The organism is Vibrio sp. R78045, from assembly GCF_042466085.1.
GTDB lineage: Bacteria > Pseudomonadota > Gammaproteobacteria > Enterobacterales > Vibrionaceae > Vibrio > Vibrio cyclitrophicus.
The window spans coordinates 1,384,116-1,499,458 of the sequence record NZ_JAXHBS010000018.1 but is presented as its reverse complement, the minus strand read 5'-3'; the positions used below and the strand labels follow the sequence as shown (position 1 = coordinate 1,499,458).

The window sequence follows — 115,343 nt, the reverse complement described above, 5'->3', positions numbered from 1 at the left end:
GCTTTGTTACCCGAATTGAAGGTAGTTATTACGCCGTTGTCGGCTTACCTTTATTTGAAACGGACCAGCTACTGCAAGAATTCTTATAATTACTAATCTGAGGTGCACCATGAGTGCTGAATTGTTGCTGAACGTGACCCCGAGTGAAACTCGTGTGGCCATGATTGAAGGGGGGGCTCTTCAAGAGATCCATGTCGAACGAGATGCTCGACGCGGTATCGTAGGAAATATCTATAAAGGACGTGTAAGCCGTGTACTTCCGGGAATGCAGGCGGCTTTTGTGGATATAGGCCTTGAAAAAGCAGCTTTTTTGCACGCCTCTGATATTGTTCCACACACTGAATGTGTTGCTGAAAACGAAAAGAAGCAATTTCAGGTTCGTGATATTTCAGAGCTTGTCCGTCAAGGACAAGACATTGTGGTTCAAGTCGTCAAAGATCCTCTTGGTACCAAAGGTGCCCGCTTAACCACTGATATTACTTTGCCATCTCGCTATCTGGTCTTTATGCCTGGTGCAAGTCATGTTGGCGTATCTCAGCGAATTGAAAGTGAGTCTGAACGTAATCGTCTTAAAAAAGTCGTGTCTCGTTACTGTGACGAACATGGTGGCTTTATCATCCGTACCGCAGCAGAAGGTGCAGATTCGAATGAGTTGGCTCAAGATGCGGCATTCTTAAAGCGACTATGGCTAAAAGTATTAGAGCGTCGTGGTAAGCACAAAGCTCGTACACGCTTGTACGGTGAGCTGTGCCTAAGCCAACGTATTTTGCGTGACTTCGTTGGTACTGAGTTGAGTAAGATTCAGGTCGATTCTCGTCTAGAGTATGAAAATCTTAAAGAGTTTACTTCTGAGTACGTGCCAGAGCTGACTGACAAGCTTGAGCTGTATGAAGGCGATAAGCCTATCTTTGATATGTACGATACCGAAAACGAAATTCAACGTTCATTGGATCGTAAAGTCGAATTAAAATCTGGTGGATATCTGATTATCGACCAAACGGAAGCGATGACCACTGTCGACATTAACACTGGCGCATTTGTTGGTCGTCGTAATCTAGAAGAAACCATTTTCAATACCAACGTAGAGGCGACTCAAGCGATAGCTCGACAACTGCGTCTGCGTAACTTAGGTGGCATCATCATTATCGACTTTATTGATATGTTGTCTGAGGAACATCGTAAGCGAGTACTAACTTCATTAGAAGCTGCGCTAGACAAAGATCGCGTGAAAACCAATATTAATGGCTTCACACAGCTTGGTTTGGTGGAGATGACTCGTAAACGTACTCGTGAAAGTATTGAGCATATTCTGTGTTCAAGCTGCCCCGCTTGTGAAGGCCGCGGCAGCGTGAAAACAGTCGAAACGGTTTGTTATGAAATACTTCGAGAGATCACGCGCGTGAATCGTGCCTACGACGCCGATAAGTTCGTTGTCTATGCCGCAGCCGCAGTCGCTGAGGCGTTAGAGGGCGATGAATCTCATGCGCTTGCTGAGCTTGAAGTCTTTATTGGTAAACAAGTCAAAATCCAGGCTGAGCCTCTGTACATACAAGAGCAGTTTGATGTTGTTATGATGTAATGGATATTTTGTGAGCTCAAGCGCTACTCTGATTCTTCGTGCATGTTTATGGTTAGTGGTTACTCTCTTAGTAACGCTAGCCATTGCCGTGACTACACTTCGTGTAGCCTTACCTAATTTAAACAAATATCAATCTGAAATTGAGGTTTGGGTAAATCAACATTCCGGTTTTGAATTCTCCATTCAAGATGTGGGCGGTTTTTGGCGCAACACTCACCCTTCTATAGCTTTACAAGGTGTTAAAGCCAGCCTTCCTAATGCAGAAGATGTCACTTTCTCTGTTGAGCGTGTTGAAGTTGAGTTTGACTTGATTCAATCGTTCGTTCAGATGCGTCCGGTTGTGGCCGATCTGGTCATGAACCAAATGTATCTTGATATCCGATCTATTGATCTGTTTGCTGGTCAAAACGGCCAACAGAAACCGAAAAAGTCGAATTCTTCAAAGCGGGTTATACAGGAACTGGATAATCTACTCCTGAAAACTTTAGTGGATGTGACGGCTAAAGACTCAACCCTTTTATACCGTGCAATCTCTGATGAAGAACGTCAACTCGACATAGAAACTTTAAAATGGCAAAACTCAGGTAAACACCACCTTGCAGAAGGTGTGGTGAGTATTAAAGATGCCAACTTAAACTCCCTGTCAGTGAGTGCTAACTTTGTTGATGGTGGCTCGCTGACCGATATGTCGGGTGAGTTCTATGTGAGCGCGGATAGCATCTCGATAAAACCTTGGTTAACGCGTTACATGCAGGCAGAGTCCGGTGTGGAAACGGGTACGGTGAGCCTTAATAGTTGGTTAACTCTGAAAAACAGTAAGCCAGTGAGCGCTTACGTTGAGGTATTACCTTCTGAACTGACTTGGAATGAAGACGGGCGCCACGATTTGATGATTGAATCTGGCGTGTTTAAACTTTCTCCGTTGGAAAATGGCTGGCAAGTGAATGGTCACTCACTTAACTTAAGAACCGATGACACGCCTTGGCCAGAACTCGATGTTGCATTCAAATGGAACAAAGGTCCGTGGCAACTCAACGTTTCTGAGTTGGATATTGCCACCATTACTCCGCTAATTAAGTTGTTGCCTGATTCCGAGCAATCCACTCAAATGATTAATTCGTTGGCTCCAGGCGGTTTGGTTTCTGATATTCGCGTCTCCATGGATTCAGGCATCGAAAGCTTGCGTTATTCTGCAAGTTTTTCTGATATGGCTATCGAGCAATGGGAGTTAGTTCCAGGCTTTAGCCAAGTGTCAGGCAGTGTTTTTGGTTCAGCATCTGAAGCGAAAGCCAGCTTGCATGTTATTGATGATGTGTTTCCTTATGGTGATGTTTTCCAAGCCCCTCTAAATATCAAACAAGGTCAGGTTGACATTGTTTGGCAGCAGGATGAAAACGGCTGGAAGCTTTGGTCGGATAAAATCACGGCAGCAACGCCAGATTTACAAGTTCTCGGCGCATTTCGTTTAGATTTTCCAAATGACGCAAGCCCTTATCTTTCTTTTTATGGTGAAGCGGACGCTTACAATGTTGGTGAAACCTGGCGTTATTTACCGACATTGGCACTTGGCCAAGATTTAACTGATTACCTTTCCACGGCGATTCAAGCCGGTAAAGCCGACACCGTTAAATTACTTTGGCATGGTGAATTAGCTCAATATCCGTATACCAATCATGATGGTATTTTCCAAGTTTGGGTTGGGTTAGAAAACGCGAAATTTAGTTTTGATACCGGCTGGCCTTTGATTACCGATCTTCAGCTTGATCTGTTATTTGAAAATGATGCGATGCACTTGGATTCTCGCTCAGCTCAATTAATGGATGTCACTGCAGATCGTATTACGGGGCGTATTCCTTATTTAGGTCAAGGCGGCCATATTGAAATTGAAGCGAAAGCAACCGCGTCTGGCAATGCGGTACGTGATTACATGACAGCTTCTCCACTCGTCGATTCAGTCGGGGCTGCCTTAACGGCGCTTCAAGTGAGTGGCGATGTGTCATCCGAGTTTCAGCTTAATATTCCGTTTGATTCTGAAAAGGAAGCAAGAGCGTGGGGCTATGCTGATCTCAATGGTAACCATGTCGAGATTGAAGCTCCGCCGATGGTACTTGAAAACACCACTGGACGTATTGAGTTTGATAATGATGTAGTGACGGCGAGTGGCCTTGCTGCAGATTTACTTAAACAGGGTATCTCTCTTGATTTCAAAGGCTTGAATGATGGCCCGGGCTACGCGGTTGATATCGATGTTCTAGGCGATTGGGATGTTAAACCTCTAGAGCCTTACATTGGTGAACAGTGGCTAAGCCGTTTGTCTGGCCATGCTCAGTGGCAAAGCCAAATTGATATTCAGCTTAACGATATCGGTTTTAGTTACCAATTGGATTTGCAGTCAGATCTTAAGTATTTGGCCAGTGATTATCCATATCCATTGGCGAAAAAGTCATTAGAAAGTGGCTCTGCAAGGTTACAAGCCTCGGGCAACCAAGAAGCGATTACTGCACGTTTACAGCTCCCTAGTACCAAATATCAAGCTGAAATTGATATCACAGGTGATGTTCCTCAGTTAACGGCGACCAATTTAGTGCTTGGTCGAGGAGGTTACAAAATTAGCCCTGTCGTTGGCCATCATGCATTAATTCGTACTGATAAGTTCAATGCTGATGATTGGTTATCGGTCGTGATGGAGCCTGTGAAGCCTTCAAACGCCGTGCTCAGTCAAATGAATACTCCAACAATTCCTGCGCCAAGCCGTGTTACGTTCGAGAGTAAGGAGCTAATTTTAGGTGGCATTCCTTGGAATGATGTCGACTTTAGTGCTCGTAAAAACAAACAAGCATGGCAAATGGAAGTCTCTAGCCAAGAGATCGAAGGAGATATTAATTATCTGCCTCCTTACGATTTAACGGTTTCATTAGATCGTTTACATTTGTTTGTTCCAGAGTGGAGCGATCAGAAAAACCAAGAGCAACTGCTACAACGTAAAGCGCAAGAAGCACCGTTGATCTCTGATTTGGATCGAGAGATCCACGATGCGATGCCGAACCTGAAGTTAACTTTGAACGACTTTTGGCTACAAGGTTACAAGGTTGGCAAGGTTGATGTTGAAGTGGCTAGGAACGAAGATCGGATAGAGTGGAATAAGATCCAGGTTCGAAGTGGTGGCAATAAAGCCGATATCAGCGGTTGGTGGGAACTGAATGGTGACAAGAGTCATTCATCGTTGGCTGTTGATGTAGAAGGTGAAAACAACAGTGAATTGATGGAACGATTCGGTATTACTTCAGGAATTCAAAAAGCACCATTCGCGTTGGAAGGTCAACTAAATTGGGATGGTTCGCCTTGGGGGATTAAAATGGATACCCTTGATGGCAACGTTAAAACCAAGTTTGGTAAAGGTATTATCTCGGATGTGAGCGGTGCGGCTCGTTTACTTGGCCTGTTTAGCCTAGATTCGATCATCCGCAAGATGCAGCTCGATTTCTCAGACGTGTTTGATAAAGGCATGGCGTTCAACAGCATCACAGGAACGGGTAAGATTCAAAATGGTATCTTTCTGACTAATGACTTAAACATGGATGCCGTTGCTGGTGAGATGAAGATCAAAGGTATCGCTAATCTTAATACCCGACAGGTGGATGCGGAAGTTAATTTTACCCCAGATATTACCTCTGGCATTCCTGTATTAACGGCCTTTGCGGTAACCCCTCAAACGGCGCTGTACGTATTAGCGGTGACTACGGTTATTTCTCCAGTTGTTGAAGTTTTTACCCAAGTTAATTATTCGGTAAAAGGACCATTGGATTCACCAACGGTGAGTGAGCTTTCTCGTAGCTCTGGTGAGTTTCAGTTACCCGAAAAGCTTAGGAAATTAGCTCAATAGTCGTGAATGCTTGAATAGCTCATACTCGAACAGGTCAATAGACAAATGAGCTAATACTTGAGTTGGTCAATACACTTGCTGATTAACATACGATAAACGCTGTTTTCTGAATCATAATGAATGGAGGAACTATACACATGGATTGTGTTGGGTTGATTCAAATGACATCAGGTCCTAGTCCTGAGTTAAACTTTGATTATCTTGTTCAAGAAGTAGAAAAGTGCAAAGCACTAGGGGCTAAGTGGGTAGTTTGCCCTGAAAATGCATTAGTTTTTGGCAGTAAAGCCGACTATCACCAGTATGCAGAGCCCTTAAATGATGGCCCGTTGCAGAAGAAAGTGTCTGAATTAGCTTCGTTTCATCAAATCTGGATTATTGTCGGTAGCATGCCGATAAGCACGATTGAAGGCGTGACTACAACAACATTGGTGATTGACGACTTTGGCTGCTTAGTTGCACATTACGATAAGTTACATATGTTTGATGTTGACGTGGCCGATGCGCACAAATGCTATCGAGAGTCCGATATTTTCACTCCGGGTGATCGCGTTGTGACGACGGAAACGCCTTTTGGTCGCTTAGGTTTGAGTATTTGTTATGATGTGCGCTTTCCGCACTTGTATTCAGAGCTACGCAAGCAAGGTGCGCAGATCATTATCGTACCGGCGGCGTTTACAGCAGTGACTGGTCAAGCGCATTGGGAAGCCTTATTAAGGTGTCGTGCGATCGAAACACAATCTTGGATTGTCGCGGTAGGACAAGGAGGTAAGCATCCTTGTCAAAGAGAAACATGGGGACACTCAATGGTGGTTGATCCATGGGGACGAGTGGTCGCACAATTAGACCAAGAGCCTAAAAGTATGGTGGTCGAAATAGACATATCCAGTTGTGAGTCAATTAGGCAAAATATGCCGATAACGCAACATTCTCGATTCACCAATCAATTTTAATTACAAATAAGAGCCATTTATGAGCATTAATCAAATTGAAGAAGCGCTACTGAACCCGACAGGGCTTACGGAGCAAAATATCGCAGATACATTGGCGAGCATTGCTACCCGCCAAATTGATTATGCTGATATCTATTTTCAGTCAAGCTGGCATGAATCCTTGGTGCTAGAAGACAGCATCATTAAAGACGGTTCTTTCAATATTGACTGCGGTGTTGGTGTGCGAGCGGTATCGGGAGAAAAAACCGGTTTTGCTTACTCTGATCAAATCCAACTAGACGGTCTTAAGCAGAGTGCGATTGCTGCGCGTGGTATCGCTAAGCAAGGTCAAAACGGCAAGGTACAGGCCTTCAAACGCAATTCTAACCAAGCTTATTACGATGCTGTTAACCCACTCGCTAGCTGGGAAAAACAACAAAAAACAGAATTACTCAAAGCGCTTGATGCTTATATTCGAACTAAAGAACCGATGGTTACTGAGGTTTCGGTGAGTTTAAGCGGTGTGCATGAGCAGATGCTGGTTGCTGCAACTGACGGCACTTATGCTGGTGATATTCGCCCGCTGGTTCGTTTGTCTATTAGTGTACTGGCACAAAAAGGCGATCGTCGTGAGCGCGGTAGTGCTGGCGGTGGTGGTCGTTTTGGTTATGACTTCTTCCTAAGTGATGCTAATGGCTCTCAGGTTGCTTATCAATTTGCAGATGAAGCGATTCGCCAAGCTTTAGTTAACCTCGAAGCGGTTGCGGCACCTGCAGGTGCGATGCCTGTAGTATTAGGTTCTGGCTGGCCAGGCGTTTTACTGCATGAAGCGGTAGGCCACGGTTTAGAAGGCGACTTCAACCGTAAAGAGTCGTCAGTATTTTCTGGTAAAGTTGGCGAACAAGTTACATCAAGCCTATGTACGATCGTTGATGATGGTACATTGACTGACCTGCGCGGTTCATTGAACGTTGATGATGAAGGCGTTAATGGTCAGTACAACACGCTGATCGAAAATGGCATCCTAAAAGGTTACATGCAAGATAAGCTTAATGCTCGTTTAATGGATGTAGCACCTACGGGTAACGGTCGTCGTGAGTCTTACGCACATCTTCCGATGCCGCGTATGACAAACACTTACATGCTGCCGGGTGAGCACACACCGGAAGAGATCATTGCTACTGTTGAGAAAGGCATCTACGCGCCGAACTTCGGCGGTGGTCAGGTAGATATTACTTCTGGCAAGTTCGTGTTCTCAGCTTCTGAAGCGTACATGATTGAAAACGGCAAAATTACTCACCCAGTGAAAGGTGCAACGCTGATCGGTTCTGGTATTGAAGCGATGCAGCAAGTGTCTATGGTGGGTAACGACCTTAGCCTAGACCGTGGTGTGGGTGTGTGTGGTAAAGCAGGCCAAAGTGTCCCTGTTGGTGTTGGTCAACCAACATTGAAGCTAGACTCGCTAACGGTGGGTGGTACTGAGTAATTCAGAAGAATCTCTGCCAACTTACTTCAAAAGATTAAATTGAAAAGCGCCTCCAATGTGAGGCGCTTTTTGTTTTTAGATTACGGATTCAGTGTGAGTGTATCGAGTTGCTACATGTTCTCTTCGGCAAACTCTGCCAGTCGGCTACGTACCACGCCATTGAGGTGGATATTGGCACTGCCTTCGAAGTTTTTAAAACGCTCAACCATGTAGGTTAAACCTGAAGTCACAGGGGTTAAGTAGGAAGAATCTATTTGGGCTAGGTTTCCTGAACAGACAATCTTGGTGCCTTCACCACAGCGGGTGATGATGGTTTTGATTTGTGAAGCGGTTAGGTTTTGGCACTCGTCGAGAAGAACGAACGCATTTTGGATCGAGCGGCCACGCATAAAGTTGATCGATTTGAATTGGATATTGGCTTTATCACAGATGTATTTCATTGAGCCTTCTGTGCAATGATCATTTTTGTGTAGCGCCTCTAAGGTATCCGTTACTGCTGCTAACCATGGCAACATCTTTTCTTCCTCGGTTCCGGGAAGAAAGCCAATCGACTCGCCAATATCGGGCGTGTTTCGAGTTACGATGATCTTATCGAAATGTTTACGCTCAATGGTTTGCTCTAGCGCTGCAGCCATAGCTAACAGTGTCTTACCACTCCCTGCAGCCCCCGTTAGGATCACAAGGTCAATATCGGGATCGAGTAGGGCGTCGATCGCCATACCTTGATAGATGTTCTTAGGTGTAATATCCCATGCTCTTCGGTTCATCAACCGTTCACGACTAAGATCTCTCAGAGTGATGGTTTCGGTTTCAATCTCTTCGACCCGAGCGGCAAAGTCACTCTCCTCGTCAATCACATATTGGTTGAGAAAGGTTGGCTCGAAAGGTGCTCTTGCTAGAGTGTGTAACGTCTTTCCCCCTAGAGCCTTACTCTCGACATTATCAATGCCATCCCAAAATGCCCCTTCGAGTTGCTGAAAGCCTTTAGTCAGGTATTGGATATCATCGATCAATTGGTCTGTTTGATAATCTTCAACGAAGCGAACACCTGCGCCTTTGGCTCGCAAGCGCATGTTGATGTCTTTGGTGATGAGAACCACTTCACGTGGCGCGCGTTTGTTTTGAAGGTAGAGGACGGCGTTGAGGATTCGATTATCGCCTGCCTTATCATCAGCGAAGGCCTTAATGCTTTCTTGAAGTTCGTAGTCTGCGAGTATGGAAATACTGCCGGATGCGTTTATTTCTTTAGAGAAAGGAATGCCTTCCGAGATTTGATCGGGTGTGGCTTCCCTGAATAAATCTTCGAGCGTGCGAATCGCAATTCTCGCATCTCGAGCAACGTCTCTTTTACTGTCTTTGATTCTGTCGAGTTCTTCTAGCACGGTCATCGGGATAACGACATCGTGCTCTTGGAAAGAAAATATAGCGAAGGGTTCGTGAAGTAGGATATTGGTGTCTAAAACAAATAGCTTCCGGTTGGTCTCGCCCATAGCATCTCCTTGCCGTCGTACGGCTTGCTTTGCATTCATTGAACGTAGATAAAGCTCATATAAAGATTAGTAGCTCATTCTGGTGATAGTCAACTACTTACCTAAACTTCATCTAGAGGAATATCGACATATCGTTGTGAGTGAATATGGCGTGTTCATTTAAGAGCAGCAATCTGCTACCTATAGATTAACCATGATTTTTTGACAGTTTGATTGCATTGGCGAAAACAGAAAAAAAGTGTGAAATCATCGCCTTTAGGCGTGACCTAAATCACAGCATCGAGTAATATTAGCGACCTTTTTCTGCACCATTTTCTTGAGATATTTATTATCGAGAGCGCACTTAAAAAGTGGCTGCAAACTAGGCATTTTTGGCTATATTTTTAATGCAGGAGCGATAACGCTCTTGTTTAAATTGCAGTTCAAATGACCAAATTCCAACTATAAGATTGAGGTAGTCGATTCATGACATTTGCTTTGGGGCAACGCTGGATAAGCGATACGGAGAGCGATTTAGGTTTAGGTACCGTTGTAGCAATGGATGCTCGTACAGTGACACTAATGTTTGCAGCGTCAGAAGAAAACCGTGTCTATGCACGTACTGATGCTCCCGTAACCCGAGTAACGTTTAATGTAGGCGATGTCATTGAATGCCAAGAAGGTTGGTCTTTATCTGTCGAAGAAATTATCGAAGATAAAGGGCTGCTGACGTATTTAGGTACGCGTGAAGATACTCAAGAAACAGAGGTGACTCTGCGTGAAATCTTCTTAAGCAATCAAATCCGCTTTAATAAGCCGCAAGACAAACTGTATGCGGGCCAAATCGACCGTATGGATAACTTTGTGTTGCGTTACCGCGCGCTAAGCAATCAATATCAACAACACAAGAGCCCAATGCGTGGCTTGTGTGGTATGCGAGCAGGCTTAATTCCTCATCAGCTGTATATTGCTCATGAGGTGGGTCGTCGTCACGCTCCACGTGTTTTGCTGGCCGATGAAGTGGGTCTAGGTAAAACCATCGAAGCGGGCATGATCATCCACCAACAAGTTTTGTCTGGCCGTGCTGAACGTATTCTTATTGTGGTACCTGAAACTCTGCAACACCAATGGTTAGTAGAGATGATGCGCCGTTTCAATCTGCACTTCTCTATCTTTGACGAAGAGCGTTGTATTGAAGCCTTTGCAGAATCAGATAACCCATTCGATACACAACAATATGTTCTGTGTTCTTTGGATTTCCTACGTAAGAGCCGCAAGCGCTACGAACAAGCACTTGAGGGTGAGTGGGATCTGTTGGTTGTCGATGAAGCGCACCACCTTGAGTGGAGCCAAGACAAACCAAGTCGCGAATACCAAGTGGTTGAAGGTTTGGCTGAAAATACCTCTGGCGTACTGCTACTGACAGCAACGCCTGAGCAGCTTGGTCGTGAGAGCCACTTTGCACGTCTGCGTCTTCTGGATCCTGATCGCTTCTACGATTACGAAGCATTCGTTGAAGAAGAAGACCAATACGCACCGGTTGCTGATGCAGTTACTGCACTGTTCTCTGGCGTGAAGCTTGAAAACAGCGCGAAGAACCAGATTACTGAACTGCTTTCTGAGCAAGATGTTGAGCCTTTGTTCCGCATCATTGAAGGTGATAGCAGCGAAGAAGAGCAAGCGTTAGCTCGTCAAGAATTGATTGATAACCTTATGGATCGCCATGGTACAGGTCGTGTTCTATTCAGAAACACACGTGCTGCAATCAAAGGTTTCCCTAAGCGTAATGTAAACTTACTGCCGATGGAAATTCCAACGCAGTACACAACTTCGATGCGCGTATCTGGCATGATCGGCGGCAAGATGGCTCCTGAAGCTCGTGCGATGAAGATGCTGTATCCAGAAGAGATCTTCCAAGAGTTTGAAGGTGAAGACTCAAGCTGGTGGCAGTTCGATTCACGCGTTAACTGGTTGATTGAAAAGATCCAAGACAAGCGCAGCGAAAAGATCCTAGTAATCGCTTCGCGTGCGAGTACGGCTCTTCAATTAGAGCAAGCACTGCGTGAACGTGAAGGCGTGCGTGCAACCGTATTCCACGAAGGCATGTCGATTCTAGAGCGAGATAAAGCGGCGGCTTACTTTGCTCAAGAAGAGGGCGGTGCTCAGGTGCTTATCTGTAGTGAAATCGGGTCTGAAGGTCGCAACTTCCAGTTCGCTAACCAACTTGTGATGTTTGATCTACCGTTCAACCCAGACTTGCTTGAGCAACGTATTGGTCGTTTGGACCGTATCGGTCAGCTTCGAGATATCGACATTCATGTTCCTTACCTAAAAGGTACATCACAAGCGATTCTAGCGCGTTGGTTCGATGAAGGTTTGAATGCGTTTGCAGAGACTTGCCCAACCGGTCGCACGGTTTACGACAAGTACTCAGATGTTCTTATCGAGATGCTAGCTTCTGGTAACACAGAGCAATTGGATGAAGTGATTGAAGAGTCAGCGAAGCTAAACCAAAGCCTGAAATCAGATTTAGAAAAGGGTCGAGATCGCCTACTAGAGATGCATTCAAATGGTGGCGATAAAGCTCATGAGATTGCAGAAAAGATCGCGTCTACTGATGGCGACACTAACCTAGTTTCTTTTGCTCTGAGCCTGTTTGACACCATTGGCCTGAACCAAGATGACAAGGGTGAAAATGCGCTAGTTGTAACGCCGTCTGAGCACATGATGGTGCCAAGCTATCCAGGTTTACCTTATGAAGGGGCAACGATTACGTTTGATCGTGATACTGCGCTGTCTCGTGAAGACATGAACTTCATTAGCTGGGAACACCCAATGATTCAGGGCGGTATTGATCTGCTACTGAGTGAAGGTGTCGGTGCATCAGCGGTATCGCTACTGAAAAACAAAGCGCTGCCAGTGGGTACTATCTTGCTCGAGTTGGTTTACCTTGTGGATGCGCAAGCGCCAAAGCGCAGCGGTATCAGCCAGTTCTTACCTAAGACGCCAATTCGTTTGATGATGGATGGCCGTGGTAACGATTTATCTGCTCAGGTTGAGTTCGACAGCTTTAACCGTCAACTAAGCCCTGTAAACCGTCACTTAGCGAGCAAGCTAGTGAACTCGGTACAAGGTGAGATTCACAAGCTAATTGAAGCGGGTGAGACGCACGTACTTCCTAAAGTGGAAGAAGTGCGTGAACAGGCTCAACGAGATATGCAGACTAACCTGAACGGTGAATTAGAGCGTCTACAAGCGCTTAAAGCCGTGAACCCTAATATTCGTGATGAAGAGCTAGAGGTTATCGAAGCTCAAATCAATGAACTGACAGGTTACATCAGCAAAGCTCAGGTTCAATTAGATTCACTACGTTTGATAGTGGTTTCTCACAACTAGTTTTGAATTAGTAAATGCTTTAACAAAAGAAGGCCTTCATGATGAAGGCCTTCTTTTTATCTAGCGTTTGAAAGGTGTTTTGATTGTTGAAAGGTGCAATGGTAAAGGAATTACATTAACCATTTCCACCAAACAAATACGGCTAGGAAACCAAATAGGTAAATAAGACCTGCGACAGACAACCATTTTAGCTTAGTGCCAATCGCGAGCGCTTTTGGAAGCTTTGTTTTACTGACTAAGATGAAGTTAAGCAATGCGAAGAATGGCGTAGTTGCAAAAGCAAGTACCATCGCGAAATCAAGCATAGGCATTAAAGCAGCACTGAAGAACATCACGATGGAGAGTGCTGCGAGAGAGACGATGACGATCCAACCCTGTAGCATTTTTGGGCTGCTTTCTTTTTTAAGCAATAGACGTTGTGATTCAGCAAGCACGCGTGAATAACCATCGATAACGGTAATGGTGCTGCCAAAGATACAGAAGAATGCGATCAGAGCGATTAATGGACGAGACCATTCACCAATCGTCGAAGCGTAGATACCCACCAATTGATGAGTGAAGCCAACACCAGAGCGAGACAGTTCAACACCTGAACCGTGAAGGACTAGCGCACCTAAAGCAACGAATACTAAAGCAAGCAGTGCTGTACCAATGTAGCCGACATTGAAATCGAACAGGGCTGATTGAGCGGTCACTTCTTGTTTCTCTTTTTGGCTTTTTAGCCACATAGAAGTGATGCTTGAGATCTCGATAGGAGCTGGCATCCAACCCATGGTTACCACGATAAAGCCGATAGCAGCCAATGACCAAGGCGACGGTGGAACAAAAGCCGCATCAGGTTCAACGGGAGAGCCAATCGCAATGGCGACTGCCGCTAAGGTTGTGATGGTCAGTATCGCCATGATCGATTTAGATAGCGTGTCGAGAGCGCGATAATGGCCGGCGAATAGAATGATTAAGCATGTCGCTAAAACGATCATGCACAATGTGCTGGTGGCCAAATCAAAAGGAACAAAGTAGCTAAGTAAGCTTGCACTGAATAACAGTAAGGCTGCGGTATTCACAACGGCTGAAATAGCACTCAAAATAGAAAAGATCACAAGGTAAGGGCGACCTAAGTTAGAGTAACCTTCCACCAAGCTTTGACCCGTTCCCAATGTATATTGGATGCCGGCTTTAAAGAACGGGTACTTAAATAGGTTCACGAGGATAATAAGAGCGGCAAGTTGCCAGCCATATATCGCACCAGCTTTAGTGGATGCAACTAAATGTGAACCTCCCACAGCAGCTGCTGCCATCATAATACCTGGGCCAAGAGACCGAATTAACGTTGATAGGGGAGCAGAGGTTTGTGCTTTTGTTGTTGTAGTTTTAACCGTACTTTCCATCATTTTTCCTTTGATGCTGACTTCTTATTTTCCGTTCCCCTATCAATACCATGTTTTGTAAGGTCGTCAACTTTTATGTACAAAAAAGACTTAAATTGTATTTTTTAATAAACAACTTGACCATAAGTTATTATTTAACAGTAACTAGAGGCTAGAATGGCGTTAGAACATTACGCACCACCGCGTGACCCCTGGATTGATATTGTTTATCAAGATGACGATATTCTTGTGGTAAATAAACCTGCTGGCTTACTTTCAGTTCCTGGGAGGTTACCAGAGCATTACGACAGTATGTGGAGTCGCCTAGTCGTGGATTTTTCAGATATTCAGGTGGTGCATCGCTTGGATATGTCGACATCGGGCTTGATGCTGCTCGCTAAACACAAACAAGCTGAGCGTCATTTGAAGAAGCAGTTTCAATATCGACTGACACACAAACTCTATTACGCGCGAGTATGGGGCCGATTGGAAAAAGCAGAAGGTTTGATTGATCTGCCACTCATTTGTGATTGGCCAAATCGACCGAGACAAAAAGTGTGCTTCGAGGATGGAAAACCCTCTCAGACTCGTTATATCGTCGAACAACAAGAGCCTCAAACCACACTGTTGAAGTTACTTCCTATTACGGGTCGTTCCCATCAGTTACGCGTGCACTGCATGGCGCTAGGGAATCCAATTGTAGGCGACGAGTTTTACGCAACGTCAGATGCGTTTAATTATAGCGATAGGTTAGCTTTGCACGCTTGTGAATTGAGTTTTTATCATCCGAGCACCAATCAATTATTCAAAGCCTTTGTCCCTTGTGACTTTTATCCTCAAGCACGAGCGCAAATTGAACAGCACTTTGAAATTGCGCCAGAGCTTCCAGACTACAGTAAGCTAAAAGCTTAGAATGACTCAATTGACATAAACTCAAGGACGTACAATGCCGAAGTTGAAAGTGGTCTTTCTCGACAGAGCCACCATCCCATCTCAAATCCATTTAAAACCGCTCAGCTTTGAACATGAGTGGTTGGAGTATGATTTTACAGCTCCCGATCTAGTTGCAGAGCGAGTCCTGGACGCGGACGTGATTATCACCAATAAGGTTGTGCTCAACGCAGACAATTTATCTCAAGCACAACAACTTAAGTTAATAGCGGTTTCTGCGACGGGTGTGAATAACGTTGATGTTGATTACTGCAATGAGAAAAACATAGCAGTGGCTAATATCCAAGGTTATGCGACTCAATCGGTGCCCGAACATGTAATCGCGATGCTATTTGCGTTAAAGCGTAATCTCGTTGGTTACCATCAAGATATTGAAGCTGGTGAGTGGCAAAAGGATAAACAGTTCTGTTTCTTTACCCATCCGATTCAAGATATCGCAGGCAGTAAATTGGGCTTAATGGGCAGTGGGAGCTTAGGACAAGCAACTGCCGCACTGGCTAAAGCGATTGGAATGAAAGTGATCTTCGCAGAACGTAAAGGGGCTGATTCTTGTCGAGAAGGGTATCTGCCTTTCGATGCTGTCTTACAGCAAGCCGATGCGATCAGCTTACATTGTCCGTTAACCGAAGCAACTCGCAATTTGATTTCAGAGCCAGAGCTAGCAATGATGAAACCAAGTGCGGTATTAATTAATGCGGGGCGTGGAGGGCTTGTCGATGAACAAGCTTTGGTTGAGGCTTTGGTCAATCATCAGATTGCAGGTGCGGGTATGGATGTGTTTACACAAGAGCCTGCGGACAAGTCGAATCCACTATTGGCTAACAGTCACTTATCCAATTTACTATTAACGCCTCACGTGGCATGGGGCAGTGACAGCTCAATTCAAAAACTGTCGGATATCTTAATGGATAACATCGAGGCATTTGTTGAGGGTAAGCCACAGAACTTAGTGAGTGAGTTCATTCATGATATGAGTGTCTTCATGGACGCTAATTAAGCGTTGCAGAAACAAAAAGGTTGGCTTTTAGGCCAACCTTTTTAGGTGTTTATCTTAACGTTTATCGAACGGGTTAGCCTTGAGGCTTAACTACTAACACATTGATTGGTGAGTTCTGTACGACTTTACTCGCGACTGAACCCAGTACAACTTTGTCGATTTTTGAACGCTTGTGGCTAGGCATGACGATAAGGTCGGCACCAAGTTTTTCAGCGTAATCTAGGATCGTTGTGTAGGTTTTGCCTTCGGCAACATGAACCTTATACACCACTTCATCATCGATGTGCTTATCGGCAAACTCTTTCAGCTGATTTTTAACATCGAGCTTCATTTGGTTCGCCGCATCTTTTGGGAAGTAAGACGCAACCATCGACATGTGAATGCCAGGTAGTACGTTCAGAATATGGATCTCAGCATTGCTGTGTTTTGCGTGCCATACCGCTAGCTCGACAGCTTTGTCTGAAAAGCCTTTGTCGTTAAGATCTACGGGAACAAGGATCTGTCTATACATGTATTCGTCTCTTTTTGAGCAGCGCTAAGTAAACACCAAACGCTGTAATTATCTTTTCCATGTAGTAAAAAAGCCAAATAGAGTAGAGCGCTACTTGGCTCTATCCATTACGCGCTAATCTCATCCTTACGAGCACGCCTTCTTTGGTTCATTGCTAAACCAATCAAAATCAGTAGGGCAGGCAAGAACACCCACTCTTTCATTGGTCGATCTGCATCTTGGATAACGGATTTAATTTCCCAATCAAAGTCAATACCAGCGGCTTCTGCAGGGCTACCGAACTCAACCATATCAACAATCATTTTGTCGTCAGCTTGTGTCAGCATTAAGCCCATTGAAGCAATACGGTCTTCACTTGTTGTTGCAGAATCTTCAAACGGAAGGCGAACTGTCTTCTCAGAATAGTTACCTTCTAAGTTTTCACCACCTACTCTCAATTCAAGTGATTGTCCCACAGATAGATTCTCTGTGATTTGAGCGATCTCAACTCCTGGTGAAAGAACTTTCTCTGGATAGATCATGTCCCACCAGAAACCAGGGCGGAAGAAAGAGAAGGTTAGAATCAACAGCAGTAATGTTTCCCACCACTTGTTCTTAGTAAACCACCATCCTTGTGTTGCTGCTGCAAAGATAAGTACTGCAGTAACAGAGGAGAAGATAGTCAGCGCTAAGTGCCACCAAGAATCAATCCCCATTAACAGTAGTTGGGTGTTGAAAATAAACATGAATGGCAATATCGCGGTCCGGATATCGTAGGTAAAACCTTGAATACCAGTGCGAATTGGGTCTGATTTCGCAATCGCGGCGGCAGCAAAGGCTGCCAAACCTACTGGAGGTGTATCATCCGCAAGAATACCGAAGTAGAACACAAACAAGTGAACCGCAATCAATGGAATGATTAGGCCGTGTGCTGCGCCCAGGGTAACAATGACCGGAGCCATCAAGGTTGAAACAACAATGTAGTTCGCTGTGGTTGGTAAGCCCATACCTAAGATTAAGCTGATTACCGCGGTAAACAACAGCATAAGAATGATGCTACCGCCTGAGATAAATTCAACGAAATCGGTCATAACAAGGCCGATACCGGTCAGAGTTACTACACCTACAACGGTACCAGCAGCCGCTGTCGCTACGCCGATACCGATCATGTTACGTGCGCCTGAAACCAAGCTCTCTGCGAGGTCAACGAAGCCCGCTTTGGTTTGTTCTGCAAGATCGTTCGATTTGTTCATCAGAGTCATCAAAGGACGTTGAGTGATCAAAATGAAGATCATGAAAACTGTTGCCCAAAATGCAGATAGACCCGGAGAGAAGCGCTCAACGGTTAGACACCATACTAGTACGACAATCGGTAGTAAGAAGTGAAGACCTGATTTAATCGTTGGGCCTGGGTCTGGAACCTCAGTAAGCTCAGCATCGATTTCCATGCCGCCTTCAGCGGCGTACTTTGCTGATACGCGAACGAGGGCAACATAAGCGATCAATAGCGCTACTGTTACGATTGGTGTTGCAGCATCGCCAAAGACATCTTTTGTCCAACCTACACCGTAATAAACCGCAGCGCTAATCACACATAGCCCAAGAATGGTACCCGTGAAGGAAAGTAGGCTTTGTACAAGTGTCGGTGTGTGACGGCGAGGTAAGCCAGTCATGCCCGCTTTACATGCTTCTAAGTGAACGATGTAAATCAGAGCGATGTAAGAGATTAGAGCGGGCAATAGTGCTGCTTTGATTACTTCTACGTAAGAAATACCCACATACTCAACCATCAAGAAGGCTGCTGCACCCATGATAGGTGGTGTTAATTGACCATTCGTTGAAGCCGCGACTTCTACCGCACCTGCTTTAGTACCTGGGAAACCGACACGCTTCATTAGCGGGATAGTAAAGGTACCTGTGGTTACCACGTTGGCGATAGATGAGCCTGAAACCAGGCCGGATAGGCCAGAAGCGACAACGGCTGCTTTCGCTGGGCCGCCTTTCATGTGGCCAAGTAAGGAAAACGCGACTTTGATAAAGTAAGCGCCGGCGCCTGCTCGTTCTAGCATTGCACCAAACAGTACAAACAAGAATACAAATGATGTTGATACGCCAAGTGCAACACCGAATACACCTTCAGTTGTTAGCCACAGGTGCGACATTGCCTTGTTTAGGCTCGCACCTTTGTGGGCAATAACGTCTGGCATGTGAGGGCCGCCAAAGGTGTAAAGTAGGAATACTGCTGCCACAACCATAAGAGGTGGACCTAAAGCGCGTCGTGTTGCTTCAAGCAGTAGAATCATTCCGAAAACGGCCGCAACAATATCAAATGTTGTTGGTGCGCCCGAACGTTCAGCGAGTTCAGTGTAGAAAATATAGATATAAGAAGCTGAAAAGCTACCAACAAGCGCTAATATCCAGTCGACAGCAGGGATGCGATCCCGAGGCGAATTTTTCATGGCTGGATAAGCGGTAAAGGCTAGGAAAATAGCAAATGTAAGGTGAATTGCTCGAGCTTCAGTATCGTTTAAAATTGCGAAGTTAAAAATGAACGGCAGCGGAGATGCATACCAAAGTTGGAACAGTGACCAACATAGAGGCACAAACCATAAAATACGGCCTTGGATACCGTGAGGGCTACGCGCACCAGTATCTGATTGTGCCACCATTTCTTGCACATCTGGAGACGGTGTTGTTGTCTGCGTCATGTACTTTATCCTTATTATTGATGGTCTGCCTTTCTTACGAACAACGAGACATTATTTATCCCTTATCTAGTGTAGTGAACTGACAGGTAAATGCGTTTTTGTTCGTCTTTGTCTTAGGCTTGATACGAAGGTAAGTTCTCCAAATTGGAGAAACTTAAAGGTTTGCTCTTTTCACTTGGGTTATTTTTATAAACGTGAAAAGCCAATAAGGAGGGCATGCCTCCTTATTGGTAGAGTAAGCTTAAAGTAGAGTTACTTTAGAAGACCTACTTCTTTGTAGTATTTTACTGCGCCAGGGTGAAGTGGGATAGAGATACCCGCTTTAACCATGTCTTCTTTCTTCAAGTTAGCAAATGCTGGGTGCAGGCGTTTGAATGTAGCGAAGTTTTCAAATACTGCCTTAGCAACGTTGTATGCAACTTCTTCAGAAACGTCTGAAGTCGTTACCATTGTTGCAGCAACACCAAAGCTGTTTACGTCAGCGTCTGTACCACGGTACATGCCAGCAGGAACTGTGCTGTAAGCGTAGTATGGGTTTTCAGCTACGATCTTGTCGATCTGTGGACCTGTTGCTGAAACCAGTTTTGCATCACAAGACGTTGTTGCTTCTTTGATTGATCCGTTCGGGTGACCAACCATGTAGATGAATGCATCAATCTTGTTATCACAAAGTGCTTGTGAGCGCTCAGAACCTTTTAGTTCAGAAGCAAGCTTGAAGCTGTCGTTAGTCCAACCCATAGCGTCCATTACAACACCCATGGTTGCACGATCACCAGAGCCTGGATTCCCAATGTTTACACGCTTGCCAGCAAGGTCAGCAACATTGTTGATACCAGCATCGGTGCGAGCGATGATGTTGAACGGTTCTGTATGTAGAGAGAACATAGCGCGAAGTTTCTTGTATTCGCCCTGATCTTTGAACTTACTTGTACCGTTGTAGCCGTGGTATTGCCAGTCCGATTGAACAACACCGAAATCAAGTTCACCAGCACGGATGGTGTTAACGTTGTAGATTGAACCACCAGTAGACTCTACAGAACAACGGATGTTGTGGTCTTTGCGGCCCTTGTTCACTAGCTTACAAATTGCACCGCCAGTTGGGTAGTAAACACCTGTAACTGAACCAGTACCTATTGTGATGAACTCTTGAGCGTTAACTGCGCCAGCGCCCATTACAGCAGCTGCAATAGCACCAACTTTAATCAGTTTGGTAAATGCCATGAATTTCCCTTCCTTTATTCATTATTAACCCTGAAACAAGTGTAGTTGTTTCTGGAGTTTCCTATTTGGAAACGGCACCTTTTTCAATCCATGTGATGAAAAAGTGTCTGAATAATATCAAAAATTGGCAGAAAATTACTCGAATGTTAAAAGATATAGCTAATAAATCTAACAAATGAGGCTTAGATATCGTGTTTAATTTGCTACTGATTTTTTTAAAATCAATGGTTTAGTGTAGATAACAGGGGGAGGGGGGATATATTCTAGGATGTGATTTGGATCACGAAGTAAATAGATATTCATGATCCATTAGTACGGTTGATAGTTATGAAACCGGGAACAATTAGCCAGCGTATTCAAACAGTTCGCATACTGAATCGAACAATTGCTTAGTGGTGACCGTCAAGGTTGGGGTGATGAAGATTGTATCATCGCCTGCGACTACACCCAGTATGCCTTCTGACTTACCTAATGAGTCTAATAAACGAGCGATAAGTTGTGCAGCACCAGGGCCTGTGTGTATCACAACTAATGCATTGTTGTGGTCAATATCTAGTACTAACTCTCTTAAAGAGCTAGAAACTGTCGGAACACCAAGTTCAGCTGGAAGGCAGTAAACCATCTCCATTTTTGCATTGCGAGTTCGAACAGCACCAAACTTGGTTAACATACGCGAAACTTTGGATTGGTTGATGCTTTCAAAACCTTCGTGTTTGAGGGCGTCAACAATTTCACCTTGCGAACCAAAACGTTCTTCTTTTAATAGAGCTTTAAAAGCGCGAACTAAGTTGTCTTGTTTTTCTGTATTGCGCATATGTCATTCTTATTCATTAACAAAGATATTTGCATATTCTCGCATACATATTCAATTTTAGCCAAAGTATCCCAGTAATTTGTTAGTCATATCACTGTAAATTTTTAATAGAATAATGTGTTATTTGCGACGAGTTATTTTGTTATTTCAGTCGATTATCGCCATAATGCGAACTCGCTGTGTAGCACGGTTTTATTGACTTGCGCGAAGTCGCAAAGCTGGCGTTAATTGATTGTAATCACTTTGTGATTAATATAGTTTTTTAACGATAATTTAGCTTTTTAGCCTTAATCTAGCTCAAGAACTACCCTACAAAGAATTTATAAGAGAAAGCTCTCAAGGAGAATAACAATGAAAGTAGCTGTTATTGGTGCCGCTGGTGGCATCGGTCAAGCCCTAGCCCTATTACTTAAGAACCGTCTACCTGCTGGTTCAGATCTTGCACTTTACGACATTGCACCGGTAACACCGGGTGTAGCTGCCGATCTTAGCCATATCCCAACCCCTGTTTCGATCAAAGGTTATGCGGGCGAAGATCCAACACCAGCACTAGAAGGTGCGGATGTTGTACTTATTTCTGCGGGCGTAGCTCGTAAGCCTGGTATGGATCGTGCGGATCTTTTCAATGTTAATGCTGGCATTGTTAAGTCTCTAGCTGAGAAAATTGCAGTTACTTGTCCTACAGCTTGTGTTGGTATCATTACTAACCCAGTAAACACAACAGTGCCAATCGCTGCTGAAGTACTTAAGAAAGCGGGCGTTTACGACAAGCGTCGTTTATTCGGTATTACGACTCTTGATGTGATTCGTTCTGAAACGTTCGTTGCTGAGCTTAAAGATAAAGATCCAGGCGATGTTCGTGTTCCTGTTATCGGCGGTCACTCAGGTGTTACGATCCTTCCTCTTCTTTCTCAAGTTGAAGGCGTAGAGTTCACTGATGAAGAGATCGCAGCGCTAACGACTCGTATCCAAAACGCAGGTACTGAAGTTGTTGAAGCTAAAGCGGGTGGCGGTAGTGCTACTCTATCTATGGGTCAAGCGGCTTGTCGCTTCGGTCTTGCTCTAGTGAAAGCGCTTCAAGGCGAAGAGAACGTGATTGAGTGTGCATACGTTGAAGGCGAAGGCGAGCACGCACCATTCTTCGCACAACCAGTTAAACTTGGCAAAGAGGGCGCAGAAGCGATCCTTAGCTACGGTGAGTTGAGCGACTTCGAACGCAACGCACTAGACAGCATGCTAGAAACGTTAAATGGCGATATTGAGATTGGTGTTGAATTCGCTAAATAAGTGATAGATAACTAAACTCTGCTAAAAAGACAGTTAACGAAAGCCGATCCTTGTGATCGGCTTTTTTGATCCTTTAGCTCAAGCGATTCGTAACGGTCTCTATAGCTAAGTTAGAGGAAAAGTTATGTCTAGTGTTCAAAAAGGAATGAATGTCGAATATTTAGGGCGTTTGGGGAAAATATTGGTTATTGATGAACAAGAACAATTTGCCCTAGTGGAGACTTACAGCGGACAATTCCAGTACGCAGTGCCAATGGCTGAGCTTGAAGAAATTGAAACTGAGCAGCCGTTATCTCTAAAGTCGAGCAGATATTGATTGGCTTTAACTCGCACAAGACGTTAAAACCAAAAAAGAGCCCTGAGGCTCTTTTGTCTATTTATAGCGTGTCGTTATTCTACTGCTAATGACGTCGGAATCACTTACTACGTTTAACAGCAAGATGTGCGAGCGTAATTAATGCTTGCTTATATTCTGAGTCAGGAAGCACAGCAAGCTCAGTTATGGCTTTATCTGCTTCTTCATAAGCTTTATTTGTAGTGTACTCCAAAGAACCTGTTTCTTTCATAACAGCCATAATATCGTCAAGACGTTCCATGCCATTGGCTTTTTCAATAGCCTCACGAATCATACTTGCTTGTTCTGGAGAGCCATTATGCATTGCGTAAAGTAGAGGCAGTGTTGGTTTGCCTTCGGCAAGATCGTCACCAACGTTCTTACCCATCTCTTTACCATCAGCTGTGTAATCCATCACATCATCAATCAGTTGGAATGCGGTACCTAGATATTTACCGTAGTTCTGCATTGCTGTTTCGATTTCAGGTGACGACTCTGTGAGAATTGCGCCGATTTGTGTTGCAGCTTCAAACAGGCGAGCTGTCTTAGAGTAGATGACTTGCATGTAGCTTTCTTCTGTGGTGTCGGGGTTGTTACAGTTCATCAATTGTTGAACTTCACCCTCGGCAATCACGTTTACCGCTTCACTCATTAGCTCGAGGATCTTTAAAGATCCTAGCGTTGTCATCATCTGGAATGAGCGAGTGTAAATAAAATCTCCAACTAAAACGCTAGCGGCATTACCGAAAGCAGCATTGGCTGTCGCTTTACCACGTCGCATGTCCGATTCGTCGACGACATCATCATGAAGCAAAGTTGCTGTGTGAATAAATTCAATAAAGGCCGCAGAGGTGATATGAGCTTCACCTTGATAACCAAGAGCACGAGCAGATAAAAGAGCAAGCAAAGGACGTAGGCGTTTGCCACCGCCGCTAACGATATAAAAACCAAGCTGGTTGATTAAACTTACGTCAGAATTAAGTTGGGCTTGAATTGTTTCATTCACTTTTGCCATATCATTGGCAGTAAGCGTTTGGATAGCTTTAAAATCCATTGTTCATCCGGCTGAAGTTAGACCCTGTAAGGCTTATACGTTGTATTTAATTGTTGAATAATACACTAAAAAACGTTGATTAATACATCACTTAAGGGCATCATTGCCGCACTTTTCTTTGGCGAACATGTTTTCGCCAATATTTTAAAAATATGGCTTGTCATAGCGCCATGATTCCCGTAGAATCTGCGCCCTATTGATTAGTTTAGCGCACACCCGAGTTGTACAATTAACAACCATAGGCTGTGCGGAAAAAGCGGAGTAAAATATGTACGCTGTTTTCCAATCTGGTGGCAAACAACACCGAGTAAGCGAAGGTCAAACACTTCGTTTAGAGAAATTAGACGTTGAAACTGGTGCAACTGTTGAATTTGATAAAGTTCTTCTTGTTGCTAACGGCGAAGAAATCGCTGTTGGTGCACCTCTTGTAGAAGGTGGTAAGGTTACTGCGGAAGTAGTACAACACGGTCGTGGCGATAAAGTAAAAATCGTTAAGTTCCGTCGTCGTAAGCACTCTCGCAAGCAAGCTGGTCACCGTCAGTGGTTCACAGAAGTGAAAATCACTGGCATTAACGCTTAAGTATTAGGAGAGTTTAACAATGGCACATAAAAAAGCTGGCGGTTCTACTAATAACGGCCGCGATTCAGAAAGCAAACGTCTTGGTGTTAAGCGTTTTGGTGGTGAATCTGTTCTTGCAGGTAACATCATCGTTCGTCAACGTGGTACTAAATTCCACGCTGGCACAAACGTTGGCATCGGTAAAGACCATACTCTTTTCGCTCTTACTGAAGGTAAAGTGAAATTTGCAGTAAAAGGTCCTAAAAACCGCAAGTTTGTAAGCATCGAAGCTGAGTAATTTAATCTTTAACTAGATTATTTATACTAGCTTTCAAGCTGAATTCAAAAGCCCTGCCGATTCGGCAGGGTTTTTTATTTATAGCGAGAATAAAAAAGTAGACGCTCTGGCTTGGGTTTTGAGAAGCTGTATGGCTTTTTGATAAACAGTTCGGTTTTTAAAAAGCAGCTTGGTTTTTAAAACACGTAAAGCAAAGAACCTCTCCTTATTTGTTCCTTGATTGCAGATCGATCTAGATCTTAGGTGATCGATCTAAACTCGGATCTGCTAGAATTTATATCACTCCTTGATGAGTGGTAACGCAACGTAAGTGCGGAGTTAAAAAATGAAATTCGTTGATGAAGCATCAGTAAAAATAGAAGCCGGTGATGGCGGTAATGGTACAGTCAGCTTTTGGCGCGAAAAATTCGTTGCTAAAGGTGGTCCTGATGGCGGTGATGGTGGTGACGGCGGTGATGTTTACATTCAAGCTGATGAAAACTTAAATACACTGATCGATTATCGTTTCCAACGTTTTTACAGCGCTGAACGTGGCGAGAATGGCCGCGGTGGCAACTGTACTGGTAAACGTGGTAAAGATATTACACTGAAAGTACCTGTAGGTACTCGTGCTGTTGACATTCACACTAATGAAATCGTTGCTGAAGTTGCTGAACACGGCAAGAAAGTAATGGTTGGTAAAGGTGGTTGGCATGGTCTTGGTAACACGCGCTTTAAGTCGTCTGTTAACCGTGCTCCTCGTCAAAAGACAATGGGTACTAAAGGCGAAGTTCGAGAACTACGCTTAGAGCTTCTTCTATTGGCTGATGTTGGTATGCTTGGCTTACCAAATGCAGGTAAATCTACCTTTATTCGCTCAGTATCTGCTGCGAAACCAAAAGTGGCTGATTACCCATTTACTACGTTGATCCCAAGTTTGGGTGTGGTGAGTGTCGTTCCTGAGAAGAGTTTCGTTGTTGCCGACATTCCTGGTCTAATCGAAGGCGCAGCTGATGGCGCAGGCCTTGGTATTCGCTTCTTGAAACACCTTGAGCGTTGTCGTGTTCTTCTGCATATGATCGATATTCTGCCGATTGACGGCTCTGATCCTATTCAGAATGCATTGACGATCATTGATGAGCTTGAGCAATACAGTGAAAAAGTTGCACAGAAACCACGTTGGTTAGTGTTTAACAAAGTTGACTTAATGCCTGAAGAAGAAGCTGACGAAAAAATTCAAGAAATCGTTGAAGCTTTAGGTTGGGAAGGCGAGTACTTCAAGATTTCTGCAGTGAACAAAATCGGCACTAAAGATCTTTGCTTTAAACTGGGTGAGTTCATGGAGAACCTACCTCGTGAAGTTGAAGCAATTGAAGAAGAAGAAAAAGTTAACTTTATGTGGGATGACTACCATAAAGATGCAATGAGCGGTAAGAACGTCGTAACTGAAGATGACGACGACTGGGATGATTGGGATGACGAAGAAGATGACGGTCATGTTATCTACGTTCGTGACTAATCCTCGCTGTTTCTTATGCTCACTTTAGTCGCTTTTTCTAAGATACGCTGATAGTTTTATTAAACCGCAATGAAAATTGCGGTTTTTTTGTATCTAAATCATGACGTCTCGCTATTTTTTATGCAAAATTTATCTTTAGATAATTAACGCCTATGGGAAGGAAATCATGGCATCGAAGCAAAGAGCGATCTCAAGACTCGTCGCTCAATCAGGACAAATGTTACTAGCACATGGTGCAGAGAGCACATTAGTCGGCGATATTATGCGCCGTATCGGTATCGCTTGTGGGGTGAATGAGGTTGAAGTTGCACTGTCAGCCAATGCGTTGGTCGTGACAACAGTAATGGATGACCATTGTATAACGACAACTAGAAGCTGTGCTGATCGTGGCATTAATATGCAGGTGATAACAGAGATTCAACGTGTTTGTATCATGATGGAGAAAGGGATTCTTGATTATGATTTAGCTTACAAGAAGATCCAAGGGATCAGCCCTGAACGTTATAACCGTTGGCTAGTTGTAGTGATGATTGGATTATCATGTGCTTCTTTTAGCCATCTTGCTGGCGGCGATTGGCACGTGTTTATCATGACCTTTATTGCATCCGCTTGCGGCATGATCGTAAGACAAGAGATTGGTCACCGTCACTTTAACCCACTACTAAATTTTGCCATTACGGCATTCGTTACTACGACCATCTCTGCTCAGGCGGTGCTCTACAATATTGGTGGTCAACCCACCATCGTGATGGCTTCGTCAGTATTGATGCTAGTGCCCGGTTTTCCCTTGATTAACTCTGTTGCGGATATGCTTAAAGGCCACATCAATATGGGGTTGGCTCGTTTTACCATGGCCAGTCTATTAACCCTAGCGACAAGCTTAGGTATTGTTGCAGCGATGAGCCTTTCAGACGTGTGGGGGTGGGCAAGCTAATGACTATCTTTGAATTATTGGTAGGCCTTCTGAACGATATGTTTTTTGCGGCGATACCTGCCGTCGGCTTTGCATTGGTCTTTAACGTACCACAACGTGCGTTGATCTACTGTGCTCTCGGAGGGTCTATTGGCCACGGTAGCCGTTATTTAATGATGCATTTCGGCATACCTATTGAGTGGGCGACGTTCTTCGCGGCTACATTGGTAGGGATGATTGGAGTCCATTGGTCACATAAGCTCTTGGCACACCCTAAAGTGTTTACCGTCGCAGCACTGATTCCCATGGTACCTGGTGTGTTTGCCTTTAAGGCGATGATTGCCATGGTTGAAATTAACCGGGCAGGATACAACCCGGAGTTATTGGCCTTGTTGATGGAGAACTTTTTGAAATCGATGTTTATTATCGCAGGGCTTGCGGTTGGCTTAGCGGTGCCCGGCCTGTTATTCTACCGCCGTAGACCTATCGTCTAGCTTCAATTTCACTCTCAAGTAAGGACAGGACCTTCGATTTATGATCATCAGTATGATAGCGGCAATGGCAGACAATCGTGTAATCGGTAAAGATAATCAGATGCCCTGGCATTTGCCTGCGGACTTTGCATGGTTTAAGCGCTCAACCATGGGTAAACCTGTCGTGATGGGACGTAAGACCTATGACTCTATTGGACGTCCTCTACCTGGTCGATTGAATGTCGTAATCAGCCGCGATGAAAACTTAGAGATTGAAGGTGTGACGACAGTTACTTCGATTGAACAAGCATTAGAACTGCTAAATGATGCTGATGAAGTGATGATTATTGGTGGCGGTTCAATTTATGAGAGTTGCTTACCTAAAGCTGACAAACTGTACCTGACTTACATCGATTTCGTTGTTAATGGAGATACTCAGTTCCCTGAGTGGGGAGAGGGTTGGAAGCAAGTTTTTAGTGAGACTTATCAATCGGATGAGAAGAATAAGCACAACATGGAGTTTGTTATTCTCGAACGTTAGATTGAGGTTTAATTCGTAATATCTTGATGCATGCTTGCGCTATTTAGCTATATCGCAAGCATGATTTTTTCGTGTTTTTATAGTGCTTCTTGAGTAAAAAACTGTCTGTCTTCCCAGCGCAGTGCCGTCAATTGTCCTCCCCAAACACACCCTGTGTCTAAACCTATCACATCTTTCCCTGAGTAGCCTTCTAATGCAGCCCAGTGTCCAAATAAAACCGTCTTATCCAGTTCTATACGTTGTGTAAGGTCAAACCAAGGTACCAAAGGCTCAACGGTAATTTCGTTTGGTGGAAGTTTACAGGCCATATCAAGTCGACCATCAGTAAAGCAAAATCGCATTCTAGTCAGACTGTTGATCGCATAGCGATAGCGCTCAATGCCTTCTAAATCTTGATGCCATAAATCAGGCGTATTGCTGTACATATTCTCGATAAGCCATTGCCATTGTTCTGATTTTAATAAGTCAGCTATTTCTCGGCTTTCGATACGTGCTCGTTCTAGATCCCATTGCGGTGAGATACCTGCATGAGACATTACGAACTCTGAATGTTCCTGAATTAAAGGTTGTTGCCTTAGCCACTCAAGTAACGTCTCCCTATCTTCTGCATCAAGGATAGTTTGAGTTTTATCTTTTGGCTTAGCCGAAAATAGCCCTAAGGAAACCGCAAGTAGATGCAAGTCATGATTGCCTAATACAACCTTAGCTGCGTCACCAAGGTTGCGAATAAAGCGTAGTGTCTCCAATGATTTAGGACCTCGAGCGACTAAATCACCAGCGACCCATAAAGTATCTTTGTGTTTATCAAAACTGATAGTTTCAAGCAGCAACTGAAGTTCGTCGAAGCACCCTTGAATGTCTCCGACAATGTAATTCGACAAAATAATTTCCTGTAAGTAGTAGAGGTGTGTACTAATTAAGAATGTTAGGGATGGCGAGCCTGAACGGGTCGACTTCAGTTATGAAATCGATGCCTTTGTGATCAGTCATAACATAATGACCTTGCATAACACCCACAGGAGTTTCGATGACGGTACCACTGGTGTAAGTATATTCATCGTTGGCTTCAATCACAGGTTGTTGCCCAACCACACCATCACCTTCAATAGTGAGTTGTTTACCGTTGGAGTCAGTAATTAGCCAGCGACGTGACATAAGTTGTACCGTTGTTTTACTGAGGTTTTTGATGGTAATGATGTAAGCGAAGACGTAGCGGTTCTTCGTAGGTTCAGATTGTTCCTCTATGTATTTAGAGTGAACCTGACATTTGATACAAGGCGTAGATATATCCATATTCGCACCTTTTGTTGTTGGTATGCTAAGGGCAAAAGACCCTATAAAAGTTTTACATAAAAAACAGGCCCCTCACCGTAGTGTAGGAGCCTTTTGACTTATTTTTCAGTGTTGTGACTGTCATGCAACCAGTTCGCCATATCGACAAACTGTTCGAGCGTCAGGTTTTCAGGGCGCATGCCAGGGTTTACCCCTAACTCTTCAAGCACCTCTTTACTGATTAAGCTTTTGTAGCAGTTACGTACTGTCTTGCGACGTTGGTTAAAACCTTCGCGACATACGCGGTCCAACCATTTAAGATCTTTTGCCGGATAAGGCAGCACTTCATATGGCTGAAGGCGTACGACAGCAGAATCTACTTTTGGTGGCGGAACGAATGCTGTTGGTGGTACTTCTAGCACTGGTGTCACTTTACAGTAGTATTGAGCCATGACTGTTAGACGACCATAAGCTTTAGTGCCAGGGCCTGCTGCTAGGCGGTTCACCACTTCTTTTTGAAGCATAAAGTGCATGTCTTGCACATCTTTATGGAACTCAAAAAGATGGAACATCAATGGTGTAGAGATGTTGTATGGCAAGTTACCGAAGATACGTAGCTTGTTGTTTGGCTTAACAAGTTGTTCGAAATCGAACTTCATTGCATCACCTTCATAGATCGTTAACTTCTCAGCAAGATCAGGGTGATTACGCAGACGTTCAGCAAGATCTCTATCCAGTTCAATTACTGTGAATTTATCGACAAGTTTGCCAACAGGCTCTGTAATAGCACCAAGACCAGGGCCAATTTCTACCAAGTTTTGGCCTGGTAGTGGGTTAATACTCGATACGATGCCATCTATAATGTATGGATCGTTAAGGAAGTTTTGACCAAAACGTTTACGCGCTTTGTGCCCTAAGTGGACATCATTTCTCATTGCTTTTTCTCTACTAATTCAATGGCGTGCGTGAGCGCTGTTCTAAAGCTCCCTGTATCGGCTTGGCCTTTCCCTGCCAAGTCTAAGGCGGTACCGTGATCGACTGATGTACGAATAAACGGTAAGCCTAGTGTGATGTTCACTGAGCGACCAAACCCTTTGTATTTCAATACAGGGAGTACTTGGTCGTGATACATACCTAAAACAGCATCTGCATCTTGCAAATATTTTTCATTAAAGATGGTATCTGCTGGCAATGGGCCAACTAAATTGATGCCATCTTTCTGGCGAATTTTTTCTAGCGTAGGGGTGATGGTTTCTATTTCTTCACGGCCTAAACAACCATCTTCACCTGCATGTGGGTTTAAGCCACACACGTAGATAGTTGGTTTCTCTATTGCAAACTTTTCGACCAAATCTTTATTCAGAATCGCAATAATTTGCTCTAATCTGTCTTCGGTCACAGCTTGAGATACATAAGCTAGTGGGATGTGCGTTGTGACTAATGCAACACGCAGCCCTTCAGTTGCCAACATCATCACCACGAGTGGTGTATTGGACTTCTCTGCAAAGAACTCGGTATGACCGCTAAAAGCAACGCCAGCTCGGTTAATTACACCCTTGTGAACAGGGCCGGTGACAATAGCATCAAATTCGTCATTCATACAGCCAATTGCGGCGGTTTCTAAAGTATTTAATACGTAATGACCGTTAGCTTCGTTGAGTTGGCCTGCGATGGCGCTTTCAGCTAATGGAACGTGTTTCACTACTAAAGTACCAGAGCGTTGGGGTTGCTTAGGCGCCATTGGGTCGTAATCCAACAGCTCAACTTCAATCCCTAACATTTCCGCTCGCTGCGCGAGTAAATTTTTATCGGCACACACCACGAGTTGATGAGGCCAACTTTCTTGAGACAAAGCCAGAGTTAAATCTGGACCTATCCCTGCGGGTTCACCTGCGGTAATGACAAGGCGTTTAGTTGTCATTTTGGTCGTCCTCAACCATTTCAACAAAGGCACTTGCTCTTACTTCTTGTAGCCAAGCGCCAGCTTCTTCATTGAACTTGCGGTTAAATAGTATTTGGTAAGCTTTGTTCTTCAAAGCAGAATCCGTACGATCAACTTCTCTGCGGTCTAATACTTCAACAATGTGCCAACCGTGAACCGTTTTAAATGGTGCGCTGATTTTCCCTTCAGGAAGAGTTTCTACTTGGTGTTTGAACTCTGGAACATATAAATCAGGCGTTTGATAACCTAGTTCGCCATCTTGAACTGCAGAACCTGGGTCTTGGCTGTACTGCTGAGCAAGCTCTCCAAAGGTCGCTTCACCAGCGTTCACGCGACGAGTGATTTCTTCAAGTTGTTCTTTGGCACCGTCATCACTCAGGATTACGGTAGGTTTAATCAGGATATGACGTGCATTAACTTCGGTAACAGCAACGGTTTCTAAGCCTTTTACGTCTTCAATTTTTAAAATATGGAAGCCAACACCGCTGCGGAAAGGACCGATAATGCTGCCTTTGTTTTGCATTTTGATTTGGTCTGCAAAAATGGTTGGCATCTCTTCTTTTCGCATCCAACCCCAATCACCACCTTGTAGTGCTTTCGGGCCTTTAGAGTAAGTATAAGCCATGGTGCTGAAGTCTTTACCTGAGTTTAGCTCTTCAACTAAATCGTTAGCTTGAGCTTCTAGCTCTTCCTTTGTTTGGTCATCGTTAAAGCGAAGTTGAATGTGTCCAATTTTGTATTGAACGGTCGCGTTAGTTTCTTGCGCTAAGATGTCTGCTAGGTTATCGACTTCAGCTGGAAGAATGTTGATGCGGCGACGAACTAAGGCGTTACGAGCTTCACTGGCTGCAATTTCTTTTCTTACTTGCTCACGGAATGCATTGTAGCTAAGGCCCTCTTCTGCAACCGATGCGGTAAGTTGCTCTACCGTTTGATTGTTGTCTTTCGCGATACCTTCAATTGCCTGGTCAAGTCGAGCGTCATCGATACGAACGCCAATACGTTCCGCTTCTTGAGTTTGAATCGTATCAATGATTAATTTTTCTAGAACTTGTTCATTCAACACGTCTTGTGATGGTAATGTTTGACCGCTTTTCTTCGCGTTTGCACGTAACGTCTTCATTGAAGCGTCGATATCGCTTTGTAAAATTACGCCTTCGTTAACGATCACTTTTACGCTATCGAGTTCAACTGGCGCAGCATAGCTTACAGATAAAGTACAAGCCGATGCGATAGCGATTAATGTGCGTTTCCACAATGTCATGTGTAGTCCTTTAAATTTACTGATGTTTTATCAATAAAGAGAATTAATTATTTAAGAAGAATGGGCGACCGTAACTTAGAGAGTTGTCTGAACTACTATCCCCAACTGCGCCTGAATCAGAGCCTAGATTAGTACCAAAGCCAACAATACCGAAATTCACACCAAAGTTATTTTCATATTCAGGTGTAGTATTTGGATCACTAATATTATTTGTCAACTGGTTGCTATACGTAAATCCGATATACCAACAATCCGATTTATAGTTCAAGCGAGCCAACCACTCTAGATTCTCTTGTGTCGTTAAATCATAGAAGTATTGAGCACTGGCATTCCACTTCCGCGAAATTTGATAAGCACCAAGCAAACCGGCTTGAGAGATACCATCACGAGTTATTGACCCAACATCGATACTTTCGCCTACATTATCCTCAATATATTCTTCCGTAACATAGCGATAGTTGGTTTGTATATAACCACCAGCAAAGCGGTATTCAAGTGTACTGTTGGCAAGTTGCATTGAAGCTGAGTCAATGTCGTATTGCACGCCACCATGGTAGAACAGATAATCATCGTAGTTGAAGTCCATTTCAATAGCCCAAGATGAATAATTGGTTTTTTCGCCCGAGTCTTCGCTGCTGCTCAGAGCTTGCTTTGTGTCTTTGTCGAAATAAAAAATTTGACCAAAAGAGATATTAAGACGTTCTTTATATTCGTCATCAAAGAATCGAGATGACGCGCCATAACTTATCTGGTTTGCCGCTGCAATACGATCTACACCACTGTATTTACGGCTTCTGAATAGGCCGTAGTAATCGGTCTGTAGTAGCGTTGTATCGTAAAGGCCAATATCGCTTTGATCTTGTTCGGGAACATACAGGTACTGTACTTGTGGCTCGAGTGTTTGAGTGTAGTTGTTGACTATCTTGGTATCTCTTTCTAGAACGATACCAGCGTGACTTCTAAACTCAGGAATCACTCGACTTACCGATTCCTCTAGGCCTTCGTAATCGGAACCAGAACCAGTGTCAACACCATCAAGATCCTGTTGATAATAAGTACCAAGTAATCGAGCTTCTGTTGTCCACGTACCCCAGGTGTTGCCGACAGGAATCGTAATACCAGGTTCAACGTGGACACGAGTTGCGGATGGCTTGCCCGAGGCGTCTGTATCGAATAATGAAACATGACTGATTAAATCGAAGTCTAGGTAATCCATCACCTCAGGAGCATAATAGTTATACTCAAGTTGTGGCATTAAGCGATAAGGCAAGTTATTACTTGTTGTGAGGACTTGGAAGTCTCGGACCAATACTGATGCATCCCAGTTTTGAGAACGGTAAGTTGCTTGCCCTTCTTGAAGTAATTGTCCATCTTCACGACTACCGATTCCTGAACTCATATCCGTAAAATAATCAATATCACTGACTTTAGAGTAATCGACTTCGAACAACCAAGATTGCTGAAATATTCCTGAATGTTCTAGTTGGAAACCCCAACGATCGCCTTTGTCTGTGTACTTTTGATCGTCTGGTAAATATTCAGACTCGAGGCTGCCTGAACCGAAGTCACTCAAGTATCTGAATTTACTGTTAAGTTGAGTGCCACGCTCTTGCATATACTTGAAGGTGGTTTCCAAGTCGTAGTCTGGAGCTAAGTTCCAATAAACAGGAATCTCCGCTTCAAAACCATCGCTAGAACCGTATGACACGGTTGGATACAAGAAACCGGTTTTACGTGTATCACCGACTGGTACGGTTAAATACGGTAAGTAAAAAACAGGGACACTTTGGATCTCAAAGCGTGGATTATAAAAAGTAGCTTGTTCTTCGTTCTGGTCGACGCTGATACTTGATGCTCTTAGGCGCCAGGCGTTGTCGCCAATAGGGCAAGAGGTAATGGAACCGTCTTCGATTTCATAAACTGCTTTGCCCGTCTTAGATACGTAGACTGCATTACCGCGCCCTGGCTCGCAAAGAAATTCGTAATCGGTATTTTCTAGCGTCATTTCATCTGTAGTCAGATTATTCGTTGCTCTGTCTGACACTGACTTGATTTGACCATCACTAAAGTTTACGTTGCCTTCAGCTACAACGATGTTTTCTTGTTGGTGTAGAGTTACATTGTCAGCAAGAATGGTTTTATTTCCTTGCGTAACTCTTACATCTCCTGAATATATTGCTTTGTCACCATTGATAGCTTCTAAGCGATCTGACTCAACATGAGCGGGTAGCTGTGTCTCGTTTTCTGCAGCGGGCTCGATCAAGCATTGATCTATAGAGGGCATTTCCTGCACACTACTATCGGTAATTGTTTCAGCTTGAGTTGTCGACACGTATAACGCTGTCGTTATCGACGCGGCTAACAAGGTGCGGGAAAAACATTGCATGAAGTTGAACTATCCTGTGTCACTAGATGAAGGGTTGATCTAGTATCAATCCAATTAATAAACCATTTTCCTTATGATAAAGGAAATATTAGCATTCAGCATCATCAGACAGCATTACTCAGACAAAATTCATAGATAGAGAACACATAATGCAAATATTTGGCAAAATTTTGGGCGCTTTTTTTGGCTTTCTATTTGGAGGGCCGCTTGGTTTAGTTTTTGGCCTATTTTTAGGGCACCAATTCGATAAAGCTCGCCGATTGAACCAATCTGGTTTCAATAGTTCTGGTTTTGGTCGAGGTCCAAGCCAAGCAGAAAGACAGAACGAGTTTTTTAAATCCGCCTTTGCGGTTATGGGGCACGTTGCTAAAGCGAAAGGGCAGGTAACGCCGGAAGAGATTCAACTCGCTTCTACCATGATGGAACGCATGAACCTGCATGGCGAACAGCGCAAAGCGGCGCAAGATGCATTCCGAGATGGAAAAGAGAGCGACTTCCCTCTGAGCGACGTACTTGAGCGTGTAAAAATCTCATCGGGTGGTCGTTTTGATCTTTTGCAGTTCTTTTTAGAGCTACAAGTCTCTGCTGCGTTTGCTGATGGAAGCTTGCACCCGAGTGAGCGTCAGGTTCTGCATAAGATAGCTCAAGGCCTAGGGTTTTCGGCAGAGCAACTAGAGCGCCGCTTGCAGATGCAGGAAGCAGCGTTCCGTTTCCAACAGCAAGGTGGAAGCTTTGGGGGGAATCAAGGCCATGGGCAATCATCAGGTTGGCAACAGGCTTCGCAACAGAACCAGCTTGGCGATGCATATAAGGTTCTTGGTGTGAGTGAAAGTGCTGATGGTAAAGAGGTGAAGAAAGCCTACCGTAAATTGATGAATGAGCATCACCCAGATAAACTGATGGCGAAGGGCTTACCGCCTGAGATGATGAATGTTGCGAAAGAAAAATCGCAAGAAATTCAAAATGCTTATGACCTGATAAAGAAGGTCAAAGGTTTTAAGTAATCGAACACCAAACCGAGTAATAACAAAGTTACTCGGTTTTTTATTAAAGGGAATTATATGACGTTAACGTATCAGAATGTTCTAGAGTTTTGGTTCGATGAATTGACGCCTAAAGATTGGTTTACTGGCGGCGCCGAGATTGACGCTTTGATAGCGTCTCGTTTTTCTGAACTGCACAAAGCCGCCATTCAAGGTGAGTTATTTGAATGGCGTCAGACAGCAGAGGGTCGCTTGGCTGAGATTATCGTGCTTGACCAGTTTTCTCGGAATCTTGGTAGAAATAGTCCAGATGCGTTTACTGCAGATCCTATGGCGTTGGTTCTAGCTCAAGAAGCGGTAGCGGGTGGCTTTGATCACCAACTCAATCAACAACAGAAAAGCTTCCTCTACATGCCTTATATGCACAGCGAATCTTTGCTGATGCATGAACAAGCGGTGCTGCTTTTTTCCCAGACAGGGCTAGAGAATAACCTTGATTTTGAGTTTAAGCACAAGGTGATCATTGAGCGTTTTGGTCGTTACCCCCACCGCAATGAAGTACTAGGTCGAACTTCGACTCCTGAGGAAGTTGAGTTCTTACAGCAACCAGACTCAAACTTTTAATTGTGGATATACGGTCAAAGAATTGATAAGAGGCTAGTGGTTAATAAAACCTCTAGCCTCTTTTTTTGTTTAGCTTTAGTGATTAACTCTCGCGTTAGAACTAGTTTGCTTGGTTAAGTGACCAATCATAGTCATAACTTATTTTCCCCGTGTACGTTACCGGCTTTGTTCTGTATTTATCTAAGTGTTTAATCAGTTGTTGTTGGTTGCCAAAATCAACAGCAAACCATTCGTAAATCGATGACAATTGAAGCTGGTTGTTGTTAACCAATACACCCTTATCACTATTGATATACTCAGCTGCAGCGAGTTCTAGCAACATTTCTGTATTATCAGAAGTAAATGCTTGAGATTGTAGATTAGGACAACCTAGACTTGCACAGTTCACCGCGTAATGAGTGCGAGGGTCTTGCCAAATCGGTCTTAAAATTCGATGTTCGATATCATTGAGTGTCAGTGTCTTTCCATTAACTGCAACTACATCATCTCCCCAAGGTCCAAAACTGAATAGTCCGCCGAGCTTAGTGATAGATTTAATTGGGTATGCATTAAGAATCAAATCAACAGTCACTGCATTGTATAGGTTAACCCAATAGGCATACTGTTCAGCTTTTGGATAGTCGAGAGGGTCAATCTGTTCAAGTCGGCTTATGTACTGCTTCAGTTTGGTTTTGTCTGAAGAACTCACCGTTTGATATCTAACTAAGGCGTGTTGACCTTGTTTTACTAAATAGTTATCGAGGAATTGTTGCCAATCTTGATGAGAAACTTGCTCAGAGTTGGCTTCATTACTTTGATTCCAGTAAGGCCAAAGTTCGGACTTAGGCGCAGACCACGCGAAGGTTGAGAAAAGTAGGCTGATAATAACAAGTAGTTGTTTCATGGCATTCTCCTGATGACTGACTACTAAGACCTTGTGGCTTACTATTTTCTTTCATAGCTCTTCAGTTTAACCACAGAGTTGAGTTAAATGAATAAGTTGAATCGAATAAAAAAGGTTGGCACTGGGCCAACCTTTAGGTGTTATTGAAAACGCTTACTCTATTTCTAGACTGTGCTATTTCATGGTTCTTTATTTCAGGAAGCTAGGAATCTTTGCTTCAAATTCTGAGATTTTATCGGCGTGCTGAAGTGTAAGGCCTATGTTGTCTAAACCATTCAGTAAGCAGTGACGACGGAACTCATCAATTTCAAACGAGTATTCTTTACCATTAGCACTGACTTTCATCGCTTCTAAATCAACAGTGATTTCAGCGCCTTCATTCGCTTCTACGAATTGGAATAGCTCATCTACCTCTTGCTCAGTCAATCGAACTGGCACCATTTGGTTGTTGATCGAGTTACCATAGAAGATGTCTGCGAAGCTTGGCGCGATCATCACTTGAATACCATAATCAGCAAGCGCCCAAGGTGCATGTTCACGAGATGAACCACAACCGAAGTTTTCACGAGCTAGGAGAATTGAAGCACCTTTGTAGCGAGGAGCGTTCATTACAAACTCTGGGTTTGGTTGTTGGCCTGCATCATCTAGGAAGCGCCAATCGTGGAATAAGTGCTTACCAAAACCGATGCGGTTTACTTTCTGTAGAAACTGCTTTGGAATGATCGCATCCGTATCGATGTTGGCCGTATCTAGAGGAACGACTAATCCGGTGTGTTGTTGAAAACCTGACATGTTAAATCCTCTAATTAAAGTTCACGAATATCGACAAAGTGACCAGCGATTGCTGCTGCGGCTGCCATTGCTGGGCTAACTAGGTGCGTACGACCATCACGGCCTTGGCGACCTTCAAAGTTACGGTTTGATGTAGAAGCACAGCGTTCTTGTGGACCAAGGCGGTCGTTGTTCATTGCAAGACACATAGAACAACCTGGCAAGCGCCATTCGAAGCCGGCTTCTTTAAAGATTACATCTAAACCTTCAGCTTCTGCTTGTGCTTTAACTTGCTCTGAGCCCGGAACGATCAATGCTTGAACATGTTTCGCTACTTGGCGGCCTTTCGCTACCGCTGCTGCTGCGCGCATATCTTCGATACGAGAGTTAGTACAAGAACCCACGAAGACCTTATCGACGTTGTATTCAGATAGAGATTTACCTGCTTCTAGCCCCATGTAAGCCAACGCTTTTTCAGCCGATGCTTTTTCAACAGGATCTGCGAAGCTTTCTGGTGCTGGGATTGGTGTGTCTACTGAAATAACCTGACCTGGGTTAGTACCCCAAGTGACTTGTGGTTTGATTTCAGCTGCTTCTAGCGTGACAACTGCATCGAATTCTGCGTCAGCATCGGTTTTCAATGTGTTCCAGTATTCGATTGCCGCTTCTAAGTCTTCGCCCTCTGGAGAGAACTTACGACCTTTTATGTACTCGTATGTGGTTGCATCTGGAGCGATTAGACCCGCTTTCGCGCCTAGCTCGATTGCCATGTTACATACTGTCATACGACCTTCCATTGTAAGGTCTGTAATTGCCTCACCACAGAATTCAACTACATAGCCTGTTCCGCCTGCAGCTGTTGTCTTGCCGATGATCGCGAGCACGATATCTTTGGCTGTAATACCTTCTGCGACTTTGCCTTTTACTTCGATCTTCATGGTTTTAGCGCGCGCTTGTTTTAGCGTTTGAGTCGCTAGAACATGCTCTACTTCTGAAGTACCGATACCGAATGCTAATGAACCAAATGCACCGTGTGTCGCCGTGTGTGAGTCACCACATACGATGGTCATACCCGGCAGAGTAATACCTAGCTCAGGCCCCATTACGTGCACAATACCTTGGTATTTGTGGTTTAGGTCGTAAAGCGTGACACCAAACTCTTCACAGTTCTTCGATAGCGTTTCCATTTGGATACGAGCCATCTCACCAGAAGCGTTGATGTCTTTGGTTTGTGTCGATACGTTGTGATCCATGGTCGCGAAGGTTTTGCCTACTTGGCGAACTTTACGACCTTTTTCACGCAGGCCATCAAAGGCTTGTGGCGACGTTACTTCGTGGACTAAGTGGCGATCGATATAAAGAATTGGCGTTTCGCCCTTCGCTGCAACTGCAACGTGAGCGTCATAAACTTTTTCGTATAAGGTTTTTGCTTGCTGGTTTGTCGACATAGCTTTTCTTCCTTGGGAGTATCAGTCCCAGTGTTTGTTTCGAGCCAAGTCATGCGGTTTAAGCAGACTTGGCTTGATATTATTCTTATGTACTTGCTTCTAATCTAAGCATCTCGCTTATGAAGCTAAGATGTACTCAGCGATCTTGTCACCCATTTCTGAGGTAGTCAGTGCTTGGTTCTTACCTGCAAGGTCTGCCGTTAGCTCGCCTGCAGAAAGTGCTTTCGATACCGCCGCTTCGATGTCTTGTGCTGCTGCTTCTTCGCCTAGGCTGTAACGAAGCATTAGTGCTGCAGAAAGAATTTGCGCGACTGGGTTTGCAATGTTCTTACCTGCGATATCTGGTGCGCTGCCACCTGCTGGTTCATATAGGCCGAAGTTGCTTTCGTTTAAGCTTGCAGAAGGAAGCATACCCATCGAACCCGTGATCATTGCACACTCATCAGAGATGATGTCACCAAAGATGTTTGAACATAGCATTACGTCAAACTGAGATGGATCTTTGATTAGCTGCATGGTCGCGTTGTCGATGTACATATGGTTTAGCGTGACATCTGGGTAATCTTTTGCGATCTCTTCAACCACTTCACGCCATAAGATAGAGCTCTGCAGAACGTTCGCTTTGTCGATTGAGTAAACATTTTTGTTACGTAGACGTGCAGATTCAAACGCAATCTTTGCAATACGTTCGATTTCGTAACGGTGGTAAACCTCTGTATCAAAAGCTTTCTCAGTTGCGCCTTCGCCTTCACGACCTTTAGGTTGGCCGAAGTAGATACCGCCGGTTAGTTCACGAACAACAACGATGTCGAAACCATTACCTGAAATGTCAGCGCGTAAAGGAGAGAAAGACTCTAAACCCTTGTGGATTTGCGCAGGACGTAGGTTACAGAACAGTTGGAAGTGCTTACGTAGAGGAAGTAGGGCACCACGCTCTGGTTGATCGTTTGGTGGAAGGTGTTCCCACTTAGGACCGCCAACCGAGCCAAATAGTACTGCGTCAGATTCTTCACAGCCTGTTACTGTCGTTTCTGGAAGTGGACAGCCGTGGTTATCAATGGCGATACCACCAACATCATACTCTTCACGAGAAAAGCTAATCGCGTGCTTCTTTTCAATCGCGTCTAGCACTTTGTGTGCTTGCTGCATTACTTCTGGGCCAATGCCATCACCAGGTAGTACGGCAATTTTGTATGATTTATCTGTCATGTTAATCCTTTAATTCTTGTTACTGAGCGGTTTGGCTCGTTTTAAATTTTGTCCCTAAAGCCAACAACATCGGCTCTAGGGCTCTGTTATTGGGTATTAAACTGTTGCGAATTTTTGTTGTTTCATTTCAGCGATAGTGTCTGCACGTTGAATACTATTGATAACATGCAGTAACGCTTGACCAGAAGCTTCAACGATATCTGTTGAAACACCTGTGCCGTGGTACTTACGGCCTTTATAATTCGCAATGATATCCGCTTGGCCTAAGCCATCTTCGCCTTCACCTTTTGCAGTAAGGTCGAATTTATCCAATGCAATTTCGTAACCCGTTAAGCGGTAGATACATTGGTATAAAGCATCAACAGGGCCGTTACCTACAGCCGCTTCGCATTTTTCTTCATCACCACATTGCAATTTGATGCTGGTGGTAGACATAACACTACCAGATTGTACGCTTAGGTAGTTAAGTTTATAGAAGTCATCTTCGTCACGTAGATTGGCGAAGTGCATTAATGCTTCTAGGTCGTAATCGAATACTTGACCTTTACGGTCAGCTAGCTTCAAGAAGTCTTCGTACAATGAATCTAGGTTGTACTCATTATCTTTATAACCCATTGCGTCCATATGGCTCTTAACAGCCGCTCGGCCACTACGACTTGTTAGGTTCAATGCCTTGTTTTTCAAGCCAATAGACTCAGGTGTCATTATCTCGTAAGTGTTCTTATTCTTAAGCATGCCATCTTGGTGAATACCTGAAGAGTGACTGAATGCGTTGGCACCGACGATAGCTTTATTGTCTTGAATTGGCATGTGGCAAAGCTGGCTCACCAACTTACTTGTACGGTGAATCTCTTTATGATCTAAGCCGGTATGAACCCCCAAAAACTCTTGGCGAGTTTTGATGATCATTGCGATTTCTTCTAAAGAACAGTTACCCGCACGCTCACCAATACCATTGATTGTGCCTTCAATTTGTCGAGCACCCGCTTGAACGGCAGCGATTGAGTTAGCAACCGACATACCCAAGTCATCGTGACAGTGAACAGAGATGATTGCTTTATCGATGTTGGGTACGCGATCAAATAGTGTTTGGATAATGCCACCGAATTCATTCGGTACTGTGTAGCCAACGGTGTCTGGAATGTTGATGGTTTTTGCGCCTGCGTTAATCGCGGCCTCAACCATACGACATAGGTTGTCGATAGGGGTGCGACCAGCATCTTCACAAGAGAACTCAACATCGTCGGTGTAGTTACGTGCATGTTTTACTGCTTTCACTGCCATCTCTACGACATCATCGTAGCTACGGCGTAATTTGTCTTGTACGTGAACCGTTGATGTTGAGATGAAGGTATGAATACGGAACTGGTCAGCTACTTTTAGTGCTTCTGCAGCGGCGTCTATATCTTTTGCAACGGCACGAGAAAGCGCACAAATACGGCTACCTTTAATGTGTTTAGCGATGGTTTGTACGGACTCAAAATCACCTGGAGAAGAGATAGGGAAGCCAGCTTCGATAACATCCACACCCAGTCTCTCAAGAGCGTAAGCGATCTGTAACTTCTCTTTTACTGTCAGGCTTGCAGCCAATGCTTGCTCGCCGTCACGTAAGGTCGTATCAAAAATTATTACTTGATCGTTCATGGGTGCTTCCTTATATCGATAATGAATCGATTGCTATCCAAATTATTATTAAGAATGATGTTCTTTTAAAAGTGCCAGTTACAAAAAAACCCGCTCAGCGCGGGTTTTAATATTTGTGTAGTTCTTGACCCACAACTTACCCGCGCGATTGGTTCACGATAAGGAGAAGTTTCAGCAGTCGAGAAGAAGAAAAAATCATTACACAAATATCCGTAAATAAACTGTTAACACCATATTTACCGCAATTTATTCTAAGCGTCAAACAAGAAAATCCAATATCAGTGTGCATCGCTGGTGTTTTTGTTTGGTTTATGCTGTTTTTGTCCATTATGTTGGTTTATTCATTTGTTTGTTGGTTTTGTGTTGGCGGGTTAGTTTATCGATTGGCTTATGTATAGGTTAAAACTTTGTAGTAAATCTTTTTGTTGGAACGATTCACCAGCAAAATCGAATGTGCGGCGAAATTAATTAATCAATTGATTAAATAATGAGTAATTAATCTTCTACAGTTGTGCTTGTTTATCTCTATAATTAATCAAACGATTAATTATAGAGCAGGTCAAAGCAATGACAGTACGTAAAGCCGGGCGACCTCAGCAGAACCTTGATGTGCGGCAACTACTCATTGAACACGCTCGGGATCTGTTCGTTGTTCAATCCTACGATAAAGTATCGACACGCCTAATTGCAGAGCGTGCTGGAGTAAACATTGCCATGATCCGTTATTACTTCGGTAATAAAGCGGGGTTGTTCGAGGCGATGCTGCGGGAAACGCTTCGTCCGATGCAGCTACAAATGCAGAAGTTAGTTGAAGAAAGCAGTCATGAGAACTTTCTCGATTTAATGCGGACTTACTACAAAGAGATGGTTAAAGTGCCCAATTTTCCTCGCTTGATTGCCCAGGTAATGAATATGCCGCCATCGGAAGTGCAAAGAGAGTTGCTCGAAAAGGTCTTCCTCGATGTTGCCAAACCGGCGCAAGACGTCATTTTTGAAAAGCTTGTTGAACAGGGAATATTGAAACAAAACATGGATCCAAAACTGTGTCGTGTTTCGTATATAAGCTTGATGGTTTTCCCCTTTATTGCACCACCTCCTTTACTAGCGATTCATGGTATTGAGCTTAATGAAGAGTTTCTAAATCGTTTAATCGAACACAACATCCAATTGATGACCGAAGGCTTTATTAATGTAGAGAGCACTTCGACCTTGCAGGAACCAAGATAATGAAAATAAGTAAAAAACTCCTCTTTTTTCCAGCGTTGGCAGTTGGTGTAATTGGTTTGGTGGTTGCGATTAATTTGAAGCCGGATCTTCCAACTAAACCTGCGGGTGACCGAGCTCGTTTAGTGGAAACTCTAAGCTTAGAACAGCAACTGATAGCGCCATTAGCGGTTGGCTTTGGCAAAGTGGTGCCAAAAGTCGAATGGAAAGCGATTGCTGAGGTGACAGGACAGATTGTGTATCGACATCCGGATCTTGATAAAGGCCAAGTGATCCCTGCAGGAACGGTTGTACTCAAGGTTGATCCTTTGGATTACGAGCTGAAGCTGATACAAGCGGAAGCGGATCTTAAATCAAGCCAAACTTCGCTAGCAAAATTGAATCAAGAAGAAGACAACCTGAATCAGACTCTAAAGATCGAAAAGAATCGCTTGGTGATCAGCAATAAAGAGCTACAACGTAAACAAGACCTGCGTAAGAAAGGGCTGACATCTCAATCGGATGTCGACCTCCAACAACAAAGCGCGTTGTCTCAACAGAAGTTAGTGTTAGATATTGCTAACCAAATTACCTTGATGCCTGATGAAAAACGCGTCGCGGAGGCCGTGATTAAGGTGAACGTGTCTAAGGTGAAAGAGGCACAACGCTCTTTGGATAAGACGACCATCACTTTGCCAAGAGCGATGCGAATTGCTCAAGTCGATATCGAACAAAACCAAGTAGTTAATCTTCAGCAAGAAATGTTTGTTGCTCATGGGATTAATATTATGGAAGTTGAGGCACAACTTTCTATTCACGACATGCAAACTTTAGCTTCAAGTTTTACTCAATTCCCTCGCGATGCTGCTGGAATTCCAACCCCTGACCAAGCACCGATCAAAGCGAGTGTTCAACTGAATAGTGGCAGTTTGAATCTGAGCTGGCCTGCAAAGGTAGCGAGAATTAGTGAAACCGTTGATGAAAACCAAGCGACGGCGGGGATTATTCTCGAGATCGCTCAAGACTATTCACAACTGCAGCCAAGCAATGCGACCCCTTTGGTCAACGGTATGTTTGTAAAAGCTGAGATTGAAGGTGTAGCAAATCTAAGTTGGGTGTTGCCTGAACGAGCGCTACATGGTGACAAAATTTATCTAATGGACGATAACTCTCGTCTGAAAATGGTGAATGTTGAAGTGCTTTATCGTAGAGACAACCAAGTGGTTGTGAACGGGGAGCTTCAAACGGGCGACAAACTGGTTCTCAATGACTTATTACCAGCCATTGAAGGCATGTTACTCAAAGAATCGGGCTCAAAAGAAGTGGCACTTGAACCTGATACTCAGGAGAGTGCGTCATGATCAAGTTTTTCTCTAGGCACCCAACAGCAGCGAACCTGTTGATGCTTGGGTTGTTGATTATGGGCTTAACCTCATTATCAACCATTAAGCGTGAGACTTTCCCTGCCTACGACCCACCTTACATCATGGCGGCCATTGTTTATCCCGGAGCTTCCCCACAAGAAGTGGAAGAGAGCTTATGTGTACGAATGGAAGATGCTGTTGATGGCCTAGCCAACATTGAAGAAACTCAGTGTGAGGCGATTGAAGGCAGCGCGCGTTTAATTCTGAAGCTCAATGAGAAAGCAGACATCGGTCGAATGCTGGTGGACGTGCAAACTCAGATCAATTCGATCAATGATTTTCCGAGCGAGATTGAATCTCCGGTTGTTCAAGAGCTGGATTGGAATGAACCGGTTGTTGATATCGCGATTACAGCAGAAACGTCATGGCCGGAACTTAAGGCCTATGCGGAAGACTTAAAACGTACCATGAAGCTCGATTACGACGTTTCATTGGTCGAAGTCAGTGGATTCTCGGATCACCAATATCGTGTGGAACTGGATACCCAAGCCATTCGTCAGTTAGGTTTGAGTGTCGGTGATATTGCGGACCAAATCGGTCGTCAGAATGTAAAGCTACCGAGCGGCAATGTTGAAACGCCAGACAAAAACTTCCTGATTCGTTTTGATGAGAGACGCATCACTCCGGTTGAATTAGAGAGTATCGTGGTGGGTTCTGCGCCGAATGGTTCAGTGATCCGTTTGAGGGATATTGCCAAGATCACCGATCGCTTTGAACTGGATGAACAGAAGGTTCTGTTTGATGGTAAGCCTTCTGCGCTATTGAAGATCAGTAAAAACAAAGAAGATGATGCGCTACGAATCAAAGAGAACGTTACTCGATTCGTGGAAGATCAAAGCGCGATTGCCCCCGATGGCGTGACGCTACAAATGACCAATGATCTATCATCGGTACTCTGGGATCGTCTAACCATGATGGTACGCAACGGCTGGCAAGGTATTGTGCTGGTGTTTGCTACTATGTGGTTGTTCTTCAGTTTGCGATATTCATTCTGGGTTGCGGCAGGTTTGCCCGTAGCCTTCCTTGGTGGCTTGTTCTTAATGGCGAACCTTGGCCTATCGATCAACATCATGTCACTGGTCGGCTTATTAATGGCGATTGGTATTATGATGGATGACGCCATCGTGATTGCCGAATCGATAGCCTCCCATTTAGATAGGGGGCAAAACGTTGATGATGCGGTGTACAACGGTGTTAAGAAAGTGCTCCCCGGGGTGTTATCTTCTTTTTTAACTACAGTGTGTATTTTCGGTAGCTTACTATTCCTTGATGGGGAAATGGGCGCGGTGCTTAAAGCGGTGCCTCAGGTACTTATCTTGGTGTTGTCTCTGAGTTTAATCGAAGCGTTTCTTATTTTACCCAATCACTTATCTCATTCATTACACAAAGAAAAAAATGATAAGCCAGCGCTGCGCTTCAAAGTAGTGTTGCTTGAAAAATTTGAGAACTTCCGCAATACAACTTTGATGAACATGGTCGAGAAGGTCGTGACGTTCCGCTATGCATTTATGGGCGGAGTGCTGACACTGTTGTTGCTTTCTATTGCCTTGATTGCGGGTGGTGCTGTTAAGTTCCAACCTTTCCCCGAATTGGATGGAGACATTGCTGAAGCGCGTATCATTCTTCCGCCGGGGGCGTCATTGTCTCAAACCGAGAGAGTCGTCGATAAAATAGTCGCGTCTGCTGAGCGTTTGAACGTGCGGTGGAGTGAAGAGGTCGAAGAGGGCAATGAGTTGGTGGAACACATCACGAGCCAATTTAATGCTAATGCTGATGCCAGTGAATCTGGACCGCATCTCGCGACTGTCCGTTTAGATCTGCGTGGTGCAGAAAGTCGAAACACGGTGATCGATGATTTCATTGATGCATGGCGAGAAGATATCGGTGACTTGGCAGATCCTATCTCGTTAGTTTTTAAACAACCCACCATGGGGCCTGGCGGTCGTGCTATTGAGATCCGCGCTAAACATGATGATCTTGCAGCGTTGAAATCGGCTTCTTTGGATATTCAGGAATACCTCAATCAGTTTGATGGCGTGCATGGTGTTCTAGATGACATGCGCATGGGTAAAGAGGAGATCTTAGTGAAGCTGCGCCCAGGAGCCGAAACCTACAATGTGAATGGGCAGATGATTGCTTCTCAGTTGCGTGCTGCATTCTTCGGGCAAACGGCGGATGAGATTCAAATCGGTGTTGAGAATATCTCGATAGAGGTGCGTCTTGATAAGGAACAAGCGGGCGACATACAGCAGCTGGCTAACTTCCCGATCATTACCGCCGACGGCAGTCAGATCCCGTTAGCAACGTTGGCGACATTAGATTTCCAACGTAACTACGTGCGAATTCAGCGTATTGATGGACTGAGAACTATCAGCATCTTTGGTGATATTGATAATAAGAAGGCGAGCTCGTCGGCGATTTTGGCTCAGTTCCAAAAAGATGAAGCAGCCAAGCTCATTCAAAAATACCCAGGCTTGCGCTTTGATTTTGAAGGTGAAGCCAAAGATGCCGCTAAGACAGGAGCATCAATGGGTAAAGGGTTCTTACTCGGCTTATTCGGTGTGTTTGCGATTCTTAGCTATCAGTTCCGAAGCTACTTAGAGCCTGTGGTCGTGATGTTAGCCATTCCACTCGCCTTTATTGGCGTGGTTGTTGGTCACTGGATACTTGGGCACGCTTTGAGTATGCCAAGCATGATGGGCTTTGTGTCGCTGGCCGGAATCGTGGTCAATGATTCTATTTTGTTAGTGCAATACATTCGCCATCACGTCGATGAAGGCGATAGCGTACATGACTCAGTGGTGAAAGCGAGTCGCGAGCGTTTCCGAGCAGTATTTTTGACTTCAATGACCACAGCCGCAGGTTTGCTACCACTGCTAACAGAAACCAGCTTGCAGGCTCAGGTTATCCAACCGCTGGTGATATCAATTGTGTTTGGTATTTTTGCTTCGACCTTGCTAGTGCTGTTTATGATTCCGGCGGCTTACGCAATACTGGCGGACTTTGGTTTAGTGAAAAAGCACGAGCCACTCGAATTATAGACGTTGGATTAACTCCTTTATAAAGGAGCAAAATCGATTTAAAACAAAGCGACCTAGTGTCGCTTTTTTATTGGTTGAGTCTTTGTCTATCTGGGTTAACTTGCTGGGTGCGATTCTTCGTGTACATCCTTGGCCTTTCGGATGGGACAGTGGCAACACAGTCTCTAGAACAAATTTCATTTTACTTCATTCAAAACGTCACTTAACTGTCATTTGTGAGGCATAACTTGAGCCTTAACTGAATAAGGATTGTTAAGGAGATCGTATGCGTACTATCGAACCTATTGTCCGCTGGGATGTGGCATTTTCTGTTTTCTGTTTGAAGAGTCGTTATAGCGGGCAACATGCAACGCTGAGTAAAGCGATATCTCATACTGGAGATGGACACCTTTACATTTTGATTGCTCTGGTCGCGCTGTTGGTGGATAGCAATGCTGGCCGAGATTTTCTCTTGGTGGGCTTAACTGCCTTTGCAATCGAGTTACCTATTTACTGGTTTGCCAAAAATACCCTCAAGCGTCGCAGACCAGCTGAATTCTCTTCACTGCTTTACTCCCATATCGTTCCATCTGACAAATACAGCCTTCCATCTGGACATTCGGCTGCTGCTTTTGTTATGGCGACCTTAATCGGACATTTCTATCCAAGCTTGTATCTCTTTAGTTTGATTTGGGCTGCAGCGATTGCGGGCTCGCGAATCTTGCTTGGTGTGCACTTTTTAACGGATGTGCTAATTGGCGCTGTCTTGGGGATAGCTTGTACTAGCCTAGCCATCAGCTTCATTTTGTAATCACTTTTGTCAGTCGTTGCCGAGCTTAAGCTCAAACCTAAAGGAACACCCATGAAAATATTATATGGCGTACAAGGTACAGGGAATGGTCATATCGCTCGTGCAAGAGCAATGGCGGTGGCTTTTCGCCAACAAAATATCGATGTCGACTTCCTATTCTCAGGACGAGATGAGAGCAAGTACTTCTCAATGGAAGAGTTTGGGAACTATCAAACCCGCGATGGCTTAACTTTTTTCAGTGAGCAAGGGCAGGTTAAGTACGGTAAAACATTCATCAAGAATAATATCTGGCGATTTATGCGTGAAATTAACCAGATCGATCTGATGCCTTATGACTTAGTGCTTAATGACTTTGAACCTGTGACTGCATGGGCGGCTAAGAGACAGGGTGTACCATGTATTGGCATAAGCCACCAAAATGCGTTCCGCTACGATGTGCCTAAAGAAGGAGGAAACTGGATTGAACATTCAGTGATTCAGTACTTCGCGCCAACAGAGCACTCTATTGGTCTTCATTGGTATCACTTTGAGCAACCCATATTACCTCCTATAGTTCACACGCTGACTCATCATGAACAAACGACAGCGCCACAAAATTTCACTTTGGTTTATTTACCGTTTGAAGATCTTGAGGCGATTTCGGAGTTGTTGATGAAGTTCATTTCTCATCATTTTATCTGTTATCACCCCAATGTTATTGAGCACAGTCGAGTCGAAAATATTGAGTTCAAACCACTCAGTCATGCAGGCTTCCAATTTGACCTGAATCAGTGCTCTGGTGTGGTCGCTAACGGTGGCTTCGAATTGCCATCAGAAGCCTTAACTTTGGGTAAAAAGTTGCTTCTCAAACCGCTTGATGGGCAGTTCGAACAACAAAGCAATGTCGCCACGCTAGAAGCTCTGGGGTTGGCACAAACGATGAGCTTTTTAGATGCGGCTATTTTACGTAGCTGGCTCAATGAAAAACAGGCAGAAATAGTGACCTATCCCGACGTGGCAAGTGCACTCGTTGAGTGGGTTTTAGCGGGGAATTGGTCTGACCAAGATGCCTTAAGTAAACAGCTTTGGGATAAGGTGGATTTTCCTAGTTATGCATCGTTAACCTGATTCATAAGTGGAGTTTTTGAATTAACTAGCTAAACAATTCATGAGTTCAATAAATTGTAACAAATGTAACTGAACGATAGAACAGCTAAATAAGTCGAAATGAAACTCATAAATGTCTTATTTTATGTTTTTTTATAACTCCATAAATACATGATTTTAAAATGTTATTTAATCATTAAGGTAAAATTAAATTATTCTTTATCAATCTTGTTGGTAGCTCGAGATGTATTGGTTAATAGTAATGGCAATCCGAAAAGTATCGGTCTGGTAAATATAAGAATTAGTGGTTATCTATTGCCATACCATTACCAATTTAACGCTGTCGAAGCGACTAGAGGCAACTTGAATGTTAGAGAAAAAAGACGCAATGAGTGCAATTGCAAGCTACAGAATGGAAAGCACACTTCGTGGAGTCGACTTAAATCTTTTGACTGTATTTGATGCAGTTATGCAAGAGCAAAACATTACACGTGCAGCTCACAACCTGGGCATGTCTCAGCCTGCTGTAAGTAACGCTGTTGCTCGTCTAAAAGTGATGTTTAACGACGAACTATTCATGCGTCAAGGTCGTGGTATTCAACCAACTCAACGTGCTCGTCAACTGTTTGGCCCAATCCGCCAAGCACTGCAGTTAGTACGCAACGAACTACCAAGTTCTGTGTTCTCGCCAGAGTCGTCTTCTCGCCTGTTCAAACTTGCGATTTGTAGCCCTTGTGATATGCGTTTTGCTCCTAAGATTATGTCGACAATCAACGACCAAGCACCTAGCGTTAAGCTGCATATGGATGCAGAGTTCGATCGTCAGCTTTCTGAGCGTATGCGTTACCAAGAAATCGACTTCGTGATTGATTACGCTCGTTTTGATGAGCAAGGTTTCTCAAGCACTGAAATCTTCCAAGATGAATTGGTTGTGGTTGCTTCTGCTTCTCACCCTCGAATTAATGGTGAAGTTTCAGCAACTGAGTTGTTGAATGAAAAGCACGCAAAATTGTCTCGCATTCACGGTCAACGTAGCTTCTCTGAGCAAGCTTACCGTGACCTAGATTGCACGCCTTTCTACGAAGGTACGAGCTTGAGCAACGTTCTTTACGTTGTTGGTCAATCTGAATTAGTGACGATTGCACCTCGTTGGATGGTAGAACATGCAGCAAATAAAGAGCAGCTTCAGATTCTAGATTTCCCATTCGATAATGCGGCAATTTCAGGCTTCCTAAGCTGGCACGAATCAAGTGAAAAGGATAAAGGACACATTTGGTTACGAGATCAGTTAATGATGATCTGTGGCGAAGTAGTGGCACTTAACTAGACACTAATCCCTATGATTTATAAGCCCTGAGCTGGGAGTCTGGCTTAGGGCTTTTTTGTACCTGCTATTTTTGTTGATAGAAAACTTAGCGTGAGACGTACTATTACTTATAACTTTGAGCTTCGTCAGTTGCCTTTTCTATGATCGGAGGTACACTTGTGCGCTCAAAAAAGCTTACAGGTGTAAGCCAAAGGTAAAGAGATGGCCAATTTAGATTTTCATATCGTAAAAAGACTTCGTGACCAAATTGCCCAAGGCGGCAACCGTACAGCTTTGAAGCACAAAGTCGACAATGTATGGCAAGGTATTAGCTGGGAGCAGTTTGGACAGCAGATCGATACGCTTTCATTAGCACTATTGGCTCAAGGATTGAGAGTTCAAGATAAGATCGGTATCTTTTCCAACAATATGCCTCAGTGGACTGTGGCAGATTTCGCATCTTTGCAGGCTCGTCTTGTCACTGTGCCGATTTATCCAACCAATACTGCTGCGCAGTCTTCTTACATTATCCAAAATGCGGATGTGAAGATCTTATTCGTTGGTGAGCAAGCTCAATTCGATGCTGCGGTTAGCCTCTTTGAAGAGTGCGAACAGCTGGAAGTTGTTGTGGCGATGTCTAATGATATCAACATTCAAGAACACAGCTTTGCCGTATCGTGGCAAGATTTCATGGCACGTGGTGTTGAAGCTCAACAAGTTGAACTTGACGTTCGTTTGGCTGATGCAAGCATGGATGACTTACTGACCCTTATTTATACCTCTGGCACGACAGGCCAACCAAAAGGTGTGATGCTTGATTACACCAATATTGGCTATCAATTAAAAGGTCACGATGAACGTCTCAGCTTGACTAAAGATGATGTATCACTGTGTTTCTTACCTTTGTCACATGTGTTTGAGCGCGCTTGGACTTTCTATGCCCTCTATAAAGGTGCAACCAACTGTTACCTACAAGATACGATGCAAGTGCGTGATGCTCTAAGCGATGTGAAACCGACAGTAATGTGTGCAGTTCCACGTTTCTACGAGAAGATTTTCTCAGCGATTCACGAGAAGGTATCAAAAGCACCGTTTATCCGTAAGGTGCTGTTTACTTGGGCGGTGAACATGGGAGCAAAGCTTTCTGTTTGTCACCAAGAAGGTCGTACTCCATCGTTTATGCTGAAGAAGAGTCATGCTTTAGCCGATAAACTTGTGCTATCTAAATTGAGAGCTCTGCTAGGCGGTAATATCAACTTCATGCCATGTGGTGGCGCGAAGCTTGATGAAACCATTGGTCGCTTCTTCCATGCTATCGGAATCAACGTAAAACTTGGCTACGGCATGACAGAAACCACGGCAACAGTATCGTGCTGGGATGACCGCTGTTTTAACCCTGATTCGATTGGTATGTCGATGCCGGGTGCTGAAGTAAAAATTGGTGCTAAGGACGAGATTCTTGTTCGTGGTCCAATGGTGATGCGTGGTTACTACAAGATGCCAGAAGAGACCGCTAACACGTTTGACGAGCATGGCTTCCTGAAAACCGGCGATGCGGGTCATTTTGATGAAAATGGTAACCTGTTCATTACTGATCGTATCAAAGAATTGATGAAGACCTCTGGCGGTAAGTACATTGCCCCACAAGTGGTTGAAGGCGCGATTGGTAAAGATCATTTTATCGAACAGATAGCCGTTATCGCTGATACACGCAAATTCGTTTCAGCTCTGATTGTTCCTTGTTATGACTCTCTAGAAGAGTATGCCAAAGAGCTTAATATCAAATATCATGACCGCGTTGAGCTTGTTAAGCATCACCAAATTATCGAGATGCTAGAGAAACGTGTGAATAACCTACAGCAAGAACTGGCTAAGTTTGAGCAAGTAAAGAAATTCAAACTGCTGCCAAAAGCATTTTCTATGGATGATGGTGAACTGACACCGACTCAGAAATTGCGTCGTAAAGTTATCAACGATAAGTATCAAGACGAAATCGAAGAAATGTACAATGAAAAGCCTAAAGATAAGTAGTTTTCTGCTTAGATAAATTTTCAGTTGTTCAAAAATCCCCCTACGAATGTGATTGCATTTTTAGGGGGATTTTTTGTGTCTAGCGATCCAACACAATGTGCGAAAGCGCACACTGATTAAGCTGTTATTTATAGATAAATAGCGATTCATTTAAATATTAAGTGCTTTTTTTGTTGGTCAATCTAGTTGTTATAGCTATTTAATGGGCTTAGTTTAGGTTTTATTTAATGCTTTGAGCTGATAGTTGGTTTTTTACCACGATTGTCAGATAACAGGTGTTAGACCAGATGATAATAAAGCGTTAAAGTTGTTTCGTATTACTGTTTGTTGTTATCACTACAGACAGCCATAGCCGAAAAAGTGGAAGTATTTCGAATTAGGCTACGAATAAGCCCTAGACTATGAAAAATCAGCCCAACATGTTCACCAAATATGATTGGAAACTGATGAGGAGAGCAATATGACAACAAAACCTGAAACAGCAATGTTATCCGGCGCTGAGATGGTGGTGCAGTCTCTAATTGAAGAGGGTGTAGAACAAATCTTTGGTTACCCAGGTGGTTCTGTACTTGATATCTATGATGCACTGCATGCTAAAACTGCTGAAATTAAACACGTATTAGTAAGACACGAACAAGCCGCGACCCATATGGCCGATGGCTATACTCGTTCTACCGGTAAACCTGGTGTAGTACTGGTATGTTCTGGTCCAGGCGCAACCAATACCGTTACTGGTATCGCAACAGCCTACATGGACTCAATCCCAATGATTGTTATTTCTGGTAACGTACCAAATAACCTTATTGGTAACGACGCCTTTCAAGAGTGTGACATCGTGGGCGTATCCCGTCCGATCGTTAAGCACAGCTTCCTCGTGAAGAAAGCGGAAGATATCCCTGAAGTCGTTAAAAAAGCATTCTATATTTCAACGACAGGACGTCCTGGTCCTGTGGTTATTGATCTGCCTAAAGACATTTTAAACCCACAAATCAAGCTTCCTTATGAATACCCAGAAACGCTGAAGATGCGTTCGTATAACCCAACGGTTACGGGTCATAAAGGTCAAATCAAGAAAGCATTAAAAGCACTCCTTGAAGCGAAGAAGCCAGTACTTTATGTCGGTGGTGGTGCGGTTATTTCTGAGGCTGATAAGCCACTGTTAACATTAGCAGAGGCATTGAATTTACCCGTGGTTAGCACCCTAATGGGGCTTGGCGCTTTTCCGGGCACCCATAGAAACTCTTTGGGTATGTTGGGCATGCACGGTTTGTATGAAGCCAACATGGCAATGCACAACGCAGATTTGATCTTTGGTATTGGCGTGCGTTTCGATGATCGAACGACCAATAACCTGGATAAGTACTGCCCTGATGCGAAGATCATGCACATTGATATCGATCCATCTTCTATCTCTAAGAACGTGAAAGTGGACCTACCGATTGTAGGCTCAGCGGAGAAAGTTCTAGAGAGCATGGTCAACCTGCTTGTTGAACAAGGTGGAAGTAACGATGCGCAAGCGATGGAAAGCTGGTGGAGTGAAATTAAACAGTGGCAAGAACGCGACTGTTTAGCTTATGAGAAATCATCTGAGAGAATTAAGCCACAACAAGTTATTGAAACACTTCATAAAGTAACCAATGGCGATGCTTATGTTGCTTCTGATGTAGGCCAACACCAAATGTTTGCTGCTTTGTATTACCCGTTTAACAAGCCACGCCGTTGGATTAACTCCGGTGGTCTAGGCACGATGGGTTTTGGTCTACCTGCAGGTATGGGCGTTAAGTTTGCTAAACCAGATGAAGAGGTGGTTGTAGTAACTGGTGACGGCAGTATTCAAATGAATATCCAAGAGCTGTCGACTGCACTGCAATACAATATTCCAGTTAAGATTATTAACCTTAACAACCGTTTCTTAGGCATGGTAAAACAGTGGCAAGACATTGTTTATCAAGGTCGTTACTCTAATTCATATATGGACTCTGTTCCTGATTTCGCTGCAATTGCCGAGGCTTATGGCCATGTTGGTATGCGTATTTCATCTCCGGATGAACTGGAATCAGGTTTGGAAAAAGCACTAGCGATGAAAGACCGTTTGGTATTTGTCGATATCAGTGTGGATGACACCGAGCACGTATACCCAATGCAGATCAAAGGCGAGGGTATGGACAACATGTGGCTAAGTAAAACGGAGAGAACATAATATGAGACACATTATTTCACTATTAATGGAAAACCAACCTGGTGCACTTTCTCGAGTGGTTGGTCTGTTTTCTCAGCGTGGCTATAACATTGAGTCTTTGAATGTATCTCCGACCGATGATCCAACACTTTCTCGTTTGAACGTCACCACTAATTCAAGCGAAATGCAGCTTGAGCAGATCCAGAAACAGCTACATAAGCTTATCGATGTACTGAAAGTACAAGAAGTCTCTGAACTTGAGCACATTGAACGTGAATTATTGATGGTAAAAGTACGTGCGAGTGGTTTTGCTCGTGCTGAAGTTAAACGTACCGCAGATATTTTCCGTGGACAGATTGTGGATGTAACCGCGTCTCAGTACACGGTTCAAATGGCTGGTACTAGCGAGAAACTTGATGCCTTCATTCAGGCATTGTCTGAAGTAACAGAAGTGCTTGAAGTCGCTAGAAGCGGTGTTGTTGGTATTGCTCGCGGTGAGCGAGCGTTGAAAGCCTAAACAATAAATCTTTTAAAAACAGCTTTTAAGCCGCTTTTTTAGGCGGCTTTTATTTTGTTAATTTTATAGAGTGCTATAATCCTCCGCTCTATTTTTCCTCCTGAGCTAGTAATGAGAAATAAAAAATCAATAATTACATTACTAATTATCTCAATCACACTCTGTTCTGCCGTTGCCCTTTATTACTTACAGCGCTACAAAGAAGTTAAACAGCAGAGCTTCGACTACTCAGCGAAACAAGCTGTCCATCAACTCGTTTATGCCAAGCGAGATTACGATCTGCTTAAGACTCAATTAGTTTCAGTAATGGGGCTGCTCAGCCAAAGCCAAAGTCTTGTCAATTTTGCCGAATCTCCGTCGGAACGAACCAAAGATCTACTCGAAGAGGTCTGGCAATCTGTTCTCGTCAATCAGAAATGGTATACCCAGATTCACTTATTGGATATCACTGGTAAAGAGCTAGTTCGAGTGAATTACTCGTCAGACACTGGAAAGGTGACAATCCCAGAAGAGTTACAAAACAAGTCTGATTCAAGCTATTTCCAACATGCTCAAAACTTAGAGGCCGAACAAATTGGCGGCTGGGGAATTGAGCTTGAAACGGAGCACGGTGAGCTAACTTTCCCCTATATGCCAGTAATCCGCGTATTTACGCCTGTGGAAACACCAGAGAAGCGAGTTGGCTATCTTGTTATCAACCTCGATGTATGGGGATTATCGTCACGTCTTAGTTTTTCACCAGACAATGACTTAAGAGCCGAAGTCATTAATGAGGCGGGCTACTACATCGCAAGCAGCAATAGTAATAAGCTATTTGGTGATGCTATTTCTGAAAGGAAAGGGCACAACCTGAAAAATATTGCCCCGAAAACGTGGCAAGCAATCAGTAGCGATCAGATAGGGTACGTTTTCGAAGATGGTAATTTGTTTGCGTTTAACACCGTTATGCTCGCCAATAATCAAAAAATCCATCTACTGATCCATCTTGATCAGAAGCAATTGATGGATAGGGCTGAACAAAGCCTAAGTGACCTCTCTCAAGAAGAGGTGTTTGTGTTACTGACGGTACTGGTTTTTGCGTTCCCGTTTGCTTATTTAGTGACTCATTATCGACGTCGTAGTTTAGAGAGTAAGTTGGCGCGCGCCGCTTTGAATGGTATGTCCGCTGTGATGATCTCAGATAGGCACCACCGTACTATGATGATCAATAACGAATTTGAGAACATGACTGGGTACAGCAAAACTCAAGTTATCGGAAAGAATGCATTGCAGCTATTGCTTGAGAATACCGACCAAGTGCTCTCAAGTTCTGATATCTGGAGTCATTTAGAGCAAGAAGAAGTCTGGGAAGGTGAAGTAGAGTGTAAGAACAAACTGCGTATTCCTTTCACCGCGATCATGAGAGTCCAAGCGGTTAAAAATAGCTCTGGAAAGGTCAGCTATTATATTACTTCCTTAGTCGATATTTCTGTCAGAAAAGAGCTTGAAGTGCGTTTGCGTGTACTCAGTGAGAGAGACTCTTTGAGTAACCTTTGGAACCGACGTAAGTTCGAAGAACAGCTCGCGTATTATTCTCGTTTGGTCGAGCGTTACCCTAATGAAGCGACCACTTGTTTAGCCTTAGTCGATATCGATAACTTTAAGCGAATTAACGACGAGCTTGGCCATGATGAAGGTGACCGTGTGATTGCTTGTGTTGCTAAGATTCTGCAAGACAGTCTTCGTAGTACTGACTTTGTTGCTAGGGTCGGTGGTGAAGAGTTTGCCCTTCTGATGCCACACACTTCATTATCTGAAGCTCAACGTGTATTGGATCGCTTGCGAATAGAGATAGAACTGTCTGTTGGTACTAAAGTGACAGTGAGCGTTGGCTTTACGGATTTAACGAGTAACAGCACTCGTTCATATAAATGCGCTGATGTCGGGCTTTATGACTCAAAATCGTCTGGGCGTAATACTGTTTCAATGTGTCCAAGTCATGCTGATGTGGCGTAGTTATCTTATTGGTTCATTAGACCAAACAAGTAGATAATCGCCTACTCTCGATCTGTCTAACGCCTTAACGCCGCTCTTAAACCCTACATGAGATCCACGCTTTGATCCCAACTTTAACTCGACTTTTTCTCGTCATAACCAGCACTTTGGTAGGTGCTATTTCTATGAATCTCACTTTTGAGCGATCTGTGTCACGAAATCCTTACAGTTAGACTAAAGTCTAATGCTGGTGATAATTTGAGCTAAACTGAACGATAAGTAAACTACCTTGCTTCGAATTGGACCGTATAGAGCGGAACAGTAAATTAAAGTGTTTACCAGATGTAAAGGACGACACCGTTAACGTAATTCAACTGGTTATCTAGCCTTATCAATTAGTTGATTGGCAGCAGTAGAATTAGGTTAGCAGGAGCAAGAGTTTGGGGATCATACTGTCTGGTTAAAAGAGGCGTGGTATGTTTGTCGATTTTTTAGTGAGATTAACTATAGGTGCATTGGCCATTCTTGGTTTTCAACTCAGTGCGTTGTATTTTTTACCTATGGTTGTGCTGCTCAATACTCATCATAAAGAGTTTTTTGGGTGGTAGTTCAGTTGTAATGCTGGAAACAAAAAACGGAGCTATTAGGCTCCGTTTTTATATGATCAAAGCTTATTTTTGTATTATGCGGCTTCGATAATCTCTTCAATACGTTTCATTGAGCCTAGTAAATGCTGATCGAGTAGTTCTGTCGCTTGTTCAATATTTTTAGCCAATACTAACTTCATGATCATTTCGTGTTCATCAATATTGAACAGATCATCAGCGACAGTTTCTGCTGACATAGCTAGAAAACGGTAGCGCTTTACTTGGTTAATCAGGTCGTCAAAGAACTTAAACATGTTCTCTGAGTCTGCACCTTCGAGCAATGCTGCATGAAATCGTTGGTGGCGTTCTTCCCACTCAACACAATCAAACTCTTCTGATACATGTTGGACGCGTGACAGTTTATGGTAAGACGTCAGTACTTCTAGTTCCCAGCTTTCATCGCCTGCAGAAATCGCTTTTTTAAGTAAAACAGAAGAGACAACACGAAGGCTTTCGTAAAGATCATTGAGTTCTTTCTTTGAAACAGGAGAAACCCAACAGCCTTTTTGTGGCTCTAGTTTGACGTATTTACTCCAAGACAATTGCACTAGGGCTTCACGAATTGGAGATGCACCAACGTTGTATCTATTTTTTAGATCAGCAACAACGAGCTTTTGACCTGGGGTTAATTCACCGTTGAGAATATCTTGGCGAATCATCTTTGATACTTTGTCAGTGAGAGTAGGACTAGACATTACAAACCTCATGTATATTTGATTTCTAGTCTGCTAATCCATCTCTTGGAAAGAGCCATTGGATATTAACAGTACGTAGTTCTATCTTGTTTGATAATATAGCGTACTGAAAAGTTAGGCAAGATTTGTTTCATAAAAAAAGAGGGCCGAAGCCCTCTTTTATATTTTTATGCGAATCGGTTCATTCTTATAGAACGTGAACAGATGCCGTGTTTGTAGTACCAGAAGCCACTAGAGCGCCAGAAACCATTACTACGATATCGCCTTTGTTACCTAGGCCAGATTGTAGAGCGATTTCTTTACCGTTGATGTAGAACGTGTCTGTGTTCTCGATAGAGTCAACAAGAACTGGTTTAACACCTTTAGTAAGAACTAGCTGTGCAGCTGTCTTTTCGTTAGTTGTTAGAGCAAGGATGTTTGCTGTTGGGAAGTACTTACGTACTGAACGTGCAGACTTACCGCCTTCAGTTGCAACAACGATTAGAGGAGCAGCTAGCTTCTCTGCTGTGTCTACAGCGCCTTTACATACTGCTTCAGTGATGCGTAGACGTGGGCTGTCTAGACGAGAACCTAGCTCAGCTTTAAGAGCTGAATCAGTGCGGTTCGCGATTTGAGCCATGATAGTAACAGCTTCAACTGGGTACTTACCTTTAGCAGTTTCACCAGAAAGCATTACAGCATCAGTGCCATCCATAATTGCGTTCGCAACGTCACCCGCTTCTGCACGAGTTGGACGTGGGTTGCTGATCATAGAGTCAAGCATTTGAGTTGCTGTGATAACCATCTTACGTGCACGGTTACACTTCTCAATCATCATTTTCTGAGCGAAGATTACTTCTTCTGCTGGGATTTCAACACCTAGGTCACCACGTGCAACCATGATGCCATCAGAAGCTTCAAGGATTGAATCGAAGTTATCTACACCTTCTTGGTTTTCAATCTTAGAAATGATGTGGATGTTTTCGCCACCGTTAGCGTTTAGAAGCTCACGGATTTCTTTAACGTCGTCTTCTTTACGGATGAAAGAAGCAGCTACGAAATCAACGCCTTGCTCACAACCAAACTTAAGGTCAGCTTTGTCTTTCTCAGAAAGAGCTGGAAGTTGAACAGATACGCCAGGAAGGTTAACACCTTTGTTTTCGCCTAGAGCACCGTTGTTAAGAACTTTACACTTAACTTCAGTTTCTGTTGTTGCGATAACTTCCATTTCGATTAGGCCGTCATCAACAAGGATTGTGTTACCTGCAGTTAGGTCTTTAGCGAAACCTAGGTAAGTTACTGCTACTACGTCTTTGTTACCAACAACTGTTGCGTCAGTTGTGAAAGTGAACTCTTGACCAGCTACTAGATCTACGTCGTTACCATCTTCAAGCTTGATAGTACGGATTTCAGGACCTTTAGTATCTAGAAGGATAGCAAGTTGCTCACCTTTGTTTTCCATTACTGTACGGAAGTTCGCGATACGAGTGCCGTGCTCTGCGAAGTCACCGTGAGAGAAGTTAAGACGCATAACGTTCATGCCAGCATCTACTAGTTCAGTTAGCTTCTCTACAGATTCAGTTTTAGGGCCAATCGTACATACGATTTTGGTCTTTTTCATGGAAGGTACTCTCCGGTAAGTATTGTTACAATTTGAAATTTATTTAAGTTCTGAAGATTGGCCCGCTACATCAACATTTTGTGCCTGTTGTGTAAAAGCGTGGGACTTCCAATATGTCCTTCAGAGTTGTAAGTCTTTCATCAATTTTAGTCATTTTATGACTAAAAGATTTTGATTCAACGTCGTGTTTCTGTGACTTACACCAACATATCAGGTGAAAGTTGCAGAAAAATAACGGTCAGTTCTGTAATTTTTTTTCTTTTCGGGTGCGGATTCTACCACCTAATGACTTCAATATCACTGCTTAACAATTGTCTTAGGACAAGGTTTCATCGCTATTTATTAATTTTTTGGATCAAAATAAATGGACTAAATAGTTTCGTTGTAACTATAATATGTTTCATATCGAAACTTATTGGCCTTTTTTAAATGTCGAAACGAAACACTCAGCTTAGAAGACATGCAATTTCTAACCTAGTGAATGAAAAGGGGGAGGTTAGTGTTGATGAATTATCCGCTAAGTTTGAAACCTCAGAAGTCACTATTAGAAAGGACTTAGCGTCTTTAGAGAAAAACGGTCAGCTTTTACGCCGTTATGGTGGTGCGATTTCATTGCCGAAAGAGGTTGTGAACGAAGAACTGGGTCAAAAAGTTTCGACTCGAAAGATTTCACTAGCAAAAGCCGCTGCAGATTTGATTCGTGACCATAATCGTATTGTGATTGATAGTGGTAGTACGACAGGTGCCTTAATCCAGCAACTTAATACTAAGCGTGGTTTGGTTGTTATGACCAACTCGTTGCATGTGGCTAATGCGCTTAATGAGCTTGAAAGTGAACCGACATTATTAATGACGGGTGGTACTTGGGATACCCATTCGGATTCTTTCCAAGGCAAGGTCGCAGAGTCGGTACTTCGTGCTTACGATTTTGACCAATTGTTCATCGGTGCTGATGGTATCGACCTTGATAGGGGAACGACTACTTTCAATGAATTGATTGGTCTGAGCAAAGTTATGGCTGAAGTGTCACGAGAAGTCATCGTGATGGTTGAGTCTGAAAAAGTGGGACGAAAGATCCCTAATTTGGAACTAGCGTGGGAACACATCGATATTTTGATAACAGATACAGACTTGGGTAAAGAATCCCAAGCAAGTATTGAATCACATGACGTTCGAGTGATCCTAACGGATCCAACCTAAACCTAATTTAAATTATTGTGCATTTAACTTCCTATAATTGATCTATTGAAGATATGGCCTTTGCTTGCTGCCAGTAGGAAAAAACGAAATTGATGGAGTAAAACTATGTGTGGAATTGTTGGTGCAGTAGCACAACGTGATGTAGCTGAAATCTTAGTAGAAGGCCTTCGCCGCTTAGAATACCGAGGTTATGATTCAGCAGGTGTTGCTGTGGTTGATAGTGAATCGAACCTAACTCGTGTACGCCGCCTAGGTAAAGTGCAAGAGCTAGCAGACGCAGTAGACGAGCAACATGTGATTGGCGGTACTGGTATTGCTCATACTCGTTGGGCGACACACGGTGAGCCATCTGAAGCGAACGCACACCCACACATGTCTGGCGATATTGCCGTTGTACACAATGGCATTATCGAAAACCACGAAGCACTGCGCGTTCTATTGCAAGAGCGTGGTTACGTGTTTACTTCACAAACGGATACTGAAGTTATTGCGCACCTAGTTGAGTGGGAATTGCGCACATCAGACTCTTTGGTTGAAGCACTGCAAAAAACAGCAAAACAATTAGACGGTGCATACGGCACGGTAGCTGTTGATCGTAAAGATCCTAGCCGTATTGTTGTGGCTCGTTCTGGTAGCCCGATTGTTATCGGTTTCGGTGTTGGTGAGAACTTCCTAGCATCTGATCAATTGGCACTACTAAGTGTAACTCGTCGCTTCATGTACCTTGAAGAAGGTGATGTTGCTGAGGTAACTCGTCGTGATGTTACGGTATTTGATGTAGCGGGTGAGCGTGTTGAACGTGACATCGTTGAGTCAAATGCAGAACACGATGCGGGTGATAAAGGTCAATACCGTCACTTCATGCAGAAAGAGATCTTTGAACAGCCAACAGCGTTAATCAACACGATGGAAGGTCGCATCTCTGAAACGTCTGTTATCACTAATGCAATTGGTGTTAAGGCAGAAGAGATCCTAAGCAAGGTTGAACACGTGCAGATCATCGCATGTGGTACGTCTTACAACTCAGGTATGGCGGCTCGCTACTGGTTTGAATCTCTAGCTGGCGTGAGTTGTGACGTAGAGATCGCTTCTGAGTTCCGTTACCGTGACTTCGTTGTTCGCCCGAACAGCCTATTGGTGACTCTGTCTCAATCTGGTGAAACGGCGGATACGCTTGCTGCACTTCGTCTTGCAAAAGAGAAGGGTTACATGTCAGCAATGACTATCTGTAACGTTGCAGGTTCTTCGCTAGTTCGTGAATCTGATTTTGCCTTCATGACTCGCGCAGGAACCGAGATCGGTGTTGCTTCAACTAAAGCCTTCACAACACAGCTAGCGGCTATGCTGATGATGGTAACTTCAATTGGTCGCCTGCAAGGTCGCATCAATGAAGAGAAAGAAGCAGAGATCGTTCAAGCACTGCATCAACTGCCTGCTGATATCGAGAAAGCATTAGCGTTTGATAAAGAGATCGAAGCGCTAGCACCTGATTTTGCAGATAAGCACCACACACTGTTCTTGGGTCGTGGTGAGTTCTACCCAATCGCGATGGAAGCGTCTCTTAAGCTGAAAGAGATCTCTTACATTCACGCAGAAGCCTACGCGGCAGGTGAGCTTAAGCACGGTCCTTTGGCTCTTATCGATGCAGATATGCCTGTTGTGGTTATTGCACCAAGCAACGACTTGCTAGAGAAGCTGAAATCAAACGTTGAAGAAGTACGTGCTCGTGGCGGTCTACTTTACGTATTCGCAGATGAAGATGCAGGCTTTGAAAGCGATGAGAACATGAAGATCATCAAGATGCCTCACGTAAGTGAAGTAACAGCACCTATCTACTACACAGTACCAATGCAGCTGTTGTCTTACCACGTAGCGCTAATCAAGGGTACCGATGTTGACCAACCTCGTAACCTTGCGAAAGCAGTAACGGTTGAGTAATCGTTAGCCCATCTAAGAAAATTAGATAATAAGAAGCCCATCCTGTGATGGGCTTTTTTTGTGTCTGTTAATTAACGATCAGTGTTAGAGCTAGCGGTAGCGTCATTAAGCGCTAAGTGCTTGCTCTAGGTCAGCCAAGATATCGTCAATATGCTCAATGCCTACTGAGAGGCGAATCATCTCTGGTGATACACCAGCTTGCTTTTGTTCCGCTTCGCTTAATTGACGGTGTGTTGTAGAGGCAGGGTGACAAGCGAGAGATTTTGCATCGCCGATGTTCACCAAGCGCTTGAAGATTTGTAGAGCATCATAGAAACGAACACCTGCTTCATAACCATCTTTCAAGCCAAAAGATAAAATGGCAGACGGCTTACCTTGCATGTATTTCTCAGCCAGCGGATAGAACTCAGACGTTGGTAAACCCGCGTAGCTCACCCAACTCACTTTCTCATGTTGCTGAAGGTACTCAGCTACTTTCAGTGCATTCTCTGTGTGTCGCTCCATGCGTAGCGATAAAGTTTCTAGACCTTGCATTAGCATGAAGGCATTCATTGGCGACAGCGCAGCACCCGTATTACGCAGTGGAACCGTTCGAGCACGACCAATAAACGCGGCTTCGCCAAAAGCCTCGGTATAAACCACACCGTGGTAAGAAGGTTCTGGCTGATTAAACACGGGGAAGCGATCTTTGTGTTCTGCCCATGGGAATTTACCTGAATCGACAATAACACCACCCAACGTTGTTCCGTGACCACCAACGTATTTGGTGAGTGAGTGAACCACGATATCGGCACCAAAGTCGATAGGTTTGCATAGCACTGGTGTCGCCACCGTATTATCAACAATCACAGGTACACCTTGTGCGTGAGCAAGCTCTGCCACACGTTCTAAGTCGATGATGTTGCCTGCTGGGTTACCGATACTCTCACAGTAAACCGCTTTGGTTTTTTCATCGATCAGCGCGGCTAAGCTCTCAGGCTTGTCGTCTTTTGCAAAGCGAACTTCAATCCCTTGGTTTGGTAACATATGAGCAAATAGGGTGTAAGTACCGCCGTAAAGCTGAGGAGTTGAAACGATGTTGTCGCCGATTTGGGCCAACGTTTGAATCGCGTAGTTGATCGCAGCGCTGCCAGCACTCACCACTAATCCGGCAATACCACCTTCTAAGGCTGCCATGCGCTTTTCCAACACATCATTGGTTGGGTTCATAATACGAGTGTAGATATTACCTGGTACTGCAAGGTTAAACAGGTCGGCACCATGTTGTGCATCATCGAATTCATAAGCAACGGTTTGGTAAATAGGAGTAGCAACCGATTTGGTTGTTGGATCGGTTTCGTAGCCGAAGTGAATCGAGAGCGTTTCGTCTTTCATGAGTCTTCCCTGAACTATTGAATGATTTGTGTACTCTCATATTGCCGATTTTTTTATAAAAGAAAAGTAAGCTCAGTCACAGAGAGGCAATTGGAATTGTGTTCGGGACGATTCGCTATTTGTAGGAAATATAGCTATTGAGTTGTACTGCTTCAGAAAAGCAAAAAGCCAGAGCAGTATAAACTGTTCTGGCTTTTCTAATTTGGTGGCCCCTCCCAGATTTGAACTGGGGACCGAACGATTATGAGTCGTGCGCTCTAACCACTGAGCTAAGGGGCCGTAGGGCATAGATTATAGGGGAAGCGCTCAATGGTGTCTAGACACTATAGGGGCCAATTCCGCTTACATCTTAGCCACTTAAATCATGTAGGCACAAAAAAGGTGAGCCAACGCTCACCTTTTCTATTTTAAGCTTAAAAGCTAATCACATTAAAGCGTGTGATTACTCGTCTAGGAAGCTGCGCAGAGTTTCTGAACGGCTTGGGTGACGAAGTTTACGTAGTGCTTTTGCTTCGATTTGACGGATACGCTCACGAGTTACGTCGAACTGCTTACCCACTTCTTCAAGAGTGTGGTCTGTGTTCATGTCGATACCGAAACGCATACGTAGTACTTTAGCTTCACGAGGAGTTAGGCCCGCAAGAACGTCTTTAGTTGCACCGCGTAGGCTGGTTGCCGTTGCTGAGTCTAAAGGAAGCTCAAGAGTTGTATCCTCGATGAAATCACCTAGGTGCGAATCTTCGTCGTCACCGATTGGTGTCTCCATTGAGATAGGCTCTTTAGCGATTTTCAGTACTTTGCGGATCTTGTCTTCAGGCATTTGCATGCGTTCAGCCAATTCTTCTGGAAGTGGTTCACGACCCATCTCTTGTAGCATTTGACGAGAGATACGGTTTAGTTTGTTGATCGTTTCGATCATGTGAACCGGAATACGGATAGTACGAGCTTGGTCGGCAATCGAACGAGTGATTGCTTGACGGATCCACCACGTAGCGTAAGTAGAGAACTTGTAACCACGACGGTATTCAAACTTATCTACGGCTTTCATCAGACCGATGTTACCTTCTTGGATTAGATCCAGGAATTGTAGACCACGGTTTGTGTACTTCTTAGCAATCGAGATTACTAGACGTAAGTTCGCCTCAACCATCTCTTTCTTCGCACGACGAGCTTTCGCTTCACCGATAGACATACGACGGCTGATGTCTTTAATGCTTTGAACAGTAAGAGAGGTTTCGCGTTCGATCATATCCAGTTTTTGGATAGAACGACGAATGTCGTGCTCGTTACGTTTAATTTTTTCTGCGTATGGCTTATCTGAAGCAAGAACTTCATCCAACCATGCTTCGCTAGATTCGTTGCCAGTAAATAAGGCAATGAATGATTTCTTCGGCATTTTGCCGTACTCAACCGTTTGACGCATGATTAGGCGTTCTTGAGTACGTACACGATCCATTGAAGTGCGAAGTTCATTTACTAGGTAGTCAAACTGTTTTGGTGTCAGACGGAATTCTTTGAATACGTCTTGCATCATTGTTGTTGCAATCGTTGCTTTCGGGCTTTCGTGGCCGTATTCATTGATTGCTAGCTGACGGTTTTGGTAGCTAGTACGAAGCGCTGTAAACTTCTCAAGAGCAAGCTCAGGATCAATACCTGTATCTTCTTCTTCCTCTTCCTCGTCGTCTTCAGCTTCTTCTTTGTCTTCGTCTTCCAGATCAGTTTCAGCAAGTTCTGAACCGATGTGTGTTGCCGTTGGCGCAGCTGTGCCATCGTCGTCTGGGTCAACAAAGCCATTGATTAGGTCTGTTAAGCGAATCTCTTCTGCTTGTACGCGGTCAAACTGTTCCAAGATATATGGAATGGTGCCTGGGTACTCAGCAACGGATAGTTGAACGGTATTAATACCGTCTTCAATACGCTTAGCAATGTCGATCTCGCCTTCACGAGTCAGTAGCTCAACTGTACCCATTTCACGCATGTACATACGAACAGGGTCAGTAGTACGGCCAATCTCGCTCTCTACGCTTGAAAGCGCAGCAGCAGCAGCTTCAGCTGCATCTTCATCTATATTGGCATCGTCATCATTAAGAGCTAGATCATCAGCATCAGGTGCAGTTTCTACTACCTTGATACCCATGTCGTTAATCATTTGAATGATGTCTTCTACCTGTTCAGAATCCACGATTTCTGCAGGTAGGTGGTCGTTTACTTCGGCGTAGGTCAGATAGCCTTGTTCCTTGCCTTTAATAACAAGTAATTTTAGCTGTGACTGCGGATTTTGATCCATAGATGATATCCAACTTCAGGTCTGGTGAAGGACGTTGCATTCTCAAATGCAAACCAATTATGTTAACAAATTTATTAAATGCTGACTAATCAAACAGGGTTACGCTTTTAGATCTAGCATTAAAGCTAGTAGCTCCCTTTTTTCTTCGGCTGATAAACCGACACTTCTTGCTTTGGCCTGCAGGTTTTCAATTTGTTTTTCAACGCACTGGGCAAGGATATTGTCCAATGAATCTAAAAATATGTCTTCTTGATTGTCTTCGTCGAGGGGGATTTCCCAGCTCGCGAGACGAGACAGAAGTGCCTCATGTTTATTATGTCGCCAATGCTCTAATAATTGGCCTGTGTTGATATGGGGATGCGCGTGGCATTTATCAAGTACTTCAACGAATAAACTTAGTCCAGGCAACTGTAAGCCTTTGACGCTTGATAAGTCCGGTACCATATCAGCATAGCTCGGATTTTGGATAAGCAAAGCGATAACTTCACGCATTGGAGTGCGCTTGAGCTCTTTATGCGGTTGAGGTGTCGGGTTCTTTGTATGAACGCGAGCACGTCTTAATTGGTTATCAAATCCAGTACGCTCATCGAGTAATTTTTCGAGCAGTTCTTGGAAGTAACTGTCAGGAATTTTATTAATCAGGGCACTGGCGTGTGCACGCAGGGCCGATTTTCCTTCGGTTGTTCCTAAGTTTAGCTTATGCAGTTCGATGAGGTTATCAAACAAGTAAGTCGAGAGCGGGGTCGCATTTTGTACCAGTTGTTCAAAAGCGTTTTTACCGTGTTCTCTTATATAGCTGTCAGGGTCTTCGCCATCAGGCAAAAATAGGAACTTCAGCGTATTACCTGTTTTTAGAAACTCTAATGCGTTTTCTAATGCGCGCCACGCCGCTTCTTTACCTGCTCTGTCGCCATCATAACAACAAACCACGGTACTGGTTTGTCGGAATAACATTTGAACGTGGTCACCTGTAGTTGAGGTGCCCAGTGAGGCTACTGAATAATCGACACCATATTGCGCGAGAGCGACGACATCCATGTAACCTTCTACAACAAGTATCTGAGGCGGTTCACGGTAGGCTTGCATCACTTCATAAAGGCCGTAAAGCTCTTTACCTTTATGGAAGATAGGCGTTTCTGGTGAGTTTAGATATTTCGGCGTGCCGTCTTCTAAAACACGACCACCAAATCCAATCACTCGGCCACGACGGTCACGAATCGGGAACATTACGCGTCCACGGAATCGATCGTATCGGTTGCCTTTATCGTTTTCTATTAACATGCCGCCAGTAACCAGCATGTCTTGGGCTTCTTTTTGTTGCCCGAAGTTTTTACGAACAAGGTCCCACTCGTCGGCAACGTAACCAATACCAAATTTCTGGACGATTTCACCAGACAGTCCACGATTTTTTAGGTAATCAATCGCAGGCTTGTTAGCTGAGATCTTCAGTTGAGAGCGGTAAAAATTACTGATTCCGCCCATCAAATCGTAGAGGTTACGTTTTTGTTCGCTGTTGGCTCTTGGTGTTGTTGATATTTCACCGCTGCGCTGTTCTCTTGGGACATCTAACCCGAGAAAGGAAGCAAGCTCTTCAATCGCTTCCACGAAATCGAGGCGTTCGAACTCCATCATGAAGTCGATGGCATTGCCATGTACGCCACAGCCAAAGCAGTGATAAAACTGTTTTTCTTGGCTTACGCTGAAAGAGGGGGTTTTCTCATTGTGAAATGGACAACAAGCACCATAGTTTTTGCCTTTTTTCTTAAGTTTCACGCGTGCGTCGACAATATCGACAATGTCGAGACGTGCTAGGAGATCATCGATGAAACTGCGCGGGATGTGTCCTGCCATAAAACCTTAGAAAAATGCACTAACTGAGAGTGTGGATAATAATAGTTTGAATGGGTTACAGATACAAACAAGCCGTGCGTTCCGAAGGATTGCACGGCTTGTTGCAATTTGATTTGGGATTAAGCGAGTTTAGAACGAACTAAACCACTCACTTTACCCATATCTGCACGCCCTTGAATTTGTGGTTTCAAGATAGCCATTACTTTACCCATGTCTTGCATGCCCGCTGGTTGAGCTTCGGCGATTGCGCTATCAAGTAGTGCAATAACTTCTTCTTCGGTTAACGGCTGAGGCATAAAGCCTTCAAGTACAGTAATTTCTGCTTTTTCCACATCAGCAAGATCTTGACGATTTGCCGATTCATATTGAGCAACAGAATCGCGACGTTGCTTAACCATTTTAACTAATACAGCAAGAATGTCGTCGTCGTTCAGAGTGATCCGTTCGTCAACTTCACGTTGCTTAATTGCTGAAAGAGCTAAGCGGATAGTGCCAAGGCGCGGTTTGTCCTTGGCTTTCATCGCTAATTTTTGCTCTTCTTTGAGTTGTTCAATAAGAGCCATAACTCAGTCCTTATGGATTAAGTTATTAGTACAGGCGAACGCGACGTGCGTTTTCGCGAGCTAGCTTCTTAGCGTGACGCTTTTGAGCTGCTGCTTTAGCGCGTTTGCGAACTGTAGTTGGTTTTTCGTAATGCTCACGACGACGCACTTCAGAAAGGATACCTGCTTTTTCACAAGAGCGCTTGAAACGACGTAGTGCAACGTCGAACGGTTCGTTTTCACGTACTTTAACTATTGGCATATGCCTTTCACCTCAGGGGTTATTCATTATCGCTGGTCACTCAGTACCAAATCAGAGAAGTTACCATCGAGCTAACTCTCTATTCGCGTTTGGCCATTAACCAGCTTGATCAAAAATGGTGCGGAATTTTAATCCGATCACAGTGGCTTTGTAAAGCACTTTGTCGATTATAGTCTGTACAATATTTGTTTGAAGAGCTTAGGCAGGGTAATATTGCGCTAATTTCCCATTTTAGACGAAAGCGTGCCGAGAAAATTATGCGCATTATTGGTATTGAAACCTCTTGTGATGAAACAGGAATCGCGATTTATGATGATGAGCAAGGGCTGCTTTCTCATCAATTATACAGCCAAGTAAAACTGCACGCCGATTATGGTGGTGTGGTGCCTGAACTTGCATCACGTGACCACGTGAAAAAGACCATTCCATTGATTAAAGCGGCATTAGCGGAAGCTAACTTGACCTCCAAAGACATTGATGGTGTTGCTTACACGGCTGGCCCAGGTTTAGTTGGTGCACTGCTCGTGGGTGCAACCATTGGTCGTAGTATTGCTTATGCGTGGGGCGTGCCTGCTGTGCCAGTGCACCATATGGAAGGTCACCTTCTTGCGCCAATGTTAGAAGATAACCCGCCACCATTCCCATTTGTGGCTCTGCTGGTTTCTGGCGGACATACCATGATGGTAGAAGTGAAAGGCATCGGCGAGTATCGAATTCTTGGTGAATCGATTGATGATGCGGCCGGTGAAGCTTTTGATAAGACCGCGAAGTTGATGGGTTTAGATTACCCAGGTGGTCCATTGCTGTCTCGTTTAGCAGAAAAAGGCACTCCAGGTCGTTTTAAGTTCCCGCGTCCAATGACCGATCGTCCAGGGCTCGATATGAGCTTTTCTGGTCTAAAAACATTTGCTGCGAACACGATTCGTGCGAATGACAACGACGATCAGACACGTGCTGATATCGCTTACGCGTTCCAAGAAGCCGTTTGTGCGACCTTGGTAATCAAATGTAAGCGTGCCTTGGCGGAAACGGGCATGAAACGTATAGTGATTGCTGGTGGTGTAAGTGCCAACAAACAGCTACGTATTGAGCTTGAAGCGCTGGCGAAGAAAATCGGTGGTGAGGTGTACTACCCACGCACTGAGTTCTGTACTGATAACGGTGCGATGATTGCTTACGCGGGTATGCAACGCCTTAAAAATGGTGAAACGGCTGATTTGTCTGTTCATGCCACGCCGCGTTGGCCAATTGACCAACTAGAGCCAATTGCTTAAGTAGTCGCAATCGTTCAACGAGAAAAAGTCGATCAACGAAAACAGTCGATCAACAAAACAGTCGATCAACAAAAACTAAGCGCAGAATAAACCAGTGTGTTTCGATAAACGGTCGCCTCGTGCGGCCGTTTTTATATATCGTCGTTTCATAAGCTGAGCGATATTCGTAGAGAGATATTAGGGAAGAAAATGAACAAGTTTACTGTAGATAATCAGTCAATGACGTACCTCGATGAAGGTCAAGGCCCTGTCGTAGTATTCGGCCACAGCTATCTTTGGGATAGTGCGATGTGGAAGCCACAGATCGATGCGCTAAAAGCGCAGTATCGTTGTATTGTTCCAGAGCTTTGGTCTCATGGTGAATCTCAAGCTGCACCAAGTTCAATGCGTAACCTAAAAGATTACGCTCAGCACGTTTTGGCTCTGCTTGATCATTTAGAGATCGAAGAATTCTCAGTGGTTGGTTTATCGGTTGGCGGTATGTGGGGAGCAGAGTTAGCGGAATTAGCTCCTGCACGAATCAAGTCTCTGGTACTTATGGATACCTTTGTTGGTTTAGAGCCAGAAGTTGCTCATGCTAAATACTTCAGCATGCTAGACACCATTACTCAAACCAAAATGGTTCCTCAGCCGATTGTAGAAGCGGTTGTTCCACTGTTCTTCGCCAATGATGCTCAAACTAACTCACCAGCTTTAGTGGAAGGTTTTACTCAGCAGCTATCGTCACTTGAGGGTGAGAAAGCAGAAGAAGTCGCACGAATCGGTCGAATGGTGTTTGGACGTCGCGATATGATTGAAGTGGTAGAGAACTTTGCATTGCCAGTTTTGATTGCCGTTGGACAAGAAGATAAGCCACGTCCAGCATTGGAATCTTACTTAATGCACGATTGCATTACAGGCAGTGAGTTAGTGGTGATTCCTGGGGCGGGTCATATTAGTTCGCTAGAGCAGCCCGAGTTTGTTAACGCTATGCTGAAGACGTTTTTAGATAAACATCTGCTGTAAGCTCTAAAATACTGAGTATGATTGATCGACTTATACTTACGTCGCTTTAAACGTATCTCGGTTTTAAAATGGTTCGGCTTAGACATGACAGTTTAAGCCGATTTTTTTTGCCCGAGTTTTGGTTCACTGCCATCGAGTAAGCGACGAATATTCTGATGGTGACGTAGAACGATTAAGCAACACAACATGGCTACTGGCAGTGTGTATTGAGGTTTGACTAACCAAGCGTAGAAAGGCGCAAGCAACACAGTAACCAATGCCGCTAAAGAAGAATAACGAAACAAAAATGCCACCACTAACCATGTCGCCATGATCATGCCTGTTAAATCGAATCCAATTGGTGCGATGGCTCCAAGTGCGGTGGCAACGCCTTTACCGCCTTTGAAATGGAAGAATATCGGGTACATATGACCAAGGCATGCAGCAATAGCCACAACGCCTAAAATGATCGAGTCGATATTGAGGTAGTAGCCAAGCCAGACTGGAATGGTGCCTTTAAGCATGTCACAAAGTAGTACGGCTGCCGCGGCGCCTTTACCGCCCAAGCGGAGTACATTGGTGGCCCCTGGATTGTTGGAGCCTACCGTTCTTGGATCAGGAAGTCTTAAGACTCGGCATATCAAGACCGCACTCGAAATTGAACCTAGCAAATAGGCTGCAATGATCATGATAAGTGCCAAAGGGGTCATGTTTTTCCTTAAACGGTTGTAAGCCTAACGATGGGAAAATAATGCTCAATCCAAGAGTAATTGATATCATATCTGGAATTACACGAATAATACGTTTTTTTCCCCAATATGGGTATCCGACCTCTAAAAGGACAAGTCATGGCACTGGATAAAGTTTTCATTGAACAGCTAGAAGTAATTACAACGATCGGTGTTTACGATTGGGAACAAGAGATTAAACAAAAACTTGTACTTGATATTGAAATGGCTCATGACAACCGCCCTGCGGGAAAAAGTGACGATGTAGTCGATGCTTTGGATTATTCGACAGTCAGCACTGCGGTATTAGATCATATTGCTAATGGTCGCTTCTTATTGGTTGAACGTGTAGCAGAAGAAGTCGCTGAATTGATCATGACTCAATTCTCTGTGCCTTGGATTAAGATCCGTTTGGCTAAACCTGGCGCAGTGCCACAAGCGAAAGCAGTCGGTGTGATCATCGAACGAGGTCAGGCATGACAATAGCCTATGTTGGTGTCGGCACGAACATAGACCGCGACAAGCATGCAAGGGTGGCATGGACAGAGCTTCAATCGTTAGGGACTAACCTTAAATGCTCTAAAATCTATCACTGTGAGCCTGTGGGGTTTAAAAGCCACTCGTTTTATAACTTTGTGATAGAACTCGACACATCACTATCATTGACTGAATTTTCACAGCAACTGCGTAAGATTGAGTTTAAATGGGGTCGCTCTGAAGACGCTCATAAGCTTCAAGATCGAAAGCTCGATCTTGATATTGTGCTGTTTGGAGAGGTGGTTTCTGAGAGCGATCCAGAATTACCACGCAGTGATATTTATAAATATCCTTTTGTAACACAACCACTTTATGATCTCTGTCCTGCGAGAGTCATCCCGCAAGACGGACGAACCGTCGGTGAAATATGGCAGAAGATGCAGCAACTAGACTCGCTCTCTGTCGTAGACATAAAACTATAATTTTTAAGGTAAGTAATGAGTTATTTTGAAGCGTTTATATTGGCGTTGGTACAAGGCTTTACTGAATTTCTACCTATTTCCAGTTCAGCACACTTAATCCTTCCTTCCGCGGTATTGGGTTGGGAAGATCAAGGTTTGGCTTTTGATGTTGCAGTACATGTTGGTACGTTGGCTGCAGTGGTTATTTATTTCCGCAAAGAAGTGGTCTCTTTGTTGAGTGCGTTTTTTGGCTCGGTATTTAAGGGTGATCGCAGTAAAGAAGCGAAGTTAGCGTGGATGATCATTCTCGCAACGATCCCGGCATGTATCTTTGGCTTGTTGATGAAAGACATTGTTGAGCTTTACTTGCGTAGCGCGTGGGTGATTGCAACGACGACGATCATTTTTGGCCTATTGCTATGGTGGGTGGATAAGAATTCAAGCCTACGTGATGACGAATACCAAGCGGGTTGGAAAAAGGCTTTGTTTATTGGCCTGGCTCAAGCAATGGCGATTATCCCGGGAACGTCTCGTTCTGGCGCAACCATTACTGCAGCGCTTTACCTTGGCTTTACTCGTGAAGCGGCAGCTCGATTTTCTTTCTTGATGTCTATTCCAATCATCACTTTGGCTGGTGGCTACTTGGGTCTTAAGTTGGTGACAAGCGGTGACCCAATCCATGTTGGCACTCTGCTAACGGGTGTTGCGGTGTCTTTCATCAGTGCTTACATCTGTATTCACTTCTTCTTGAAGCTTATTTCACGCATGGGTATGACACCATTTGTTATCTACCGCCTAATTCTAGGTTGTGGTCTGTTTGCTTTCTTAATGATGCAATAACAGACGCTGATAACAGTCTCGTCGTATAAAGATTGAAATAAAAAGCCCGCTGACTCGCGGGCTTTTTAATGCGTGCTTACTAATGGAGTGAAGACTAAGTATCAGTGAGCTCTGATAATGCGTTTTCAATGGCTGCAGCTCTGCGTTTCTCTTGCTCTTCTCGAATCTCTTTACCTTGAAAACCATCGGCAATAATCGATTTAACCTCGACTTGAAGCGCCGCTTGGTAAGCCACTTCAAAACGCGCTTTCTGAGGATAAGGCTGATCTTCTAATCCTTTACGACCTGCGTGATCAGCTTGGCAGCAAAGTAATATGTTATCTAGCCTATCTGGTTTACGCCAAACATCGAACTTATTGAGAATTTTGAGGAAAGTGGCTGGTTTGAGCTCACTTGCTCGATGGATATTAGAGTGTTGCTCGCATACCAGCAGTGCTAAATCTCTAAACTCATTGGGCACTCGTACTCTTTGGCAAAGCCTTTTAATGATCTTTAAACCAGTGTGACAATGCATTTTGTGGCTTGGCCATTCTTTCTCTGGTGTGACGCCTTTGCCTAAGTCGTGCACTTGAGCAGCAAAGCGCACAGGCAATGACAGGCTTAAGAGTGCTGCTTGTTGAGCAACCATCAGAGTGTGAATCCCCGTGTCGATCTCAGGGTGCCATTTTTCAGGCTGAGGTACGCCAAATAGAGCATCAATTTCAGGTAATACAACAGCCAATGCGCCACATTCTCTTAAAACGGAAAGGAACACCTCTGGATGTGATGTACTAAGAGACTTATGCCACTCTTGCCAAACTCGTTCTGCGGTGAGGTGTGCGAGTTCACCGGATTGGACGATCTTACTCATCATATCCATGGTTTCAGGTGCAACCGTGAAGTTAAGATGGTGAAGTTTTGCTGCAAAGCGAGCGACGCGCAGCACTCGTAGAGGATCCTCTATAAACGCATCAGAAACGTGTCTTAGAATTCGATCAGAGAGATCTCTCTCGCCATGGTAAGGATCGTAAAGTTGGCCCTTGTCATCTTGAGCAATAGCGTTGATCGTCAAATCTCGACGCATCAGATCTTCTTCCAAACTTACGTCTGGCGCAAAGTAACATTCGAAGCCGGTGTAACCTGAGCCAGACTTTCTTTCGGTACGAGCCAGTGCGTGCTCTTCTTTGGTTTTTGGATGTAAGAAGACAGGGAAATCCTTCCCGACAGCGGTAAAGCCAAGGCTCTCCATCTCTTGAGGAGTACTTCCGACGACCACCCAATCTTTATCATAACTTTCAATGTTGAGCAGTTGGTCGCGTACCGCACCGCCGACGAGATAGCGTTGTAGCCCATTCTCTTTTGGTAGGCTATCGAATATTTGCAACTTATCACCTCGAAATGTTTTATCACTGCTGGACTTTACTGCAAGCAATGGTACTTTCCATTAATCGTAATTATAGGGCAGCACATGTATAAGGAATATTTTGGCTTCGTTGAGATGCCATTTTCGATTGTACCAAATTCTCGCTATTTGTTTTTGAGTCAGCGTCACCAAGAGGCGATGCAGAACCTACAAGCCGGTTTAGGCGAAGGTGGGGGCTTTGCAATGCTCACCGGTGAGGTTGGTACAGGGAAAACTACGGTCGCCAAGGCAATGCTGTCCTCTCTCGATAGTCAGACTCAAGCTGGCCTTATACTTAACCCTACATTTTCCAATACTGATTTACTTGAAGCTGTCTGCGATGAGTTTGAGGTTGAGTACCCTGAACAGGCATCGTTGAAACAATTGACTCAGGCGATTCATCACTTCTTACTCGATAGCCATGCCGAAGGCATTCAAACTTTATTGGTGATCGATGAAGCCCAACATCTCGCAGCCGATGTGCTGGAGCAGTTGCGTCTTCTGACTAATTTAGAAACTGACAGTCGTAAATTATTAAAAGTTTTGTTGGTTGGTCAGCCTGAATTACAGCAACACTTACAAACCACTCAGCTACGTCAACTAGCGCAGCGTATTACGGGGCGTTATCACTTGCTGCCACTCAATATTGAGGAAACTGGCAAGTACATCGCGTTTCGTTTGGAAACGGCGGGTGGCGAGCAGATGTTGTTTTCAAATCGCTCGGTTAAGTTAATTGCCCAATATACCCATGGCATCCCAAGGTTGATTAACTTGGTGTGTGATAAAGCGCTTCAGCTCTCTTTTCATGATGGTGAACGAGCTCCTTCGAATGACACGGTTAGCCGAGCTTGCCAACAGATCATGGCCTTTCAAGCCGAGGTTTATCACGTTGAAAAACCTCGCATGGCTTATGTGGCTCCAAAGTTAATCCAATACGCAAGTGTTGCTGTGTTAAGCATTGGTTTAGCATTCGCGACCTTTAATTTCGCGCCATCGTATATCGACTCCTGGTTATCTACTGAGCCTTTAAGCGAAGCGAGCATTGAAGCCTCTCCAACCGTTCAGCGCTCTTTGGTGGTAGGCTCTCCAGAATTGGTCTTGCAACCTGAATCTTCAAAATTTGCATTACCACAACACATTCAGCAGCATTTGATGCAGGGAACCAACCGTTCTCTGGCGATTAAAGATCTCTATACTTTATGGGGTTATCAGTCTTCACTACGTGATGGCTTGTGTTTAAGTGAGCCGCAAAGTGTTTTCGTATGTGAGCAACACCAGTCCAATCTAGAGTCCTTATTAGAGCTTGGTGTGCCTGTTGTCCTTGAGTTAGATATTGAGCAAGAACCTGTGTTCGCGGTACTTTATGGTGCGTCCGAAGATTCGGTGGAATTATTAGTTAATGAAAAGCTTTTGGTAATGCCTAAGCGATCTCTAGAGCAAATATGGCAAGGTGATTATGTCGCGATTTGGAAACAGCCATTAAGAGAGACGCTTAAAGAAGGTTATCAAGGTGAGGCAGTTGCACTGCTTGATCTGTTACTTTCTGAAGTTTTGGATGATGTTGTATCTGGCAGTGATATTTTCGATAGCGAATTGAAAATGAAGGTCGAAGCCTTTCAAATTTGGCAAGGGATGTCGGTAGATGGTATCGCTGGAAAACGCACGCTAGCAAGACTTCAAAGGTTAGCTCAACTCGATTCTCCTAAGCTGATGTCACTGGATGGAGGTGCAAGCTAATGTCACGCATTATGCACGAGCTTAAACAATCTGAGCTTAGAGGTTATCAAAGTCATCATGTACCGAACTCTGCAATGGCGATCAGTAAAAAGAAAGGTTCCTCGGTTGCTATGGGCTTACTCTTTATGTTGGTTCCTTCCTTGATAGTGGGTGGAACTTTAGCTTATCAATCGTATAACGACCAACAACAGTCACCATCAGCAAAGCAACCCGTTGACGTCGTGCAACTAGAACAGGCACCTCAACCAGACGTTGAAGTTGAAATAGCTGAGGCTGGTACGCAAAGTGTGGATACTGCGTCAGAAGGAGTTAAAAACAAAGCGTTGTTTGCTGTTCGTGCTGCTCCGGTAAGTCAGACATTAGCAGCACTGCCACGCCAAGCGGTTTATGCACAGATTGACTCAGATAGCGGCAATCGTGCTGGTGGCTCAAACGTGAGTGCGGCAAACGCAGACAACCATACACAAGCGACAGCCAGCTCTGATTCATCAACGGTGCAATTATCAGCTCAACCTACAGCGAGCGATGAGAGCCGTGATTTGCAATCGGACAGTGATTTACTGCAAGGGCTAGACTTCAGTGAACTGCCTCCTGATCTGGCGTTGAAGCTTGAATCGATTATGGGAGAGCAGCAAGACGCGCCCGAACCAATGGATTCAAGACCAGCAACACAAACGGAATCTCAGACAATAGAACTCGAGTCTCATAGCAATAGCTTATCTGGAGTGTTACCCAAGTTAGATCTACAAACTCACATGTACTCAAGCAGTGAAACGAAGCGTTGGGTCAAAGTGAATGGCCAAGAAGTGGCGCAAGGAGACTGGATAGGACAGGACATTCAGTTGCTTGAGATTAAACCTCAATCGATAGTGATTGAATTCAATCAGCAGAAGATAGAAATTCCCGCGCTGTATGAATGGAAAGGCTAGCGAGTTCTAAAAGCATCTAGATAAAAGGCAAATAAAAAGGAGCACCTTGGTGCTCCTTTTTGATATTCGATACTGAATTTACTTTTATTCACGTACAACACGAGAAATCGACAAACGAATCGCTTACGCCCAGCCGTTTGGTGACTTTCTACGACGAGGCATAATGTGTGGTAGGACAAGGCCCAGAAGTAGACCAATACCAGCAACACCACCACCGTACATGAAGTACTTCAATAGTAGATCATCTTTTTGAGTGTCTAGTTTAGCGCGTAGTTCACGGTTCTCTGTTTGAGAGCTCGTTAGCTGTTGGCTAATTTCACTGTAGTTCTGTTCTAGTTCAGCAATCTGCTTGTTACGAGACTCTAGAGAGCTCGCTAGGCCTGCTTTTTCGCTGTCAGCACTCTGACGAGCATTCGCTAGCTTGCCTTTTACTTCAGCGAGTTCTTTTTCTAGCTTAGGCATGCGCAGTGCCATGCTTTCTTGTGTGCTTACAAACTTACTTTCAACCCAACCTTTACGGCCACGGCTGTCTTGAACCTGGGTGTAACCCGTGCTCTTGTTCGTTTGTAAGTAGGTAATCTTCTCACCAGCGTCAACACTACCGATGATACGGAACGTATTGTTTGGGCCAGAATGCATATAAGTAAATAGTTTGTCAGCAATATAACGGTCTTGTGCAAAGGCAGCTGGAGCCGCAAGCATTGCGAACAAAACTAAGCTAATCAGTTTTTTCACAGTAAATCCCTTAACGATTCAAATTGGGTAGGCGTATGAGTCAGCCTCAATCCACAAATAATATTTAGTTTCTTTATGCGGTGCAACAAAGAAGGGAGGCAAAGCCTCCCTTTCTGTGCGTTTGAGTCAATAATGACATGGCATTTACATATCGTTACTGAAGCTCACAGTATTCTGACGCTAGTATTCACTAACGAAATCGCTATTACACGCTAAACACAGCCTGAATTGCGTAGAAGAATACAACAGCAAGCAGAGCACCTGCTGGTAGCGTTACAATCCAAGATGCAACGATGTTACGTACAACACCTAAATTCAGCGCCGCGATACCACGAGCAAAACCTACACCCAGAACCGCACCAACTAATGTTTGTGTGGTTGAGATTGGAAGACCAGTACCAGAAGCCAATACAACTGTACATGCTGTCGCTAGTTGAGCTGCAAAGCCACGGCTAGGTGTTAGTTCTGTAATACCAGTACCTACGGTTGCCATTACTTTATGGCCCATGGTCGCAAGACCAACAACGATACCAATACCACCTAGAGGAAGAATCCACCATGCGATGGTGCTCTTACCTGAGATTTCACCCATGTGCTCAACCGTTGAAACAACCGCTGATAGTGGGCCAATCGCGTTTGCTACATCGTTTGAACCGTGTGCAAATGCCATCGCACAAGCTGTGATAACCATTAGTACGCTGAAGATGCCTTCTACGCCAGTAAAGCCATGGTCTTCTTCGCGGTTAGCAAATTTCTTCTGAATGTATAGGTAGCCGCCGACCATGATCAGGCCAGATACGCCAGCAGACCACATCCACGCTTCAGAGTTGCTTAGGTGAAGACCTACGTGCTTAAGACCTTTCTTGATCGTTACAAGTGCAATGACCATTGTGGTAATGAACATGTATACAGGTACAAAACGTTTCGCATTGAATAGCGGGTTTTCTGTATCAAATATCAGTCGTTGAGCACTGACAAAAATGAGATAGGCGAAAATACCGGAAATCAAAGGTGTGACAATCCAACTACCAACAATACCTTGAACACTGTTCCAGTCTACTGCTTCTGTACCTACAGACACACACGCAAAACCGATGATTGCACCGATGATTGAGTGAGTTGTTGATACTGGCCAGCCCATGTATGACGCTAGAAGTAGCCATGTACCAGCAGCAAGTAGTGCAGACATCATGCCGTAAACAAGTACGTCAGGTTGCTCTGCGAAAAGAGATGTTTCGATAACACCTTTACGGATTGTGTCAGTTACTTCGCCGCCCGCAAGGTAAGCACCTGCGAATTCAAAGATCATTGCGATAATGATCGCTTGTTTTACGGTTAGAGCTTTAGAGCCTACTGAGGTGCCCATTGCGTTCGCAACGTCATTTGCACCAATACCAATAGCCATCAAGAAACCGAAAGCTGCTGCAACAATAATCAGGACAGTGCCGTAGTTAGCAAGGATATCCATCGTAATACCTAGTTGTTTGATAACAAGCGGAACAAATTTAGACGCAAAAAACCGCTCAGCGAGAGAAATACTCAGCGCATAAGTGGTTTGTTCAAAAAATGCTCTTCGTTATATGGTTAACGTATGATTTAAGATCGAGAAAGCATTACTTCAAGACGAGCGCCTACACGCTGTGCTTGATCTGCAATACCACCGACCCATTCAAGAATCTTGTATAAGAACATGATATCAACTGGATTCAGATCGCCTTCAATCGCCATTAGTTGTTGGCGTAGTTCGATCTGCATCGCATCCGTGTCATCTTCAATTACATCTAATTGATGAATCATTTCAGCAACGAGAGTTACTTCACGGCCTTTAAAGCCAGTCTCAAGTAATTCGTCTAATTCATTGATTACGTTTTGTGCTTGGTTCGCTGCATCTAAACAACGTTTAACGTAAGCGATGAAGTTTTCTTGCATAGGAGCAGGAATGACAAGTTGTCGACCATATACACGGCCAGCAATGTCTTTCGCTAGGTTTGCGAGTTTGTCTTGTTGCGTTAATAGCTCCAACATGTCGGTGCGATCAACTGGCATAAACAAACCACGAGGAAGTTTAAGGCGAATTTCACGTTTTAGTACGTCAGCTTCTTTCTCAAGGTGAGAAATTTGAGCTCGAATTTCTGATGCTTTTTCCCAGTCACCTTTTGAAGAAACTTCAAAGAAATTAACCAGGTGAGAACAACATTCGTTCACGCATACTACGTGACGCTGCAAAGGTTTAATTGGGGACTTTGCAAATAACCCCATAATTGTATTTACTGGCATGGTCATCCAACCTAATAAATAATAACCTTAAAACAACATACACCATATTCATGGTGAAATGTTAAGCGATGGCTACAAAGTCGCGCATGTTAACCTAATCAATGTCTCATTAAAACTGTTTTAGATCATCATAAGGGCGATATTTCTGACTTGCTGACTTTTGAAATTGGCAATATCCTGTCCCTATCTTCACAGAAAGGTATAACTATGGAAACCGAGATAGAACTGAAGTTTTTTGTTTCGCCTGATTTTTCAGAGACTTTACGCAATAAAATTGCTGAAACTAAAGTACTTCAGCACAGTTGTCGAGAGCTAGGTAACATCTACTTTGACACCCCTGACAACTGGCTACGTAAGCACGATACAGGCTTGCGCATTCGACGCTTTGATGACGTATTTGTACAAACCGTAAAGACCGCTGGTCGTGTGGTCGCTGGCCTGCACCAAAGGCCTGAATACAATGCTGAGCATGACAGCAACGAACCCAAGTTATCTTTACATCCAGAAGACATTTGGCCTGAGGGTAAAGATATTGAAACGTTGCAAGCTGAGCTGACGCCTCTATTTTCTACTAACTTCACGCGCGAGCAGTGGTTGATTGGTATGCCTGATGGTAGCCAAGTCGAGGTTGCGTTTGACCAAGGCTTTGTTGAATCCGGTGAGCTGCAAGAACCCATTTGTGAAGTTGAGTTAGAACTTAAATCTGGTCAAACGGATGCGCTGTTTACACTTTCTCGTCAATTTTGCGAGCAAGGAGGCATGCGCCTGGGTAACCTTAGCAAAGCGGCTAAGGGTTATCGTCTTGCCCAAGGTTATCAAGGGGATGAAGTCACTCCTTTGACCTTAGTTGATACTAGCAAAAGTGATACTGTTGAATCGTGTTTCATTCAATCTTTAGAGCACGCTCTCGCTCATTGGCATTATCACGAACAGATTTTCACGGAACGCCAATCGATTGAAGCGTTACATGAGATCAGTCATTCGCTGAGTTTCATTCGTCAAACTTTCACCATTTATGGCGGTATCGTGCCACGCCGTGCGAGTGCTATTCTGCGTCAAGAGTTGAAGTGGCTTGAGCAAGAACTCGATTGGCTTAAGAGCTATGACCATTTCGAGGATTTACTTGAAGACAAAGGCCATGTGCTGCGCAAATTGGACGCACGTAAATTCTTGGTAGCTGAGCTTAAAGAAATGCAAGATCAGCTTCCTGATCGTGAAGACTTACTTACTTTGCTAAGTTCGGCACGTTACACTGGTTTATTATTGGATTTGAGCCGCTGGATCTTGTCTCGTGGCTGGCAGCCGTTTCTTGATGATAAAGCGCGTGAACAAATGGAACGTGGTATTGAATGGTTTTCAGTGCAGCAACTCGATCGAACATGGGCAGAGTTGATGGAAGCCTTCCCACCAGAACGTGTCATGACCAGCCAAGCGTATATTGATCAGCAATACCGTTTGATGCGAAACCTATATTCTGGCGTTGGTTTCGCGAGTTTGTATGATGACGCTGAACGAAACAGCTTCCGCTTGCCATGGGCCGATATGGTTCAAGGCATTGATGACTTGCTAGCACTTAAAACATTAGAGCCTTTGACTGAGAAGCTGGAAGGCGACGAGAAGGTTCAGCTAGAGCGTTGGTTGGCTCGCCAAGAAGTGTCTATTCTGCATGCGATGGAGCAGACGCGCCAAATCAGTGTTGAGGTTGAGCCGTACTGGCAAGACTAAACCCAATACCGGTATCAATATTAATATGAATTTGAAAATAGGGCCTCGGCCCTATTTTTTTGTTTGTTGCTCGAGCTTTTCTAGTCGCTCTAGTATTTTTTGTTGTTGCTCTATGATCTTTTCAAGGTGTTTCTCTTTGTTTTCTGCTCGTTTATTTTCATGGTGAGTTGGAGAGGTGATCAAAGAAGTAATCAAGCCTGAAATCATACCGAACACACCCACACCACAGATGATCACCAGAGAGGCAACTAATTTGCCTGAGCTCGTCACAGGATAATGGTCACCGTATCCTACAGTACTGATGGTAACAAAAGCCCACCATAAAGCATCTTGGCCAGTGGTAATGTTGGCATTGGGATCTTTGTGCTCCAAGAGCAGGATAGTGCCTGCGCCTATGGTCAATAAAATAACCAGCAGTAGAATGATTGAGGCGAGCGTGGTCTCTCTTCGATTACGAAAGAGCTCTCTGAAAACCCGTTTACCTGACCGCAAAACGAGAATGACACGCAGGATTTGAAAAATGCGAGCGAAACGAAGAGGTTCGATCATTGGGAGACTTGCTAAGAAATCGATCCAGTGTACTTTTAGATATTCTTTCTTGTTTTGTGATCTGAATAGATCAATTGTGAGCTGAAAAAGAAAAACACTACAGATTACAAAATCGAGGCCGATAAGGACTTGTTTTGATTCTTTATCAATCGGTGCAAACAATAAGCCTGAGATCACAAATAACGCTAAGAAAGAGAGAATCAGTGATAATAAGCTCATCGGCTTGGTTGCGTCTTTGGTACTATTCAACATTCATACGAGGCTCAAAATAAATCGCGACTTTGACTGACATAGCCACCTCGCGGATATAGAAGCCATCAATATATAAGAATAAATGGAGAACTGACAATGACTAAACTGTCATTCAAGCCGTGGGAAAGGGTAATCTCTGACGTTCGTCTCGTTCCGAAAATGGTCATGCTGATGATATTCAGCACTATTTTGATCATTTCAAAACAGCTATGGGACGCAAGTACGTTTTATGATTCATTGCTTGCAGTAACGAACAATGCGCAGGTTGCTCAGCAGCACTATGAGACTTATCTAGTTCAAGTCGCATGGCAAACCGCTTTAATGATCGTCGTGTTTGTGGTTCTCTTATTAGCTGCCGCTCGTGTGATGTTGCGTCAAACCCAGTACCTAAACGATGCTATTAAAACCATGGCCGATAAGAACTTATCAGTACCGATTGAAATGGACTGTAAAGATGAATACGGTGATGTGGCACGCGAGCTTGAAAAAACTCGTGTTCAATTGAATGACATGATCAAAACTCAAGTGGCATCTTCAGACGAGCTATTCGCTTTGACCGAAGTGATGACCATAAGCATGTCTGAAACCAAAGATTCTGCTCAAGAAGAGTTCAACGAAATCGACCAGCTAGCAACTGCAATGAGTGAGATGACATCTACCGTGCAAACCGTAGCCGAGCATGCACAAAGTGCTTCTTCATTGACTGAGCAGGCTTCAGGCCAAGCTCTGACTGGTCAAAAGTTCGTTCAAGGTTCTGTTTCCAAGATGAGTGAGTTGTCTTCAGATATCGCAGCCTCTGCTGCTGCGGTAAACCAAGTTGAAGAGCGCGTTGACTCAATTGGTAGCGTTGTGGGCACTATCCAAGGCATTTCAGAGCAAACTAACCTACTGGCACTGAACGCAGCGATAGAAGCAGCGCGTGCGGGTGAAGCTGGACGCGGTTTTGCGGTTGTTGCCGATGAGGTTCGTAACCTTGCGCAGCGTACTCAACAAGCAACAGTAGAAATCCAAGACATGATCAGTCACCTACAAAGCAGCGCTAACTCTGCGGTAGAACTGATGGAAAAAAGCGTGGTGGAAGCGGCTGAAGGTGTTGAACTTGTTACTAATGCTGGGTCTGAACTCGATGGTATCGTGAGCCAAGTAAATCAGATTAATGATATGAACTTCCAAATTGCAACGGCTGCGGGGCAGCAGAGCAGCGTAGCGGAAGAGATGAGTGTCAACCTCACCAATGTTCGTGAGTTGGTTGAAGCATCTGTAGTTGTCGTTGGTGAGCTTCTTGAAACATCTCAGATCATGGAAACCAACGCGCAAGAACTGGACGGTAAGATTAAGCAGTTTAAGGTGTAAATTTTAGGTTCTAGCCTTTGTTCTCAGGGGGATATCCCTAGAGGTTTATTACTATAGACGAAGGCACTACTCGATAAGTTAACTGATAAAACGCCCACATTGCTAATGTGGGCGTTTTTTATTGGCGTAACTTTGGTATAACTTACTTTTGTTTTTCTAAACAGTCATTGAAACTCGTCTACTAGAACTCTTTATTAAAAACAAAACTGATTTTTCGGCTCGCAGCTAACACAAGGAAGAAACATGCCATTGCCTTCTCAACTCGTCACTCATTCCCAGTCTGCTTTTGAGCAATTGTTAGAGCACCAAAGTCAAGCTATTAGTACTTGGCCCGAGCCACTTATTGACGATCTTAAGCGTGTATTGGGCTTGAGTTGTTTTGTGGGTGATTGCTTACAACGAGACACGATACTATCCAGTACTTTACCTGATATGTTGGCATGCGAAGATCGTGCTGAAGGGTATCGTGAGCGATTGGCCGAGTTGCTTTCTGGTTGCACGGATGAAATGAGTGGCCAACGTGTGTTACGCCAATTCCGTAATCGAGAAATGACCTACATTGCGTGGCGCGATTTTATGGGGGCGTGGGAGCTAGAGCAGAGTCTAAACCATCTATCGATGTTGGCTGAGGCGATGATCTTCGAAACCTACCAATGGCAGTACGATATTTGTTGTAAAGAGTGGGGTACACCTTGCAATGAGCAAGGTGAAGCGCAGCCAATGTTGATCATTGGCATGGGCAAGCTCGGTGGTGGTGAGCTTAACTTCTCTTCTGATATCGATCTGATTTTTACCTACCCTGAGAATGGCGAAACCCAAGGAGCAAGACGCAGCATTGCCAACGCGCAATTTTTCACGCGTTTAGGGCAACGTATTATCAAAGCGTTGGATCAACAAACCTTTGATGGATTCTGTTACCGAGTCGACATGCGCCTTCGCCCGTTTGGTGAGAGTGGCCCATTGGTCATGAGTTACGCGGCTTTGGAAGATTACTACCAAGAACAAGGTCGTGATTGGGAACGCTACGCGATGGTGAAAGCACGGGTGATGGGCAGCGAAATGTACCCTGAATACCAAGAGCTTCGCCAAATGTTGCGTCCATTTGTGTTCCGTCGTTATATCGATTTCAGTGCGATTCAATCTCTGCGCCGTATGAAATCAATGATCAGCAGCGAAGTACGCCGCCGTGGCCTTTCAAACAATATCAAGCTTGGTTCTGGTGGTATTCGCGAAGTTGAGTTTATAGCCCAAGTCTTCCAATTGATTCGTGGTGGACGCGAACCAAGCCTTCGTGGCCGAGGATTATTAGAAACCTTGAGTGCGATTGAGTCACTTAACCTTCTGGAAGCTCAAGAGGTGGGACATTTACGTGAAGCTTACCTGTTTTTACGCCGCCTAGAAAACCTATTACAAGCGATGGCCGATAAGCAAACTCAAACCCTACCCGATGGTGAATTCGAACAGTTACAGCTAGCCGTCGCCATGCAGTTTTCCGATTGGGATGGTTTGATTGATGCGACCCGTGCTCATATGGCAAATGTACATACGGTATTTGAAGACTTGATTGGGGTCGATGAAGAAGATGCGAACCCAATCGCGAGCCACTTTAGCGAGTTGTGGGATATGGCCCATAAACCCGATGTAATTGAGCACGTGTTGGAACACGATATTGCGGTCGCGAGCCCGCCTGATGCGGCGAAAACGATCATTCAGTTTAAAGCCGATTTGGCTAAAAAGACCCTTGGCCCTCGTGGGCGGGAAGTCCTGAATCGTTTAATGCCTAAAGTATTTCAAGCTTTATATACGAATAAAGACGCCGAGTTTGGTTTGTCGCGAGTGCTACATTTACTGCAAAAAATAGTGACGCGTACCACTTACCTTGAGCTATTGGATGAACACCCAGCAGCGCTGACTCAGTTAGTTCGCTTATGTACAGCAAGCCCGATGATCTCGGAACAACTGGGTCGCTATCCTATTCTGCTGGATGAACTTATCGATCCTCAGCAACTTTATAACCCTGTGCCATTGGAATCTTACAAGACGGAGCTGCGTGATTACCTTGCTCGTATCCCAGAAGATGATATGGAGCAGCAGATGGAAGGTCTGCGTCAGTTTAAGCAGACTTGCATTCTCCGTATCGCAGCGGCTGATATTGCAGGTGTGCTTCCGGTGATGAAGGTCAGTGACCACCTGACGTATTTGGCTGAAGCGATAGTAGAAGCTGGTGTTAACCAAGCTTGGTTGCAGGTCTCGGCTAAGTTTGGCGAACCTACCCATGTCAAAGATCGCGAAGGGCGTGGTTTTGCGGTGGTTGGTTATGGAAAAGTTGGTGGTTGGGAGCTTGGATACAACTCCGACCTCGATATTGTGTTCATACACGATTGCCCGGTACACATCTATACTGATGGCAAAAAAGAGATAGATGGACGCCAGTTTTACCTAAGGTTGGCGCAGCGAATTATTCATATTTTCTCGACCAGAACGGCTTCTGGAATTTTATACGAGGTCGATACTCGCCTACGACCTTCAGGTGTCTCTGGCTTGCTTGTGAGCCCTACAGATGCTTTTGATGAGTATCAACACAATGACGCGTGGACATGGGAGCACCAAGCGCTCACTCGTGCTCGTATGATTTACGGTGATGACTTATTGGCATCTGCGTTTAACAAAACTCGGCATGAGGTTTTGTGCTTGCCACGAGATGAGGCAACACTCAAAAAGTCAGTTGTCGATATGCGTGAAAAAATGCGTGGTCATTTAGGTGGCAAAAAAGTCGACCGGTTCATGCTGAAACAAGATGCTGGTGGTATCACTGATATTGAGTTTTTGGCGCAATATTTAGTACTTAGATACAGCAACGAGAAACCTAAGCTTACTCGTTGGTGTGACAATGTGAGAATCTTTGAAAGCTTGTTGTCGCAAGGAATAATGGGCGAGCAACAAGGTATGGCATTGACCAATGCGTACACCACATTAAGGGATGAAATCCACCACCGTAATCTACTTAACCTTGATGCGGATGTGGCGATCGATAAGTTTGAAATGGAAAGAGAGCATGTCGTGCAAGCATGGAAGCAGTGGATGGAAGCGTAACCCAGCCATTGCGTAGTGGCTGCTGTGTCTATCTTGATAAGCTTTTACCCATTTATCTATAGTTTAGCCACTGTAATCAGTGTGCTAGACTCTAGCCAGATTTGATTTTTGGAGATCAATAATGAAACCAATTCTACCTGACTACAGCCAATCAGGTGTTCTTATTGTCGGTGACGTCATGCTTGATCGTTACTGGTATGGCCCAACTGGCCGTATTTCACCTGAAGCACCTGTGCCCGTTGTTAAAGTAGAAAATAACGAAGAGCGTCCAGGTGGTGCTGCCAACGTAGCAATGAATATTGCGTCTCTCGGTGGTCACGCTCATGTTGTTGGTTTAACTGGCAAAGATGAGCCTGCTGAGGTGTTAAAAAATACCTTAGGCGCACTAAAGGTTAAATGTGATTTCGTTGAGTTAGAAGATTACCCAACCATTACTAAATTGCGTGTAATGAGCCGTGGTCAGCAGCTGATCCGTCTTGATTTTGAAGACAAGTTTGAGAATACAGACCCTGAGCTTATTTTGTCTCGCATGGAGCAAGCGCTTCCAAATGTACGTTCGGTCATTCTTTCTGATTACGCGAAAGGTGCGTTAGAGCATGTGCAAAGTTTTATTCAAAAAGCTCGTGCGGCAAAGGTTCCGGTATTTATCGACCCGAAAGGTGCTGATTTAGAACGCTACCGTGGTGCGACTTTGCTTACGCCAAATATGTCTGAGTTCGAGTTGGTTGCAGGTAAGGTTAAATCGGAAGAAGATCTTATCGAGAAAGGCATCGCCTTAATCGAAAAATACGACTTTGAAGCCTTGTTAGTGACTCGTAGTGAGCATGGCATGACCTTACTTCGTAAAGGGCAGGCGCCATTCCATTTGCCGACTCAAGCGAAAGAAGTGTATGACGTGACCGGTGCGGGCGATACGGTTATCTCAGTATTGGCTGCTTCGGTGGCTGCGGGCAAACCTCTAGATGAAGCGTGTGCACTCGCGAATGCGGCGGCTGGTGTGGTAGTTGGCAAACTTGGTACATCGACACTGTCTACAATTGAGTTAGCGGAAGCGATTCACGGAAGCCAAGATACCGATTACGGCGTGATCTCTGAAGCGGCATTAGTTGAAGCGGTGAAACGTGCTCGTGCGAAAGGTGAGAAAGTGGTTATGACTAATGGTTGCTTTGATATTCTGCATGCCGGACATGTTTCTTACATGAACCATGCCGCTGAGTTGGGTGACCGTTTGATCGTTGCCGTTAATACTGATGAGTCAGTGAAACGCTTGAAAGGCCCAGGTCGCCCAGTGAACCCAACCGATCGTCGTATGGCGGTATTGGCTGGTTTAGGTGCGGTTGATTGGGTTGTTCCGTTTTCTGAAGATACGCCTCAACGTTTGATCTCTGAAGTATTGCCAAGCATTTTGGTAAAAGGCGGGGATTATAAACCTGAAGATATCGCTGGCGGTGCGGAAGTGATTGCGGCTGGTGGCGAAGTTAAAGTACTTAACTTTGAAGATGGTTGCTCTACAACTGAAATTATCAAAGCGATTAAAGGTGGTCGAGGTTAACCCTTCGCCTTCGAGTATAAAACCTTTAGCCTCAAGCTCATAGTCAGATTGTAAATCTAACTTTTGATAGATAATAAAAATGCCGCTCAATGAGTGGCATTTTTGTAACGGTAATCTAGTCGCTTTATTAAAGACTTTGATTAGAGTCTTTAACTAGGATTTAAGAATTACTTGCTTGCTACTTTTAGACCTGCGTTTACATCAACGATGTCTTGTTCGCTTAGTGTACCAACCGCTTGACGAAGCTGAAGAACACTTAGGATGTAGTTGTAACGAGCATCTGAAAGGTTTTTGTTCGCATCGTATAGACGGCGAGTCGAATCTAGTACGTCAACGATAGTACGAGTACCCACATCAAAACCAGCTTCTGTTGCTTCTAGAGCAGACTGAGCTGAAACAACAGACTGTTCGTAAGCGCGTAGAGCACCAATAGAAGCTGTGATGTTGTTGTTGAAGGCACGTACGTCTTTTACAACGCTACGGTAAGTTGCTTCTAGATCTTCACTTGCTGCAACGTAGTTGTATTCAGCCTGTTTAGTCAAAGAAGTTGTGCTACCACCCGTATATAGAGGTACCACTAAGTTCAAGCCTAGGTTTAGGTTATCTTGATCATAATCAGTTGAGCTGTTTGATTGATCTGTAAGAGCGTAACTACCATCAAGAGTTAGGCTAGGTAGATGACCAGAGCTTGCTAGAGAGATGTTATCTTTTGCTACGTCTTGAGAGATACGAGCAGCAAGTAGACTAAGGTTCTTTTGCTCTGCTTGTTCAACCAGTGCAATCGCAGACTCAGAAGATTTGCTTGCTGAGAAACGGTCAGTGTCTAGGATGCTTAGGTTAGAGTGTTCTTGCCCTGTAATCTCACGTAGACCTTCGTAGTTATTAATCAGAGTGTTCTCTGCTAAAACTTCATCAGCTAAAACAGCATCGTATTGAGCTTGCGCATCATGTACATCGGTGATTGCTGAAAGACCTACTTCAAAGCGCTGTTTTGTTTGCTCTAGTTGGCGCGCAACCGCTGCTTTTTCTGCACGAACGAACTCTAGGTTATCTTGAGCACGCAGTACTTCGAAGTATGCTGTTGCTACACGCAGGATCAAAGCTTGTTGCTCTGCTGCATACGCTGAATCAGCCTGACGAGCGGTTTTCTCTGCTGTATCTAACGTGATCCATGAAGAGCGTTGATAAAGTTCTTGAGTGAAGCCGATCGCTGCTCCCCAAGTGTTATTATCAATACTTGAGCTACCTGAACCAGAAGTATCTCTGTCACCACGGTTAATGTCGTAGTTCGCTGTTAGGTTAATTTGTGGTAGCAAATCACTACGGCTTGACGTTACTGCTTCAAAAGCGGCATCGCGCTGCGCTGCTGAACGAAGAAGTTGTGGATCGTTCTGTTTTGCTTGGTCGTAAACTTCAGCTAGCGTATCAGCGAAAGCTGACGAACTCAGGCTGCCAATTGCTGCACTGATAAATAGTGGAAGCAGTTTTTTCATTTTCCTATTCCTGCCTTTAATAGAATTTTCTCTGAAAGAGTTTAACCCAGTTTGATGGTAATTTACTCGAAACTTTGCACTTTTTTACATTTAACTGTCCACTTGTGCAATATTTATTTTTTAAAACTTAACTTTAATTATAAAATTTATACAAAAAGTTGAACCTTATCCTTGGTAGTTAACTCGGACAATGAGTAAACTATAAAGATCACTTAGTGAGGTACCAAATGCAACAGTATGATAATCAACGACACGAGTTTACTCCTCAAGATGTGGAAATAGTCTCAAAAGAGACGCTGTTTCGTGGTTTTTTCAAAATGGTTAAATACACATTTAAACATAAGCTGTTTGAGGGGGGCTGGAGCCAACCTATAGAACGCGAGATGTTTGAACGTGGTCATGCTGCCGCTTTGTTACCTTATGATCCTATTCGTGACGAAGTGGTGATCGTAGAACAGATCCGTGTCGGCGCTCTAGAGCATGAGAACCCTTGGCAATATGAAATTGTGGCCGGGATCATTGATACGAACGAATCATCACAAGATGTTGCTCGTCGTGAAGCGATGGAAGAAGCGGGCGTTGAAGTCGGATCTGTATTGCCTATCACTTCGTATTACCCTTCATCTGGCGGTTGTTCAGAAAAGCTCGACGTCTTTGTTGGTTGTGTTGATACAACCACAGCAAAAGGTGTACACGGTTTAGATTACGAAGGTGAAGATATTCGCGTACAAGTGATGACTCGCGATGCGGCTTATCAGTTAGTAAAAGAGGGTGTGTTTGAAAATGGGGCCACAATTATTGCGCTGCAGTGGCTACAATTGAACTACCAAGAATTACAGTCAGAGTGGATAGATTAACGTTATGCCAAATATAGCAGTCAAGAAACCGTATCATGTTGATCTTGCTGAACTGATGCGAGTTTACGAGACTAACTATGCCAAGCTTAACGCTCTGTTACCGGTAGGGCATGAGGTTGGTGATGTTCGCTGTTACCAAGCCGTTAATATGGTGTATCAATTGACAGTGAATGAGGTCACAAAATACACCACATTAATAGACATATGTCAGAGTGACGAGACGCCAGTGTTTCCTTTGCCAAAAATGTCTGTCAGGCTATATCACGACGCTCGAGTTGCAGAAGTGTGCGCTAGCGGGGATTTTTCACGAGTCAAAGCGAAATATGACTATCCCAACACTAAGCTTCTGCAAAAGGATGAGAAATTTCAGTTGAACAAATTTCTTGGAGAATGGTTAACGTTTTGTTTAAAAACGGGTATCAGCCGTTCGCCAATTCCTTTTTAATTGAGCCCCATTGTAAAACACTTTAAAGTTTAAACAGTAACGTATCTGGATTTGGTATTTTGGAATTATCACACACTTCAAAATTTGATGAGAGCAGTATTAAGCTTGTACAGCTAACGGACACGCATTTGTTTGCGCCGAGCAATGGCAGCTTATTAAGCATCAATACTCAAGATAGCTTTCGTGCTGTAGTTGATGGCATTGTTAACCAAGGCTTCGATTATGAGGCGATCTTGGCGACGGGTGATATCTCTCAAGATCACAGTGCTGAGTCGTATCAAAAATTTGAATCAGGTATTCAACCTCTGGAAAAGCCATGTTATTGGTTGCCAGGAAATCATGATTTCAAGCCTAATATGGGCAGTGTCTTACCATCACCTCAAATACAGTGCGTTGACCATGTCTTACTGGGTGATAACTGGCAGATGGTGATGCTGGACTCGCAAGTGGTTGGTGTGCCTCATGGGCGTCTAAGCGATCAACAACTTGATCTGTTAGAACAAAAATTGATCGAATTCCCTGAGCGTAATACCTTGGTTTTACTGCACCACCACCCGTTATTAGTGGGCAGCGCATGGCTGGATCAACATAACCTAAAAGATGCGGATCAATTTTGGGATGTGGTTCAGCAGCATACCAATGTCAAAGCGGTACTGTGTGGCCACGTTCATCAAGACATGAATCGAGATCATCATGGTGTGCAAGTCATGGCAACCCCGTCGACTTGTGTGCAATTCAAACCTAATTCAGATGACTTTGCCGTTGATACATTGTCTCCGGGTTGGAGAGAGATTGAATTACATCAAGATGGCACAGTAAGTACTCAAGTGCGCCGCTTGCCTAATGGGCAGTTCTTACCTGATTTTGAAGCGGGTGGTTATTGATGTTAGTGATTATTGTTGTAGGAGGCTATTAATGTCCGGTTCTAATCAGCAAGTCGCTAAGCCATCATTGCTTCTCTATATTCATGGGTTTAACAGTTCATCTCGTTCTCATAAAGCGAATGTGATGGCTAATTACTGTGCGGAGCATCGGGCTGATATTAAAGTCGTCACTCCTCAACTGCCGAGTTTCCCTCAGCAAGCGGCACTTCATCTGCAACAGCTGGTGGAACAATATAAAGAGCAATATCAGATTGCATTGGTCGGTAGCTCATTGGGTGGCTATCTTTCAACATGGCTGAATAGTCATTATGGTTTTAAAGCGGTTGTTGTAAATCCAGCAGTGAAGCCGTATGAGCTTCTTGCCGACTATTTGGGTGAACAAGTAAACCCATACACACATGAGCGATATGTACTGGAAACAAAGCATATTGATGAACTGAAGGCGTTAGAGGTTCCGGCTCTTTCTCAGCCGAGTGATTTCTGGTTACTTCAGCAAACGGAAGATGAAGTTCTGGATTATCGACAAGCTGTCGAAAAGTACCAAGGTGCAACACAAACAATAGAAAAGGGTGGGGATCATAGCTTTGTTGATTTTGAGCGTTACCCACAACAAATCATTACTTTTTTAGATTTATAACCTGTTCCATTAACTGAGTAATTTTCTCTTGTTTGTCTGTTATTTCATCTATCAATGGTGAAATATCATAGTTTGATGTCTTAGTTTTTGAACTAGCTTGACATCATTACTCAGCTTCCAGACTATATTCCCCAATACTTCGCTCATTCGCTCTACTATGACGGTTCATAGTAATGATTCTGCTTTAGTGAAACTAGAGCCAGCGAACTGACGCAAACTTTTTGAGTAAACTCCGTATTATGACTGAACAATATAATGCAAAAGACCTCGAGGTACTTGAAGGTCTCGATCCGGTGCGACACCGCCCGGGAATGTATACCGAGACAGAAAGACCCAACCACCTTGCCCAAGAAGTCATTGATAACTCGGTCGATGAAGCATTAGCGGGACACGCTAAGAAAATCAAAGTTGTGCTTCATGCTGACCAATCGTTAGAAGTTACCGATGATGGCCGTGGTATGCCTGTTGATATCCACCCTGAAAAAGGGATCTCAGGTGTTGAGCTGATTTTAACTAAGCTCCACTCTGGCGGTAAATTCTCAAACAACAACTACAAGTTTTCTGGTGGTTTGCACGGTGTAGGTATCTCGGTCGTAAACGCGCTGTCAAAACGTGTTGAAGTAACGGTTCGTCGTGATGGTCAAGTGCATGAGATCGCCCTTGAAGGTGGTCATGCTGTTACTGACCTGACAGTGACAGGAACTTGTGGTCACCGCAATACTGGTACTACGGTGCATTTCTGGCCGGATCCAAAGTATTTCGATAGCTCTAAATTTTCGACACTTCGTCTTATCAATAACCTACGAGCAAAAGCGGTACTTTGCCCTGGTTTAGAAATTACCTTTGTTGATAAAGTTGGTGGTGAAGAGCATAAATGGTTCTATGAAGATGGTCTAAAAGACTATCTAGCTGAGGGCGTAAAAGGTTACACCTTATTGCCTGAAGACCCATATGTTGGTGAGTTCGTTGCTGAAACGGAAATGGCTAACTGGGCAATCATTTGGCAGCCAGAAGGCGGTGATATGATCACCGAGAGTTACGTGAACTTAGTACCAACCAAGCAAGGTGGTACGCACGTAAATGGTCTTCGTCAAGGTCTGCTTGATGCAATGCGTGAGTTCTGTGAATTCCGTAACCTACTACCACGTGGCGTTAAGCTAACGGGTGATGACATCTTCGATCGCTGTTCATACGTACTATCGGTGAAGATGCAAGATCCGCAGTTTGCTGGTCAAACAAAAGAGCGTCTATCTTCTCGTCAAACCGCAGCGTTTGTTTCTGGTGTTGTAAAAGATGCCTTCAGCCTATGGTTGAATGAAAAACCGCAACTGGCAGAGCAATTGGCTGAAGCTTGTATTGCCAATGCTCACCGCCGTATGCGCGCGAGTAAGAAAGTTGTTCGTAAAAAGATCGCATCTGGCCCAGCGTTGCCGGGTAAATTAACTGACTGCTCAGTTCAAGATTTAAGTCGCACCGAAATCTTCTTCGTGGAAGGGGATTCGGCGGGTGGTTCTGCTAAGCAAGCTCGTGATCGTGAGTTCCAAGCGGTAATGCCACTGCGTGGTAAAATCCTAAATACATGGGAAGTGTCAGCAGACCAAGTCTTGGCTTCACAAGAAGTACACGATATCTCGGTTGCTCTGGGTATCGACCCTGATAACGATGACTTGTCGGGCCTGCGTTACGGTAAGATCTGTATCCTTGCCGATGCGGACTCGGATGGTCTTCATATCGCGACACTGCTATGTGCACTGTTTACTCGCCATTTCCATGCTCTGGTTGAAGCGGGTCATATCTATGTGGCAATGCCTCCTCTGTATCGTATCGATTGCGGTAAAGAAGTGTTCTACGCACTCGATGACGCAGAGAAAGATGGTGTGCTTGAGCGACTATCGCAGAAGAAAGCCAAGATTAACGTGCAACGATTCAAAGGTCTGGGTGAAATGAACCCACTTCAGTTGCGTGAAACCACCATGGATCCAAACACTCGTCGCCTTGTTCAATTAACGATTGATGATAACGAAGCAACCAACGAGATGATGGACATGCTGCTTGGTAAGAAGCGTGCAGATGATCGCCGTACATGGCTACAGACTAACGGTGATATGGCCGAGGTATAATGGATGTCTAACGAAATTACATATGATGGTGTTGAACAACTGCCGATGCGCAAGTTCACTGAAGACGCCTATTTAAATTACTCAATGTACGTGATCATGGATCGTGCATTGCCATATATCGGTGATGGCTTAAAGCCAGTACAGCGTCGTATTATCTATGCGATGTCAGAACTCGGCTTATCAGCTGCATCGAAATATAAAAAATCAGCTCGTACCGTTGGTGACGTGTTAGGTAAGTATCACCCACACGGTGATTCTGCTTGTTACGAAGCGATGGTATTGATGGCACAACCTTTCTCTTACCGCTACCCATTGGTAGATGGTCAAGGTAACTGGGGTGCTCCGGATGACCCGAAATCGTTCGCTGCAATGCGTTATACCGAAGCGAAATTATCTAAGTTTGCTGAGGTTCTTCTAGGTGAGCTAGGTCAAGGCACCGTTGATTGGCAACCCAACTTTGATGGCACGATGAAAGAGCCTCAAATGTTGCCAGCTCGCCTGCCTCATATCCTGCTTAACGGCATCACTGGTATTGCGGTTGGTATGGCGACCGACATCCCCCCTCACAATGTCCGTGAAGTGGCGGATGCAGCGATTCATTTGATTGACACGCCGAAAGCAGAGCTTCCTGATGTGATGGGTTTCATTCAAGGCCCTGATTACCCGACAGAGGCTGAAATTATTTCGCCAAAGTCGGATATCGAAAAGATCTATCGCACTGGACGTGGCAGCATTAAGATGCGCGCGGTTTGGCACAAGGAAGGCTCTGATATTGTTATCACGGCTCTTCCTCATCAAGTGTCAGGTGCTAAGTTACTTGAGCAAATTGCTAACCAGATGCGCGCTAAGAAGCTGCCAATGGTTGACGACTTGCGTGATGAATCTGATCACGAGAACCCAACGCGTATCGTCGTGGTTCCTCGTTCGAACCGTATCGACTGTGATCAACTGATGAGTCACTTGTTCGCTTCGACGGATCTAGAGAAGAACTTCCGCGTTAACTTGAACATGATTGGTTTAGACAGTCGCCCTCAAGTTAAAGGCCTGGTTCAAATTCTGAAAGAGTGGATTGAGTTCCGCCGTACAACGGTTCGCCGCCGTCTTCAGTACCGTTTAGATAAAGTACTGGCACGTTTGCACATCTTAGAAGGTTTGCTTGCTGCTTATCTTAATATCGATGAAGTCATTGAGATCATTCGTACAGAAGACGAACCATGTCCTGTATTGATGAGCCGTTTCAATATTTCTGAAATTCAAGCCAATGCGATTCTTGATATTAAACTTCGTAACTTAGCTAAGTTAGAAGAGTTTAAGATTCGAGCTGAACAAGAAGAGCTTGAAGCTGAACGTGAAAAGCTTGAGAAGCTACTCGGTTCAGAGCGTCGCTTGAATACACTAATCAAAAAAGAGATCCAAGCAGATGCGGATAAATACGGCGATGATCGTCGTTCTCCGTTGATTGAACGTGCTGAAGCGAAAGCGCTAACAGAACGCGACTTAGTACCAAGCGAGCCAATCACGGTTGTATTGTCTGAGAAAGGTTGGATTCGTCATGCTAAAGGGCATGAAGTTGATGCTGAAGGCTTGAACTACAAATCTGGTGATAAATTCTTGGCGAGCGCTAAGGGTAAGAGTAACCAACAAGCGGTATTCCTGGGCAGTGATGGTCGAAGTTACTCCCTTGAGTCTCATTCATTACCGTCGGCTCGAAGCCAAGGTGAGCCTATTACAGGTCGCCTGAACGTCAGCCCTGGCACTTCGATTCGCCAAGTGGTGATGGGAGAGAATGAGCAGCTATGGTTAGTGGGTTCTGATGCTGGGTACGGTTTTGTTTGTAAAGGCAGTGATTTATTGTCTAAGAACAAGAGTGGTAAAGCGTTAGTTAACTTGCCACAAGCTTCTGAAGTGATGTTGCCAAGCCCGATTGCTGACTTGGATACTAACCAGATTCTGGCGATTACTAATCAAGGCCGCATGTTGTTGTTCCCGATTAAAGACCTACCTCAGTTGAGTAAAGGTAAGGGTAACAAGATCATCAACATTCCTTCTGCGAAAGCAAAAGAGCGTGAAGAGTTTGTCTCGCATTTAATGGCTATCCCTGAGAATGCAACGCTAACTATCTACGCGGGTAAACGTAAGCTTGGCTTGAAACCTGCAGATCTTGAAAACTTCCGTGGTGAGCGTGGCCGTCGTGGAGGGTTGCTGCCAAGAGGTCTACAGCGAGTGACTCGCATCGATATCGAAGCTCCTAGCGAATCATAAAGACGTTTGTTCTAGGTTCTCGTGACTAGATAAAAGAAAACCCAGCCTGAGAGCTGGGTTTTTTGTATCTATGTTCTTTTCTATGCGTACTTTAGTGGTTTGAATCTAGCGTCATGATTCGCTCTACAAGCGAGTATCTTCCGCTATCGTAACCTTGAGAGTTTTGTTCTCTCCTTGGCGCAATATACCAACCTCAATCACCGTACCCGGTCGAAGATCAGTAACAATATCCATCACGCTCTGTCTCCCGTTAATTTGGGTATTATTGATACTGATAATTATATCTTGTGCTTCAAAACCAGCATCTGCTGCAGGGCCGTTCGGGTCAATGCCTAATACGACAATGCCACCAATGTTCTTATTGCCAAGTAAGCGTGACGTTACTGAGTTGATGTCTTGCCCGTCAATACCAATGTAGCCACGAATTACACGACCATCTGCAATGATCTTTTCCATGATTTTATTAGCCAGTGGGTAGGGGATAGCAAATGAAATCCCGTAGGTTTCCATGTCTGTGGCTTGCTGGAAAGACGCGGTATTGATACCGACTAGTTCGCCTTGTGAGTTGACGAGTGCTCCCCCTGAGTTACCTTCATTGATCGCAGCATCGGTTTGGATAAAGGCTTGATGGCCGTCAGCGCTGATCGAAGATCGGCCCGTAGCTGAGATAATGCCAAAAGTGGTCGTTTGACCTAGGTTGTATGGGTTACCGATCGCCAGAACCACATCACCGACATTGGCCTTGTAACTTGGATTGAGTGGAATCACGGGTAGGTTGTCACCACTGACTCTAAGTATTGCGATATCGGTGCGTTTATCAGAACCGACTAATTGCGCGGCAGCGACTCGTCCATCTTGAAGTGCTACTACAATTTGGTCAGCTTGAGCTACAACGTGGAAGTTGGTAATGATGTAGCCTTTTTCGCTGACAATGACTCCTGACCCTAAGCCTTGAGTCAGCAGTTTGTTGCGATCGCTCTCTGCGTATTTACGGCTATAGATATTCACAACAGCAGGTGCTGCACGGCGTACTGCTTGGTTAAATGAAATCTGAAGAGAGGCGATATTATCCACTTTAGGGGTGGTGACGTCAGAAACAATGCCTGATCTTAAACTCGGAAATGCGAGAAGAATAAGCGCCGCTGAAACAAGTCCAAGGGAAATAGAACGAAATAGAAAGGACAGCATGTTTCCCTCTTCAACAAGTAAGGTACGAAGCCATCAGCGAATGGATGACTTAATTACAAGTGAAGCATAGCATTTTGATTCATCTAAAGAAAAGGGAGACTGAGTAAGTTTCAAGCAAACTTATGCGGCCTCCCTTTGGTTATACTGACAAATTATTAACGAATGACTAGGTAGATAGTTCTATTTCCTCGTTGGATATTCAATGCCAATACGCCAGGTTGTTTCTCTAAAATATCTCTGAACTGTGCAAGGTTCTTAACCGTTTGGCGGTTTACGCCGATGATGATGTCATCTTTCAGAAGCTGGTAGGCTTCTGCTGGTGAGCCTTTAGCCACATTTGATACTTTCACTCCTGTAGCTGCATCGCTATCGTTAGTGTTGGTCAACTCAGCACCCGCAAGTCCTTCATGGAGCTTTTCAGCTTGTGTTTTGTTATTGGTTGATTCGCCTAACGTGACATCAAAGGTTTTGCTTTTTCCGTCACGAACGATTCCAAGCTCAATTTGCTTACCTGCACCGAGAGTGGCCACTTTGGCTCTTAATTCGCTGAAGGTATCAATGCGTTTACCATTGATAGAGGTAATTATATCACCCGCTTTCAGGCCTGCTTTATCTGCTGCGCTGTCTGGTACAATTTGGCTAACAAACGCACCTTTACTTGATTCATAACCGAGCGCCTCTGCTAATTCAGAGGTCACTTCTCCACCTTGAACCCCCAACATACCGCGCTTCACTTCACCGAAATCGAGAATCTGTTCTGTCAGGTTTTTCATCATATTAGACGGGATTGCAAAACCGATACCGACATTGCCTCCGTTAGGGCCAAGAATGGCGGTGTTGATACCAATCAGTTCACCGTTAAGGTTGACTAGCGCACCACCAGAGTTACCACTATTGATCGCGGCATCGGTTTGAATGAAGTTTTCAAAGTTCTCAAGGTTTAAGCCGCTTCTTCCTAGGGCCGATACGATACCTGATGTGACAGTTTGCCCGAGTCCAAATGGGTTACCGATAGCCACGCTAAAATCACCGACTCTTAATTGATCTGAGTCTGCGAGTTTTATCTGGGTTAGGTTCTTGGCTTCCTCTAATTTCAGAAGCGCAATATCAGACATTTGGTCGCCACCGATGAGTTCGGCATCATATTCTCGACCATCATGAAGTTTCACTTTGATATCGTCGGCGCCATTAATTACGTGATAGTTGGTGACGATATGGCCTTTTTTAGCGTCAATGATGACACCCGACCCCAAACCTCGGAACGGTCGCTCTCGAGTTTGCTCTGGGCCAAAAAAGAATTGGAATTGTTCAGGGATTTGCTGACGTTGTACTTGTTTGCCTTCTACAGCAATACTAACCACAGCGGGGGTAACTTGCTCAAGCATAGGAGCTAGGCTAGGTAATTGTTCATTACCCACACTTAGGGGAAGTGCGGCTGTCGCTTGAATTGGCGTGATGATTGAACTTAAGCTTAAAGTCAGTACCGATAAAGCAAGCAAAGGTTTTTTCATCATAAACTCCTCTCTAGTTAAGGTCTTAGCCTTCTCATATTTGCTATAGATATGAGAAATTTCAAATGACCTGAGTGAAAGTTATGACTCAAAAACCTTTGTAAAGTTCACAGAAGTATTAAATGTTTACGATGCTTTTGCTGTAACGACATCCGGAGCATCAATAATTTCTTTCTTCTGCTCAGTAAATAACCCCGTTGCGCCATTGGCGTAATCTTTGGGTTGTTCCTCAAGTGTTGCCTCTTTAACAGAAGCTTTATCTTGTGGCTTGTCTGAGTGTGCAGCCGCTGTTTTCACAAATGGATTGTCTTGCTCAGGTAGATTAGGGATGAGTTCTGAGCTCGTTTTTTCCATGTGCTGATACAGTTTCGTGTAGTCCTTACCTAAGGTATCCAGCATTTCTGCTGATTTCGCAAAGTGGTCAGCCAGCTCTTGTCGCTGTTGCTCAAGGGCAAACTTTGCGCTATCTAATTCTTTCTGTACGTTCTTTTGTTTTTTGTATTCAGGTGTCATGAGACGAGAAATAGCGACCCCTAAAATAACTCCGACTAGTAAACCGGCAACGGCATACATCCAAGGCATAACAGCTCCTTATTATTGTTTTTTAACATGTTTGTTACTGCTTAGTTACACGTGGTACGGCTCCATGGTACTATGAGAAAGCCGCAGTATAAAGAGAAATGCGTGTGCGCTAGTTAGCAGTTTAGTGCTGCTTTATTCGCCGTATGGCATTAACTCTAGAATTGTTTAGGCTCATTTTTCTTCGCTGTCTGATATTGCTTTCATTGTGGAAATGTCGTCATGAATCCCATTAAAAAATACGAACAAGATATAAAAGAACATGGATTTCAAAGAGATCCAGCACAAGAGCAAGCCGTTAAATCTTTAGATGAACTCTTTCATCAGTTTCAAGAATATATGAATACTCCTATTCCTGAGTTGACTCGATTTCAGAAGCTACTAGGGAAAAAAGTTCAATCACCGAAACCACCCAAAGGTCTCTATTTTTGGGGCGGTGTAGGGCGCGGTAAGACGTATTTAATGGATACGTTCTATGATGCCTTACCGACCACAAATAAAATGCGAGTTCACTTTCACCGTTTTATGTATCGCGTGCATGATGAGTTGAAAGCATTAGGTAATGTGAGCGATCCATTGCCTTTGGTGGCAGATAAGCTAAAAGAAGAAGCGGACATTATCTGTTTCGATGAGTTTTTTGTTTCGGACATTACGGATGCAATGATTCTAGGGACTTTGTTCCAAGAACTTTTCGCACGAAACGTTATTTTAGTCGCGACCTCAAATATCCCACCTGCAGATTTGTATCGCAATGGTTTGCAGCGCGCGCGATTCTTACCTGCAATCAAGCTTATTCAAGACAACTGTCACATTCTTAATGTCGATAGCGGGATCGATTATCGACTGCGTACTTTAGAGCAAGCTGAAATCTATCATTACCCATTAGATAGCCAAGCGAATATCAATCTTGAAAAGTACTACGCACAGTTGGTGGGCGAAGATAAACAGAAGTTAAAGCAAATAGAGGTTAACCATCGTCAATTAGACGTAATAGAAGCAAGTGACGGCGTTCTACATGGAACCTTTGCTCAGCTTTGTCAGTCGGCCCGTAGCCAGAATGACTATATTGAACTGTCTAAGGTTTATCACACGGTATTATTGGCAAATGTTTTGCAAATGGGTTCCACCTCAGATGACGCGGCACGACGCTTTATTGCGTTAGTCGATGAGTTCTACGAGCGCAATGTTAAGCTGATAATTTCAGCAGAGGTTGAGCTAGAAAGTTTGTATACTCATGGTCAGCTGGAGTTTGAATTTAAACGTTGTCAGTCGCGCTTAATCGAAATGCAGAGCCACGAATATTTGGCAAAAGAACACTTAAGTTAGCTTTGATTATCTCGAATAAGAAAGAGAATTAAAAAAATCGTGATTTTGTTCAAAAAGAGGTGATTTTTTCTTCGCTCTTCTCTATAATCCTGCGACCTACCGTTACTGCGGGCCTCTAGCGATGAGTAAAATCACGTTATGCCAAGAGTTTTCCAACACTCGAAGGGGTGATGAATGGTAACTCTTAGACAGTGGGAGTACGCGAGTATTCCTTAAGTGTAAATTTTTTAAATAGGTAATTATTAGCATGAAAACTTTCGTTGCTAAACCAGAAACTGTAAAACGCGACTGGTATGTTGTAGACGCTGAAGGCAAAACTCTTGGCCGTCTAGCAAGTGAAATCGCTTCTCGCCTACGCGGCAAGCATAAAGCAGAATACACTCCTCACGTAGACACTGGTGATTACATCATCGTTGTTAACGCTGAGAAAGTTGCTGTAACTGGTAACAAAGCTAAGGGTAAGGTTTACTACCGTCACTCTGAGTTCCCAGGTGGTCTTAAAACTATCACTTTTGAAAAGCTAATTGCTAAGAAACCAGAAATGGTTCTTGAACTAGCAGTTAAAGGTATGCTTCCACGTGGTCCTCTAGGCCGCGCGATGTACCGTAAGCTTAAAGTGTACGCTGGTACTGAGCACAACCATGTTGCTCAACAGCCACAAGTACTAGACATCTAAGGGGATTATGAAAATGGCAGAGAATCAATACTACGGCACTGGTCGTCGCAAAAGCTCAGCAGCTCGTGTTTTCATCAAACCAGGCTCTGGTGAGATCGTAATCAACAAGCGTAGCCTTGATGTTTACTTCGGTCGTCCAACTTCTCGTATGGTTGTTAAGCAACCTCTTGAGCTAGTTGAACTAACTGAGAAACTTGACCTTTACATCACTGTTTCTGGTGGTGGTATTTCTGGTCAAGCTGGCGCAATCCGCCACGGTATCACTCGAGCTCTTATGGAGTACGATGAAACTCTACGTCCTGCTCTACGTGCAGCTGGCTACGTTACTCGTGACGCTCGTTGCGTTGAACGTAAGAAAGTTGGTCTACGTAAAGCACGTCGTAAACCTCAATTCTCTAAGCGTTAATTTTTCTTTACGAAAAAGTACACGCTCCCAGTTTTACGACTGGAATTGTGGTTCAAAGCTCGGCTATATGCCGGGCTTTTTGTTTTTATACCCCCTCTAAACGCTTTCCCTCCCTCGTTTTATTTCCAAATTCTTATATTTTGAAAGCTTTTGTAACCCAATGTGCGCTTTGCCTCATGATTGTTACAAAAAGGTAGCTTTATCTTGTCAAAAAGTAGGGTTTTATTTATCATTTGCCGTCAATAAATAGAACTAAATACATATTTTGTTAGCCATGCTCTTTATTCGGAATTATTTCAATCCATAAGGAGCAAATGGGAGAATGTTTGGATGAGCAACGCGCCTTTAAATAACGGTCGCAGGCATTTCTTAACCGCAACAACAGCCGTTGTTGGTGGTTTAGGAGCAGCTGCTGTAGCCGTGCCTTTTATTAAATCATGGAATCCGAGTGCTAAGGCGAAAGCTGCAGGCGCCCCGGTGGAAGTGGAAGTCAGTAAGTTAGAACCGGGACAAATGGTTCGTGTCGAGTGGCAAGGTAAGCCTGTATGGGTTGTACGCCGAGCTGAATCGGTACTAGAAAACCTAAAAGCGATCGGTGGTCAACTTCGTGACCCTCAATCTGAAGCTGAACAACAACCTGAATACGCACAGAACGAGTTCCGTTCGATTAAGCCGGAATTCTTCGTTGCTGTTGGTTTCTGTACGCACTTAGGTTGTTCTCCAACTTACCTACCGGATTCTTTTGCAGAACAAGTTCAGGGTGTTAAGTCTGGTTTCTTCTGTCCTTGTCATGGTTCAAAGTTTGATATGGCAGGTCGAGTATTCCAAGGCGTACCAGCTCCATTGAACCTTGTTGTACCAAAGCATATGTATTTGAGTGACACTAAGATCATGATCGGTGTGGACGAGGGAGACGCGTAATGCAAGGATTGCTTGATTGGGTAGAGAAACGTCTACCTGCGATGAATGCTTACAAAAAGCATTTATCTGAATACCCAATGCCTAAGAACTTTAACTTTTGGTACCTTTTCGGTTCTTTAGCAATGTTGGTACTGGTTAACCAAATCCTTACGGGTATTTGGTTAACAATGAACTACGTACCGTCTGGTGAAGGTGCGTTCGCTTCTGTTGAATACATCATGCGTGATGTAGAATACGGTTGGTTACTGCGTTACATGCACTCAACGGGTGCTTCGGCATTCTTCGTGGTTATCTACCTGCACATGTTCCGTGGTTTAATCTACGGTTCATACCAAAAACCTCGTGAGCTACTTTGGATCTTCGGTATGTTGATCTTTTTAGTGCTTATGGCTGAAGCTTTCATGGGTTACTTACTACCATGGGGTCAAATGTCTTACTGGGGTGCTCAGGTAATCATATCTCTGTTTGGTGCAATCCCAGTTATTGGTGATGACCTAACGCTTTGGATCCGTGGTGACTACATCATCTCTGGTGCAACGCTGAACCGTTTCTTCGCACTGCACGTTATCGCTTTACCAATCGTACTATTGCTGCTTATCGTACTTCACGTACTAGCACTGCACGAAGTAGGTTCGAATAACCCTGACGGTATCGAAACCAAGCTTCCTAAAGGTACGATGGGCGACGACTACAAGACTCAGTTCCCATTCCACAAGGATTACACTAAGAAATACGACATCATTGACTCTATTCCTTTCCACCCATACGGGACGGTAAAAGATATGGTTGGTGTTGCTGGCTTCCTATTCTTGTTCTGTTACGTGCTGTTCTTTAACCCAGAAATGGGTGGGTACTTCCTTGAGCCGCCAAACTTTGAAGCTGCAAACCCACTGAAAACACCAGAGCACATTGCTCCAGTTTGGTACTTCACGCCGTTCTACGCTGTACTTCGTGCTGTTCCCGATAAGCTGTTAGGTGTAGTAGCAATGGGCGCCTCTATTGTCGTGCTCTTCCTACTACCTTGGTTCGATCGTTGTAAAGTGCGCTCTTACCGTTACCGTAGCAAACTGCATTTGATTAACATCATCCAATTCACAATAAGCTTTATTGCGCTTGGTGTCCTTGGTGCGCTTCCAGCGACGCCAACATACACGCTACTAGCTCAAATCTTTAGCTTAGGTTACTTCATGTTCTTCGTTCTGCTGTGGTTCTACAGTAAAAATGAAGCGACGAAACCATTACCAGAAAGGGTGACATTCAAATGAAAAAGTGGATTGTAATTTTATTTGCTATGTTGCCGTCACTGGCGATGGCAGCGGGTGCAAGCGTACCATTAGACAAAGCGAACAATGATTTAACAGACAAAGCCTCATTGCAAAATGGCGCTAAGATGTTCATGAACTATTGTTTCGCTTGTCACTCAACGCAGTACCAACGTTATGAGCGTGTTGCGAATGATTTAGAAATTCCTTTAGACCTAATGAAGGAAAACCTGATTTTCGACCCAGAAGTGAAAATTGGTAGTTTGATGGTTAATGCTATGCCTTCTGATCAAGCGGCTAGTTGGTTTGGTGCTCCGCCACCTGACTTAACTCTGGTTGCTCGTGTTCGTGGTGCAGATTGGCTATACACATATCTTCGTACTTTCTATGAAGACCCGTCTCGTCCATTTGGGGTGAACAACATCGTTTTCCCAAGTGTTGGTATGCCACATGTTCTTGAAGAGCTACAAGGAATCCCAACGCCAATCTACGATACTCACATGGTAGATGGTGAGGAAGTGAAGGTTGTTGTTGGCACTGAAACTGACGGTTCTGGTGAGCTAAGCACTGGTGAATACGATGAAGCGGTTCGCGACCTTGTAAACTTCCTTGTTTACTCGGGCGACCCGGTACAACTTGAGCGCCACGCTATGGGTTGGTGGGTAATGGCCTTCTTAGTAATCTTCACTATCATTGTGATTTTACTGAAGAAAGAGTATTGGCGTGATGTGCACTAATTGTGCTATAATACCGTGCTAATTCCCAAATTATGTTAATGTTCAATGGAGGCTTTTAGGCCTCCATTGTTTTTATTTAAAGTGTACTGGAGGGCTCCATGGCTGTAGCTGCCAATAAACGTTCTGTGATGACTCTTTTCTCAAGTGCTTCTGATATGTATAGCCATCAGGTGCGCATTGTTCTTGCTGAAAAAGGCGTAAGTGTTGAAGTTGAGTTGGTTGATGAAAAAAATCTACCAGCAGAGCTTGTTGAACTGAACCCGTACAAATCAGTACCTACCCTTATTGATCGTGAGCTTGCTTTATATGACTCAAAGATCATTATGGAATATCTTGATGAGCGTTTCCCTCATCCACCATTGATGCCTGTATACCCGGTTGCTCGTGGTAATAGCCGTCTAATGATGTACCGCATTGAGCGCAACTGGTATTCAGTTGCTGAGAAAATCGTTAAAGGCAACGCTGAAGAATCAGAAGCTGCTCGCGTTAAACTGCGCAATGACCTACTGACTCTTGCTCCTATCTTCGCTGAATATGAATACTTCATGAGCGAAGAGTTTAGCCTAATTGATTGTTACCTAGCTCCGCTGTTATGGCGTTTACCTGAGCTTGGTATCGAACTAATTGGTCCTGGTTCTAAAGAGCTTAAGATTTACATGAACCGCGTATTCGAACGTGATTCATTCCTAGCTTCTCTAACTGAAGCTGAGCGTGAGATGCGACTCGTTCGCTAAGCGTTATGGATATTTCTAATATGACCCCACGCCGACCATACATGCTTCGTGCATTTTATGAATGGCTGGTTGATAACGAATTAACGCCTCACTTGGTTGTTGAAGCAACATTACCCGGTGTGCGAGTTCCTGAAGAGTTTGTTCAAGATGGCCAGATCATTCTGAACATCGCGCCTCGTGCTGTTGGGCAACTTGAATTGGGTAACGAAGCAGTAACGTTTAGTGCTCGCTTTAGTGGCCGTCCACATTCTGTGATCGTTCCGCTTTACGCAGTACAAGCGATTTATGCTCGTGAAAATGGTGCTGGTACCATGTTTGAACCTGAAGAGGCATACATGGAAGCGTTTGAAGAAGGGATCGAAGAAAGTCCTTTTGAAGAACCAGAAAAAGGCCCATCTTTGAGCGTAGCAACGGCAGACGAAGACGCTGAAGAAGAGCCTGACTCAGATCCTGAGCCTCCTCGTCCTGCGAAAGGTCGCCCAAGCCTTCGCGTTATCAAATAACGTTAGTAAAATAACAACCAAATAAAAAAGCAGCGATCTATCGCTGCTTTTTCTTTTTTTGCTTTCTTATTCTGTCTTCAGTCAGTTACTGCCCAGCTTTTTGAACGGGCTACTGAGCATCTGCATTATCCAGTATTGAGCATCTGCATTATCCAGTATTGAGCATATAGATTGATTCGTTAATTAACCGAAGTCTCTTCTTCTTCACCATATTCAAACGCTCGAATTACCTGCTTCACACCAGATATATTACGTGCAACTTCTGTTGCGATATCAGCGTGTTCTCGAGAAACCAATCCAAGCAAAAATACTTCTGAATCTTCAGTGATGACTTTTACTTTAATGCCGTTAAGCTCAGCATTGGCAAGTAGTGCAGACTTCACCTTGGTGGTAATCCAACTGTCTTTGCTAATAGCGCTAACAGATAGTGGTTCTTTAACTCGAACTTGATTGTGAATGCTCTTTACACCGGTAACATCCTTGGCTTGGTTTTCAAAAGCACGACGTTCAGAGTCTGTCATGGCTTGTCCCATCAGCACGACAGAACCTCGGTAAGAGCTGGCAGTGACACGAACATTGCCACGAAATGGTTGTTTATTGGTTATCGCCGCAACTTCAAATTCGATGTTGTTATCGTTCCAAATTTCTTTGGTGGTTCGCGTATCCGTGACTAGGTTTGCTGTGGTTGCCGCACCAGCAATGAAAATGCCAGCACAACCAGATAGGGACAGTGTAAGTAGCGAAACACTAATCAGCTTGAACAGCTTCATAGAGGTTAATGATTTCATTGTGATGCTCCGTATATCACTCTTCGTGAGCAGGGAAGAGTACTTGGTCGATTAGGTCACATAGGCAGTGTAGTGTCACCATGTGTACTTCATGAATGCGCGCTGTGCGGTGTGAAGGGATACGAATTTCAACATCGTGCTCACCAAGTAAGCCTGCCATTTCACCACCATCTTTACCAGTAAAGGCAATGATTGTCATGTCGCGTGTTACCGCAGCTTCCATCGCTTTGATGATGTTCTTGCTGTTACCGCTAGTCGAGATAGCCAGTAAGATGTCACCTGTTTGACCAAATGCTCGTACCTGCTTAGAGAAGATTTCTTCATAGTGATAGTCGTTTGCCACTGCAGTTAGCGTGGTGTTATCAGCCATGAGTGCCATCGCCGGAAGGCTAGGGCGTTCTGTTTCAAAGCGGTTGAGTAAGCATGATACAAATTGCTGAGCATTCGACGCCGAACCACCATTACCACAACAAAGAATTTTGTTTCCGTTGAGCAGGGTAGCAACCATAGCTTGAGCGGCATGCGTGATTGCGTCTGGCAGTGCTTCTGCAGCCGCAATTTGGATTTGAATACTTTCTGTAAAACTTTCTTTAATGCTGTCTAGCATGTTTATCCTTGGGTAATTGCGTTTTGAATCCAGTCGATATGTTCATTCGGCCCTTCAATGGCAACAATATCAAACCTGAAATCCGTAGAATGCACTGACAAGCCTTGCTGCATAAGCCAAACATTGGCTGTTTTGAGCAGCTTCTGTGACTTCTTTGCTGTTACCATTTCAGCGGCATGTCCGTAACGGGTTTGCTTACGGTATTTTACTTCGGCAAACACTACGGTATTGTTATGGCGCATTATAAGATCAATCTCGCCACATTTAGCTATGAAGTTTTGTTGAATTAACGATAAACCGTGGCCAATTAAATAATTCTTCGCCACGGTCTCGTATTTATCACCCACTTGTTTGTGGGTGACGGTTGCTTTGGACAAAAACGTACGGCTAAAAAGCCCCATGCTCTGCCCAGCTGATTTCGCGTTGTACGACACAATTATTATCGATGGTTAACACACCGGTTTCACCCGGAATACTGTAACCTTGTACAGCTTTCATCTGTGGCAGTGCATCCATTAGGTAATAAGCATCCATTCCCAGAGCTTGCAAACGTTTTTGGCCGTTTGAATGTGCAGGCCATAAGTCGTTTAGCTCTTTGTTGAGCTCGTTCTTGTTCTCAACTAACAGTGGGATATCGCTGTAGAAAACACCGGTTAGGTCTTCATACTGTTTATCACCGCTGTTGCTGCGTGAATTTGAGAACAGTGCTGGTTGACTAGCATCTGGATTAATTGCGACTTCAATGAACGGTTTGATTAGCGTTAGCTCTGAGTTCTTAGCCACAATGTAGACAGAATCGATATCACGGCGACTGCGTGGTTCTGTTTCTAGGTCTAGGTTCAGTAACCCGTCCATTTGAGCGATACGCTGCTGGCTTTCTTGTAATCCGAAGACTTGGTTTACCGTGCGCTGCAGTTGACGTTTATCAGCGAAAAAACTCATCGCGACGTCGTTGCTACTGTATTTTTGCCACTCTTCCTTAAAAGCTTGCTCAACTCGATCACCCAAACGTCCTTTTGGCGCAAGGATTAGCGGGTACTTGTAACCTTGAGCAAAAAGGTGTTTCGCGGCCTGAGCGACTTCTTGTTCAGGCGATAGAGCGAGATAGCAAATATTGGTATCAGGTTCTAGTTGCGTTGGAATGTTCAGAGCTAAAGCTGGAATCGAGTTCTCGTGGTTTTTCTGTGCTTGCTGAAGCTTAGTGATGTTGCTCTTAATCAGCGGGCCAACGATGAAATCAACGTTGTTCTCTTCCAATGTCGCTTTGATTTCAGCAGCACTTTGCACGTTGGTATCCATAACGGTCAGCGTTGCATCTTCTTCGCGTTCTTTGTCGTTCATCATAGCAAAGATGAAGCCATCACGTACCAGTTGTGCTTGCTTACCATACTTACCCGTTAGCGGCAGCAACAGTGCTGTGCTAGTTGGCTTGCTGATCTCTAGTGCTAAAATATCGGTGATCGCTTGAGGTGTGTAAGTAGCCGCAGGGTGCTGAGGGTTCTCGGCTAACCAATCAGATAGAGTTTCCTGTAGGTTTGGAAGGTTCGAGTTGAGCGTCTTCATGTAGATAGCCAGTTGTAACCAACCTGAAAGCACATCTTCTGTCGGCGATGTTTTCAGTTCTAGAATCTCGTATTGAGAGTAGCTATTCAGATTCTGCCAAATACGGTCGGCAGTTTGCTGTTGAAGCTCGTCGTCAGTGTCTAGGTACTCTGAATAGAGCACTAACTCACGGCTTGCCTCGAAATACTCACTTTTCATCTCTGAGATGTTCGCGCGTAGCTCGTGATAATCTTTCCACTGTTCGTCAGGTAGCTTCCACCAAGGCTGAAAGTTCAGTTGGCTATAAGCTTGATCAGGCTGTGAGTTATTCACTAGCAGCTGAGCGCGAGCTAATTGCCATTCCGCTTGTTGAACTTCACTTAGTTCTTGTTTTGCTAAGCGTTTGATAAGCAGTGTTGCTTGATCGGTTTTTCCAGCTTGCACAGAAGATTTAAGCGCCATGATTAACCAGTCGTTTTGTAGACTTCCTTTACTACTATCCGCCTGCATCATGTAACTTTCAGTTGATTGCGCTGGATCTAGTGTAATATCAACGCTCGTTGGTGCTTGAGGACCTGAAGAACAAGCCGCCAATGTAATTGCTAATGCAATTGGAGTTAGTAAGCGTGGTACACTGAGTCTCTTATGGTTCATCGTTGCCATGAGTTCTTTAAATTCCGTATAAATTTGTATCTATATTAATCGTTGAAGTGATGGTAAACAAATGACAGATAACAAAACCTTGCTCACAGAGAGCCCAACTCTCTACATTGTGCCAACTCCAATCGGAAATTTGGGAGATATCACTCAAAGAGCAATTGAAATTTTATCAAGTGTCGATGTTATTGCAGCCGAAGACACACGCCACACGGGTAAGCTGCTTGCTCACTTCAATATATCAACCAGAACGTTCGCTTTACATGATCATAATGAACAAACTAAAGCACAAGTTCTAGTCGAAAGGTTATTAGAAGGTCAGTCTATCGCATTAGTCTCTGATGCGGGTACTCCTTTAATCAGTGACCCAGGTTACCATCTTGTCTCACAATGTCGTCAAGCGGGTGTGAGAGTTGTGCCACTTCCTGGTGCTTGTGCAGTGATTACTGCGTTAAGTGCTTCTGGTCTACCGTCGGATCGCTTCAGCTTTGAAGGCTTCTTGCCACCAAAGAGTAAGGGTCGCAAAGATAAGTTCTTAGAGATCGCAAAAGCAGAACGCACGTGTATCTTCTATGAATCACCGCACCGTATTACGGATTCTCTGCAGGATATGCTAGATATTCTAGGACCTGACCGTGAAGTTGTATTGGCGCGTGAGCTAACCAAAACCTTCGAAACCATCCAAGGGCTGCCACTTGGTGAGCTGATTGAGTGGATTGAAGAAGACGCTAACCGCAAACGTGGTGAGATGGTGCTGCTGATTCATGGTCACCGTGAAGAAGCGACCACAGAATTACCAGACGAAGCGACTCGCACGCTAGGTATTCTAACCAAAGAGCTACCCCTTAAAAAAGCGGCGGCGATGACGGCAGAAATCTACAATCTGAAAAAGAACGCTTTATATAAATGGGGCCTAGAGTATCTAGACAACTAGATACCTCTTTAAAGAGTCGCTAACCTGTATTGAAAAGCTTGTGAGGAATGATGGTATTGCCGTCATTCCTCTTTTTTTGTCTGGATTGTGTGAAATTCACGCAGTTGCTTAGAGGTTTGCACCATATTTGTGATCTCGCTAGACACTGCACACGAATCTCTATACAATCCGCCTTCGGAGTTGAACGGGTAATCGCTGCTTTGCTGATGTCCTTCGGGAGACTGACGTTGAGGTCCTTCGGGAAACTGACGTTGAAGTCCTTCGGGAGACTGGTAGAGGGGAGGAACGTCCGGGCTCCATAGAGCAGGGTGCCAGATAACGTCTGGGGGGCGCGAGCCCACGACAAGTGCAGCAGAGAGAAGACCGCCGATGGCCTCATTTCTTCGGAAGAGGCACAGGTAAGGCTGAAAGGGTGCGGTAAGAGCGCACCGTGCGACTGGCAACAGTTCGTAGCAAGGTAAACTCCACCCGGAGCAAGATCAAATAGGCCCTCGCATTGCGCTGCTCGCGTATGGGGGCGGGTAGATTGCTTGAGCCTGTGAGCGATTGCAGGCCTAGACGAATGGTTACCGCCGCGCAAGCGGAACAGAACCCGGCGTATGTGTCAACTCCACCTATATAAAGAACCCATCATTACTTAACCGTAGTGATGGGTTTTTTGCTTTATATTGACGTAAATTATTTAGATTTCCTTAAAATCTTTCACCCTGATATAAGCTTGGGTCAAAAATTCCAAATGCCTATACACAATATGGTGGAGATACAGCGTGAAATCAGTACACTAAAACGTTAATAGAACAAATTATTGCCGAACTAATGGCTCAATCCACTCACTGAGAAGACTATGACAGAAGCATTCAAACATATTTCAGTATTGCTTAACGAATCTATTGACGGACTTGCGATCAAACCTGACGGTACCTACATCGATGGTACTTTTGGCCGTGGTGGGCACAGCCGTACAATCCTGTCTAAACTGGGCGAGAATGGAAGACTCTTTAGTATCGACCGCGATCCACAAGCAATTGCTGAAGCTCAGAAGATTGATGACCCCCGTTTTACGATTATTCACGGCCCATTCTCAGGTATGGCTGAATATGCAGAGCGTTATGACTTAGTGGGTAAAGTGGATGGTGTTTTACTGGATTTAGGTGTGTCTTCACCACAGCTAGATGATGCTGAACGTGGCTTTAGCTTCATGAAAGACGGCCCGCTAGACATGCGTATGGATCCAACGACGGGTATTCCGGTTTCTCAGTGGCTAGTTGATGCGGATCTTGATGACATCACATGGGTTATCCGTGAGT

Annotated in this window: 96 protein-coding genes, 1 tRNA gene and 1 other RNA gene (2 of these 98 cut by a window edge); 58 read left to right on the top strand and 40 right to left on the bottom strand. The window is 44.3% G+C overall.

What is annotated here, in order from left to right; genetic code table 11:
• The 5 genes from SJY39_RS28425 to tldD form a co-directional block, all read left to right on the top strand.
• Positions 1–89, top strand: partial view of a nucleoside triphosphate pyrophosphatase gene (locus SJY39_RS28425; protein WP_016789720.1) — the 3' end only. It extends 598 nt beyond the left edge of the window; only the last 89 of its 687 coding nucleotides appear in the window; its start codon lies beyond the left edge, outside the window; its stop codon occupies positions 87–89.
• Positions 90–109: 20 nt separating this feature from the next.
• Entirely contained in the window at positions 110–1,579 is a 1,470-nt protein-coding gene (gene rng, locus SJY39_RS28420; RefSeq protein ID WP_010434379.1) for a ribonuclease G, read from the top strand.
• 10 nt (positions 1,580–1,589) lie between these two features.
• Positions 1,590–5,462: a YhdP family protein gene (locus SJY39_RS28415; RefSeq protein WP_372264082.1), complete on the top strand. Its 3,873-nt coding sequence runs from the start codon at positions 1,590–1,592 to the stop codon at positions 5,460–5,462.
• A gap of 137 nt (positions 5,463–5,599) precedes the next feature.
• Entirely contained in the window at positions 5,600–6,412 is an 813-nt protein-coding gene (locus SJY39_RS28410; protein ID WP_010434386.1) for a carbon-nitrogen hydrolase family protein, read from the top strand.
• Positions 6,413–6,431: 19 nt separating this feature from the next.
• Complete coding sequence (gene tldD, locus SJY39_RS28405) at positions 6,432–7,877, top strand: metalloprotease TldD (protein ID WP_016788308.1); 1,446 nt, start codon at positions 6,432–6,434, stop codon at positions 7,875–7,877.
• Positions 7,878–7,987: 110 nt separating this feature from the next.
• Here the strand turns inward: tldD and SJY39_RS28400 are convergent, their stop codons facing one another.
• The gene (locus SJY39_RS28400) at positions 7,988–9,367 is read right to left on the bottom strand and encodes a PhoH family protein (protein WP_010434391.1); all 1,380 of its coding nucleotides are present in this window, start codon (positions 9,365–9,367) and stop codon (positions 7,988–7,990) included.
• Positions 9,368–9,832: 465 nt separating this feature from the next.
• Between SJY39_RS28400 and rapA the strand changes: the two genes are divergently transcribed.
• Positions 9,833–12,742, top strand: a complete 2,910-nt coding sequence (rapA, locus tag SJY39_RS28395) for an RNA polymerase-associated protein RapA (RefSeq protein WP_010434393.1) — start codon at positions 9,833–9,835, stop codon at positions 12,740–12,742.
• Between the two features lie 110 nt (positions 12,743–12,852).
• On the opposite strand, the gene SJY39_RS28390 is transcribed toward rapA, so the two are convergent.
• Positions 12,853–14,130: an NRAMP family divalent metal transporter gene (locus SJY39_RS28390; protein ID WP_010434396.1), complete on the bottom strand. Its 1,278-nt coding sequence runs from the start codon at positions 14,128–14,130 to the stop codon at positions 12,853–12,855.
• Between the two features lie 156 nt (positions 14,131–14,286).
• On the opposite strand from SJY39_RS28390, the gene rluA reads away from it, so the two are divergent.
• Both rluA and SJY39_RS28380 read left to right on the top strand, forming a co-directional pair.
• Entirely contained in the window at positions 14,287–15,021 is a 735-nt protein-coding gene (gene rluA, locus SJY39_RS28385; RefSeq protein ID WP_016788306.1) for a bifunctional tRNA pseudouridine(32) synthase/23S rRNA pseudouridine(746) synthase RluA, read from the top strand.
• 34 nt (positions 15,022–15,055) lie between these two features.
• Entirely contained in the window at positions 15,056–16,057 is a 1,002-nt protein-coding gene (locus SJY39_RS28380) for a D-2-hydroxyacid dehydrogenase (protein WP_016792995.1), read from the top strand.
• A gap of 73 nt (positions 16,058–16,130) precedes the next feature.
• Here SJY39_RS28380 and SJY39_RS28375 read toward each other — a convergent pair whose 3' ends face one another.
• From SJY39_RS28375 to argR, 4 genes are all read right to left on the bottom strand, one after another.
• On the bottom strand, positions 16,131–16,568 hold the full coding sequence (locus tag SJY39_RS28375) for a universal stress protein (RefSeq protein ID WP_010434405.1): 438 nt from the start codon (positions 16,566–16,568) through the stop codon (positions 16,131–16,133).
• Between the two features lie 107 nt (positions 16,569–16,675).
• Positions 16,676–19,255, bottom strand: coding sequence for a TRAP transporter permease (locus SJY39_RS28370; RefSeq protein ID WP_010434408.1), 2,580 nt, complete (start codon positions 19,253–19,255; stop codon positions 16,676–16,678).
• Positions 19,256–19,507: 252 nt separating this feature from the next.
• Positions 19,508–20,476, bottom strand: a complete 969-nt coding sequence (locus SJY39_RS28365) for a TAXI family TRAP transporter solute-binding subunit (protein ID WP_010434410.1) — start codon at positions 20,474–20,476, stop codon at positions 19,508–19,510.
• A gap of 343 nt (positions 20,477–20,819) precedes the next feature.
• A complete protein-coding gene (argR, locus tag SJY39_RS28360) occupies positions 20,820–21,290 on the bottom strand; it encodes a transcriptional regulator ArgR (RefSeq protein WP_010434411.1) in 471 nt (156 codons plus the stop codon).
• 351 nt (positions 21,291–21,641) lie between these two features.
• On the opposite strand from argR, the gene mdh reads away from it, so the two are divergent.
• Positions 21,642–22,577: a malate dehydrogenase gene (mdh, locus tag SJY39_RS28355; RefSeq protein ID WP_010434414.1), complete on the top strand. Its 936-nt coding sequence runs from the start codon at positions 21,642–21,644 to the stop codon at positions 22,575–22,577.
• Positions 22,578–22,701: 124 nt separating this feature from the next.
• The gene (locus tag SJY39_RS28350) at positions 22,702–22,893 is read left to right on the top strand and encodes a hypothetical protein (RefSeq protein ID WP_016792996.1); all 192 of its coding nucleotides are present in this window, start codon (positions 22,702–22,704) and stop codon (positions 22,891–22,893) included.
• A gap of 100 nt (positions 22,894–22,993) precedes the next feature.
• Here SJY39_RS28350 and ispB read toward each other — a convergent pair whose 3' ends face one another.
• A complete protein-coding gene (gene ispB, locus SJY39_RS28345) occupies positions 22,994–23,965 on the bottom strand; it encodes an octaprenyl diphosphate synthase (protein WP_016789716.1) in 972 nt (323 codons plus the stop codon).
• Between the two features lie 268 nt (positions 23,966–24,233).
• On the opposite strand from ispB, the gene rplU reads away from it, so the two are divergent.
• From rplU to folA, 6 genes are all read left to right on the top strand, one after another.
• Complete coding sequence (gene rplU / locus SJY39_RS28340; RefSeq protein WP_004740823.1) at positions 24,234–24,545, top strand: 50S ribosomal protein L21; 312 nt, start codon at positions 24,234–24,236, stop codon at positions 24,543–24,545.
• 19 nt (positions 24,546–24,564) lie between these two features.
• Positions 24,565–24,822, top strand: a complete 258-nt coding sequence (gene rpmA / locus SJY39_RS28335; RefSeq protein WP_004735905.1) for a 50S ribosomal protein L27 — start codon at positions 24,565–24,567, stop codon at positions 24,820–24,822.
• 325 nt (positions 24,823–25,147) lie between these two features.
• Complete coding sequence (gene cgtA, locus SJY39_RS28330; RefSeq protein WP_010434429.1) at positions 25,148–26,320, top strand: Obg family GTPase CgtA; 1,173 nt, start codon at positions 25,148–25,150, stop codon at positions 26,318–26,320.
• A gap of 166 nt (positions 26,321–26,486) precedes the next feature.
• Positions 26,487–27,254: a threonine/serine exporter family protein gene (locus SJY39_RS28325; RefSeq protein ID WP_010434431.1), complete on the top strand. Its 768-nt coding sequence runs from the start codon at positions 26,487–26,489 to the stop codon at positions 27,252–27,254.
• On the top strand, positions 27,254–27,727 hold the full coding sequence (locus SJY39_RS28320) for a threonine/serine exporter family protein (protein ID WP_016767785.1): 474 nt from the start codon (positions 27,254–27,256) through the stop codon (positions 27,725–27,727). The genes SJY39_RS28325 and SJY39_RS28320 overlap by 1 nt, the downstream gene beginning before the upstream one ends.
• 40 nt (positions 27,728–27,767) lie before the next feature.
• The gene (folA, locus tag SJY39_RS28315) at positions 27,768–28,247 is read left to right on the top strand and encodes a type 3 dihydrofolate reductase (RefSeq protein WP_372275588.1); all 480 of its coding nucleotides are present in this window, start codon (positions 27,768–27,770) and stop codon (positions 28,245–28,247) included.
• A 77-nt stretch (positions 28,248–28,324) separates the two neighbouring features.
• Here the strand turns inward: folA and SJY39_RS28310 are convergent, their stop codons facing one another.
• The 6 genes from SJY39_RS28310 to lptD form a co-directional block, all read right to left on the bottom strand.
• A complete protein-coding gene (locus SJY39_RS28310) occupies positions 28,325–29,128 on the bottom strand; it encodes a symmetrical bis(5'-nucleosyl)-tetraphosphatase (protein ID WP_016767784.1) in 804 nt (267 codons plus the stop codon).
• A gap of 31 nt (positions 29,129–29,159) precedes the next feature.
• Positions 29,160–29,540 (bottom strand): Co2+/Mg2+ efflux protein ApaG, encoded by a 381-nt coding sequence (gene apaG / locus SJY39_RS28305; RefSeq protein WP_016767783.1) that lies wholly within the window; start codon positions 29,538–29,540, stop codon positions 29,160–29,162.
• 98 nt (positions 29,541–29,638) lie between these two features.
• Positions 29,639–30,454: a 16S rRNA (adenine(1518)-N(6)/adenine(1519)-N(6))-dimethyltransferase RsmA gene (rsmA, locus tag SJY39_RS28300; RefSeq protein WP_010434444.1), complete on the bottom strand. Its 816-nt coding sequence runs from the start codon at positions 30,452–30,454 to the stop codon at positions 29,639–29,641.
• Entirely contained in the window at positions 30,451–31,440 is a 990-nt protein-coding gene (pdxA, locus tag SJY39_RS28295) for a 4-hydroxythreonine-4-phosphate dehydrogenase PdxA (protein ID WP_016767782.1), read from the bottom strand. Before pdxA ends, rsmA begins: the two co-directional genes overlap by 4 nt.
• The gene (gene surA, locus SJY39_RS28290) at positions 31,430–32,725 is read right to left on the bottom strand and encodes a peptidylprolyl isomerase SurA (RefSeq protein ID WP_010434450.1); all 1,296 of its coding nucleotides are present in this window, start codon (positions 32,723–32,725) and stop codon (positions 31,430–31,432) included. The genes pdxA and surA overlap by 11 nt, the downstream gene beginning before the upstream one ends.
• Before the next feature lie 43 nt (positions 32,726–32,768).
• On the bottom strand, positions 32,769–35,111 hold the full coding sequence (lptD, locus tag SJY39_RS28285) for an LPS assembly protein LptD (RefSeq protein WP_081323873.1): 2,343 nt from the start codon (positions 35,109–35,111) through the stop codon (positions 32,769–32,771).
• A gap of 149 nt (positions 35,112–35,260) precedes the next feature.
• Between lptD and djlA the strand changes: the two genes are divergently transcribed.
• Both djlA and SJY39_RS28275 read left to right on the top strand, forming a co-directional pair.
• On the top strand, positions 35,261–36,115 hold the full coding sequence (djlA, locus tag SJY39_RS28280) for a co-chaperone DjlA (RefSeq protein ID WP_016767779.1): 855 nt from the start codon (positions 35,261–35,263) through the stop codon (positions 36,113–36,115).
• Between the two features lie 57 nt (positions 36,116–36,172).
• Positions 36,173–36,718 carry a DUF924 family protein gene (locus tag SJY39_RS28275; protein ID WP_016767778.1) on the top strand — a complete coding sequence of 182 codons (546 nt, stop codon included), beginning with the start codon at positions 36,173–36,175 and terminating at the stop codon, positions 36,716–36,718.
• Positions 36,719–36,818: 100 nt separating this feature from the next.
• On the opposite strand, the gene SJY39_RS28270 is transcribed toward SJY39_RS28275, so the two are convergent.
• From SJY39_RS28270 to leuA, 5 genes are all read right to left on the bottom strand, one after another.
• Positions 36,819–37,601 (bottom strand): DUF547 domain-containing protein, encoded by a 783-nt coding sequence (locus tag SJY39_RS28270; protein WP_010434460.1) that lies wholly within the window; start codon positions 37,599–37,601, stop codon positions 36,819–36,821.
• Between the two features lie 189 nt (positions 37,602–37,790).
• A complete protein-coding gene (gene leuD / locus SJY39_RS28265) occupies positions 37,791–38,393 on the bottom strand; it encodes a 3-isopropylmalate dehydratase small subunit (RefSeq protein ID WP_010434463.1) in 603 nt (200 codons plus the stop codon).
• A gap of 14 nt (positions 38,394–38,407) precedes the next feature.
• Positions 38,408–39,820 carry a 3-isopropylmalate dehydratase large subunit gene (gene leuC, locus SJY39_RS28260; RefSeq protein WP_016767777.1) on the bottom strand — a complete coding sequence of 471 codons (1,413 nt, stop codon included), beginning with the start codon at positions 39,818–39,820 and terminating at the stop codon, positions 38,408–38,410.
• Between the two features lie 117 nt (positions 39,821–39,937).
• The gene (gene leuB, locus SJY39_RS28255; protein ID WP_010434488.1) at positions 39,938–41,029 is read right to left on the bottom strand and encodes a 3-isopropylmalate dehydrogenase; all 1,092 of its coding nucleotides are present in this window, start codon (positions 41,027–41,029) and stop codon (positions 39,938–39,940) included.
• A gap of 96 nt (positions 41,030–41,125) precedes the next feature.
• Entirely contained in the window at positions 41,126–42,673 is a 1,548-nt protein-coding gene (leuA, locus tag SJY39_RS28250; RefSeq protein WP_010434490.1) for a 2-isopropylmalate synthase, read from the bottom strand.
• Between the two features lie 567 nt (positions 42,674–43,240).
• On the opposite strand from leuA, the gene SJY39_RS28245 reads away from it, so the two are divergent.
• The 10 genes from SJY39_RS28245 to SJY39_RS28200 all read left to right on the top strand — a co-directional run bounded on the left by SJY39_RS28245 (position 43,241) and on the right by SJY39_RS28200 (position 58,245).
• A complete protein-coding gene (locus SJY39_RS28245) occupies positions 43,241–43,900 on the top strand; it encodes a TetR/AcrR family transcriptional regulator (protein ID WP_065612359.1) in 660 nt (219 codons plus the stop codon).
• Positions 43,900–45,237 carry an efflux RND transporter periplasmic adaptor subunit gene (locus SJY39_RS28240; protein ID WP_010434494.1) on the top strand — a complete coding sequence of 446 codons (1,338 nt, stop codon included), beginning with the start codon at positions 43,900–43,902 and terminating at the stop codon, positions 45,235–45,237. Before SJY39_RS28245 ends, SJY39_RS28240 begins: the two co-directional genes overlap by 1 nt.
• Positions 45,234–48,341 carry an efflux RND transporter permease subunit gene (locus SJY39_RS28235; RefSeq protein ID WP_016789710.1) on the top strand — a complete coding sequence of 1,036 codons (3,108 nt, stop codon included), beginning with the start codon at positions 45,234–45,236 and terminating at the stop codon, positions 48,339–48,341. Before SJY39_RS28240 ends, SJY39_RS28235 begins: the two co-directional genes overlap by 4 nt.
• A gap of 265 nt (positions 48,342–48,606) precedes the next feature.
• Positions 48,607–49,131: a phosphatase PAP2 family protein gene (locus SJY39_RS28230; protein WP_010434498.1), complete on the top strand. Its 525-nt coding sequence runs from the start codon at positions 48,607–48,609 to the stop codon at positions 49,129–49,131.
• 51 nt (positions 49,132–49,182) lie between these two features.
• Complete coding sequence (locus SJY39_RS28225; RefSeq protein WP_016767771.1) at positions 49,183–50,238, top strand: MJ1255/VC2487 family glycosyltransferase; 1,056 nt, start codon at positions 49,183–49,185, stop codon at positions 50,236–50,238.
• Between the two features lie 346 nt (positions 50,239–50,584).
• The gene (gene leuO, locus SJY39_RS28220) at positions 50,585–51,544 is read left to right on the top strand and encodes a transcriptional regulator LeuO (protein WP_010434501.1); all 960 of its coding nucleotides are present in this window, start codon (positions 50,585–50,587) and stop codon (positions 51,542–51,544) included.
• Positions 51,545–51,745: 201 nt separating this feature from the next.
• Positions 51,746–53,554, top strand: a complete 1,809-nt coding sequence (locus SJY39_RS28215) for a long-chain fatty acid--CoA ligase (protein ID WP_010434506.1) — start codon at positions 51,746–51,748, stop codon at positions 53,552–53,554.
• A 460-nt stretch (positions 53,555–54,014) separates the two neighbouring features.
• Positions 54,015–55,754, top strand: coding sequence for an acetolactate synthase 3 large subunit (locus tag SJY39_RS28210; protein WP_016788295.1), 1,740 nt, complete (start codon positions 54,015–54,017; stop codon positions 55,752–55,754).
• Between the two features lies 1 nt (position 55,755).
• The gene (gene ilvN, locus SJY39_RS28205) at positions 55,756–56,250 is read left to right on the top strand and encodes an acetolactate synthase small subunit (protein ID WP_008219984.1); all 495 of its coding nucleotides are present in this window, start codon (positions 55,756–55,758) and stop codon (positions 56,248–56,250) included.
• A 111-nt stretch (positions 56,251–56,361) separates the two neighbouring features.
• Complete coding sequence (locus SJY39_RS28200; RefSeq protein ID WP_016788294.1) at positions 56,362–58,245, top strand: diguanylate cyclase; 1,884 nt, start codon at positions 56,362–56,364, stop codon at positions 58,243–58,245.
• Positions 58,246–58,906: 661 nt separating this feature from the next.
• On the opposite strand, the gene SJY39_RS28195 is transcribed toward SJY39_RS28200, so the two are convergent.
• Together SJY39_RS28195 and pykF are read right to left on the bottom strand one after the other, a co-directional pair.
• The gene (locus SJY39_RS28195; RefSeq protein WP_080572722.1) at positions 58,907–59,578 is read right to left on the bottom strand and encodes a GntR family transcriptional regulator; all 672 of its coding nucleotides are present in this window, start codon (positions 59,576–59,578) and stop codon (positions 58,907–58,909) included.
• A gap of 175 nt (positions 59,579–59,753) precedes the next feature.
• Complete coding sequence (pykF, locus tag SJY39_RS28190) at positions 59,754–61,166, bottom strand: pyruvate kinase PykF (RefSeq protein ID WP_010434521.1); 1,413 nt, start codon at positions 61,164–61,166, stop codon at positions 59,754–59,756.
• A 429-nt stretch (positions 61,167–61,595) separates the two neighbouring features.
• Here pykF and SJY39_RS28185 point away from each other — a divergent pair, with 429 nt between their 5' ends.
• Together SJY39_RS28185 and glmS are read left to right on the top strand one after the other, a co-directional pair.
• A complete protein-coding gene (locus SJY39_RS28185; protein ID WP_010434523.1) occupies positions 61,596–62,366 on the top strand; it encodes a DeoR/GlpR family DNA-binding transcription regulator in 771 nt (256 codons plus the stop codon).
• A 105-nt stretch (positions 62,367–62,471) separates the two neighbouring features.
• Entirely contained in the window at positions 62,472–64,304 is a 1,833-nt protein-coding gene (gene glmS / locus SJY39_RS28180; protein ID WP_016767767.1) for a glutamine--fructose-6-phosphate transaminase (isomerizing), read from the top strand.
• 105 nt (positions 64,305–64,409) lie between these two features.
• Here glmS and SJY39_RS28175 read toward each other — a convergent pair whose 3' ends face one another.
• From SJY39_RS28175 to rpsU, 6 genes are all read right to left on the bottom strand, one after another.
• Positions 64,410–65,678, bottom strand: coding sequence for an O-acetylhomoserine aminocarboxypropyltransferase/cysteine synthase family protein (locus tag SJY39_RS28175; RefSeq protein ID WP_010434545.1), 1,269 nt, complete (start codon positions 65,676–65,678; stop codon positions 64,410–64,412).
• Positions 65,679–65,881: 203 nt separating this feature from the next.
• Positions 65,882–65,957: transfer RNA gene (locus tag SJY39_RS28170), tRNA-Ile, on the bottom strand.
• Between the two features lie 163 nt (positions 65,958–66,120).
• The gene (gene rpoD / locus SJY39_RS28165) at positions 66,121–67,965 is read right to left on the bottom strand and encodes an RNA polymerase sigma factor RpoD (protein ID WP_010434608.1); all 1,845 of its coding nucleotides are present in this window, start codon (positions 67,963–67,965) and stop codon (positions 66,121–66,123) included.
• 99 nt (positions 67,966–68,064) lie between these two features.
• Positions 68,065–69,816 carry a DNA primase gene (gene dnaG / locus SJY39_RS28160; RefSeq protein ID WP_016792999.1) on the bottom strand — a complete coding sequence of 584 codons (1,752 nt, stop codon included), beginning with the start codon at positions 69,814–69,816 and terminating at the stop codon, positions 68,065–68,067.
• A 119-nt stretch (positions 69,817–69,935) separates the two neighbouring features.
• Entirely contained in the window at positions 69,936–70,379 is a 444-nt protein-coding gene (locus SJY39_RS28155) for a GatB/YqeY domain-containing protein (RefSeq protein ID WP_010434610.1), read from the bottom strand.
• Between the two features lie 25 nt (positions 70,380–70,404).
• Complete coding sequence (rpsU, locus tag SJY39_RS28150) at positions 70,405–70,620, bottom strand: 30S ribosomal protein S21 (RefSeq protein WP_004396009.1); 216 nt, start codon at positions 70,618–70,620, stop codon at positions 70,405–70,407.
• A 257-nt stretch (positions 70,621–70,877) separates the two neighbouring features.
• Here rpsU and tsaD point away from each other — a divergent pair, with 257 nt between their 5' ends.
• Both tsaD and SJY39_RS28140 read left to right on the top strand, forming a co-directional pair.
• Positions 70,878–71,894: a tRNA (adenosine(37)-N6)-threonylcarbamoyltransferase complex transferase subunit TsaD gene (gene tsaD / locus SJY39_RS28145; RefSeq protein ID WP_010434613.1), complete on the top strand. Its 1,017-nt coding sequence runs from the start codon at positions 70,878–70,880 to the stop codon at positions 71,892–71,894.
• Between the two features lie 189 nt (positions 71,895–72,083).
• Positions 72,084–72,899: an alpha/beta fold hydrolase gene (locus SJY39_RS28140; RefSeq protein ID WP_016767765.1), complete on the top strand. Its 816-nt coding sequence runs from the start codon at positions 72,084–72,086 to the stop codon at positions 72,897–72,899.
• A 92-nt stretch (positions 72,900–72,991) separates the two neighbouring features.
• Here SJY39_RS28140 and plsY read toward each other — a convergent pair whose 3' ends face one another.
• Entirely contained in the window at positions 72,992–73,588 is a 597-nt protein-coding gene (gene plsY, locus SJY39_RS28135) for a glycerol-3-phosphate 1-O-acyltransferase PlsY (RefSeq protein WP_016767764.1), read from the bottom strand.
• A 138-nt stretch (positions 73,589–73,726) separates the two neighbouring features.
• Between plsY and folB the strand changes: the two genes are divergently transcribed.
• The 3 genes from folB to SJY39_RS28120 are packed head-to-tail and all read left to right on the top strand — an operon-like array spanning position 73,727 to position 75,384.
• On the top strand, positions 73,727–74,086 hold the full coding sequence (gene folB / locus SJY39_RS28130) for a dihydroneopterin aldolase (RefSeq protein WP_004735969.1): 360 nt from the start codon (positions 73,727–73,729) through the stop codon (positions 74,084–74,086).
• Entirely contained in the window at positions 74,083–74,565 is a 483-nt protein-coding gene (gene folK, locus SJY39_RS28125; protein WP_010434622.1) for a 2-amino-4-hydroxy-6-hydroxymethyldihydropteridine diphosphokinase, read from the top strand. The genes folB and folK overlap by 4 nt, the downstream gene beginning before the upstream one ends.
• Positions 74,566–74,580: 15 nt before the next feature.
• Positions 74,581–75,384: an undecaprenyl-diphosphate phosphatase gene (locus SJY39_RS28120; protein ID WP_010434624.1), complete on the top strand. Its 804-nt coding sequence runs from the start codon at positions 74,581–74,583 to the stop codon at positions 75,382–75,384.
• A 94-nt stretch (positions 75,385–75,478) separates the two neighbouring features.
• Here SJY39_RS28120 and SJY39_RS28115 read toward each other — a convergent pair whose 3' ends face one another.
• A complete protein-coding gene (locus tag SJY39_RS28115) occupies positions 75,479–76,795 on the bottom strand; it encodes a multifunctional CCA addition/repair protein (RefSeq protein WP_010434626.1) in 1,317 nt (438 codons plus the stop codon).
• Between the two features lie 36 nt (positions 76,796–76,831).
• Here SJY39_RS28115 and SJY39_RS28110 point away from each other — a divergent pair, with 36 nt between their 5' ends.
• Both SJY39_RS28110 and SJY39_RS28105 read left to right on the top strand, forming a co-directional pair.
• Positions 76,832–78,502 (top strand): ExeA family protein, encoded by a 1,671-nt coding sequence (locus SJY39_RS28110; protein ID WP_186706792.1) that lies wholly within the window; start codon positions 76,832–76,834, stop codon positions 78,500–78,502.
• Complete coding sequence (locus tag SJY39_RS28105) at positions 78,502–79,431, top strand: general secretion pathway protein GspB (RefSeq protein ID WP_016799828.1); 930 nt, start codon at positions 78,502–78,504, stop codon at positions 79,429–79,431. The genes SJY39_RS28110 and SJY39_RS28105 overlap by 1 nt, the downstream gene beginning before the upstream one ends.
• Positions 79,432–79,554: 123 nt before the next feature.
• Here the strand turns inward: SJY39_RS28105 and SJY39_RS28100 are convergent, their stop codons facing one another.
• From SJY39_RS28100 to SJY39_RS28090, 3 genes are all read right to left on the bottom strand, one after another.
• Positions 79,555–80,166, bottom strand: coding sequence for a TIGR04211 family SH3 domain-containing protein (locus SJY39_RS28100; RefSeq protein WP_010434638.1), 612 nt, complete (start codon positions 80,164–80,166; stop codon positions 79,555–79,557).
• Positions 80,167–80,371: 205 nt separating this feature from the next.
• Positions 80,372–81,634 (bottom strand): inorganic phosphate transporter, encoded by a 1,263-nt coding sequence (locus SJY39_RS28095; protein WP_010434641.1) that lies wholly within the window; start codon positions 81,632–81,634, stop codon positions 80,372–80,374.
• A 128-nt stretch (positions 81,635–81,762) separates the two neighbouring features.
• Positions 81,763–82,443 carry a TIGR00153 family protein gene (locus SJY39_RS28090; RefSeq protein WP_010434644.1) on the bottom strand — a complete coding sequence of 227 codons (681 nt, stop codon included), beginning with the start codon at positions 82,441–82,443 and terminating at the stop codon, positions 81,763–81,765.
• Positions 82,444–82,650: 207 nt separating this feature from the next.
• Between SJY39_RS28090 and SJY39_RS28085 the strand changes: the two genes are divergently transcribed.
• On the top strand, positions 82,651–84,168 hold the full coding sequence (locus SJY39_RS28085; RefSeq protein ID WP_010434654.1) for an inorganic triphosphatase: 1,518 nt from the start codon (positions 82,651–82,653) through the stop codon (positions 84,166–84,168).
• 51 nt (positions 84,169–84,219) lie between these two features.
• On the opposite strand, the gene SJY39_RS28080 is transcribed toward SJY39_RS28085, so the two are convergent.
• Entirely contained in the window at positions 84,220–84,969 is a 750-nt protein-coding gene (locus SJY39_RS28080; RefSeq protein WP_010434656.1) for a potassium channel family protein, read from the bottom strand.
• Positions 84,970–85,065: 96 nt separating this feature from the next.
• Between SJY39_RS28080 and SJY39_RS28075 the strand changes: the two genes are divergently transcribed.
• From SJY39_RS28075 to hldE, 3 genes are all read left to right on the top strand, one after another.
• The gene (locus SJY39_RS28075) at positions 85,066–86,322 is read left to right on the top strand and encodes a methyl-accepting chemotaxis protein (protein ID WP_010434658.1); all 1,257 of its coding nucleotides are present in this window, start codon (positions 85,066–85,068) and stop codon (positions 86,320–86,322) included.
• Between the two features lie 243 nt (positions 86,323–86,565).
• On the top strand, positions 86,566–89,415 hold the full coding sequence (gene glnE / locus SJY39_RS28070) for a bifunctional [glutamate--ammonia ligase]-adenylyl-L-tyrosine phosphorylase/[glutamate--ammonia-ligase] adenylyltransferase (protein ID WP_010434660.1): 2,850 nt from the start codon (positions 86,566–86,568) through the stop codon (positions 89,413–89,415).
• Positions 89,416–89,536: 121 nt separating this feature from the next.
• On the top strand, positions 89,537–90,967 hold the full coding sequence (gene hldE / locus SJY39_RS28065; RefSeq protein WP_010434661.1) for a bifunctional D-glycero-beta-D-manno-heptose-7-phosphate kinase/D-glycero-beta-D-manno-heptose 1-phosphate adenylyltransferase HldE: 1,431 nt from the start codon (positions 89,537–89,539) through the stop codon (positions 90,965–90,967).
• Between the two features lie 167 nt (positions 90,968–91,134).
• Here the strand turns inward: hldE and tolC are convergent, their stop codons facing one another.
• Complete coding sequence (tolC, locus tag SJY39_RS28060) at positions 91,135–92,460, bottom strand: outer membrane channel protein TolC (protein WP_010434666.1); 1,326 nt, start codon at positions 92,458–92,460, stop codon at positions 91,135–91,137.
• Positions 92,461–92,687: 227 nt separating this feature from the next.
• On the opposite strand from tolC, the gene nudF reads away from it, so the two are divergent.
• From nudF to parC, 6 genes are all read left to right on the top strand, one after another.
• Positions 92,688–93,317: an ADP-ribose diphosphatase gene (nudF, locus tag SJY39_RS28055; protein ID WP_010434668.1), complete on the top strand. Its 630-nt coding sequence runs from the start codon at positions 92,688–92,690 to the stop codon at positions 93,315–93,317.
• A gap of 4 nt (positions 93,318–93,321) precedes the next feature.
• A complete protein-coding gene (locus SJY39_RS28050) occupies positions 93,322–93,762 on the top strand; it encodes a DUF1249 family protein (protein ID WP_010434670.1) in 441 nt (146 codons plus the stop codon).
• Between the two features lie 59 nt (positions 93,763–93,821).
• Positions 93,822–94,646 (top strand): 3',5'-cyclic-AMP phosphodiesterase, encoded by an 825-nt coding sequence (gene cpdA / locus SJY39_RS28045; RefSeq protein ID WP_010434672.1) that lies wholly within the window; start codon positions 93,822–93,824, stop codon positions 94,644–94,646.
• Positions 94,647–94,677: 31 nt separating this feature from the next.
• Positions 94,678–95,283, top strand: a complete 606-nt coding sequence (gene yqiA / locus SJY39_RS28040; RefSeq protein WP_010434674.1) for an esterase YqiA — start codon at positions 94,678–94,680, stop codon at positions 95,281–95,283.
• 239 nt (positions 95,284–95,522) lie between these two features.
• A complete protein-coding gene (gene parE, locus SJY39_RS28035; protein ID WP_010434676.1) occupies positions 95,523–97,403 on the top strand; it encodes a DNA topoisomerase IV subunit B in 1,881 nt (626 codons plus the stop codon).
• 3 nt (positions 97,404–97,406) lie between these two features.
• Positions 97,407–99,665, top strand: coding sequence for a DNA topoisomerase IV subunit A (gene parC / locus SJY39_RS28030; protein ID WP_010434678.1), 2,259 nt, complete (start codon positions 97,407–97,409; stop codon positions 99,663–99,665).
• Between the two features lie 123 nt (positions 99,666–99,788).
• Here the strand turns inward: parC and degS are convergent, their stop codons facing one another.
• From degS to zapG, 3 genes are all read right to left on the bottom strand, one after another.
• Entirely contained in the window at positions 99,789–100,853 is a 1,065-nt protein-coding gene (degS, locus tag SJY39_RS28025) for an outer membrane-stress sensor serine endopeptidase DegS (protein ID WP_010434680.1), read from the bottom strand.
• 155 nt (positions 100,854–101,008) lie between these two features.
• Positions 101,009–102,364 (bottom strand): DegQ family serine endoprotease, encoded by a 1,356-nt coding sequence (locus SJY39_RS28020; protein ID WP_010434682.1) that lies wholly within the window; start codon positions 102,362–102,364, stop codon positions 101,009–101,011.
• A 126-nt stretch (positions 102,365–102,490) separates the two neighbouring features.
• The gene (gene zapG / locus SJY39_RS28015) at positions 102,491–102,946 is read right to left on the bottom strand and encodes a Z-ring associated protein ZapG (protein ID WP_010434684.1); all 456 of its coding nucleotides are present in this window, start codon (positions 102,944–102,946) and stop codon (positions 102,491–102,493) included.
• 219 nt (positions 102,947–103,165) lie between these two features.
• Between zapG and zapE the strand changes: the two genes are divergently transcribed.
• The 8 genes from zapE (at position 103,166) to sspB (ending at position 109,508) form a co-directional block, all read left to right on the top strand.
• Positions 103,166–104,269, top strand: coding sequence for a cell division protein ZapE (gene zapE / locus SJY39_RS28010; protein ID WP_010434686.1), 1,104 nt, complete (start codon positions 103,166–103,168; stop codon positions 104,267–104,269).
• A gap of 247 nt (positions 104,270–104,516) precedes the next feature.
• Positions 104,517–104,945: a 50S ribosomal protein L13 gene (gene rplM / locus SJY39_RS28005; protein ID WP_010434689.1), complete on the top strand. Its 429-nt coding sequence runs from the start codon at positions 104,517–104,519 to the stop codon at positions 104,943–104,945.
• A gap of 13 nt (positions 104,946–104,958) precedes the next feature.
• Positions 104,959–105,351 carry a 30S ribosomal protein S9 gene (gene rpsI / locus SJY39_RS28000; RefSeq protein WP_004740758.1) on the top strand — a complete coding sequence of 131 codons (393 nt, stop codon included), beginning with the start codon at positions 104,959–104,961 and terminating at the stop codon, positions 105,349–105,351.
• 330 nt (positions 105,352–105,681) lie between these two features.
• A complete protein-coding gene (gene petA, locus SJY39_RS27995; RefSeq protein ID WP_390243225.1) occupies positions 105,682–106,272 on the top strand; it encodes a ubiquinol-cytochrome c reductase iron-sulfur subunit in 591 nt (196 codons plus the stop codon).
• Positions 106,272–107,537, top strand: a complete 1,266-nt coding sequence (locus tag SJY39_RS27990; RefSeq protein ID WP_009848941.1) for a cytochrome bc complex cytochrome b subunit — start codon at positions 106,272–106,274, stop codon at positions 107,535–107,537. The genes petA and SJY39_RS27990 overlap by 1 nt, the downstream gene beginning before the upstream one ends.
• Entirely contained in the window at positions 107,534–108,271 is a 738-nt protein-coding gene (locus tag SJY39_RS27985; protein WP_010434698.1) for a cytochrome c1, read from the top strand. The genes SJY39_RS27990 and SJY39_RS27985 overlap by 4 nt, the downstream gene beginning before the upstream one ends.
• Positions 108,272–108,369: 98 nt before the next feature.
• Positions 108,370–109,005, top strand: coding sequence for a stringent starvation protein SspA (sspA, locus tag SJY39_RS27980; RefSeq protein WP_010434700.1), 636 nt, complete (start codon positions 108,370–108,372; stop codon positions 109,003–109,005).
• A gap of 5 nt (positions 109,006–109,010) precedes the next feature.
• The gene (gene sspB / locus SJY39_RS27975; protein WP_010434702.1) at positions 109,011–109,508 is read left to right on the top strand and encodes a ClpXP protease specificity-enhancing factor; all 498 of its coding nucleotides are present in this window, start codon (positions 109,011–109,013) and stop codon (positions 109,506–109,508) included.
• A 179-nt stretch (positions 109,509–109,687) separates the two neighbouring features.
• On the opposite strand, the gene SJY39_RS27970 is transcribed toward sspB, so the two are convergent.
• The 4 genes from SJY39_RS27970 to SJY39_RS27955 are packed head-to-tail and all read right to left on the bottom strand — an operon-like array spanning position 109,688 to position 113,108.
• Positions 109,688–110,296 carry a BON domain-containing protein gene (locus SJY39_RS27970; protein WP_010434703.1) on the bottom strand — a complete coding sequence of 203 codons (609 nt, stop codon included), beginning with the start codon at positions 110,294–110,296 and terminating at the stop codon, positions 109,688–109,690.
• A 16-nt stretch (positions 110,297–110,312) separates the two neighbouring features.
• Positions 110,313–110,903, bottom strand: a complete 591-nt coding sequence (locus tag SJY39_RS27965; RefSeq protein WP_010434705.1) for a phosphoheptose isomerase — start codon at positions 110,901–110,903, stop codon at positions 110,313–110,315.
• Between the two features lie 2 nt (positions 110,904–110,905).
• Positions 110,906–111,304 carry a YraN family protein gene (locus SJY39_RS27960; protein WP_010434707.1) on the bottom strand — a complete coding sequence of 133 codons (399 nt, stop codon included), beginning with the start codon at positions 111,302–111,304 and terminating at the stop codon, positions 110,906–110,908.
• A complete protein-coding gene (locus SJY39_RS27955; protein ID WP_016783970.1) occupies positions 111,291–113,108 on the bottom strand; it encodes a penicillin-binding protein activator in 1,818 nt (605 codons plus the stop codon). Before SJY39_RS27955 ends, SJY39_RS27960 begins: the two co-directional genes overlap by 14 nt.
• A 61-nt stretch (positions 113,109–113,169) precedes the next feature.
• On the opposite strand from SJY39_RS27955, the gene rsmI reads away from it, so the two are divergent.
• The 3 genes from rsmI to rsmH all read left to right on the top strand — a co-directional run.
• The gene (rsmI, locus tag SJY39_RS27950) at positions 113,170–114,036 is read left to right on the top strand and encodes a 16S rRNA (cytidine(1402)-2'-O)-methyltransferase (RefSeq protein ID WP_010434711.1); all 867 of its coding nucleotides are present in this window, start codon (positions 113,170–113,172) and stop codon (positions 114,034–114,036) included.
• A gap of 176 nt (positions 114,037–114,212) precedes the next feature.
• An RNA gene (rnpB, locus tag SJY39_RS27945) (RNase P RNA component class A) lies at positions 114,213–114,652 on the top strand.
• Between the two features lie 228 nt (positions 114,653–114,880).
• A protein-coding gene (gene rsmH, locus SJY39_RS27940; RefSeq protein ID WP_010434714.1) for a 16S rRNA (cytosine(1402)-N(4))-methyltransferase RsmH crosses the window boundary here: on the top strand, positions 114,881–115,343 show its 5' portion. Its footprint extends 488 nt past the window's final position; the window shows 463 of its 951 coding nt (coding positions 1–463); its start codon is at positions 114,881–114,883; its stop codon lies off the right edge, out of view.

Coding starts and splice junctions, on each gene's coding strand:
- rplM (WP_010434689.1), top strand. CDS start 104,517: ATGAAAACTTTCGTTGCTAAACCAGAAACTGTAAAACGCGACTGGTAT.
- cgtA (WP_010434429.1), top strand. CDS start 25,148: ATGAAATTCGTTGATGAAGCATCAGTAAAAATAGAAGCCGGTGATGGC.
- SJY39_RS27955 (WP_016783970.1), bottom strand. CDS start 113,108: ATGGCAACGATGAACCATAAGAGACTCAGTGTACCACGCTTACTAACT.
- SJY39_RS28375 (WP_010434405.1), bottom strand. CDS start 16,568: ATGTATAGACAGATCCTTGTTCCCGTAGATCTTAACGACAAAGGCTTT.
- rluA (WP_016788306.1), top strand. CDS start 14,287: ATGGCGTTAGAACATTACGCACCACCGCGTGACCCCTGGATTGATATT.
- folA (WP_372275588.1), top strand. CDS start 27,768: ATGATCATCAGTATGATAGCGGCAATGGCAGACAATCGTGTAATCGGT.
- SJY39_RS28245 (WP_065612359.1), top strand. CDS start 43,241: ATGACAGTACGTAAAGCCGGGCGACCTCAGCAGAACCTTGATGTGCGG.
- ilvN (WP_008219984.1), top strand. CDS start 55,756: ATGAGACACATTATTTCACTATTAATGGAAAACCAACCTGGTGCACTT.
- glmS (WP_016767767.1), top strand. CDS start 62,472: ATGTGTGGAATTGTTGGTGCAGTAGCACAACGTGATGTAGCTGAAATC.
- yqiA (WP_010434674.1), top strand. CDS start 94,678: ATGTCCGGTTCTAATCAGCAAGTCGCTAAGCCATCATTGCTTCTCTAT.
- SJY39_RS28275 (WP_016767778.1), top strand. CDS start 36,173: ATGACGTTAACGTATCAGAATGTTCTAGAGTTTTGGTTCGATGAATTG.
- nudF (WP_010434668.1), top strand. CDS start 92,688: ATGCAACAGTATGATAATCAACGACACGAGTTTACTCCTCAAGATGTG.
- tsaD (WP_010434613.1), top strand. CDS start 70,878: ATGCGCATTATTGGTATTGAAACCTCTTGTGATGAAACAGGAATCGCG.
- rpmA (WP_004735905.1), top strand. CDS start 24,565: ATGGCACATAAAAAAGCTGGCGGTTCTACTAATAACGGCCGCGATTCA.
- folK (WP_010434622.1), top strand. CDS start 74,083: ATGACAATAGCCTATGTTGGTGTCGGCACGAACATAGACCGCGACAAG.
- SJY39_RS28140 (WP_016767765.1), top strand. CDS start 72,084: ATGAACAAGTTTACTGTAGATAATCAGTCAATGACGTACCTCGATGAA.
- rpsI (WP_004740758.1), top strand. CDS start 104,959: ATGGCAGAGAATCAATACTACGGCACTGGTCGTCGCAAAAGCTCAGCA.
- rplU (WP_004740823.1), top strand. CDS start 24,234: ATGTACGCTGTTTTCCAATCTGGTGGCAAACAACACCGAGTAAGCGAA.
- SJY39_RS28380 (WP_016792995.1), top strand. CDS start 15,056: ATGCCGAAGTTGAAAGTGGTCTTTCTCGACAGAGCCACCATCCCATCT.
- SJY39_RS28370 (WP_010434408.1), bottom strand. CDS start 19,255: ATGACGCAGACAACAACACCGTCTCCAGATGTGCAAGAAATGGTGGCA.
- leuC (WP_016767777.1), bottom strand. CDS start 39,820: ATGTCGACAAACCAGCAAGCAAAAACCTTATACGAAAAAGTTTATGAC.
- tldD (WP_016788308.1), top strand. CDS start 6,432: ATGAGCATTAATCAAATTGAAGAAGCGCTACTGAACCCGACAGGGCTT.
- rsmA (WP_010434444.1), bottom strand. CDS start 30,454: ATGAGAAATGATGTCCACTTAGGGCACAAAGCGCGTAAACGTTTTGGT.
- SJY39_RS28200 (WP_016788294.1), top strand. CDS start 56,362: ATGAGAAATAAAAAATCAATAATTACATTACTAATTATCTCAATCACA.
- leuO (WP_010434501.1), top strand. CDS start 50,585: ATGTTAGAGAAAAAAGACGCAATGAGTGCAATTGCAAGCTACAGAATG.
- SJY39_RS28410 (WP_010434386.1), top strand. CDS start 5,600: ATGGATTGTGTTGGGTTGATTCAAATGACATCAGGTCCTAGTCCTGAG.
- SJY39_RS27985 (WP_010434698.1), top strand. CDS start 107,534: ATGAAAAAGTGGATTGTAATTTTATTTGCTATGTTGCCGTCACTGGCG.
- SJY39_RS28050 (WP_010434670.1), top strand. CDS start 93,322: ATGCCAAATATAGCAGTCAAGAAACCGTATCATGTTGATCTTGCTGAA.
- plsY (WP_016767764.1), bottom strand. CDS start 73,588: ATGACCCCTTTGGCACTTATCATGATCATTGCAGCCTATTTGCTAGGT.
- SJY39_RS28225 (WP_016767771.1), top strand. CDS start 49,183: ATGAAAATATTATATGGCGTACAAGGTACAGGGAATGGTCATATCGCT.
- rapA (WP_010434393.1), top strand. CDS start 9,833: ATGACATTTGCTTTGGGGCAACGCTGGATAAGCGATACGGAGAGCGAT.
- leuA (WP_010434490.1), bottom strand. CDS start 42,673: ATGAACGATCAAGTAATAATTTTTGATACGACCTTACGTGACGGCGAG.
- mdh (WP_010434414.1), top strand. CDS start 21,642: ATGAAAGTAGCTGTTATTGGTGCCGCTGGTGGCATCGGTCAAGCCCTA.
- SJY39_RS28365 (WP_010434410.1), bottom strand. CDS start 20,476: ATGGCATTTACCAAACTGATTAAAGTTGGTGCTATTGCAGCTGCTGTA.
- SJY39_RS28095 (WP_010434641.1), bottom strand. CDS start 81,634: ATGGATATCCTTGCTAACTACGGCACTGTCCTGATTATTGTTGCAGCA.
- SJY39_RS28155 (WP_010434610.1), bottom strand. CDS start 70,379: ATGGCTCTTATTGAACAACTCAAAGAAGAGCAAAAATTAGCGATGAAA.
- tolC (WP_010434666.1), bottom strand. CDS start 92,460: ATGAAAAAACTGCTTCCACTATTTATCAGTGCAGCAATTGGCAGCCTG.
- SJY39_RS28075 (WP_010434658.1), top strand. CDS start 85,066: ATGACTAAACTGTCATTCAAGCCGTGGGAAAGGGTAATCTCTGACGTT.
- SJY39_RS28090 (WP_010434644.1), bottom strand. CDS start 82,443: ATGCCAGTAAATACAATTATGGGGTTATTTGCAAAGTCCCCAATTAAA.
- SJY39_RS27990 (WP_009848941.1), top strand. CDS start 106,272: ATGCAAGGATTGCTTGATTGGGTAGAGAAACGTCTACCTGCGATGAAT.
- SJY39_RS27965 (WP_010434705.1), bottom strand. CDS start 110,903: ATGCTAGACAGCATTAAAGAAAGTTTTACAGAAAGTATTCAAATCCAA.
- leuB (WP_010434488.1), bottom strand. CDS start 41,029: ATGACAGATAAATCATACAAAATTGCCGTACTACCTGGTGATGGCATT.
- glnE (WP_010434660.1), top strand. CDS start 86,566: ATGCCATTGCCTTCTCAACTCGTCACTCATTCCCAGTCTGCTTTTGAG.
- SJY39_RS28120 (WP_010434624.1), top strand. CDS start 74,581: ATGAGTTATTTTGAAGCGTTTATATTGGCGTTGGTACAAGGCTTTACT.
- zapE (WP_010434686.1), top strand. CDS start 103,166: ATGAATCCCATTAAAAAATACGAACAAGATATAAAAGAACATGGATTT.
- hldE (WP_010434661.1), top strand. CDS start 89,537: ATGAAACCAATTCTACCTGACTACAGCCAATCAGGTGTTCTTATTGTC.
- degS (WP_010434680.1), bottom strand. CDS start 100,853: ATGCTGTCCTTTCTATTTCGTTCTATTTCCCTTGGACTTGTTTCAGCG.
- parE (WP_010434676.1), top strand. CDS start 95,523: ATGACTGAACAATATAATGCAAAAGACCTCGAGGTACTTGAAGGTCTC.
- parC (WP_010434678.1), top strand. CDS start 97,407: ATGTCTAACGAAATTACATATGATGGTGTTGAACAACTGCCGATGCGC.
- SJY39_RS28080 (WP_010434656.1), bottom strand. CDS start 84,969: ATGTTGAATAGTACCAAAGACGCAACCAAGCCGATGAGCTTATTATCA.
- SJY39_RS28320 (WP_016767785.1), top strand. CDS start 27,254: ATGACTATCTTTGAATTATTGGTAGGCCTTCTGAACGATATGTTTTTT.
- SJY39_RS27960 (WP_010434707.1), bottom strand. CDS start 111,304: ATGGGGCTTTTTAGCCGTACGTTTTTGTCCAAAGCAACCGTCACCCAC.
- SJY39_RS28400 (WP_010434391.1), bottom strand. CDS start 9,367: ATGGGCGAGACCAACCGGAAGCTATTTGTTTTAGACACCAATATCCTA.
- SJY39_RS28215 (WP_010434506.1), top strand. CDS start 51,746: ATGGCCAATTTAGATTTTCATATCGTAAAAAGACTTCGTGACCAAATT.
- SJY39_RS28325 (WP_010434431.1), top strand. CDS start 26,487: ATGGCATCGAAGCAAAGAGCGATCTCAAGACTCGTCGCTCAATCAGGA.
- SJY39_RS28235 (WP_016789710.1), top strand. CDS start 45,234: ATGATCAAGTTTTTCTCTAGGCACCCAACAGCAGCGAACCTGTTGATG.
- SJY39_RS28240 (WP_010434494.1), top strand. CDS start 43,900: ATGAAAATAAGTAAAAAACTCCTCTTTTTTCCAGCGTTGGCAGTTGGT.
- lptD (WP_081323873.1), bottom strand. CDS start 35,111: ATGCAATGTTTTTCCCGCACCTTGTTAGCCGCGTCGATAACGACAGCG.
- sspB (WP_010434702.1), top strand. CDS start 109,011: ATGGATATTTCTAATATGACCCCACGCCGACCATACATGCTTCGTGCA.
- leuD (WP_010434463.1), bottom strand. CDS start 38,393: ATGTCAGGTTTTCAACAACACACCGGATTAGTCGTTCCTCTAGATACG.
- SJY39_RS28350 (WP_016792996.1), top strand. CDS start 22,702: ATGTCTAGTGTTCAAAAAGGAATGAATGTCGAATATTTAGGGCGTTTG.
- SJY39_RS28175 (WP_010434545.1), bottom strand. CDS start 65,678: ATGAAAGACGAAACGCTCTCGATTCACTTCGGCTACGAAACCGATCCA.
- djlA (WP_016767779.1), top strand. CDS start 35,261: ATGCAAATATTTGGCAAAATTTTGGGCGCTTTTTTTGGCTTTCTATTT.
- SJY39_RS28195 (WP_080572722.1), bottom strand. CDS start 59,578: ATGAGGTTTGTAATGTCTAGTCCTACTCTCACTGACAAAGTATCAAAG.
- petA (WP_390243225.1), top strand. CDS start 105,682: ATGAGCAACGCGCCTTTAAATAACGGTCGCAGGCATTTCTTAACCGCA.
- SJY39_RS28390 (WP_010434396.1), bottom strand. CDS start 14,130: ATGGAAAGTACGGTTAAAACTACAACAACAAAAGCACAAACCTCTGCT.
- pykF (WP_010434521.1), bottom strand. CDS start 61,166: ATGAAAAAGACCAAAATCGTATGTACGATTGGCCCTAAAACTGAATCT.
- SJY39_RS28185 (WP_010434523.1), top strand. CDS start 61,596: ATGTCGAAACGAAACACTCAGCTTAGAAGACATGCAATTTCTAACCTA.
- argR (WP_010434411.1), bottom strand. CDS start 21,290: ATGCGCAATACAGAAAAACAAGACAACTTAGTTCGCGCTTTTAAAGCT.
- SJY39_RS28230 (WP_010434498.1), top strand. CDS start 48,607: ATGCGTACTATCGAACCTATTGTCCGCTGGGATGTGGCATTTTCTGTT.
- SJY39_RS28110 (WP_186706792.1), top strand. CDS start 76,832: ATGTATAAGGAATATTTTGGCTTCGTTGAGATGCCATTTTCGATTGTA.
- SJY39_RS28085 (WP_010434654.1), top strand. CDS start 82,651: ATGGAAACCGAGATAGAACTGAAGTTTTTTGTTTCGCCTGATTTTTCA.
- apaG (WP_016767783.1), bottom strand. CDS start 29,540: ATGGATATATCTACGCCTTGTATCAAATGTCAGGTTCACTCTAAATAC.
- zapG (WP_010434684.1), bottom strand. CDS start 102,946: ATGCCTTGGATGTATGCCGTTGCCGGTTTACTAGTCGGAGTTATTTTA.
- SJY39_RS28210 (WP_016788295.1), top strand. CDS start 54,015: ATGACAACAAAACCTGAAACAGCAATGTTATCCGGCGCTGAGATGGTG.
- rpsU (WP_004396009.1), bottom strand. CDS start 70,620: ATGCCAATAGTTAAAGTACGTGAAAACGAACCGTTCGACGTTGCACTA.
- SJY39_RS28020 (WP_010434682.1), bottom strand. CDS start 102,364: ATGAAAAAACCTTTGCTTGCTTTATCGGTACTGACTTTAAGCTTAAGT.
- SJY39_RS28270 (WP_010434460.1), bottom strand. CDS start 37,601: ATGAAACAACTACTTGTTATTATCAGCCTACTTTTCTCAACCTTCGCG.
- rng (WP_010434379.1), top strand. CDS start 110: ATGAGTGCTGAATTGTTGCTGAACGTGACCCCGAGTGAAACTCGTGTG.
- SJY39_RS27970 (WP_010434703.1), bottom strand. CDS start 110,296: ATGAAATCATTAACCTCTATGAAGCTGTTCAAGCTGATTAGTGTTTCG.
- dnaG (WP_016792999.1), bottom strand. CDS start 69,816: ATGGCAGGACACATCCCGCGCAGTTTCATCGATGATCTCCTAGCACGT.
- surA (WP_010434450.1), bottom strand. CDS start 32,725: ATGACATTGTGGAAACGCACATTAATCGCTATCGCATCGGCTTGTACT.
- SJY39_RS28105 (WP_016799828.1), top strand. CDS start 78,502: ATGTCACGCATTATGCACGAGCTTAAACAATCTGAGCTTAGAGGTTAT.
- rsmI (WP_010434711.1), top strand. CDS start 113,170: ATGACAGATAACAAAACCTTGCTCACAGAGAGCCCAACTCTCTACATT.
- sspA (WP_010434700.1), top strand. CDS start 108,370: ATGGCTGTAGCTGCCAATAAACGTTCTGTGATGACTCTTTTCTCAAGT.
- pdxA (WP_016767782.1), bottom strand. CDS start 31,440: ATGACAACTAAACGCCTTGTCATTACCGCAGGTGAACCCGCAGGGATA.
- ispB (WP_016789716.1), bottom strand. CDS start 23,965: ATGGATTTTAAAGCTATCCAAACGCTTACTGCCAATGATATGGCAAAA.
- rpoD (WP_010434608.1), bottom strand. CDS start 67,965: ATGGATCAAAATCCGCAGTCACAGCTAAAATTACTTGTTATTAAAGGC.
- folB (WP_004735969.1), top strand. CDS start 73,727: ATGGCACTGGATAAAGTTTTCATTGAACAGCTAGAAGTAATTACAACG.